The organism is Gilvimarinus agarilyticus, from assembly GCF_000832015.1.
Lineage (GTDB): Bacteria > Pseudomonadota > Gammaproteobacteria > Pseudomonadales > Cellvibrionaceae > Gilvimarinus > Gilvimarinus agarilyticus.
Genome location: NZ_JXCJ01000001.1, coordinates 688,374 through 803,716 on the forward strand (window position 1 = coordinate 688,374; position 115,343 = coordinate 803,716).

A 115,343-nucleotide genomic window follows, 5' to 3' on the forward strand; every position below is an offset into this window, starting at 1 on the left:
TCTTTCGCGCCTTTGATATTGTCTTTGATCATCCCCGCCAGTGAGAAGTAGGGCCGGCCCATCCACTTGCGCCAGCGATTGGCCCAGCGATTGATAAACAATAAAAGGCCGTAACCTATGTCGCCAAAAAAACGCGTGATGTGCGTTAGGTTGATGTAAGCGTCCATGGCGTCGCCGTGCATAATCAGGTAACGCTTGCCGTTGGCGCAGGTGTATTCGTGTTCTTCGATAATCTCGATAGGGCCAAACAAATTGCCGGCAAAGCGGCGCATGGGTTCGTCGTGATTGCCCGGCACATAAATAACGCGCGTGCCGTTGTTGGCCATATCGTACAGTTTAAGCATTACTTGGTAGTGCTCTTTGGGCCAGCGGAATTTACGCTTAAGCGCCCACATGTCGATGATGTCCCCCACCAAATACAGCGTGTCACACTGGATGCTGTCGAGAAACTCCAGCAGGTACTCGGCTTTGCAATCGCGATAACCTAAATGCAAATCGGAGATCCAGATGGTGCGTCCTTTGATTACAGCGCTTTGAGTGGTTTTAGCGGTCGGCTTGGCCGCCTGGGGGGAGGATGATGCGGGTGTTGCAGTGAGAGACTCTCGGGCAGTCGTCGTCATGGCGTGTTGCCTATGTCAGCTGTCTGATGGCCCAAAGTGTGAAAAACAGCGGTGACGGTTAGGCGACAATTTGGTGAAACTTTGGTGACAGTGACCCCGGGCGTAGAACTTGGGTTGGCAATCGCTGTCGTGGGCGGGGTTATTGCGTTTGTTTTTTTAGTAAGGACAAAACAAAGACGGCGGTGGTGCCCAAGACAATCGCAGGCCCGGCAGGCCAATCCCAATAAAATGAACCGCTGAGCCCGGCGACTACCGCCAGTGCGCCAATGGCACTGGCCAACAATGCCATTTGTTCCGGTGTGCGCGCCAAGCGCCGTGCAGTGGCGGCGGGAATAATCAGCAAAGCGGTAATGAGCAGTACGCCTACTACCTTCATGGCGATGGCAATTACCAGTGCCATCAATAGCATTAGCGCGGTGCGTACCGCGGTCACGGGGATGCCCTCAACGTGAGCGAGGTCTTCATGAACGGTAATGGAGAGCAGTGGCCGCCACAAATAGGCCAGCGCCGCCAGGACTAAGACCCCCACGACCCAAATGGTGATGACATCTACGACGGTGGTCGAGAGAATATCGCCAAATAAATACCCCATTAGATTAACGCGACCGGGGCTGATTACGCTGATCGCCACTAAGCCCAGCGCCAGTGTCGAGTGGGACAAAATGCCTAGCAGGGTGTCGGTGGCCAGTTGTCGTCCGCGCTGCAAGGCCACCAATAAGAGGGCGATTAGCAGGCAACCGGCGGCGACGGCGATATTGATATTTATGTCTAACAGCAGCCCGAGGGTAACCCCCAGCAGTGCTGAGTGGGCCATGGTATCGCCAAAGTAGGCCATCCGACGCCAGACCGCAAAGCAGCCCAAAGGCCCTGACACCAGAGCCACACCGAGACCGGCAGCCAGTGCGAGCAGTAAAAACTCAGGCATGGGGCGGCTCACTTTTATCGTGGTGATGCTGGTGCAGCTCGCCGCACTCATCGTGGGCGTGATCATGGTGGTGGGTATAAAGCGCAATTTGCGCCTCAGCGCGATGACCGAACAGTTCCAGGTAGGCCGGGTCGGCCGTTACTTGCGCCGGGTGACCGTGACAGCAAATGTGGCCGTTTAGGCACACCACCGTGTCGGTGTTGGCCATGACTAAGTGTAAATCGTGAGAAATCAGCAAAACACCGCAGCCGAGCTCGTGGCGCAGCTCGTTAATCAGTGCGTAAAGCGCGGCCTGCCCGGCCACATCCACGCCTTGCACAGGTTCATCGAGTACCAGTAGTTGGGGGTTGCGCAGCAGCGCGCGAGCTAGCAATACGCGCTGAGTTTCACCGCCGGATAATGCCTGCAGGTGCTGTTCGAGCAAGTGCGCCGCGCCGGTGCGGGTGAGTGCATCGTTAATCGCGGCGGGCTTGCCGCCCCCCAGTGCCAAAAAGCGCTTTACCGTGAGCGGTAGGCTCGGGTCGATATGCAGCTTCTGCGGCATGTAGCCGATGCGCAAGTTAGGCAATTGAGTTAGATTGCCGCTGTTGTAGGACATTAAGCCTAAAAGAGCGCGTACTAATGTAGTTTTGCCGGCGCCATTGGGGCCAATCAGAGTGACAATTTCGCCCGCGTGGACCGTTAAGTCGGCCCGATCAACCAGGGTGCGATTGCCGCGAATCACCGACAACTGGCGTGCTTGCAGTAATACAGTGGGGTGGCTCATGGGGCGCTGGTATCCGCGCGGCAATTAGGGCACAGGCCAAATACTTCGAGCGATTGAGATACCACCGCAAAGCCGGCATCCCCGGCGGCCTGCTGAATACTATCGCTGACCGCGCTAGAGTGAATTTCCTCGGCGCGGCCGCACTCATCACAGAGCAAAAAATGGCTGGCGTGCGAGTGGTTTGGGTGTGGGCAGCCAATGTAGGCATTGAGGGCCCCGATGCGGTGAATCAGTTTTTGCTCGAGCAAAAAATCCAGTGCGCGGTACACCGTGGGCGGCGCCACCTGCCGGGTAGATTCAGCCGCTAATAGGTCAATTAGGGCGTAGGCGCCCAGCGGTTTGTGGCTCTGCCAAATAAGCTCTAGCACCTGTTTGCGCAGCGGTGTTAACCGGGCGCCGCGCTCGGCACATAGGGTTATCGCTGCCTGCAGCGCATCGCTGACACAGTGCTGATGATTGTGGGTACTAAAAGCTAAGGGCGTATTATCCATGAGAATAGTATAACCGATATGTTATACTATAACTATTGTGTTGCTAGCCCTTCCTTCAGGTTGTTTTCTATGTCGATCGCTCGCCTCGTGCGCCCTTTATTCTTATGTGTTTTGCTTATGTTTGGCCTTGTGGTGCGCGCCCAACCGCTAGAGGTGGTGGTAAGTATTAAGCCTTTGGCGATGATTGCCGAGCGCATTGTAGGCGACGACGCCAAGGTGCACACGATATTGCCGGCGGGGGTGTCTCCCCATGAGTTTGCCCTGCGGGTGTCGGATATGCGCCTTATTAACGACGCTGATTTGGCCTTTTGGGTAGGCCCTGAGCTGGAGGGCTTTTTGCAAAAGCCATTTGCCGCGCTGCCCGCCGCAAAGGTACTGACGGCCGGCAACCTTGGTTCTATACATTGGCCCACCCCTTCGCCGGGGCAGCATGACCATGATTCCGAGCACTCGCATACCCACTCTCACGCAGAGGGGCGGGACCCGCACATTTGGCTTAACCCGGATAACGCGATGGTTTTGGCCCGGGCGCTGGCTGTGCAGTTGGGGCAAGTGCGTCCCGGCTCGGCTGATATTTATAGTGAGCGGGCCGAACAGTTTAGCCGTGATATTGCGGCTTTGGATGAGCGTTTACGGCAGCAATTAGCCCCAGTAAAAGATCAGGGGTTTGCGGTTTATCACGACGGTTATCGACATCTTGTCGCTCATTACCAGCTTAATCAGGTGGATTACGTGACATTAACGCCCGAGCGGCGCCCTGGTGCAAGGCACTTATATGAGCTGGAGGAGCATTTAAAGCATGAGGCGGTTTGCCTGTTTGTCGAGCCCTATGCCGATACCAGTGCGGCTTCAACTTTGGCTAGCCGCGTGGGGTTGCGTACGGGTGTGTTGGATCCGCTGGCGAGTGCTACGTCGCTTCTCAGTTATCAAGATCTAATGGCCGGTTTGGCGACGGCGTTAGTGGGGTGTTTGCAGGGTGTTAGTGAGTAAATGGGGGGTAAAGCGGTAAAAAAACCGTTGGTTGCTCACATCCTGCAGTAATTCACGTTGCCCGGCTTGGGGCCGCGGGATTGCTGTCTGGTGAACAACCAAAGCTTTTCAATCAGTCATCAATCTTGTCAATCATCAAATCTTACGCCGATTTCCGTATCGTTATCGATCTGTCCAATCAAACTGTAGCGCGCAACCTAAGCTAGCGCGTAGGCACTAGTGGGTTGTKCTTTAGGCCGACCTGCTGTTACAGGCTCAGCTCTTGCTGCATTTTTTCGTTGAACTTCTCATTGATTTTAGCGCTTAACTTGTCGGCAATCGCGTCGGTTTTGTCGGTAAAATCAACATCGATTACTTTTAGTTCGTTGTCCGCTAAATTCTTTTCTGATTTAACGTTGATGGCTTGAGCCGTTTGATTGGCAGCCAGGGTAAGGCTGTTGTCAGCTTGCTCGGTGGCGTCATTTGCAATTGCGCCGGTGGCAAAAAGTAATCCTGCCAGTAATACACCATAGGTCTTCATAAGATCCCTCCGTTGGTTTAGGTGACGTAACGCGGCGGTGTGTCGCGTTTACGGTTATCGTAATCGACCGCTTGTGGCGGTCTGTTACCATCTGTTACGTATGGTAACACAAAGTGAGGTTTAGTCCATAGCATTACTTGATTAATTTGTAAAATGCTGCAGAAACCGCCTCTAAGTGACGGTTTTTGGGGAAATAAATGCTTGGTTGTGCACTTTTTGACCGGTAACACTTGTGGTAACTAAGAGATGTGGCGCTGTTTTCGCCAAAGAGATACCTGTGGCTTTGGTGTATCCTTGCGCTTGCTTTGGCCTGTGCTTACGGAAAAGGCCGGCGTTACCCCGCACCACGAACAAGCGACACGAGACAATCTTATGAGTGAGCAAAACCCCATCGTCTTAGTGGATGGCTCTTCTTATCTGTACCGCGCCTATCATGCCCTGCCGCCGTTAAACAATTCGCGTGGTCAGCCCACCGGTGCAGTAAAGGGCGTGATCAGCATGCTGCGGCGGCTGCTGAAAGATTACCCCGACAGCCCGGTGGCGGTGGTGTTTGATGCCAAGGGCAAAACCTTTCGCGACGAGCTGTTCGCCGAATACAAAGCTCAGCGGCCGCCGATGCCCGACGATATGCGCCCGCAAATTGAGCCGATCCACAATATTGTGAAGGCGATGGGTTTGCCGCTGTTAGTCGAGGAGGGGGTCGAGGCCGACGATGTAATTGGTACTCTGGCTCTGCAGGCCAAAGACGATGGCCGCCCAGTGGTGATTTCTACCGGCGATAAAGACATGGCGCAGCTGGTGAACCACAAGGTAACACTGGTAAACACCATGACCGGTAGTGCGCTGGATGAAGCGGGCGTAAAAGAGAAGTACGGATTTGGCCCCGAGCTTATGATCGACTTTTTAGCCTTGATGGGTGACAAGGTGGACAACATACCCGGCGTGCCGGGGGTGGGCGAAAAAACCGCCAAGGCGTTGTTGCAGGGTGTGGGCGGGTTAGATGCACTGTACGACAACTTAGAGGCAATCCGTGAACTGGATTTTCGCGGCGCGAAAAAGATGCCCGAAAAACTCGCCGAGCACCGCGACCAGGCGTACCTATCCTATGAGCTCGCTACTATTAAAGTTGATGTGCCGCTGCACGTCGAGGTCAACGACATCGCCTTGGGCGAGCCCGATAAAGCCGCCTTAAAGGCGCTATTCGAGGAGATGGAGTTTAAAACCTGGCTCGATGAGCTGGATGCCGAGCCAGAGGCCGCGGCAGGCGAATCAGAGCCCAAAGAGAAAGTAAGTGTTCACTACGATACTGTGTTAAGCGAGGCCGACTTTACTGCCTGGCTGGATCGCTTAAAAGCGGCAGAGCTGTTTGCCTTTGATACCGAAACCACCAGCTTACAAGCGCGCAGTGCCGAGGTTGTGGGGGTGTCTTTTGCAGTTGAACCCGGTCGGGCCGCCTACGTGCCGCTGGCGCACGACTACTTAGAGGCGCCCGAGCAGCTGGATCGCGAATGGGTGCTGGAGCAACTCAAGCCGTTGCTCGAGGACGCCGGCAAGGCCAAAGTCGGGCAAAACCTTAAGTACGATCGCAATGTGCTGGCTAATCACGGAATTACCCTGAAGGGCATTGCCTGGGACACCATGCTGGAGTCTTATGTGCACAACTCGGTAGCCGGGCGCCACGATATGGACTCGCTGGCGATGCGTTATCTCAATGAAAACACCATCCACTTTGAGGATATTGCCGGCAAGGGCGCTAAGCAGCTGACCTTTAACCAAATTAAGGTCGAGGATGCCGCCCCTTACGCCGCTGAAGACGCCGATATTACTCTGCGATTGCACGAGGCCATTTGGCCGCAGCTAGAGCAAGACGAGCCGCTGCGCAAGGTGCTAATGGACATCGAAATGCCCCTGGTACCGGTATTGGCTGACATTGAGCGCAACGGCGCCCTGGTGGATGCCAAGCAGCTTGGCGAGCAGAGCAAAGAGTTGGAGCAACGCCTGCAAGAGCTTGAGCGTGAAGCGTTTGATATTGCCGGCACTGAGTTTAACTTAAGCTCCCCTAAGCAGTTGGGGGTGATTTTATTTGAGACTCTGGGTTTACCCGTTAAAAAGAAGACCAAAACCGGCGCCCCCTCTACCGCCGAAGAGGTACTGCAAGAGCTGGCGCTGGATTACCCGCTGCCCAAGCTGCTGCTGGAGTACCGCGGGCTGGCCAAGCTTAAGTCGACCTACACCGATAAGCTGCCAAAAATGATTAACCCGGCTACCGGGCGCATCCACACCTCTTACCATCAGGCGGTAACCGCCACCGGGCGCTTGTCGTCGGCCGACCCCAATTTACAGAACATCCCCATTCGTACCGAGCAGGGCCGACGCATTCGCAAGGCATTTGTGGCGCCCAGGGGCTACAAGATCCTGGCGGCAGACTACTCGCAAATCGAGCTGCGCATTATGGCGCACCTATCGGGCGATGAAGGCCTACTAAGCGCGTTTAGCCAGGGGCTTGATGTGCACAAGGCCACGGCCGCCGAGGTATTTGGCACCGAGGTTGATAAGGTCACCGATGAGATGCGCCGCCGCGCCAAAGCCATTAACTTTGGCCTGATTTACGGTATGTCGGCCTTCGGACTGGGTAAGCAATTGGGCTTGGGGCGCAACGAGGCTCAGGGCTACATCGATCGCTACTTTGAGCGCTACCCAGGCGTCGCCCGCTACATGGATGATACCCGGGCGTTGGCGCACGCAACCGGCTATGTAGAAACCATCATAGGGCGTCGCCTGTACCTGCCGGATATCAACGCGCGCAATAAGATGCTGCAGCAGGCCGCAGAGCGAACCGCGATTAACGCCCCGATGCAGGGAACCGCCGCCGATATTATTAAAAAGGCCATGGTGAGCGTCGCGGATTGGCTGTACGAGAGTAACTTGGACGCCAAATTGGTGATGCAGGTGCACGATGAATTGGTGCTGGAAGTTAAAGAGGCAGATTTAGACGCCGTGCGCGACGGTGTGATTGAACGAATGAGCGCTGCTGTGGACTTAAAAGTACCTTTATTAGTGGAGGCCGGTGCCGGAGATAGCTGGGATGAGGCCCATTAAAGGTTAATTTTGAGGTTTTTTACGCCAAAAGTGAAAAATTTTAAATAAACCTGAACAAAAGCTGAACTTTTCCGGTAGAGGCGACTCTCAGTAACAGCACATTGAACAGTTTATTTTTCATGAGCTCCTCCTCTATTGGCTAAATGCCAACTTGGCAGATTAACTTGCTGACATCAGGCCCCGATCATATGGTTGGGGCTTTTTTTATGCGTCGGTTTATCTGCAGTGAGTAGAGCGGCGAAGTTGCTAAACGCCGGTTGTTGCGCGTTCGTTGCCGAGTTAAGACGTGCATCACAAATTTTTACACATACCGATGAACTAACCCGCAAGCTTCTAGTCTCAGTTACAGGTTGATTGCGTAGCATGCAAATCCGTAACTGGCATCACCCCCCAAGGATGTCAGTATTGTGGCCGATAACAAATTGTTATCGGCCTTTTTTTTGCCCACTCGCTGAAACTTCCCAGCAGGCTAACCCTCAAGCTCCTCTGGTTGTAACTCCCGTCCACCCTCTAACAGCCAGCTCGACAGCTTGATCTTAAGCTCGTCCAGCCCGGTCTTTTTAAGCGACGAAAACATCTGCACACTGATCAGGTCGTCCACCTCGGCGTCTTTAAGGTCTTTTTTAATTTGCAGCAAAGTGGCGTTGGCTGGACCCTTTTTGAGTTTGTCGGCCTTGGTGAGCAGCAAGTGCACCGGCATATTCACTTCAACCGCCCAGTTGATGACCATGGTGTCAAACTCCTGCATGGGGTGGCGAATATCCATCACCACCACCAGACCGGTCAGGCAGCGACGTTCGTGTAAGTACTCCGATAAGTTCGCCTGCCACTTTTGTTTCATGGCCAGCGATACTTTGGCATAGCCGTAGCCGGGCAAGTCGACCAGCCGCGTGTCTTCGGTCAGTTCAAAGTAGTTAATTAGCTGAGTGCGGCCCGGGGTTTTACTGGTGCGTGCCAGCTTAGAGTTGTTGGTAAGGGTGTTTATGGCGCTGGACTTGCCCGCGTTGGAGCGCCCGGCAAAGGCGACCTCACGCCCGAACTCTGGGGGACATTCGCGAATACTGGGGGCGCTTTGAGTAAATTGCGCGCGGTTAAAGGCGACGATCTCGGGCATGGTGATTACTCGTAGTTACGGCTTATCGGGTGTTGGCTCGGCAGTGTACCGGTTTCGGGTTTCGCGGGGAATTGTTCAGAGTTTCGCGAGTTAGTATATAATGCCGGCTGCAACCGGGTTGAGCCATCCTTTTTGGCCCTCAGCCTCTGCCTGGCAAGCAAAGTCAAGGCAACATCGCCAACACAAAATGACGACTTCACAGGTTAGCCAATGAAAAAACATGTTTTATCTTTGCTTCTCGCAATGGGGGCCGCAGCGCTGACCCAAAGCGTTAGTGCCGCTGGCGACGCCAGTGCCGGTGCCGACAAATCGGCTGTTTGTGCCGCCTGTCACGGCGCCGATGGTAACAGCCCAGCGCCTACCTTTCCCAAAATCGCCGGGCTGGGTGAAAAATACATTCTTAAGCAGTTGCGTGACATTCAGGCTTGGGATCAAGCCTCGGGTGACGATAAAGCCACCACTGGCCGCGCCATTCCAGAAATGACCGGACAGCTAAGCGGCCTGAGCGACCAGGACTTGCAGGACCTGGCCGCGCACTATGCCGCGCAAACCATGCAACTGACTGGCTCGAAGGAAATGACCGTCAAGATTAACTCTGGTGAGATCGTTGATGCGCTGGCCCTGGGGCAGCGGACGTTCCGCGCTGGCAATCAGGAAACTGGTGTTCCGGCCTGTACCGGGTGTCACTCCCCCACCGGGGTGGGCAACGCGCCAGCGGGTTATCCACGCTTGGGCGGGCAATACGCCGAGTACATCGAGAAGCAGTTGCACGCCTTTCGGGCGGGTGAGCGCACCAACGACGGTGATCAAATGATCATGCGATTGGCCGCTAAGAACCTGAGCGACCCCGAGATCAAGGCGCTGGCTAATTACATCGCGGGCTTGCACTAACCCCGGCGATCGAGCTAAAAAAGGCGGCCTTTGGTCGCCTTTTTTGTCCTTAATCGCTTAACCTGTATCGGAACTTGCGACTCACTTGCGGTTCTATAGCCTGTCATTGTGATTTAATGATTAACGATAAATACCTAAAATGGAGCGAAATTATGCGCGTATTCGTTGCCCTAATCGGCATCTTATTTAGCTTGGTCGCCTGTGCTCAGGACGCCACCCCAACCTATGAAGAGGGTAAGGAGTACACCGAAATCGCCGAGCCCGTGCGCACCGACGATGCCGACAAAATCGAAGTGCGTGAGATGTTTGCTTACACCTGCGGTCACTGCTTCCGTTTTGATCCACTGTTCCACGAGTGGAGTGAGAAACAGGCCGATGACGTCAATGTTATTCAAACCCCAGTGGTATGGGCCACCCAAATGGAGCCATACGCACGGGCCTTTTACACCGCCAAAGCGATGGGGGTGTTAGACGAGGCGCATATGGATTTGTTTAACGCTTTGCACATTCAAAAAGCACGGATTCTTAATGTTGACGATTTTGCCGAGTTTTACTCGCAGTACGGCGTCGATAAAGACAAGTTCACCAAAACCTTCGAGTCGTTTGGTGTCGATAGCCAACTGCGTCAGGGCGACGCTAAAGCGCGCGCCTACGGCATTAGCGGTACGCCAGAGCTGGTGATTGACGGCCGTTACCGCGTTAGTGCCAGCGGTGCAGGTGGGCATCACGAGATGCTGCAAGTAGCCGATTACCTGGTAGAAAAGATACGCGCTGAGAAAAATTAGTCGCGTCGTCAGCCAAGCTGACCTGCAAAAGCCCCGGTAGTGATCCACTACCGGGGCTTTTTTGTATCCTATCAGGCACCCGAGCTGGTGTTGAAATTAGTGCCGGCTATAATGAGGCAATCGACCGTAATAGGTGGCAATAACAATGCGAGATACCGAGCTTACCGGTGACGAAGCAGCTAAATGGCGAGATAAGTATCTCGATGCCTTAGATGCTCAAGAGCAGCAAGAAAAAGCCTATCAGGCCGAGTCGCAACTGCTGAGCAAAGCGTTGGCGCGGGTTAGTTTAGCGGCTGAGGGCCAGCATCCCGAATTAGATTTGGTGCTTGAAGCGCTGCGTCGTAGCTTGCGGGCGGATGATAAAAACAGCATAAGCTCGCATTTGCAGAGGCTCGAGGAGTCACTGCTGAACTTCGAGCGCTATCGCGACCAAAATGCTGCGCAACAAAGTGACGCACTGCAGGCAATGGCGGCTCGTTTGCAGCAGATAGCTCCCGAGCGCGCCCTTAAAAAGCAACTGCGCAGCTTAAGCCTGGATGCGACCAAACACCGAAACCGGCTAGATGCCTACCCCGAGCTCCTGCGTACGTTAGAGCAGCTGCAAGCGCAAGTGCTGGCCGAGCGCGACCCGGAGCCCGCCAAGCCCGGCGGTTTAATGTCCCGTTGGTTTGCTAGCAGCGACCATCGGGACGAACAAACCACGGGGCACCAGCCTGAGCCAGAAGAAGCAGGACTGGCGCCCAGTACCGGAGCTGAGCGGAATGATGGCGCCGGTAAAGCTGATCGTGCCCTGTTTGAGTTAAACCCTAACGCCACCCTGCGCGACAGCGAAACTGTGAGCGAAAACTTACGCGCGATCATTAACGAGTTACTGCTAAGTGTTGAGGCCCAGGCCATAGCACCAGAGCGGGTCAGCGCGTTGCAGCAGCGGTTGCGCTCGGGCATTAGCAACGCCGATTTACTGCCGGCACTAGGTGAGGTGAGGGATTTAGTACTGGCGGCCTACATGGCGGCCACGCGCGCTTTTAGGGGCTACCTGACGGAAGTGAATCAGCAGCTAGCCGATATCTATCAGGTGATTGAAGGCGCGGCTCACCAAAGCGACGACTTACTGCAGGCGAGCGATCAAATGCAACAGCAAATGTTGAGCGAATTTGCTGAGCTGGAGGATCAAAGTGCCCGGGCCGAGAGTCTCGATGCGTTAAAACATCAGGTGCAGAGTCGGCTGGGTAACATCCGCGCCGCACTGCACGAGTACCAAAGCGCGAGCGAGCGCGACCATCCGGTGACCGAACAGCTAAATCTGTTGGCGGCCCGGGTGCGAGAAATGGAGCAAGAGGCGAGCCGCAGCCGCGAGGTGCTGGAAGAGCAGCGGGCGAAAGCGTTAACCGACCCACTGACCGGTATGCCCAATCGCGAGGCCTACAACGAGCGTATACAGCTAGAGCAACAGCGGTTTCAGCGTTACGGCCACCCGCTAACCTTGGCCGTGTGTGATTTGGACTATTTTAAAAACATCAATGATACCCTGGGCCATCAGGCGGGTGACCGGGTGTTAAAAGTATTAAGTAGTGCCATTGCCAAGCGCCTGCGCGAAGTGGATTTTTTTGGTCGCTATGGTGGCGAGGAGTTTGTTATCGTGATGCCAGAGACAAGCGCCGACAACGCGTTTGTTGTGCTCGATCGCATTCGTGCCGCTATTGCCAAAACGGCCTTTAACTACAAAGACACGCCGGTCGATATCACCGTTTCAATTGGCATCGCCGAGTTTCGTGCAGGTGGCAATGAAACCGCCGAGCTCGTGTTTGGTCGAGCCGATAAAGCGCTTTACGATGCCAAAGCAGCCGGGCGCAACACGTGTATGCTGGCCAGCGGAGAATAACACTTTATGAGGTTTTTACTCCCCAAGCTGATGCTTGTCTTGTGGCTGTTCAGCGGTACCCAGTCGATGGCGCTGGAGGTTTATGTCCAAGATGCACAGGGGACAGGCTTGAGCAATGCGGTGGTGGCGTTGCACGGCCGCGAGCCGCTGTTAGCCCCGGCTGATACCTATAGGGTGATCGATCAGGTGGGCCGCGAATTTTTACCCTCTGTGGCAGCGGTTCAGGCGGGTAGTTGGATACGATTTCCCAATAGCGATGATATCCGTCATCACGTGTACTCTTTTTCGCCGGCCAAGCGTTTCGAGCTTAAGTTATACCATGGCGCTACGGCCGAGCCAGTGAAATTTGATACGCCTGGCCAGGTGGTGCTGGGCTGCAATATCCACGACTCGATGGTGGGCTATGTCTATGTGGTGGCCACACCTTACTACGCCCTGACCGATAGTCGCGGCCGGGTGAATATCGAGGCTCCTGCGGGTAATTATCAGCTGGAGGTGCAGCACCCGCGCAGCGCCCAAGGGGTTACCCAGGCGGTAGAGGTTAATCAGGCTGCCGCCGAGCTGAAGGTTACCCTGGCGCCACTCGCACCGGATCCGCGCAACAGTCAACCCAAAACAGATCTGGAAAAACTGTTTGATCGATAAGCGACCGACACTATGATGCGTTACCGCATTAAGCTGATCCTGATACTGCTTGGCATGGTCGTGCTACTGCAGACTTCCTCCTATATTGCGACACGCACCGTCATTCTTGACACTGTGATTGATGATGCCTATCGCGAGCTCGATCGCGGTGGTCGATTATTTTCTCAGTTAATGAATACCCGGGCCCGGCAGTTAGCGCAATCGGTAAATGTACTGACCGATGACTTTGGCTTTAAGCAGGCGGTTGCCAGCCGTGAAAGTGCCACTATTCGCTCGGCGCTGCTTAATCATGCTGCCCGGGTAAACGCGGACCTCGCGTTTGTGCTCGGCCTAGATGGAAGTATTGCCGCCAGTAGTGGTGAGTTGAACTTAGAGAGCGATCAGGCTTTATCTCAAATAACGACAGCGCGCACCGGTAATGGCACGCTCTACGCACCATTAGTGATTGACGGCGTACTTTATCAAGTGGTGTTCTCGCCCATTAATGCGCCGGTACGTATCGGTACGGCCGCCATTGGATTTGAAGTTGATCAGGCGCTTAGCGAAGAGCTGAAAAATCTGACAGATCTCGATGTGTCTTTTTTACAGCAGAATGAGAAAGGCTCAGAGTACCTAAGTGGCACACTGGAGAGCGATGCCCGTATAAAACTAAGTGAGTCGAAAGCGTTGCTGGCGGCCGGGCCCAACGACGTTTGGCGTGACGGTGAGGTGTTGTATAACCGGGTGGCAATTGCCACCCAGCCGCAAACCTTAATCGCTGTGTTGCAGGCACCTCTCGCGAGAGCCTTACAGCCCTTTTCAGTGTTGGATACACAATTGCTGACATTGGCGCTGTCATTTTTATTGATAGCGGGTTTTATCGCCCTAGTGTTGGCGCGCAACGTAACAGAGCCGGTGAAGCGGTTGGCGGAAATTGCCCGAACGATCGCCCAAGGCAAATATAATTCACCGATTGAGGCAAAGGGGAACGATGAGTTTTCAGAATTAGCTCAAGCGTTCACCAGCATGCAACACGCGATATCTGAGCGAGAGCGGAAAATTGTTTTTCAGGCCCAGCACGATAGTCTTACCGGCCTGGAGAATCGCTCCCAGGTAATTTCGCTACTTGAGCAAGCCGTGGCTAGCACTCGTCAGAGCGACAAGGTTGCGGTAGTAGCGGTAGTGGATATTTATAAGTTTACCCAAATCAACGACACTCTGGGGTCTGAAATTGGCGATAAAGTTTTGCAGGAAATGGCCACTCGCTTACGCCTTTTTGTCGGTGCCGATGGCCGGGCGGTACGATTAGGCAGCGACGAATTTTTATTGATCATTATGGTTGCAACAGCCGCCGAAGGCATAGAGATTATGGTGCAGTTGCGTAATGATTCGAGCCGACCACTACACATCAGTACCAGTGAAATTCGCGCCGAGCTTAATGTTGGCTACGCGATTTATCCAGCCGATGGCGCAAGCCCTGAGCTATTAATGCGGCGCGCAAATCTTGCGCTTAATTATGCGCGCCAGAGTCACACGGGTGCGTCGAGATATCATCCTGGCTGGGATGAAGATCATTTGCGTCGTTTGCAACTTTTAACGGATTTTCGACCGGCTTTGTCCGGCGGAGATATTTTATTACATATACAACCTAAGATCTCCGCACATGCCGCGCAACCACTGGGTGGTGAGGCACTGGTTCGCTGGGTGCATCCGCAACTGGGTTTTGTGAACCCAGAGGAATTTATCAGTGTTATAGAAAGCGCCGGACAAATTAATCTGTTAACGCGCTGGGTGATTGAGCAGGCGGTAGTGATGCTCGCTCGGCTGAATAAAGCGCATCCGGGTTTTAAACTGTCCATCAATTTATCGGTACTCGATTTGCTGGACGACGAGCTGTGTGAGTTTGTTGACCAGAAACTTCAACAGTTTGAGCAGAGCAGCAGCGGCTTGTGTTTTGAAGTTACCGAAGGCGCCATAATGCGCGAAGCGGAAAAAAGCGTTAAAAATCTAGAGAGGCTCCACGCATTAGGCGTAGAGCTTTCTATTGATGATTATGGAACCGGTTATTCATCACTATCACAATTAAAGAAGCTACCGGTCAGCGAGCTTAAAATTGATAAATCCTTCGTACTAAGCCTCGAGCACAATATCGATGATCAGCAAATCGTAAAATCAACCATTGAGCTTGGGCACAGCCTTGGCTTGAGTGTAACAGCCGAGGGGGTTGAGTCCGAAGCCAGTCGCGACTGGTTGCTGGATCACGGTTGCGATACCTTGCAGGGATACTTTTACAGTAAAGCTCTACCGCTTGAAAAGTTTGAGCAATGGCTGACGACGTATCGGCAACAGGAGCAGCTCAACAATGAAACTTAAGCAGGTATTAATAGCAACATTACTGCTCTCGCTGGCGTTGCCTGCCACCGCGGCACCGCGCAGTAGAATCATTGCGACGGGCGGCGCCAGTACCATAGAAGGCACGGCGGGGGGCGGTATTGTACCAATGGCCGTACTGTCTGGTTATGGCTCGCAAGAAGAGGCCGGTGGTGCGGCGTTTGCCAGTATGGTGAGCACACCCGACTACGACTTGACCGCGATTGGTGCCAGTTGGAGCTGGCGAAACCGGTTTGAGCTATCGCTCGCCGATCAAACCTTGCAGCATCAAACGTTGTCGGCGGCGCTGGGAGTGGCCGATGAAACAATTCGACAAACCGTGCTGGGGTTAAAAGTCAGAGTGGCCGGTGATGTACTTTATACCACCGTGCCGCAAATTAGTGTCGGTGTGCAGTATAAGAAAAATCATGACTTTTTTATTCCCGCCGCCGCCGGTGCCCTGGATGACAGTGACCTGGATTATAACGTGGCCGCCACTAAAGTCTTTTTGGGCGGTTTTTTTGGCTACAATTTGTTGTTGAATATGAACGCACGATATACCCGGGCTAACCAGGGAGGGTTGGTTGGCTTCGGTGGGGATGTAAACGATGATCGACAGTGGCAGAGTGAATTATCGGGCGGCGTTTTTTATAACCAGCATTGGCTTTTTGGTGTAGAGCATCGCACTCAGCCAGATAATTTATCCTTTGCCAGTCAAGATGATTGGCAAACGGCCTTTGTGGCGTGGTTTCCCAATAAACATGTAGCGGCGGTAGCCGCGTGGGTTGATTTGGGCGAGGTGGCGACTTTAGCCGACCAGGATGGTTGGTATTTATCCCTTCAGGGGAGTTTTTAATGAAACATTTAAGTGTGCTCTGCTTCGTGGTGATGCTGATAGGCACCGTTGCTTGTGCGCCTCGCTCGCCTGAGCCGACCTTATACGATCGTTTGGGTGGCCCTCAGGGGGTGGACGCAATCGTCTACCAGCTGCTGGTTAATATCTCACAAGACGATCGGGTGATTGACCGGTTTGATGGCGTAGATATCGAAAAATTTCGTGTTGGATTTGCCCAGTACATTTGTAGTGTTAGTCACGGAGGCTGTGTTTACAGTGGCGATAATATGCAGCAAATACACGCGGGCCACGATTATACCGCGACTGAGTTTAACGCCATTGTGAGCAATTTGATCGACGCTATGGAGCACGAGAAAATCCCTACCCGGACGCAAAATCAGCTGCTAAAGCGCTTGGCGTCAAGTTACGATGATGTGGTTTACCGGTAAACGAAACGTTACATTTATTAACGCCCGCGCCAGTGGGCCGCTATACAATGATTGGGCTAGCTATGCCCAATTATAAATTATAAACATAAGAGAGAAGAGCCATGAGAACATTGCTATTTTCTACCCTGATACTGGCTGCCGGTTCACTGCAAGCCGCCTCAAGCCTGGAGCTAAACGAGCGGGGCTATTTTTCGATGCCTGGTCTGGATGTCACGGTATTTGCCGATATCTACCCGGACGGCCATCAAACCGGTGTTACCGTTATTCAGCACGGTGAACGTACCGCTGCCAATGGTGACCTGCGCTTAGAAACCTCACCTGGGCAGTGGTCTCCGGTACCGACAGGCGTTGGTGATGCTCAGGTCGATGAAAAAAACCAACGTATTTCCCAAACCTTAGCGTACCCGGATGAGAGCAAAAACCGTAAAGGCTTTAACCCCATTATTTATCCCGATTTAAAATTTACGTATAAGGTCCATGTCGAGCCCTTGGAGGGGAGCAGCTTTAAAATCAGTGTTGATTTGCAGCAGCCACTGCCCGACGAGTGGATTGGCAAGGTGGGTTTTAATTTTGAGTTGTTTCCCGGTGATTTGTTTGGTAAATCCTATTTGATGGGTGACAGTTCGGGTATTTTTACGCAACAGCCTAATGGGCCGATGCTTGAGCATCAAGGCGAGTGGTTAGCGGAACCCTTAGCCACAGGAAAATTTTTAGTTGTGGCACCGGAGGCCGATGCCCAGCGATTGCAGATCGAGCAGCGAAAAGGCGGCGAATTAGAGCTGTGGGATGGTCGCACTAATCATAACAACGGCTGGTTTATTGTCCGCTCATTAATACCCGCAGGTGCTAGCCGCAACGCCATCGAGTGGGTGGTTACTCCCAGCGTGATTGACGATTGGCAATATCAACCAGTGATTCAGGTGTCGCAACTGGGCTATGGTGTTAGCCTGACAAAAACCGCCGTAATTGAGCAGGATGCCAGCGATACGAAAGCGAGCAAGGTGCAATTATTAAAGCTCGGAGCCGATGGCCCTCAGACAGTGGATGAAGCGACCCCTGAGCCCTGGGGTAGCTTTTTACGTTATCACTATTTGCGCTACGACTTTACCGCTATTCGTGAGCCAGGTATGTATCAAATTGCCTACCGCGGGCAAAAATCACAGCCCTTTAAAATTGGCGAAGATGTTTACTCGCGTCACGCTTGGCAGCCGACGCTGGAGTACTATTTGCCTGTGCAAATGTGTCATATGCGGGTGAATGAAAAATACCGCGTTTGGCACGACAAGTGTCACCACGACGATGCGCTGATGGCGCCGGTTGACTACAACCACATCGATGGCTATATCTCTGGCCCAGAAACCCTGACCAAGTTTCAGCCAGGGCAGCCAGTGCCCGGTTTGAACAAGGGCGGTTGGCACGATGCGGGCGATTATGACTTAAGGGTCGAGTCGCAAATAGGCACGACCTGGCTACTGGCCATGATGGTGGAGGAGTTTGGGCTTAACTATGACGCCACCAGTATCGATCAGGAAAAACAGGTGGTCGAAATTCATCAGCCCGATGGTAAAAATGATGCCTTGCAGCAAATCGAGCACGGCTTGCTAACGGTGCTGGGTGGTTATGAAAACTTAGGCCGTTTGTATCGCGGCATTATTGTCCCGACTAAGCGCCAGTACGTTATGTTGGGCGATGCCGCCGCGCAAACCGATAATTTGGTGTATCACCCAAGCTTAAAACCCGGCGAGGCGAGAGACGGGCGCTCGGGCACCCCGGATGATCGCTGGGTGTTTACCGAGCAAAACCCTAACCGCGAATTGGATGTGGCCGCGGGTTTGGCGGCGGCGTCACGTGTTATGCGAGACTATAATCCAGAGCTGTCGCAACGAGCACTGGAGGCCGCTGAAGCCATTTATACCGGTGCATTTGCTAAGTCGGATAAAACCGCCACCCGTGCGTTTGCGCTGGCGGAGTTAATTATAGCCACCGGTAAGCAAGCTTATATCGATGCCCTAACGAGTATGCAGGCTGACATTGTCGCCGATATTGACAACAGCGCCTGGCCCATTGGTCGGGTAATGACGGCGATTGATAACCCAGAGTTTATTAAGGCAATTAACAGCGCTGTGGTAGAGCAGCAGCAAAGAGTACAAGCCCAGGCGGCCGAAACACCTTATGGTGTACCCTATAAACCACACATTTGGGGGGCCGGTTGGGGTATCCAAGACTTCGGGGTTAAGCAATATTTTGTGCATAAGTCGTGGCCTGATATAGCCAGCAGCGACATTTATGTGAATGCGTTAAATTTTGTTTTGGGGGTTCATCCGGGTAACAACACCAGTTCGTTTGCCTCTGGGGTAGGGTCAAAGTCGGCATTGGTTGCCTATGGGGTTAACCGTGCCGACTGGTCGTTTATTCCTGGCGGCGTAATATCCGGTACAGCGCTTATTCGCCCCGATCTTCCCGAGTTAAAAGTGTGGCCGTTTTTTTGGCAACAAACTGAGTATGTGATGGGTGGCGGCGCCACCAATTATATGTTTCTGGCGTTAGCGGTTGAGGCTTTGGAGCGAGGCAATAGCGCTAAGGCTGATTAAGCCAAGTGCCTGGTTACATCTGCGGATACACGGCAAAAGGCGGGCTCGAGTAAGAGCCCGCCTTTTGCGTTAGCCGTTGTGCTTACTCATTGCCGGAGTAATTAATATCGCTCCAGCTTTTAACAATACTCTTTACATAAGCGCCGGATTCGGTAAGGTCTTCATCGCTCCAGGCGCCATCGGTTGTCGCACCATTTTTGAGTATCGAAGCCCCCTCTAGTTTATCGTTAAGTGCCCAGTTGGCGTGGCTAAGCTGGTTACGCTTGATAAAAGCCATCCACTGCTCAGTGCTTTGCCGGTCTACGGCGCCGTCACCGTTGGCGTTTACCGTACCCCATTCAGTAACCATTAATGCGATTCCTTTATCCAATGCGTACTGGGCCTTTTTACGTAAGGCGGCTTTGTGGGTGCCGGCGTAAAAATGCAGGGTATAGGCGATGTTCTCGAAACCGGTAATAGGGTCGTCGGCCGCTTTATCAACATCTTGCGACCAGGTTTGGGTGCCGACAATAATGAGGTTGTCCGGGTCGATCGCGCGAATCGCCGCGATGATTTTTTCGGCGTAGGGTTTAATCACCGTTGCCCAGTCAGTGTCGGCCAGAGGCTCATTGTAGATCTCATAAATAATATTGGGTTGTGCGCCATATTGACGGGCAAAGTGCTCGAAAAACGCAATGGCATTATTAGGGGGGTCTTCGGCGTGGTGGGCATGCCAGTCAAGAATAACGTACATGCCCTGGTCGATAGCGGCTTCGATGACCGTCTCGGCCTTGGCCATGTTGTCCTCGGCATGGGTTAGCATGCCGCCGTTTAGGCCGGCGCCGATGGCAGCGCGAATGATAGGGGCGTTCCACTGCTCTTGAATATAGTTAACCACGTCGGCGTTGTAGTATTTATCGGCGCCCCAGCCAGTGTTGCTCCAAAATAAACTGGGCCCGGCCAAAGAGACCGGTTGTGCCTGCTTATCGACGATACGGTTGCCCTTTACCGCAAGCTGGCCATAGTGCTCTACGGCGGTGTCAGCCTGAGAGGGCAGGCAGATACTGAGCGCGGTGCCAAGTAGTACACAAGACAAAGATTTTACGAGCATTATTGGCACCTTATTATGTAAGAATTGGCTGCCTCATTTATACTAATCGCTGTCGCCGCTGTCCAATACCAGCGGCGCGACCAAAACAATTCTTTACACCCGGTCTCTATAGGGTGTGCGATAGAACAGGAGGTGAAGCGTGCGGCTTGCCATGGATGTGGTGAATGCTTTTGCTCGCGGCCCGTTTAGCGGTAATCCTGCGGCGGTTATCATTACTGGCCAGCCCTTGCCCGAGCGGCAAATGCAGGCTATTGCGGCGCAAAATAATCTGGCTGAAACTGTGTATGTGGTCACCGGTGAGGTACCTTGGTCGATCCGCTGGTTTACGCCAGCGCGAGAGGTCGATTTGTGTGGTCACGCCACATTGGCCGCGGCCTATGTGTTGGCTGAGCGAGGCCTGCTAGAAGACGAAGGCGTGGCTTTCAGCAGTGCCAGTGGCCCGTTAGCGGTGAAACGCCACGGGGACGGCTGGCAATTGGACTTTCCGGCCCGGCTTACCGGCCCTGCACTCGACGTCGAGTTCCATCACATCGCCACGGCGCTAGGCTGTCAAACCGATGATATTGAGACGTGCTTTGACGGGGTGCAGTTGATGGTGGTGCTTAAAACCGAGGCGGCCGTTGCGGCGCTTAACCCTGACTTTAGGGCGCTGTCGCGACTGCATGACTTTGCCGTTATGGTGACGGCTCCAGCGCGCGATGACTTTGTCGCCCGTTTTTTTGCCCCTAACGCCGGTATTGATGAAGACCCGGTTACCGGCTCGGCTTACACGACCTTGATGCCCTACTGGGCCGAGCGCTTGCAGTGTACCAGCAGCAAAGCGCGTCAATTGTCTGTTCGCGGTGGCTGGCTTGAATGTACACTGGCCGATAACCGGGTGTTAATTGCCGGCGTTGTTGAACCGTTTTTGCGGGGTGAGATCCAAGTGCCCGAGGGTTAAAACACGGTTATTGGGAATTGCCTCAAGCAAGATAATGCTTGGGAAATCGTCTATGGTTACAAGATGCCGCTATTGCGTATAGGCATGTAGACCAATCGGAGAAACCTCTATGTTCTTGTTGTCGCTCGTTATTTTTATTGCCCTACTCACCGTAGTACTTTACTACCAAGTGCCCCTGCTGCTCAGCTCTGTGGTGTTGGTGGCCGGCTCATTCATTCTGACCTTCGTCTCGGGCTGGATGTGGATCCTATTCTTACCCACCCTAGCGCTGGCGGTATTTTTGAATGTTCCTGCCCTGCGGCGCCCGATTCTGATTCAGCCGGTGTATAAGTTGTTGCAAAAAGCCATGCCGCCCATGAGTGTTACCGAGCGCGAGGCGATGGAGGCGGGTACTACCTGGTGGGAGAAGGACCTATTCAGCGGCCGCCCCGACTGGAAAAAGTTTGTCGATATCGAGCTGCCGCAGCTGAGCGAAAAAGAGCAAAGCTTTCTCGATAATGAGGTAAACGAACTGTGTACCCGCATTGACGAGTGGCAAATTTTTGAAGACCAGGACCTGTCGCCCGCCGCTTGGGAGTATTTAAAAGCCGAGGGCTTTTTTGGCCTAATTATCCCCGAGGAGTACGGCGGCCGCGACTTTAGCCCCTACGCCCAGAGCCGGGTAATGAGCAAAATTGCCAGCCGTTCGATTACCGCGGCGGTGACCGCCATGGTGCCTAACTCGTTGGGCCCCGGTGAGCTGCTCATGAAATACGGCACCGACGAGCAAAAGCAGCGCTGGCTGCCGGGGCTGGCTGACGGCACCGAGATTCCCTGCTTTGGTTTAACTGGCCCGGAGGCGGGCTCTGACGCCGGCTCGATCCCGGATATTGGTGTGGTTTGCAAAGGCCAATTCGAGGGCCAAGAGGTTGTCGGCCTGCGTCTGAATTTCTCTAAGCGCTGGATCACTCTGGCGCCGATTGCCACCGTCGTGGGCTTGGCGTTTAAGCTAAAAGACCCGGAGCATCTGCTGGGCGATAGCAACAAGTCTGATTATGGTATTACCTGCGCCTTGTTGCCCGCCGATCACCCCGGCATTGAGATTGGCCAGCGCCATAACCCCGGTTCGCCGTTTATGAATGGTCCGATCAAAGGTGACGATGTGTTTATCCCACTGGATTGGATTATTGGCGGGCCCGCTATGGCCGGTAAAGGCTGGCGTATGCTGATCGAATGTTTAGGTGCCGGGCGCGGCGTATCGCTGCCTGCGCTGTCGACTGCCAGTGGCGAGATGAGCTACTTAACTGTGGGCGCCTACGCGCGAATCCGTCGTCAGTTTAATATGGAGGTGGGTAAGTTTGAGGGTGTCCAGGAGGCGACCGCGGAAGTGGCCGCCAATGGTTATACTCTTGAGGCTATGCGCCAATTAGTGACTCGCGGGCTCGACTCGGGTGCGCCATCGGTTATGACCGCGATGGCCAAATACCACGCTACCGAGCTGATGCGTACCTCGGTTAATCACGCCATGGATGTGGTCAGTGGCCGCGCTATTCAGTTGGGGCCGCGTAATTTTACGGCGTTTGCTTATCGCGCGTTACCGGTTGCTATTACAGTTGAAGGGGCGAATATTTTAACGCGCTCGTTGATGATATTTGGCCAGGGCGCGATGCGTTGTCACCCCTATTTATTCGATGAGGTGCAAACGCTGCAGGCCGAGGATGAAGACGCAGCGTTGGATGTATTTGATGGCCTGTTTATGAAGCACATAGGTCATGTACTGAGTAATGTTACCCGGTTAAAACTGTTTAGTTTTACCGGCTCGCGCTTTAGCCCCACACCGGTTAACGCCGATGATTTCTCGCGCCGTTGGTATCAGCATATTAACCATATGAGCGCCGCATTTGCGGTGGCGGCGGATGTGGCCTTGGGCGTGCTGGGCGGCGATTTAAAGCGCCGCGAGCTATTGTCGGCGCGCTTAGGTGATGTACACAGCCAGTTGTTTATTGCCTGCAGTATTTTAAAGTTTCACGGCGCTCATCCACGCACCGATGATGAAGACGCTCACGCGCAATTTGCCTTAGAGCAATCGCTTTATAAAGCGCAAGAAGCGCTGTTGGATTTTTACCGCAACTTCCCGCTTCGCCCGGTAGCGTGGGCCTTTAAACTGGCGACTTTTACCTTCGGCCGCAAGTACAGGGCGCCTTCCGATGATGCTGTGCGCCGGCTGGGTGGTTTGATTATGGAAGACAACAGCGTGCGGCAACAGCTGGCAAGCTACGTCTATGTAAGCGATGATCCCACTGACTCCGTAGGGCGGGTAGAGACTACGTACCAGATGCTGCTGGCATTGGGCGATAGCTGGCACAACTTCTCTCGCGCTCAGGCGAAAGGTGAGTTAACCGGCGATACATTAGAGGCACGCCTGCACGATGCTGTAGCGCGCGGTATTATTAATGAGTCTGATGTGACGCCACTGATGGAATACGATGCGCGTCGCTACGACTGCTTGTTAACTGACAATTTTGATAAACTTTGATAAACCAAAGCACTTCACGTAATAACCTTGAAGTTTTGCGGGCGCTTGCGCCTGCCACTGACAATAATAAATAAGCAGGAGCCGCAATGAGCAGGCTAGCTGATGTCGACCCGGACTGTCATCAACACAGTGACAGCGGGGTTCCGGTGGAAACCGTGATTATTCCTAATATGCGTGATATTGGCGATTTTTCCGTTCGCCGTATATTACCCGCGCCCAAGCGGCGGGCCGTGGGGCCTTACGTATTTTTTGATCATATGGGGCCAGCCACGTTTAGGCCGGGCACCGGTCTGGACGTTCGACCTCATCCACACATCGGTTTGTCCACGCTAACTTACTTATACGAGGGCAGTATTTTGCACCGCGACAGCCTGGGCTTTAAACAGCTTATTACCCCTGGCGCGGTAAACTGGATGACCGCTGGTCGCGGGATTGTTCATTCGGAGCGAAGCTCAGATGAAGCGCGCACACAGGGCCAATCTTTGATGGGGCTACAAGTGTGGGTCGCGCTGCCTAAAGCGCTTGAGCAGTGCGCTGCGAACTTTGTGCATTACAGTGTTTCGAGCTTGCCCGAGCTTGAGGCCGAAGGTGCGAGGGTGAGAGTTGTGGCCGGGGAGTGCTTTGGCGTGCATGCCCGATTAGAGACACAATCACCTCTGTTTTATGCCGATGTGACACTGGTGCCGGGCGCGAAAATAAAAATTGATGCCGAGTATACCGAGCGGGCCATTTATCTTGTGACAGGGTCTATCGAGGTAGACGGTTGCCGTTTTAGCGAGGGGCAAATGGCGGTGTTAAAGCCTGCTGCAGAGATTATTGTGCGCAGCGCAACCGGGGCGGTTTTTGTGGTTGTTGGCGGTGAGCCGCTGGATGGCCCGCGACACTTGTGGTGGAACTTTGTTGCCAGCGATCGCGAACTGATCGAGCAGGCAAAAGCGGATTGGCGCGATGGTGAGTTTGGCCATGTTCCGGGCGACGCCGATTTTATTCCTTTGCCGGAGGCTTAGTGCCTTTCTCGTTAATAGGCTCACCGGCCGCATGAGCGGTTTCTTGGTCGACACCATTGGCAACCTGCATGCAGTTTTCATAAGCCTCTTCGGTGGTTTCATAACTACAGCCATAGTGATTCGCCATCTTGTGCTGAGTACAAGCCGAGGTGAATAGCAGGGCTAAAAGAATAATCAATTTCTGCATAGTGTGGGTAAAGCGCCTAAAGTTTAGGTTGTTAAGCGTAAAATTAGCCGGTGTTTTCTAGCCGTGTACCATTATGCCTGCCCGACAATTCTTTCAGCAAGGGACACTGCATGGTTATAGCGGACTTTAGCGCGCTAGCGGCATAATCTAGCGATTGAATAATACCGCTTACAGGTTTTTTTGGTAACAGTTGTTGCCGGTAAGCGCTGGGGGTAAACTGTTATTATCGTCTGTTGCATAGGGATACGCTCAGTTAATAATAAAATATAGGCGGCTCTTATGGCTCCGACGGGCTTGCCAAGTAAACTCGGGCTACGCTATCGCCTGTTCGCCTCGCCGAGAGTTTTGGCCCGGCGGGGCGGTGCTAAGCTGCCCGGATTCCCGCAATGAAAACAACACGTTTGCTTAAGCCTGTTCTGTATGACGATTCCGGCCAGTATTGGATCGGGCAACTCATCTTTTGGTTTGGGCTCTCCGTTATCCCATTTCTCGGTATGGTGCTTTGGTATGAGCGCGCCGAGTGGATTTATATTCAGCACATGTTTTTACAGGCGGCCATGGGGTTGGTGCTGTCGCAGGTGTTGGCTTACTGTTATCTCGCCATCTGGCCTTTCAACGCGCTGGTGCGCCTCGTGCTGGCATTGTTACTTGCTGGCCTCACGGCATTAGCATGGACGGCATTGCGTATTGTTACCTACATTTGGCTCACCGATGAAGAGGGTACATGGGCTGAGTTTGGCGGCTGGTATTTTGGAGCCTTTTATATTTATCTTTGTTGGTCGGCGTTGTATCACGGGCTTAATTATTACTTGTTGTTGCAAGTAGAGCACGCCGCCCATCTGGAGGATATAGAGCGTGCCCGGCATGAACAAATAAGACGATTAAAAGCCGAAGCCATCGCCCGAGAGGCGCAATTAAAAATGTTGCGCTATCAAATAAACCCGCACTTTTTATTTAACACATTACACTCGATTTACGCATTGGTTCGTTTAAAAGAAGAAAAAAAGTCGTTGGCGATGATTGACCGCTTGGGTAAATTTTTACGCTACTCGCTGGAGTATGACCCGAATGTAAAAACGACTCTCGATGATGAACTGAAAACCCTATCGCTGTATATCGACATAGAGCGCATTCGCTTTTCCGATCGGTTAACTCTAAACATCCACGTAGATGAAACAGCAGGGCGGGCGCAAGTGCCGAGCCTGTTATTGCAGCCTCTCATTGAGAATGCGGTAAAATACGCGGTAGCGGGTACCGAGCAGGGGGCAAAAATCGCGATAAGCGCCCGGATCGCAGAACAACGTTGGCTGGTGATTAGCGTCGCTGATAACGGCCCAGGGTTTGGCAAAGCTCGCAGCCATAGCGTGCCCAGTCACGGTGTCGGTCTGCGCAATATTAGCGAACGACTGGAGACACTGTTTGGCGAGAACTATCAGTTTCAATTGCTCGATGTTGAGCCCCATGGCTTGAATGTCGAAATTCAAATCCCTTACTCAATCTAGAAGTAGCTTTGCGATGACACCACTAAAAACAATAATTGTAGATGATGAGCCTTTAGCATTGCAGGTGTTGAGTGCCTGTTTGGCTGAGTTCCCCGACATTGAGGTGGTAGCTCAGTGTCGCAACGGCCGTGAGGCCATCGAGGCTACGTTGCGGCTACAGCCGGATCTCATGTTTTTGGATATTCATATGCCAGGCAAGAATGGCTTTGAAGTGATTAAAGCGCTGCAAAATGATGTGATGCCAATGGTGGTGTTCGTCACTACGTATCAACAATATGCTCTCGATGCATTTGATTTGCACGCTGTGGATTATATCCCTAAGCCGCTCGACGAAGAGCGCCTGGCTCGGGCCGTAGGGCGAGCGTTAGAGCGCTTTCAATCTACTCAGGCGCGGGGCGAGCTGAAACAACCGTTAATTGGGGCGATTGATGATTTACTGCAGCGCTTAAGTGACAACGCCGATAGCGCGCCCTCGGTAAACAGTGCGCACTCGCTGAGCGATGCCAAATTGGTGGTGCGCGATGCCGGCTCAGCCCGGGTGATCGCGCAGCACACGATTGATTGGGTAGACGCTGCGGGTGACTACATGTGTATTCATGCCGAAGGTGAAACTCATATTATGCGCAGCACCGTAAAAGAGCTGGTTGCGGCACTGGATGAGCGCTTGTTTCGGCGGATTCATCGCTCTACGATTGTTAATGTCGAGCGCATCGCCAGTGTGCAATCTTTAAGCAAAGGCGACTATCTGGTGTTGCTCGAGTGCGGCGAGCAACTGAAAGTCAGCCGTAGTTATAACGAACCCATTAAGCAACTGTTAAAAAAGCTCTAGTGCTCAGCGCCGCCGAGTGTGAGGCGGTTCACAGCCTCTTCGCCGCCGTATCCCGCTTGTCGCTTCAAGAGTCCGGCTTATCTTGCGTCGCTTGCGCCAAAAATTTGGCTGGTGCACTCTAACTCTTGCCCATCGTCTGGAACGTGTCATAAAAACAAGCCAGGCGCATCTCAAAGGAATGTGCCAGCGGATTGTTTCCGCGGCTACCCTCTCGCAGGCAAGCTTTAAAAATCCTGACATTACAAAACCTATAAACCGAATTGCAGGACAATAAGATGATGATTTCGAGAAAGCCACTTTGGCAAGCCATCGTGCTTGCGGGCTCTTGCGTTGCGGCGCAAACAGCTAGCGCCCAGAGCACCCCTATTTGGTCTGATGAGTTCGATGGCGAGCGTTTAGACCGCTCCATCTGGAGCTTTAACACCGGTGGTGACGGCAACGGCAATGGCGAGTTGCAGTATTACACCGCCTCCCACGACAACGTTTACTTAGAAAACGGCAACCTAATTATTGAAGCCAAGCGTGAGGCTTACGAGGGCAAAGAGTTTACCTCGGGCCGTATTCACACCAATGGCCGCTTTGGCTTTCGGTACGGCACCATTGAGGCACGTATCAAGTTGCCCGACTTAGCCGATGGCCTGTGGCCCGCCTTTTGGATGATGGGCAATAACTTTGGTATCGATGGCTGGCCCAAATCCGGCGAGTGGGACATCCTGGAGGCCGGTTACAAAGCGGCTATCGACGCTGGCACCGTGAACCACGCGGTCTCCGGTGCGCTGCACTGGTGGCATGAGTCGGGCGACTGGAGCGATTGGCTGCAAGCCGATGCCGCCGCCGATATCGAGACGCCTTTTAACCTCAATGATGACTTCCACACCTATAAAATGGATTGGACCCCCGAGCAGGTGACCATGTATGTGGATGATATCGAGTTTTTTAACATGGATATCACCGACCCTAATATGTCGGAGTTTCGCGATAACCCAGCCCACATTATTTTAAATATGGCGGTGGGCGGCTGGAATTTTGTTGAGCTAACCGAGCCGAGCCAGATTACCGCATCCTTCCCGGCCAAAATGGCGGTGGATTATGTGCGCTTATACGAAAACAACTACACCGAAATCCACCGAGCTGAAGATACTCTGGCCACGGGCACTTACGGTGTCAGCACTGAAACGACACCGGTGTTTAGCGAGCTAAACTGGGGCGATAATACCAACCTGTATATCTGGAACAACATGACCACCGCCACGACGGCGCCGTCCGAAGGCAGCTCGGCGCTGGCCTACGACATTGCCCCCGGTGACTGGTGGGGCATGGGTTTGCTGCACAAAGACCAAAACTTGCGCAACTATAAGCACGGTTATCTGCACTTCGATATGAAAACCGAGTCGGTTGAGCCGATTACGATTGGGCTATCAAGTACCTCGGGCGGTGATGGCTCGGTAACTCTGGCCGCCGGTGGCGATCAGTTTGGCTTGCAGCGCACTGGTGAGTGGACTCATGTGGCGATCCCCATGGCTGAGTTTGGCGGGGTCGACTTTGAAACCATTAAACAACTGTTCAGCATGTCCGGCCCGGCCCCGGCCGAGGCGATGAACATCGCCGTGGACAATATCTACCTTACCGAGAGCGTTGAGCTGGACGCGCCTGAATTTGGCGCTTTTGGCATTTATACCGAGACGCCCGAGCACCGAGATGCCGGTGATTTTGCGTTTGGGGTAAATGGCGACTTGTTTATATGGGACGATACTCTGGCACTGCAGCCTGACGGCATTCTCGAAGGTAACGGCTCATTGCATGTGGATTCGACTGGCAAAGGCTGGTACGGCATGGGCCTTACCGCGCGCGAAGGCTTTAATTTAACCGCTTTTGATAACCCCAATGGCATGCTGCACTTCTCCATGAGAACCACCTCCAACGCCGAGTTTAAAGTGGGCATGAAGAGTGGCAGTGTCGACGATATCGGCCAGCTGTGGGTCGACTTTGCCCCCGGCGCCGATCCTTACGGCTTTGCCCGTGACGGTCAGTGGCATGAGATCGTTATTCCCATGTCCGAGGTTGCTCTAGACGTTGATCTGTCGGATGTTCGCCAGGTGTTCCAGCTGCTGGGCGTAGGCGAAATCGAGGGCCTTGCGATTGATGACGTGTATTTGTCCGGCGGCGAGCAGGCCACGCAGTCTGGCAACAATGGTGAAGTGGTTAACCGTGCACCGCAGGCCGCCATAAAAACCTCGGTTTCACAAGGCGGTGCGCCGCTTACCGTGGATTTTGATGCGAGTGCCTCTACCGATGTGAACGGCGATGAGCTTACCTACGTGTGGGACTTTGGCGATGGTAGCTTGGGCAGTGGTGCTACCGTTACCCACGAGTACCAAACCGAGGGCAGCTACGAGGTAATCGTCAGCGTCAGCGACGGTGAGCTGGAAGACACCACCACCAATTACGTTATTGTCGATGGCAGTCACAGCTCGGCCAAAAGTGCTAAGCGCGGTTTAGGCTTTGGTCATCACTCTGAAGAAGATCTGGCCGCTATCTCTGAGGGCATCAGCTGGTGGTACAACTGGAGCCACAAGCCTGATGTTCAGATTGCTGATGTGTATCAAAACTACGGTGTCGAGTTTGCGCCGATGGCCTGGAACGGCGGGTTTGATGATCAGGGTATGCGCGACTATATTGCCGCCCACCCCGATGTTGAGTACATCCTGGCGTTTAACGAGCCCAACTTCCTTGATCAAGCCAATATGACGCCGTCACAGGCGGCGGCCGAGTGGCCGCGATTGGAGGCCATCGCCGATGAGTTCGACTTAGACATCGTCAGTGTTGCCATGAATTACTGCGGCAACTGCAACAGCGAAGGTGGCACTACATACTACGACCCGATCGACTACCTGGATGATTTCTTTGATATCTGTCCAGACTGTCGTGTGGATGCCATCTCGATTCACGCCTATATGGAAGATGCCGGTGGTGTTGAGTGGTACGTGGATCGCTTTAAAAAGTACAACAAACCGATTTGGATGACAGAGTTTAGTCACTGGATTGATAGCACTACCCTGGAGGATCAGAAGAAATTTTTGATTCAAGTGGTCGACTCGTTTGAGAACGATGACGACGTTGAGCGTTACGCGTGGTTCACCGGTCGTCGCAACGGTCACCCGTACAATGGCTTGTTTGATTATCGTCAGTCGGGTGTTTTGACCGAACTGGGTAGCATTTACGTCAATATGCCGGTGCATAACGACAGCAATGTGCACTCGGTACCCTCGCGTGTTCAGGCCGAAGAGTATGCCGATATGGATGGCGTGCGGGTTGAGCAGACCGACGACTTCTCGGGCTTCTTAAACCTAAGCGATATTGCGCCGGATGCCTGGGCCGACTACAAGCTTAATGTTGACGCCTCGGGCAGCTATGAGCTGAACTTGCGGGTTGCCAGTGAAGTGGGCGGCACCATTACCCTGTTGCTTGACGGGCAGCAGAGCGGCGTTGTCAGCGTTGGTTCTACCGGTGGCCTGCAAGCGTGGGAGACTGTGACCGAGTCGATCGACCTGAGCGAAGGTGCACACACATTACGTTTAGCGTTTAGCGATGTGGTGAATGTTAACTGGATGGACTTTAGCGTTGAAGACGACGATACCGGCCCTGAGCCAACGGCCAATCTGGCTACCGGCAAAGCGGTTTATACCTCGTCTAACGAATCCGATGGCATGAGTGGCGCGCAAGCGGTTGATGGCGATGCCGGCACCCGTTGGGCCAGTGGCTGGACTGATGGCGAGTGGATCTACGTCGACCTGGAGCAGGTGTACAACATTAGTTCGGTTAACCTGAGCTGGGAAGCGGCCTACGGCAGCGATTACCAGATTCAGGTATCCGACGATGCCAACCACTGGAGCACCGTACGCACGGTATCCGGTGGCGATGGCGGTGTTGATACGCTGACTGATCTTGCGGCCAGCGGCCGTTATGTGCGTCTGCAAGGTGTTGCACGAGGCACGGCGTGGGGTTACTCACTGTTTGAGATGGAAGTATACGGCAGCGCCAGTAACGGCGGTGGCAGCTCATCCAGTGTTAGCTCGTCTAGTAGTTCGTCCAGCAGCTCTGAGGATAGCTCTAGCTCATCCAGCTCGTCGTCTAGCAGCAGCTCGGTAAGCTCTAGCAGCGAGCCGTCAAGTTCCAGCTCCTCCAGCAGCAGTAGTGTGCCTACCGGCTCAGGCGGCAGTGATATGGCCGCCGCTGCTCAGGTGGATGCCTCAACGGTTGAAGGGGGTTATTGGTTGGCCAGCTATGCCACCGATGGCGATGCCAATACCCGCTGGGCTAGCGAGTTTAGTGACGATCAGTGGGTTCGCGTAGATCTCGGCTCAACCCGTACCATTACCAATGTGGTACTGAGCTGGGAAGCCGCTTACGGCAAAGGCTATCAGATACAAGTGTCTGACAATGGCAGCGACTGGACGACTGTGTTCACCGAGGCCAACGGCAATGGCGGTATCGATGACCTCGCGGTAAACGCCACTGGCCGCTATGTGCGTATGCTCGGCACCGCGCGCGGTACCGGTTACGGCTATTCACTGTGGAGCTTTGAAGTCTACTAAGTAAAAACATCAATAAGTGCAAACGCAAAAGCCCCGGTATTTGCCGGGGCCTTTTGTTAGCACTTACTGCTTGCCTCAAACCTGAGTAAGTCCTGCTACTCGGTTCTTCCCCGTCGAAACTCACTAACGGCTGCTTAGCGAAGTGTGGACCAATACAGCGACGGGGCTTTTTCTCTGGTTTTACATCAGCGCTTGGCTTTGGCCGTCTGCCATTAAAATACTGGCTTCTTTGAGCAAACTGTTTTCGTTTAAGTAGCGCGCAATCGAACTAAAAGTGGCGGTAGCAACGGGGCCTGAGTGGTCATCCCGTGCTATGTCTTTCATTACCACGCTGCCCAGTAAAATTTTAATAGGGCTCTCTTGCACCAGCATTGGCTTAAAGTGCGCTTTGGCGTTGGCTTTTAATTTCGCTTTGTCTTGGGTTTGATAAATCGCCGAATTAATAACATCGAGAGTATATTCGGTACAGTTTTGATATTGGGAGTTAAACGGGTTAGCGATGGCCGAGTAGCTCGGTACATGCACCGCTTGCGCTTTACCTTCGGCATACAAGCTAATCAGCCGTTGCTGTAAATCGGCGCTGGGGATAATTACTCCCGCTTTTAGGGCCTTGGCCGACCAGAAAAAGTCGGTGGGGTAATCCGTTACCAATTCACTTTCATCTACCGCATCGGCTTTTTGGTACAAGTTGTGAACCGCATAGCCTTTGCGTGTGGTGCCGTCCTCGAGCGCGATGCTCGAATAAATGGCAACGGCCGTGTGAGTGAAGCGAATACCCTCCGGCAGTGAGTCCTCGGGCCGACCTATCCGGCCAATAATAAAGGCGCGCGCGCCACGCTGGGCGGCGTAGTGTTCTACCGACTTGGCAAAGGCGGTGATTTGTTCGGCGGGAAACTGGTTATCCTCGGCGCTGGCACTACCCGCCCACAGGCGGGTAGGCAGTACCGCGGTGCTTAGTATTAACAGCAGTGCGGTAAGTTTTTTCATGTTAGATCGCTCCCTGATCGTTAACGGTTTGCATATGTTGGCGCGGGGCCGGGTCGGCAATGATGGTATCATCTGAAATCTCTAACGGCTCGTCATCAAGCGCAAATTCCATCATTTTTTCACCGGTTTTGCCGGCCGCTTTACCAACTTCGCCCACCACTACGAGCGGTGTCGCTACCGCAGCACTAACGACCTGAGCGCCAGCGGTGGCAGAGTGTCCGGCGGCCAGTGCGGAGTGCTCGGCCGCTTTACTGGCGTTTTGCGATGCCGCACAGACGGGCAGAGCACATAAGGTTAATAACGTGAAAAGTCCGATTTGTTTTGTTGATTTATTCATGTTGTTCTCCGTTTACTTAATGTCCATTAGTGGTTGCTGTTGACCAGCAGGAGCCATACTAATCGAGGGCTATTTAAAGTAAACCGAAAGTGATAATGTAGCGATTTAATACTCTTTAAGTCTATGGATAGTATACTTTGAGTCAGATACCTAAGATTTGCGACGCGTTAAAGACCCTGTTGCGTGAGCGCGGTATTACCTATCGGGACCTTGCCGCCTCGCTCGATATGAGCGAGGCCAACGTCAAGCGTATGTTCTCGCAGCACAGTTTGAGCCTGGCGCGGCTAGAGGAAATTTGCCGCGTGCTGCATTTAAGCCTGCATGATTTTTTTGCTCTGGCCGAGCCGGTCAACAGCGAGATTACCCAGCTAAGCCTGGAGCAAGAGCAGCAGTTGGTGGATAGCCCCACCTTGTGTTTGGTGGCGGTTTGCGTGCGTGATGGCTGGAGCTATGAAGAGATCATCGAGCACTACCGCATCTCTGAGCATGAGTGCGTGCAGTTATTGGCCCAGCTCGATCGCTTAAAGTTGTTGCAGTTATTGCCGGGTAACAAATACAAAGTATTAATTTCACGCAACTTGCGCTGGATTCCCGGCGGGCCATTAGAGCGATTTATTACCGAGGATGTGATCAGTAAGTTTTTACAGGGCAGCTTTACCGAGGAGGAGAGCTTTCGGTTTTACTTGCGCGGGTCATATTCACAGGCGTCTATTCATCATTTGCAGCGGCGCCTAGAGCAGCTTACCGCGGAGGCCGAAGAGCTGAACCGTGTGGACGCTAAGCTCCCGCTTGGCCAGCGCACCCATATTGGTATCTTGATGGCCATGCGACCTTGGGAACTATCGCAGTTTCAACAGCTGCGGCGCTAAAGCACCGCAGCTGTGTTCGCCGTTGATTAAGCCTTTAAGCTTTGCACGTCGATTACAAAGCGGTATTTAACATCACCTTTTTTCATTCGCTGATAGGCGGTGTTGATGTCTTTAATGTTCAGCATTTCTACATCGCAGGTAATATCGTGCTCGGCGCAAAAATCCAAAACCTCTTGGGTTTCGGGCATCCCACCGATCAAAGAGCCAGCCAGTACGCGGCGACGCATAACTAATCCACCGGCTTGCAGCGCGGGTTCTACCGGCTCTAACAAACCTACCAAAATGTGTACCCCGTCAAAGGTTAGGCAGTTAATGTAGGGATTTAAATCGTGCTGTACCGGAATAGTGTCCAGCAAGTAATCAAACTGTTCGGTGGCGGCGGACATTTGCGCTTCATCGGTCGAGATAATCACATGATCGGCGCCTTGCTTTTTTGCCTCGGCGATTTTCGACTCAGACCGGGTAAAGATAGTGACCTCGGCGCCCATGGCTTTGGCGAATTTAACGCCCATATGGCCCAGTCCACCCATACCAATCACGCCGACTTTATCGCCCTTTTTAACACCAAAGTGTTTTAGCGGTGAATAGGTCGTGATACCGGCGCATAAGATGGGCGCGGCACTGGCCGGGTCGAGCTTGGCCGGAACTTTCACCACAAAGCGATCGCTTACCACGATGTTGTCGGAGTAACCGCCCATGGTAATAGAGCCATCGTGGCGATCTTCGCCGTTGTAGGTACCGACAAATCCATCTTTGCAAAATTGTTCGAGGCCGGATTCGCACGCCGGGCAGTGGCGGCAGGAATCCACCATGCAGCCAACCCCCACCAAATCACCGACTTTATGGTCGGTCACATTATCGCCTACTGCGTTAACGCGGCCGATGATTTCATGTCCGGGAACGACGGGGTAGACGCTCATTCCCCAGTCGTTTTCGGCAAAGTGAATATCGGTGTGGCACACGCCGCAGTAGTCAATATCAATGGCAACGTCGTCGGGGCGCAGGGCGCGGCGGGTAAATTCGTAAGGCGCCAGCGCGCTGCTGGCCGATTGTGCCGCATAAGAATAAGTGGTGCCCATGGAGTTCTCCTTGAAGGGTTAATAACATCGTCCTGTATTGTGCGTTAGCAGGGCTGTTTTGGATCACTGATTTATCGGCGTTTTTTGCTTATTTCTCCAAATTTGTCTAATTACGGCTCGTGATTGCGGTAGCGGGTTGGCATACTGTATAGCACAAACTTGAAGATTTCAGGCGGCACTATGAATCTACCGGCCATGATGAGGCTTATTAAGCCGCTACTTAAGCATGACGGATACTCCGATACGGCCCTGAGTGGTGTAAATGTATTTTGCAGTCATAAGCCACTTGCGCGCACTCCTATGGTGTACCAGCCGAGTTTAATTTTTGTGGCTCAGGGGCGCAAAATTGGCTATCTGGGCGATCGCGAAATTCATTACAACCCTGGCCACTATTTGGTGCAAACACTGCATCTGCCTTTTGAATGTGAAACATTTGCCAGCGAGCAGGCACCATTGATGGGGGTGTCGGTACACATAGACCCGGCGATGCTGGCCGAACTGGTGCATGCGATGCGGTATTTGGCTGACGTGAACCGGCCTCCAGAGCCGATGGCGTCGGTGCCTATGACCGAGGCGATGGAGGAGGCGGTGACCCGCTTGTTACGGGCGCTAGCCGAACCTCAAACAACTCAGTTGATGGGGCCGGGGCGAGTGCGCGAGGTGGTTTTTGAAGCGCTTAATGGCGCTCAGGGGCCGGCACTGAGAGCACTGGTGGACGGCAGCGGCAATTACTCGCGTGTTGTGCAGGCGCTGGAGTTGATACACAGCGATATTGCGGCCGGGCTAACCGTCGAGCAATTGGCCGAGCAGGCGCATATGAGTGTGTCGTCGTTCCATCAGCACTTTAAAGAGGTCACGCAAAGCTCGCCGCTGCAGTACATTAAGCGAATGCGTTTGTTAAAAGCCCAAATGCTGCTTAGTCGGGATGATTTAAATGTGACGCAAACCGCGGAGCAGGTTGGCTATCACAGCGTCAATCAGTTTAGTCGCGATTACAAACGTTACTTTTGCGTAAGCCCGCTACAGGATAAGCGTGCGTCACAGCCACGTATTGCGGGCTAGGTGTTATATACCCAAAAATTAATACTGTAGCCTGGCACCCGGTTATCGGCCTCAGATTGAGGCAATTGCGCCAGCGCCATATCGCCTTTTTGCAGCTTGGGCCGAACTCCGTTGATAAACACCTTGCGGCTGGTTAGCTTTTTAGCCGTCACCTTGTAGCGCTCGGCTAGCTGGCCGTTAATGTCGAGAGTCAGACGCACGCCCCGCGGCTTTAGGTTAATAATCATCACCGTGTGTTGCTTGCCGTTTGGATGGCGGTGGCAGTAAACCCGCAAGTGTTTATCGCTGTGGTAACAGCGGTGTACCTGACGCCCCATCAGCCGAACCCACAGCCAGCTTACCCAGTAATCGGGCCGAGGCTTTAGGGTTAAGCGATCGAGCAAACCGTAATCTCCCCCCAACAGGCTCTGGCGTACCATCACTTGGTGCCCTAGCAGCGCGCCTTGCCCCAGCTGGTCGGCCCACCAAAACGACGAGATAAACCGATCCGATAACTTGGGTTGCCCGCCACACTGGGCGGAGCCGGTTTCTCCGGTCCAGAGTTCCGCCTGGGGTTGGTACTGGTCGCGCCAAAACGCGAGTGTTTGACTGTACTTGTCGAAGTCTGCGTAAGATTTTGGGTTGAGCAGGGTGCGTAAGTTGGCGCCGCGGGTGCGCACCGGCGAGCGGGTGCTTTGAAACGGATAGTAGTGCCAGTTGACGATGTCGAGCGGCGCGGTTAGCTCTTGTAAAAAGCGTCGGGTAATATTGGAGAAGGGCTTAAACGCCTCGCCGATTAGGGGCCAGAAGGCGCTGCCGGGGCCTGATACGCGCGCTGCGGGATAGTATTCGCGAATATGGTTGATAAACGTTGTGTAGTCGGCAGCTAAGTCTCGTGCCTTAGGTTGGGCCCGTAAACCGTGAAACGCCCAGTAAGCGTTTAGCTCATTGCCCAACTCAAACACGTCAATGACATAGTCGTGCTGGGTACTGTAATCGAGCAGCTCTTTTACCTCGTCGCCGCACCATTGGCCGTGATCGTGGCGGGTAAACAATCCGTACTTAACGGTAAAAATCAGTTTGAGATTATTGCGCTCAATAAATTGATGCAGGCGGTCCCATTGTTTGCGTGTCAGTACCAGTGCATCTGGCTCGTCGGGGGGGGCCGCAAAGTAGTGAATTTTGTCGGCTTCGGAGCCGCCGATACGTAGGTACGAAGGGCCCAGCGCCTGTACCAATGCATCCAGTTTTTTCCCTTTAAGTGCCAGTGGTGGTACCCGTAATGTACCCAGGCCGCGACGGGAACCCTCGCTACCTTCCCACCAGAAGCCACCAGCGAGTACGGATATATCAATCGAAAACGATAAGTAATGGGGGCTGACACTAGAGTGGATGCTTTGGGTTTCGATGGTCACCGCGACCGCGCTGCTGGCGGTACCGGCACGAGCTGTGTATTGGCGCTTTAAGCGGGCGTACCAGCGCGGCAGAATTAGTAGCAAAGAGTTAGGCATAGTAATATGAGCGCCTATATAGCAAACAGAGAATGTCGCGCCGATAGTAGCGTTTCAATGTGAACAAAAGGTTGCAGTATGCAGGTTAAAACAAAGCACTATCTGATCTCTGGGCGGGTGCAAGGGGTGTCATATCGGGCCAGCACTGAGCAACAAGCGCATCAGTTAGGTTTAACGGGTTGGGTCCGAAACTTAACTGACGGACGCGTCGAATTGAAGGCCTGCGGATCGGAAGTACAATTACAGGCACTAGAGCAATGGTTGTGGCAGGGCCCTTCACGGGCGCAGGTAAGCGACGTCGTTGTGAGCGAGGTGACGGCAGTTCCTGACGATGACTTTGCAGTGGCTGCAACGGCGACAACGGCAGAGCGGTTGTAGCGGGCTATGCGGTATTTTTGCGGCGATGGCGACATCGTCCTCACCCTAAAATGCTGAGCGACTCCAGGGTTACTTGAGCGTTACTCGCGCTTGCTCCTTCTTCAGCGATAATGCACCTACGAAGCTTTAAGTTTTTTTAGCAGCGTAAAACTGCCGACTAAAATGCCCCCGGCGGCGATCCCAACAATAGCGTTAATGAGTGTGGGTGTGAGTGCCCCCAGAATGGCGCCTACGCTGGGCAAGCTGGCCGCCCATTGGGCACTGTGCTCACTAACGTGATGCAGAACCGAAACGCCGTGAACTAAAATGCCCCCGCCGACCAAAAACATGGCAATGGTGCCAGCGATCGATAGAAACTTCATAAACTTTGGCGCGGCCGCCAGGAGTAATCCCCCCAGCGATTTCTGCCAGGCGTGGTTGCCATTTCTTTTAAGCCATAAGCCTGCGTCATCAATTTTAACAATGCCGGCCACTAAGCCGTAAACGCCGATGGTCATGCTCAGCGCAATAATACAAAGCACGATAATTTGCCGGGTTAAATCGGCTTGGGCGACTGCGCCCAGGGTAATGGTGATAATCTCGGCGGACAAAATAAAATCGGTGCGGATAGCGCCTTTAATTTTGTTTTTCTCAAAGGCCACCATGTCGGTTTTATGTTCCGCAAGTGCCTTGAGGCGAGCCTCGCGCTCGGAGTTCTTTTGTTGTTTCGGATGCAGCCACTTGTGAGCTATTTTTTCAAAACCTTCAAAGCATAAGAAGCCACCGCCCAGCATCAGCAGGGGGACGATAAACCACGGAATAAACGCACTGATCAGTAAGGCTGCAGGCACCAGAATAAATTTGTTGAGCATTGAGCCTTTAAATACGGCCCAAACCACCGGCAGTTCGCGCTCGGCCTTTACCCCTGTGACTTGTTCGGCATTGAGTGCTAAATCGTCCCCCAATACGCCGGCGGTTTTTTTGGCGGCTACTTTTGTCATTACCGATACGTCGTCAAGCAACGTGGCAATGTCATCGATCAATGCTAACAGACTAGTTCCCGCCATAACTTAGTTCTCTTGTGATTTACCAAAGACCAACACAAAGCGATCCGTCTTGCCGCGGATACTGGGGTCAAAGACATTCAGAGTCAAATCATCGGCGGGGTTCTGTAACGTATCGGGCTGCTTAAGCAGAACAAAACCGGCCGCTGTTATGTCGTTAATCGCGGTAGACTTTTCCATGCGGTGGAGTGATTTTGTTTGACTGATGCCGGTGCCTTGGGCGCCGCTGTGATCGATAACAACCAGTCGGCCATCGGGTTTTAAGGCTTGGTACAACTGGGCAAGAACGCCTTTACGGTCGTGAGGGCCCCAGTTGTATTCTGGCACTTCGTGGTATAAGTCGTGGTAGGCCATAACCAGTAAAAAACCATCGACACTGCCGGGCGCAAAGCCCAGCTCGTCAGTCTCGCTGACAATAACGTCAAACGCTGATGGCGTGCCTAAGCGCTCGAGCCGCAATGTTAAGCCGTCGTTGGCAAAGGCGGCAAAGGCTGCGTTGTTGTGGAGTATGGCGTTGCCTTCAGGCCCTACGGTGCTCGCCAGTAGCTCGGTGTAGTAACCTGAGCCTCCCAATAGGTCAACGACGGTTTCGCCCGGCTCGAGCTCAAGCAGCGGGATAATGTCCTGGGGCTTGCTGGTTTGATCACGCTCTAGGTCTTTCGCGCTGCGCTGCTCGTCGGCCTTTGCTTCAGGTGGTATCTGAGTCTCAGCCGCGAGCCAGCTGCTAGCCAGCAGTAGCGATAGAGCTAATAGATGGGGTGTGTTCATGGCGACGCTCCGTGTATAGAACAGGCGCCCAATCATAACACGATGTTAAGTCGGTTAAATTAACCGCGCAACGTAAAGAATGCGCCAACCGGTAGCTAACACTCGTTGCTATAGAGAAAGCTTGCGACGCCACTTGCGTGGGCGTGCGCTGAGCCCGGTGTGCTTAAGGGCGCTCGCCGGGCAAAAACTTGTAATGGCTTGTAGTTGTTCGGTGTAAAAACGCGCATTATGCTCTGGCGAGCCGCTTTTTATGAGAGATAACAGAGCCATGATAGAAATCGAACTACGGCCGGTAACGGATGCCGATACGCCGTTTTTGCAGTGTTTGTACCTCAGTACCCGGCAACAAGAGATGGCGATGGCCGGGCTTACCGGCGAGCAGGCGACGGCGTTTTTACTCTCGCAGTTTAACGCCCAGAGCATGCACTACCGCCAATACTACCCGAAGGCACAGTGTGATGTTATTGAGTATGATGGTGTGGCCACTGGGCGCTTATACGTAGATCGCTCGGGCGAAGATATACGTATCGTCGATATTGCGCTGTTGCCGGAGTATCGGGGGCGGGGAATTGGTTCGCAATTATTGCAAAGACTTATGGCCGAGGCGCGTGACGCTGGCTTGGCGGTATCTTTACACGTCGATAAGCATAATCCGGCGCTGCATTGGTACAAACGCCTCGGGTTTGTCACGTGTGAAGATCGCGGAGTCTATGATTATATGCGCTATTCGGATGCTGGTGTCGGTGCAACAGCGGCCGATCAGGTGGGCTAGAATATCCGTGTGGTATTAGCCCAGTACGGTATCCAAATACATCATTACCGAAAACCCGGTTAGTAGGGAAAACGTGGCAAACCCTTCGTGGTTACGTCGATGGGTTTCGGGAATAATTTCATCGCTGATAATAAACAACATAGCACCGGCAGCACCGCCTAGAATCCATGGCAGTAAAGGCGTGGCAACCGAGACGAGTGCGGCTCCAAATAGGCCTCCGACAGGCTCCAGTAACCCGGTTAAGGTGGCCACCCCAAACGCGTACCAACGTGTGTAGCCAGCCGCCAGTAACGACACCGCCACCGCCAGCCCCTCAGGTATGTTTTGCAAGCCAATACCAATGGCCAGTGGCATACCGTTATCAACGTCACCATTGGCGAAGCCAACGCCAACGGCCATCCCCTCGGGGAAGTTGTGTAACGTAATGGCCAATATAAACAGCCAAATTCGCTGCAGGTGTCTGGCATCGATGCCGGGTTCTGGTTTTTGAAAATGCTGGTGAGGTGTGTATTTATGAATCAGTGCCAGCAGTGCCGCACCAATGAGCATTCCGCTTAGCACCATTAATACCGCGCTGCTCTGCTCATGACCCTGAGATTGTGCCTGATCGATGCCGGGTAACAGAAGTGAAAAAATAGAGGCCGCTAGCATAATGCCGGCCGCAGCACTTAGCAAAATATCTTCAGTGCGTGAAGACAGTTTACGAACTAGTATAATTCCAGCAGCACCCACCGCTGTCATCATGCCCGCCCCTAAGCTTGCCAAAAAGCCCAGAGTGATGATGTCCCAGGACGAAACCATACACGCGCTCCATATAAAATAACCGCTCTATTGTGTCGTTGCTGAGGGCGGAACGCAATATTAATAACCACACGTTATTGCGGACGATAATAAATATCGACGTGTGGTGTGTCGTCTTGTTCCGGAAAGCTGAGGTTAGACACTCCTCGATACTGAACCAGGCGTTTGTCCGAGCGCTGATACGTTAACTCGATGGTATCCACCAGCATTCGCAAAAACCAGTTATTAATGTCCAGTGACAAACATAAGAAAAGGTCTGGATCATACTTAGTACATGGACGAGAAATGAGTTTTAATTCAACCAGCCTTTCGCGCCGGGGTAATAAAAAGAAAAACGTTTCTGGCTTCCCCTGGTTGAGGCTTTTCCAGTGCTGACGTACAAAGGGATCGAATCCCGCATCGACCACGAGAGGTGACTGAATGCCGACCTCTGCGGTGTATTGTTTCCCCTTGTCAGAGCGTTGAATATTGATGTGCTTATCGTTGACGGTAACTTGCAGCGACTCTTGATTGCGACTGTCGGTTAGCGTAAAGCTAGGGGCCGTCGGTCGCTGGCCGAATGTCAGCGTTTTTTGCGCCCAGGGGGTTCCGTCTGGTTGCGTGTAAATGACCTCTTGCTGCCTGATAGCGTCATTAATGATCGAGTAACTGTGTACCTCACGATACAGTAGTGTCTCGGTGGCTTGGCGGTATGCCTCTCCCGTGACATCGCGAGAGGTATTAGTGGCTTGCGTCATCGAGCAGGTGAAAGCCAATAGCAGTAAGCAAAAAATCGATGGAGTACGCTTAGCGTTATGTGTCACGACAGCCTCCTCGCGTTTGGCCGGCAGTGCCGGCGACAATAACAGAGTGCTGTGGGAAACACGATGGCCCAGCCAATGGCTACGGCCATAAGAGGTTGCCAAATCGGTATTGCAAACTGTGCGTCGCTTATTTTGACCCCGGCAAAGTAGCTGATTGGGGCAAATAGGGCAGCCAGTAATGCGCTAGCTAACGGGTATCGCGCCAGCCAGTAAAGTGAATGATTAACCGTGGTGGCAAAGAGTACCCAAAGGCAAATAAGCCATACAGGGATTAAAGCAAACCATTCGCCGATATAAACGGTGCTTTGTGGCGCTGCAAAGCTGATAAGTCCGGTGCTCATTAATAGCCCGTCCCAGACGATACCGGCCAAGGCGATACCGGCTAACAATCGCCACTCGCGGGGCGAGTGAAGAATAAATATAGTGTGAACAACAAGCGCGACCAGGGTAAAGCCCAGCGCCCAATAAGAGCCGCCGATCAAGCAAACGAACCAACCGACTTGAAACAGCGACATATTGGTGATGAGCCTCACCAGGTGTATGCGTTGCGCTTTTAGCATAGGTTCAGCCTTAGTGCGCGGGTTGGCGCCATTGCGGTTTTGCCAGTAAAAATTGGCCGGTGCCAATCACCCGCTCGCTAAAGCCACCTTCGCAGTAGCTTAAATAGTACTCCCACATGCGAATAAATGTATCGTTAAATCCCAGGGCTTTTACTTGATCAATATTCCCATGAAAACGCTGTCGCCAATGGGCAAGCGTTAATGCGTAATCCTCGCCAATGTCCTCCATGCCAATCATTTGCATGTCCGTGTGACGGCTAAGCTGGTGCGTGATCTCTCGATCGCTGGGCAGGCAGCCGCCCGGGAAAATATACTTTTGAATAAAATCGACAGACCCTTTGGCGTACTCAAAACGTTGATCTGGAATCGTTATCGCCTGCAGCAGCATTAGCCCATCCGATTTTAATCGCGCCGAACACGTGGAGAAGTATTCGCGATAGTATTCGTGCCCCACGGCCTCAATCATTTCAATAGAAACGAGCTTGTCGTATTGACCGGTTAGCTTGCGGTAATCTTGACACAGGACGGTAACCTGCTGCGACAAGCCAGCTTGCTCGACAGCCTGGCAGGCATGGCGGTATTGCTCTTGAGAAATAGTGGTAGTAGTGACTTGGCAACCGTAGTGGCGGGCGGCGTGAATCGCCATGGCGCCCCAGCCTGTGCCAATCTCCAACAGGTGGTCAGCGCTGGTCAAGTGTAATTTTTGACAAATGTTATCAATTTTGTCTTCTGATGCCTGCTCAAGTGTAGTGGTGGGGGAACTAAAGCGAGCCGCAGAATACATCATGCTTTTATCTAAAAATAGCGAAAAGAATTGGTTGCTTAAGTCATAGTGGGCGGCAATATTTGCGCGAGCTTTCTCTTCGGTGTTGCGGCGAGACCAGTGATAGAACTTTTCAAGTAACTTGCTGATACCTACGCGCGAGCCGTCAACACTGTTAAGTAAGTCGATATTGGCGCACATTAATTTTGTCAGGGCGGTAAGGTTGGGAGAGCTCCAGGCTCCGGCCATATAGCCCTCGGCACCGCCAATGGATCCGCCCAACATAAACCCGCGGTAGGCGCTAGGTTGATTAACGACTATGTGTGCATGAGGCCCTTCGCTCGTCGCCGGTTCGCCCAAATAAAGGATTTCGTCCTGATCTTCAATAATCAGCCGGCCCACACGAATTTTTTTTAACTGTCGCACCACCTGCTGCTTGGCAACACGATCCAGCATGCTGGGCTTAACATGGCGTTCTATTCTCGAGCGGTTAAGGGTTTCCATCGTCATGCTAGATTACCTAATCGTTACTTTTAACATACGTTTTATTGGCGTTAACTTTGTTGGCGTGACGAAATAGTGGAACACGTTTTAGCCAAAGTTTTAGAGCCTGCCAATAGATGGCACTGGAAACTTTTGCAGTCATCCAAGGGTAACGAAGAATTACCTTGTTCAGCGCCGCCGTGGTGATAGCTTCACGCTGTAGCGACAGTGTTGCATCCATGACCTCTTTTGCATCTTTGGTGCAGGTTAGGTCAATGGTTAAGCGCTTTCCGGGCAGGTTGCTACGCCATTGATACTGCATGTCCATCGGGTTAAACGGCGACACATGCATGCCTTTATTAAAGGTAAACCGTTGAATATTTTCACTGTTATTAATATTACGCGAAGGTTCACCTTTCGGATCACAGGGCAGCACATACTGAATGCGCTCTCGCCAGGGCGTGTTGGTAACTTCAGCGACGATGTAGCTTAAGTGTTCTTGTTCATCAAAGCAGTAATAGGTAGTGATTGGATTAATGATAAACCCAAAGTAACGCAGGTTGGTAAGCACCCGAACAGGGCCGGTATGGTGTTGTCCGGTTTGAGCAAAGATCTCGCGACGAACCGCGGTGTCTAGAGGCGTGTTCTGGTCACCTAGAAAATCGCTGCGTTTATAGCGCGCGAGTGCCCACCGGTGGCTCGACCAAAAACGCGATTTCGCCATAACCAAGTCTATCTCCCGGGTATCGAGGTACATCATAAATACCCGATACGTAAACGCATGGGCGCGCGGTGTAAACCGCCGGTGTCTTACCCAGCCGTGGTAGATACCGCTGTGTTGAATAGCAGGAGTTTTACTCATGAGGCATCGGCTGTATTTAGCGCATCGCTTACGCGTTTGGCACTAACCACGCCGTCCTCATGAAAGCCGTTGCCCCAATAAGCGCCGCAAAACCACGTTCGATTGACGCCGTTGATGTCGGCCCAACGCTGCTGGGCCGCTATAGCCCGTTGCGTGAAAACCGGGTGAGCATAGTTAAAGCGCTGTAAGATTGTATCGGGGTTGATGGCGCTGGTGTCATTTAAGGTCACGCAAAAGGTCGTACTGCTGTTTAAGCCTTGTAAGATGTTCATGTTGTAGGTTAGTACAGCGCGCTCTTGTTGGTGCTGGCGTAAGCGGTAATTCCAGCTCGACCAAGCCAGCTTCTTTTGCGGTAACTGATGGGTATCGGTATGCAGGATTACCTCGTTGTTTTGATAGTCAATAGCCCCCAGTACCGTCTGCTCGCTTGCGCTGGCATCACCCAGCAGCGCACTGGCCTGATCACTGTGACAGGCAAAAATTACCTGATCGTACTGCTCGCTCTCACCATTGGCACGCAGCACGGTAACACCGTCGGTTTGGCGGGTAACCTGGGCGATCTCCACATTGGTTTCGATAGTCGCGCCGCTGGCGGTAATGGCATTTGTCAGTGCGGGCAAGTAATTACGTGAGCCGCCACTAATCACTCGCCACTGCGGGCGATTATTGACACTCAGTAAACCGTGGTTGTTAAAAAACCGCACAAAAAATATCAGCGGAAAATTCAGCATAACCTGCGTTGACGCCGACCAAATGGCGCAGCCCATGGGGATAAGGTAGTGATTAATAAAGCTGTCGCTGTAACCGCGCTGCTGCAGGTATTTACCAAGCGTAATATCTTGCTCAAGCTGATTGCTCTCGAGATCGGCCACCGCCTCTTTGTTAAAACGCAAAATATCGCGCACCATCACTAAAAAAGAAGGCCTGACAAGGTTGCGCCGCTGGGCAAACAGCGTGTTGAGGTTATTGCCGCCGTACTCGACGCCGGTGGTGTCGCAGCTGACACTAAAGCTCATTTCGGTGGCTTGGGTCGCCACGCCCAGCTCGTCCAGAAGCGCTATAAAATTAGGGTAGGTCCAGTCGTTATACACAATAAAACCGGTGTCGATGGCCTGCTGCTGGCCATCGACTGTGACATCTACCGTAGCGGTATGGCCGCCCACCCGGCTGTCGCGTTCGAGTACATGAAGTTGGTGTTGGTCTTTTAAATAATAAGCCCCACTTAGGMCGGCAATGCCGGCGCCGATAATCGCAATCTTCATAAGTTGCTCTCAACAGGTTTTTTATTTTTCATAGCCCGACGCCACAGGCCGGGTAGTAAGCGAGCTAGCCATAAAAGGGCGGTTAAGCGACGCGGAAAGCTCAGCGCTATCGCCCGGCGCTCGATAGCGCGGCACATACGTGTGGCGGCTTGATCGGCATCCATTAAAAAGGGCATCGAGAAATCGTTTTTTGCAGTTAGAGGCGTGTCAACAAAGCCCGGATAAAGTGCGGTTACGTCTAGCTCATTGGCGAGGTCGAGCCGCAAGCTATCAAGGAAGTAGCTTAGGGCGGCTTTCGAAGCGCCGTACGCCTCGGCGCGGGTAAAGGGGGCGTTAACCACTTGCGACACCACTCCGACAATGTGGCCCCGAGTGGGGCTTTGACGCAACAGTGGCAGGGCAGCTTCAATGCAGTTGACGGCGCCATTGAAGTTGACGGCAAACACTCGCTCTATGGCGCGCCAGTCAGGGTGCGGAAAGTCAAAATACTCACAGCTACCGGCGTTGGCGATAAGCCTGTCGAGGCGGCCAAGTTTACTTTTTATTAAATGAGCGGCGGCCGCTACCTCCTCGGACTGGGTGACGTCCAAGGGCAGGCAGAGGATGCGGCCGCTTCCAGAGTACTCGGTGGCCAGCTGAGTCAGTGCCTGGTGGTTGCGGGCACTGGCGATAACCCAGTGCCCTTGCCCTGCAAGCTGCAGCGCAAGGGCACGACCCAGGCCGCTGCTGGCGCCGGTTACCCAGTCAATTGGAGTATCGGCAGTTGGCGCTTGTTGGCGGTTAAAATCCGCGAGTTGGCTCATAACTCCCCCTAACATCAGCGCGCGAGACGAACTTTGAGCCAGCGGGTAAGGCGGCCCAGTACCGGTATATGGTCGTAGAGCAGGGCGCCCATATCGTAGACATCTTCGTGAAAATCGATTTTGTCACTAAAGTGCAGGTGAGATACGCCGCGCACGGCGATGAGACGGTTGCCCAGTTTTTCATGGCGAAAGCGCATCACCCACTTAATATAGGCATTGTTATCGGCGATAAGCTCGTCTAGATACTCAAATCGGCACTCGCTCAAGCCCTCCGCCTGAGCGGACAGATAGTCCTGTAGCGCGACCACACCTTCAATATCGTGCACCGGATCTTTAAACTTAACGCTGCTGGCGTATACCTGATCCAGCCGGGCGATGCTAGTCTCATCGAGCTGCTGGTAGAGCCGTTTAAAATCGCTCAGCAGTTGGTTGGGCTGAGCAGCGGGGGTGATTTTGGCTTGTGTACTGGACATAATGGGCTCGAATCAATCGGTTACATGTTGTTTAGCATACGGCTCCGGCAAACCTTTGGATCATGTGATCCAGTATGGCGGCTGCAACGTAATCAGCTTATACACACCGTTAGTATGGCCCACCGGGCATACAACTCGAGAAAAAAGGCGCAACCGGTATTAATGACCGCCGGCTGCCATAACAAACTAGGTAACCATCCCTATGGTGCAGGCACAACAAAAGGCAGATCAGCAAAAGCAGCTTAAGCTGTGGCTTAGTGCCGTGGGGCAATCGCGGGATCGTGCGGCCTTTGCTAAGTTATTTGAGCACTATGTGCCGCTTATTCGCGCCTACAGTTTGGCGCAGGAGCCAGGCGCTACCTTGGTGGCCGACGATTTGGCGCAAGAGGTGATGATCAAAATCTGGAACAAGGCTGGCAGCTATAACTCAAGCCTCGCGAATACCAATACCTGGGTTTTTACCCTGGCCCGTAATGCGCGTATCGATGCGCTGCGTCGTAACGGTCGGTACAACACGAATATTGATGCCGATGATTTATTTGAGCATCTTGAAGACGATGGCCCGGATCCGTTTCAGGCCGCGCAAACACTTATGACACAGGAAACAATACACGCCGGATTGGCGCAGCTGCCTAAAGAGCAGGCCGACGTATTGCACAAAGTTTATCTGCAGGGTCGCAGTCACCAACAGGCGAGTGAAGAGTTACGCCTGCCGCTGGGCACGATTAAATCGCGAATCCGCCTGGCGCTAAAGAAGATGCACCTGCTGATGGGAGGGCAATAGTATGGCGATTACCCAACATCCAAGCGGCGACTGGCTATCGGCTTATGCGGCTGGGTCACTACCTTTGGGGCAGTCTCTGTGTGTGGCGGCGCATTTAGAATACTGCAGCCAATGCCGTCAAAACTACTCGCGCTTGAGCCAGCTCGGTGGCGAGCTTATGCAGACGTTAGAGCCCGCACCCAGTCAGAAGTTATCGTTAGAGGCGTTAATGGCTCGTATCGATACACAGCCCGAGCAACCGCCACAGGATATTGAGGCCGAAGGCCTGGATTTGTCGCCCGAGCCGCGTCAACTGAGCCCCGACAACAACTCAGGTGTTCCGCGCAGCTTACGCAAACTCATTCCCAACGGTTACGATAAGCTCAAATGGTCACGTATTTCTTGGAGTATTCGTTCAGCCGAGCTATGCCGTGACGATAAAGGCTTAAAGGTCGAGCTACTGCGAATTAAACCAGGTGGCGCCTCACCCAAGCACACACATCTAGGGGATGAATTGACGATGGTGTTGCAAGGTAGCTTCTCTGACGAGGAGGGCGTGTATCATGCGGGCGATTTTATGGCTTGTGATCAAACGGATACGCACACGCCGGTGGCCAGTGTTGATCGTGAGTGTATTTGCCTGACTGTGACTCAGGCTCCTATACAGCTCTCAGGCTTTTTCGGACGCTGGTTTAACCCCCTTTTACGGCGTGGTTATACGCCCAGTTAACGTAATAAAATGCCGACAATTTTGCCGGCGTTTTTTTAATTGTGTGCGTTAGGCGTTGTTTGGCTCTTTGCCAATCACCTTGTACGCAACGGCCCCCAAGAGCGCGCCGATAATAGGCGCCAACCAAAATAGCCATAATTGCGCCACGGCCCAGTCGCCGACATACAGGGCAACGCCGGTACTGCGTGCCGGGTTCACCGAGGTGTTGGTAACCGGGATGCTAATTAAGTGAATTAGGGTTAGGCACAAACCAATCGCGATAGGCGCTAGCCCTTGCGGCGCGCGCTTATCGGTAGCCCCTAAAATAACCACCAAAAACATCATGGTCATCACCACTTCACACACCAGCGCTGCCAATAGGCTATAACCGCCGGGCGAGTGTTCAGCGTAACCGTTAGAGGCAAAGCCTGCGGCTACATCAAACCCCGTTTGACCGCTGGCAATAATATAAAGCACTCCGCCGGCGGCGAGCCCGCCTAACACCTGAGCAATAATATAGGGTGCCAAATCTTTAGCGGCAAAGCGTCTTCCAGCCCAAAGACCTATGGATACCGCCGGGTTTAAATGGCAGCCCGAGATATGCCCAATGGCAAACGCCATGGTTAACACAGTTAAACCAAAAGCCAGAGAAACTCCGACAAAACCAATCCCGAGCTCCGGGAATCCGGCCGCTAATACTGCGCTGCCGCACCCCCCAAGTACTAACCAAAACGTGCCAATAAATTCTGCGCCATATCGATTCATTGCAAGTTCCCTGCATTAATCCATAATAGTGTTGATTGTCGTTGCTCCAGAGGTGGCGCTAGCACGCGGCACTAAGAGTCCTATTTATAAATAGCAGGTTTTGCCAAAAGCGCCAGAAATAGGCCTGCAATCAGGCACTTAGGGGGTCTTTAAGTTCAGAGGGTAAGGCCTGCCCGATTTGGCTAGTAAAGGTTATGGAGCAGCCGATTAATGTCGTTTAATAACCCGCTCCCGTAAGGCGTTATTAAATAAATCAGCGTGCCAATATTGATGAGAACCGTAAGCCAGAATACCGCCCGAAATGGTTGTTTTCTGGATTTATGGCGCAAATGCTGTTGCGCAAATAAAGCGCCGGGCCAGCCACCGATCAGTGCCAGCCAGTGTAACGTGGCCTCAGGGGTACGGCGACGGTTGTGTTGTGCGCTGGACTTATCCCATGCATATAACAGGTAGGTAAAAATGCTGACGCCCAAATACAGCCACAACAGTACGGGCGGGACACGGTTTATTAGCACCAAGGTCGCCACCATGGCCAAAAATACAGCGCTGGTAATAAAAGCGTTAAACGCCTGACCGGCATGTTGGCTGCGTTTTGGTTTTAGGGGGAAGACTGCTACCGCCCGGTTGCGCCCCCGAGCATCGGGTTCGGCGGTAAATGTAACCCGCTCTCCGAGCGTGGGCCTCGCCCCGCGAACTTTATAGGCCGACACATGAAAAAATACTTCGCGTGTGTCCGATTCGGGCAGGATAAAACCGTACCCTTTGTCGTCGTGCCATTTGCCAATAATACCTAGCTTAACGGAGTCGGAGTTTTTCATCGTATGGGTTGGTTCACGTTAGTGTTCGGCCGCTACAAGAGTCAAAATCTTATGAGCTTTTTCAAAGTGGTCCAGTCGATGAGTTTGTATCCACCAAGTGGCCGCTTCCATTAGTAAATCTGGTTCAGAATTTTTGTTGGCAAAAAAGGGGTAAAACGAAAGCCCTACATTGTGGCCTTTGGTGGCTATTTTTTGTTGGCAAACAGCCGTGATTCTTTCTTTTAGCTCTGTTCTCATTGCCGGTGGTCATCTTGCGATTGTTTTTTGCGGTAAAGAGCTTTTGCCTCTTGCATTTTTTTGGCCCAGCTTTGTTTTAGCCGGTCACGTACTTTGGCGGCTTCAAGCTCCGGCGCCTCGGGTGAGGATTCGGCTTCCTGCTGTTTTTTTTTGGCGAGTGTTTGGCGCAATTGCTGACGCGTCTCTTCGGAGACGTCGTTAGGCACTGGCAGGCTATCGATATCGTGCAGCAGTAACCGCCCCAGCCGGTCGAGTAGCGCATCATTCAGTTTGTCGGGCGTAAAACGGTGGCGCTGTACTCCGGGGCGGCCAAAGTTACGTAGTAATATCTCGATACACTGTTGCTCGGCATCGGCTTGTATGCGCACCGCGTGGTGTAGCGGCCCCTCGAGGGTGAAGGTAGCTTTATCAACTTTGTGGGCACTGTTAAGAGAGTCTTGTCGATGATAGGCAAGTCCATAGCTGTCGAGGTGCTCGGAGTAATGCCTGATCGACGCCAAATCTCCGATGACATACAAAGCTGGCTGACTCAGCTTGGCGGATACCCGGACATCGATTTGTCGCGGAGAGTCCGAACTGTCGATCAGCAGCTTAAATTGCCCCTGGGCCAGAGCAACCTGGGTTTCGCGGTCGGGGGCCAACGGGTAAGAAAGTGGGCGTTCGGGCTGGACGTAGTTGATATGCTTTACCAGCTCATCCAGATACGCCAGCACGTTAAGCATCGCCGGGCGCAGCACCTCGGCATAATAAGCCTCTTGCTCGGCAAGGCGCGCAGCCTCGTCGGCTTCGGCTGCCCGCAGGCTGTGGGCCTGCTGTTTGAGTTCGTCCAAGATTCCCATGAGTAGTCCGTTATTTATCACCTAGGTTGGCGCATATTGTAGTAGATTTGAATGAGGGTAGGGGAGGGTTTTTTTCCAGAGATAATCAGCTAGGTCAATGAATGTCAGGCCTGGGTTTCAACGGTGGGTTACCGGCGTTTCTCGCTTTATCAAGCGTTGTGTCGCGTAAAGTGTGGTTTGGGTTATACGTTATGGCTTTATGTAATGCTCTGTAATAGTTGTGCGGCAGTGCCGGCCGTATTGTGACGTTTCTTTCATGAGGTGTGAAAGAATTAATTTAATGGATTATTAGGAGATATGTCATGTCACAGCAAGCAATTGATTTCGGCGTTAAGGTCTTAACTGAAGAGGGCCAAAAAGTCATCGATGGTCTTCAATTTTTGTACACGCCTGCCGAGGGCTCAGTATCGTTCCTGAATGACACGGATCATGTTATTGAAGTTAAAACTTATGACGAGAAAGATGCTGTTCGGTGGGTTGCGTATGAAGAGCGTAAAATTGCACCGAGACAAGTGGTTCAGCTAACCGCTCGCGGTAAACGTATTCATATCGTCGAGCGTAAATCTGGCTGTACGTTCGACTGTGAAAAAGGCACTGCTTACCTGTTTGATGGTACGAATGTTCACAAAAAAGTTATTCATTAATCACGAGTACTGTATGTCGTTATCCTACGTAAGTGGGTGACAGATATTCGCGGCGGCCGCATCAAAAAAATATCGGTGAAGCCGCCGCTCATTTCTAGTGGCGCCAAGGCTAAATCTTTTTACACGCTCTAATTACCTGTGTTGATCACTCGGCGTTTTTCTCTAACATTTTTGCCAGCTCACCAATATCGTTGACGACGTAATCTGGTTTTTGGGCGAGAGGGTAAAGTGCTTTTCCGGGGCGTGCGACAAAAGCGGTTTGTAAGCCAGCAGCTTTTGCGCCGGCCACATCCCAGCCGTGCGCAGCCACCATAAGTGCCTCATCGGGTTTAACATTGAGCTGCTCAAGTGCCCACTCGTAGGCGCGTAAATCTGGCTTATAAATTTGAATGTCTTCAATACTGTAGCGCGTATCAAAGTAGTCGGTTAAGCCGGCGTTCTCAAACTGAGTTTTCACGCCGTGGTTAGAGGAGTTGGTCAGACTAACAATTTTAAACCCTTGTTTAGCTAGAGACTCTAAGCCCGGTTTTACATCCGGGTGGGGAGGTAAACTCAACAGTGGTGTGACAATCGCGTTTTTAGCATCGTCGGCTGTTAATTCAATACCGTTGTTTTGCGCCACCATCAACAATGATGCCACGCCGATTTTGCCAAAGTCTTGATAGTCGCCTGTTACTGTGGTGACTAACGAGTTGTGTAACATGGTAGAAAACCACAGTGGTAGTAAGTCTTCCCGCTCGCCCAATGCTTTGCCAATAGATGAACGCATAGATTCCAGATCTAGCAATGTCTCATTGACATCAAAAATTATCACTTTTGGCGTTGGTGGTAGTTGAGTTGCGCTAGCGGATGAAGGCTCTTGGGCCATGGTGGTAGCTCCAAAAAAGGTGGCGGTGATAAATGACACAAGGGTCAGACAACGTTTTAGGGTAAACACAGTTGGAAAGTTCCCGATAATAGGTGATATGGAAAGAGTGGAGTCATTTACCTTAACGGCTGTAGTGGGTACTTTGCAATGTTACGCTTGGCGTGCTTTCGCGCATTTACGTAACTTATCGGAGCACGGCGATTAACTCATGCCTTACTAATTTTATACGTCGTTTATGGCTAAAGCGCCCCCATGGGGCGCTCAGGCACGAACTATTGGTTATTTACCGTGCACTCAGGGGAGGCAATACTGCCATTGCTGTTGCCTTGCAGGCCAAAACTAACTGCTGCGCCCGGTGCCAGGTTCGCATTCCAGCTTAGGTTGCTTGCCGTCAGTTCTGTCGCCTGGCTTGCAAGCGTGGCATTCCAGCCATTGGTAATATGCGGGTTGTTGGCAAAATCCAGTGTAACGGTCCAGCCGTAAACGTCGCTGGAGCTGTTATTGGTTACGGTGACATCCATTTGATAGCCCGAACCCCATTGATTTAAATGACTAACTTCACAGGTTAGCTCGCTGGGCGTGGGTTCAGGGGGTTCGCCCGGCTCATCGGTTTGTTCACCCTCATCTTGCGGGGGTGTGCCCGTGTAACCCTCTTGTCCTTCGCGTGTTAGGCTAAGCACCAAGTAGCCATCTTTTGTCACCGCGTTGGCGGGTACAAAATCGGCGGCATTTTCGGCGAAGGTCCAGTCGGCTTTGGCCCAGCGGGTGAGGTCTAAGGTGTCAAAATCATCTCGCCAGCTCAGCTCAAAGTCCTCGCCGTCCCAGCGGTGATATTCTACCCAGTTAACGTACATCTGTACCGGTAAAACGCTCTCATCGATTGCCCCTACCCACTGCTCGATATTAGCCGGCCAAAAATTAAAGCGCGCTTGCKCCGGGCTGGTGAGCGCACTTGCTTGCCCCGAGTTGGTCTCTCTTACCACCTGTCCGTCAATCAGCCAACGCATTTGGTCCGGTGTCCACTCAACGGAAAATGTATGATAGGCACCCGCTAAAGATTCACCGGCGTTGTGACTTTGCTCGGAGGTAATTTTACTACCAAGGCCCGTGATAATATTGCTTTGCCAACTGCGAGCCTCATTCTTGCCCAAGATCTCGATGTCGACCTCTTCCCAAAATACATCGTTGAGCTCTGAGCCCTCCTTCCAGAGGAAGAAGGCGGAGACCAATCCGCTGCCCTCGCCTGCGCGCATACGCATGACGTATTTTCCGTAAAGCTCAGACTCTAGCGAGTAAACCTCGGCGGCCTTGTAGGGCTTAGCCTCAGCCAGAAGTGATGAGCAAAGTAAGGCGGCTGTACAAGGGAGTGTGAGGCGGGTTAACCGTTTTAATGTGTTAGACATAAAGCGCTCCTTGAGAAAGTCAGTCGGCGGCCGAAGCCATTCCGTGGTTGGCAGTGGCGCCCTGTGAGCTAAAGGGGTTAGCCGTCGCAGATGGCGCACCGGAGACTCTACGTCGGGCGCTGGTGATGCACAGTGACAGCGCTCTCAGTTTGCGTATGCAGCGGTACCTGTAAGGCGATTCGGCGCGTATATGTCGCCCAAGCGGCGCGCATTTAGACAGAGGCGTCTTGCAATCATGAATACATGAAAGCAGAAAGCTTTAATGCAGCGCCGAAGCCGGCACGGGTTCGCAGGAGGAGGTGAATATTTCGCAGAAAGCGCGAGGGGAGTGGGGCTGAATTTTCGGCGATAATCAGAGGCGTTAGGAAAAAATGGCGCCCGGCACCTACTGAATAGTTGGTGTAAGATTTTGATGTTAAACGGTTTTTGTTTTGCAAAAATCGAAAGTACCCCCATAAGTACCCCCACGTGTTCGTCGTTACCCCCTAATAAAATTATTTTTCAATTATTTATCGTGGTCTTAGAGTAACCGGTTACTTTATGACGGCGCTGCCTAAACCTTATCCAGCCTTGCCCTAAACTTGCCCCTGTGGCCTGTTGTAATCTTGTTGCGACCTTGCCCTAATCTTGACGTTGCAGCCTTGGGGCGATCATGGGGTGATCTTAGGGCGGCTGGTACGCAGTATGGTACGCAGGGTGGTACGCACAGAAATACGCATTTAGCCGTTGTGCCTTAGGGCAATCTTAGGGTAGCGCTGGCCTTTTAGGACTCAAAAAAACACTTGGGCCAATGTCAGGTTTTGGCAGGTTCAGGCGCTTACTATCGCTTACCGGCGTCAGAGGTTTTAAGAAGTCGTTAGGTGCTTAACTGACCTGAGGTTTTCTGAGGCTGGCCCGCTCTTTTTAGGGGGGCGCAAAACACAACACACCAATCAGTGGTTAAGCGCCTGCGATGTAAGGAAACCTTAGTGACTGTATATGCAGGCAGCACGGGGCTTTGTGCTGGCTTGGGGGCGTGGTGCGCCACAGGGCGGTTTATGGCCGTCGGTGGCTAGGCGGGTTATTAACAATCCGTAACGTCGTACACTTGCATTGGTGGGCGTGTGGGCTAGCCTAGGGGTAGGTCACGCCTTCGCCCGTTAAAGCCGCGATGCACCACACAGGGAAGTCAGCGCACCGCGTTGGCGTGTCCGCCTCTATCGCGCGTTTTGCTCCGAAAACTCCAGCCCTAGCGATGTCCAGAAACTCCATATTCAGGGTTAACATTAGTCAACATGTGCGCCTCAACAATATTCAACATCTACCCCGCTACTGACTTCGCAGAAATCTTATGAGCGATAAAGGGTGGCTGGCAACTCCACTGGTTAATTCTTGATCGGCCGTTGGGGTCGCGCGCGTATTTCCCCTGTATTATTCAATGCTCCGTATAGCTAGGTATATGGTAAATTGTATGTAGGCCTAAATATGTACCAGAGAGCATTTGCTGAGCTTTCGTAAGTTATTGATTTTAATGGGTTCGCTCGTGAAGAAAACTCATAAAAACTGGCTCTTGGTACAAATATGTACCACTACTGGTACAAATATATACCCAGCCTGGTACAGATTTAGGCCTCGGAAAATTTAACGTTGGAATAAGTATAAGGTCTTTGGATGACAGGCATAAAAAAGGCATTAGGCACCTTAGGCAAGGTGTTTGCATTTCCATTTATTAATCGCCCGACAAGAAGCTACTGGCTTTTGCCAGAAGTGATAACAATTGTTGTTTCTGGCTTATTTGTAGTTTGCGCTATTACAGCTGCTAATTTGGGGCACAGCGGGTTAACTTTAAGTCAGAGCTTAAGCCCAGAGCATATTAACAACTTTTTCACCTCTACCATAAAGGTACCCTTAGGGGTTTTAGCTGCTGTAGCAGCAATTCTCGCTTTGTTTGCTGCCAATCACAGATCCGAGCAATCAATACACTCTATGGCACTGCAGAGAGCACAAAATAATTTCGCTAACTTTTATGCTCACAGAAAAGAATTTTCAGAACACTGTGAGCTGATGCCGGAAGCATCAAAGGAAGTATTGCGCAGTTCAAATACCTTGCATAAGGCTCTGTTTCCCAATGCTAAAGAAGGCGATTTGACGCTAAACGAACAGGAAATAGGACGTTATCTTAGTTCGGCATTTGGTATAGTTGGCGTACTGGGTGATATGGCAGCTGGAGATAAAGATGATGAGGACCTATCTCGTAAACTTTTTGTAAACACCTACCCGTTTATTGAGTGCTGTGACCGGCTAGACCTTCCTATGCCACATTATTGGAAATTATCCGTCAGAATTGAAGGCAATTCACGACTTGAAAATTTGTTAAATGAACAGCCCAATATAGGGGCAAAGCTGCGACACCTGTACACGATTACAATGCTACTTCGGCACGCCTTAACCTTTGAGCCTAATGCTTATTCTGAGTCATTGGAACATTTACAACTCTGCATAGCATCAACTACTAAATATATAGAGATAACAGAATATGATGCTTAGCAATCAGGAGTTTGTGTTTTCCAGTTATCTGTAGGCAGATGACCATCTGAAGATTCGATTGTTAGTCGCCATTCCCTAGCCTTTCTTTCCTGCCAATATTGCCCTTGACTCATTACAAGGAATCCATGCGTTACTAATTCGTTAAAAGCCTTGGTCGCGGTACTCTTGTGAACGCCTAGCAATTGCGCTGCCTGCCTTTGGGATATGACTAGATGGCCATTTCTACCAGGCCTATAAATGCGCTGAAACTCTTCCAGCAAACATCTGGCCGGGCATGACAGAGCCCTATAAGCTGGTGAGGCGAGCCATTCTTCGTGCTTGCGAATGTACCCGCCCTTGCGTTTAAACTGAGGCTTTTTAGCTACCATAGAAACGCGACACCTGTTTCACTTTAAGCTCGAGTGGGGACGGGAGCATACGCACCCCTTCTGCAGTAACCTCTGCCAGCACTTGATAAGTGCGCGACTCAGGACGAGCCCTAGCAATCGCAACGGGTGTATTTGTTCGGTTGGCGTGAGCTTTCGCCCATCGAATACAGTTGCACCAATTGCCGGTGTAGGCTGTATCTTTGGCTAAAGCCTTAGTTACAATCATGACGACACCCCCAACGGCTTACAGTTGCTTATTTCAGGTTCGCTATAGCTGGGGTTGCCTGGCTCCACTTCACCGCGTAGCGCTTTCTCTTGCGCGTCGGTTTCGCTTTCGGCCTCCACGATAAATGGCACCGTGTGCCGGGTCTGTATTTCGATCAGGTAGCGCTCCATTAGTTGGCCTCCTTGCTGATTAGCACATAACGGGCAACGCGACGGGGGCGGCTAATGTCGGTCTCTATGGTTTCCCACAACCTGACGATGTTATGGCCGGTATCGCGTAACTCTTTGATTCGCGCCGGTGGGTGGTAAATGCCTAGCTCTTGGTTTGCGGCATAGCTGGTCACGCCGCGTCCTTGTGCGCCCTCCAGTGCTGCTAGCAGGCGGGTTCTTTGTGCGTGTGCGCTATTGGGTAACTTGGTTTGATCGGTCATAATGACACCTCAACAATTCGCTATGTTTTGGCCCTGCGTTCTGGCGTAGGGCTTTTTTGTATCCGCTGGTTAGGCTGCACTTTCGCTGGTGCTGGTCTGCTCTGTAAATTGAGCCTTCCAGTTGTCCAGGGCGCTTTGCTCATAGCGAACGGCTTTACCCATCTTGCGGTATGGGGGCGCCTTTACTCCGGCCAATAGGCCGGTATAGCGGGAATTGTTGAGAGTGCGGGGAGATAGCCGCAAATAATCGGCGGCCTCTGTATTAGTCAGTAATGCATTGTGAGTCATAAGTGTCACCTCTTGATTAACGTTATGACACTTTAGGCGCTCTCGACTGATTTAATAATGTTGTTAATTAGAAATTATTCACTCGAATATACATGACTTTTGTTTCGGATATTGGGGCGTAATATTCATGCCTTTGTGTCTGGAGGGTAATGCCCTTCTGACGCTTTATCGTAACTCAGCAGATTTTCTGCTCGTCTTTGAGCCTCAGCTTCCGGACTGGCCCTAAAAATTGCACGGCTAAAGGGTCGGTTTGCTTGTGGTTTTTCATCCGAATATTCGTAATTCTTCACAGCCGAATAATCGTAGTTACTTTGGATTTTCTGTATAACCCTTAGCTCTGTAAACTCCTCACCTGTTACTAGCTTGCAAATGGAAGCCAATATGGCTGGAAAAAAACGACCTTGATTTGAATTTTGGGGTTTAAAATAAATATTCCCCAGTATCGAGCACTCTCTAATCAGCAGTCTTCGCTTCCTTGGGTTGGTAAGATTGATTGCATATACGGTGCTGAAATCTTCCCCTTTTGCTCTCTTCAATTTACGCTCTAGGTAGTTAACAAACCCTTTGTATTCAGGCCCCATATCCGATAGTTTCGCTGACTCCAGATCCTTCTTTAGGGACGCTAACAGCCTTTTCATGTTCCCGATCGTCGTATCTGAAAAAACAGGGCGCGCATTAAAGTCAAGCTCAGAAACGGCAATTAGTGAGTTTAAAAAGGTGGTATTAATATTTTTATAAAGCAAAAGTACACCGCAAATTATGGCCTGGAGCTTGACCTTTGCGTCCTTTTCTAGCATTTCATTAGGTAGGCTGATGTCATCAGGGCACCGCATAACAAATTTTTTCTTGCTGGAAAATTGCTTTAATAGATTTGAATACTCATCTTGAGAATTTAGCCATTGCTGAAACGCTGTGGGCTGTCCATCTAGACTCTCTAGCAAGCGTATATACTCGAATTGCTTAGCTTCAAGTGTGGCCTGATTAACGCTGATGAACTCACCATCTTCATACTCCGTACCATAGGCGAGTCTCTCTAATTTTTTAATTTGCCAATAAAACTCATAGATAACACTTAGTTTTGGACGCTCCACTAATCGCACCTCCCACAGTGCCCCCAATTAGAACCCAAACCAAAGGCAGTGGGTGCTGCCTCTTTCGCCCCGTCGGGCTAGGTTTGGGTAACTGGTTAAACGGCTTTTGTGTTTAGTTGCTCGTAAAATTTGATTGTTTGGGCCACCTGAAAACGTTTGTCTTCTTCGCTCCCAATGAGATTTGATCGCAAGTACTCAATGTTGCCGGGTACATCCATTCCTTCTTTCATCATGCCGGCACTTATCATTTTGGCGACGACTAAACAGCAATGCCGTGTTGTATTGGGCATGTTTGTCAGAGCTTGCGTGATCTCTTCGGTCGTTTGGGTGTCCATTGATGTGTTTCCTCTTGGGCTTTGGTTGGGGGTGGCTTACGCTAACTTACTGCGCTGACCGTAAGCTTGTAGCGCTGTCTCTATTTGAATGTCTTTTTCTGCCTCGGTACCGATTAACCGTTCGCGGAAGTAGTCTAGGTTGCTAGGTATGTCCATGCCCTCGGATAACATCTTGGCGGACACCAATAGCGCATTGCGTGAAGGGGTAGATATGCCTTTTGCTAAAGCCTGTATTCTTTCGAGAAAATCATTGTTTGTCATAACGTAGGCCCGTCGTTGTTAGGTGTTTTGGTTTCCAAAGTTTGCGGTAATCACGTTCCCGGCCTCTGCTTTGGCTCTGAGCTGGTCTAAGTAGTCAGCCCAGTGTTGCATCATCTTGCGGCGCTGCTCTAGGTGCTTTGTCCGGTTATAGGCCCTGCCGTGTACGTCTTTCACCGCGTGGCCTAATTGCTGCTCTATCCACTCTACGCGGTAGTTTAATTCTTCGTCCAAAAGCGTCCGGGCCATTGCTCTAAAGCCATGGGCGGTCATGGTGTTATTGTCATAGCCCATAGTGCGTAGCGCGGTTCTTACGCCGTTTTCGCTAATGGGGCGGCTGGCACCTCTGGCACTTGGGAAAACGTACTGGCCGCGCTTGTGGTGGTCTCTCTGGTCTATCAGTATCGCCAATGCTTGTCGGCTTAGCGGGATAATGTGCGGCTCTCGCGTTTTGGTCTTTACCCCGGGTATCTCGATCTGGCTTTTGTCCCAGTTGATTTCTGCCCACTCTAGGTGGCGTAGCTCACCATGCCGGCAAAACAGTAGCGGGGCCAATTTGAGCGCAGCTTGTACCGTAGGGGTGCCTTGGTATTGTTGGATCGCACCGTACAGCTTGCCGGCCTCGGTTGGTGTGGTAATGGCGGCAAAGTGTTTGGTCTTGGGGGTGGCAAGTGCGCCGGTTAGGTCTGCGCTAACGTCCCGCTCGGCTCTACCGGTGGCCACGGCGTAGCGGAACACTTGCCCGGCTATGCCTTTGGCCCGGTGGGCGGTCTCGATAGCGCCACGGCTCTCAATACGGCGTAACACGGCCAATAGTTGTTGCGGCTTAATGTCGCTAACAGGGAAGCGGCCAAGCTGGGGGAGTAGGTCTTTCTCTAGCAGTGCCTTTAAACGCTTGTCGCCACTGACTGACTTTGTGCCGCGCTTCTGCAGCCACTCTCTGGCAATCACTTCAAAGGCGTTTTGACCGGCCTCTGAGCTGGCCTGTTTTAAGGCTTGCCGCTGTTGGCTTGGGTCGATACCGGCGCTTATGTCCAGCCGGGCTTCATCACGCAACTTACGGGCATGGGATAGGGTGATCTCAGGGAACACCCCCAAGGCTAACAGCTTCTCTTTGCCGGCTATGCGGTACTTCAATCGCCAGTACTTACCCCCGCCTTTTTTGACCAGTAGCAGTAGGCCCTTTTCGTCGTATAGCTTGTAATCTTTATCGCGTGGCTCTGCGCTTTTAATCTGGCTGGCTGTTAGCGCCATTCTCTACACCTCTGGGGTACCTTGTTTGGGGGTACCGACCATGGGGGTGCTCGGTATACCCCCATAAATACCCCCAATCAATAACGAATCTGAGGTTAGAGTGTAGAACGTGAATGTATAGGGGGCAAGCGTAGGCCGCGTGTGGAGAGGGCTACAGGGAAGGCGTGAGATGTTGAATGTAGGGAAGGTGGCGCACCCGGCAGGATTCGAACCTGCGACCAACGGCTTCGGAAGCCGCTACTCTATCCAGCTGAGCTACGGATGCGTAATACTGATTGTTTTAGCAGGTTCAGTGCCTGCGTCTAGATAGTAGCGCTCATCGCGCTACCCGCTACTCCCCTCGCTGTCGCTCGGGTCCGGTCTTTCAGCTTAGCTGAAAGCCGTTCGGCGGCGCACAAAGCGATGCTTTGTAAACGCTTGCCTCACCCAGCTGAGCTACGGATGCGTAGAACTGAAAATTATACTGGTTCAGTGCCAGTGCTTAAAACGTAGCGCTCATCGCGCTACCCGCTACTCCTCTCGCTGTCGCTCAGGCCCGGTCTTTCAGCTTAGCTGAAAGCCGTTCGGCGGCGCACAAAGCGGTGCTTTGTAAACGCTTACCTCACCCAGCTGAGCTGCGGATGCGTAGAAGGAGCGCATTCTACAACCCTGATTGGCAATCGTCTACGGCTGAGGGCTGGGTTGTTCACCTCAGGGGTGGTTTCTGGCTATAATGGCGCGCCAGAGACCAGAGCAGCATCCAGCGCTGCCGCTAATAGAGGAAGCATCCGTGAGCCAAGCGAAAAAAATGATCGGCCTGATGGTCGTACTGGGAATGGGGCTGTTTGCCTCTGGATTGGCTGTGAGCCAGTCAAACGATGTAAAAAACGAAATTGCCGAGCGGCTTGCGCCGGTAGGTGAGAGCTGTATGTCGGGCGAAGATTGCGCCGCTGCGCCAGTTGCCGCTGCCAGTGAAGGGCCGCGCTCGGGTCAGCAGGTTTACGATACCGCGTGTCATACCTGCCATGCTGCCGGTGTTGCCGGTGCGCCTAAGTTGGGCGATAGTGCCGCCTGGGCTGACCGTATCGCGAAGGGCATGGATACTTTGCACGAGCACGCGCTGAAAGGCTTTAACGGCATGCCTGCTATGGGCTTGTGTGCGACTTGCTCGGATGATGAAGTAATGGCCGCTGTGGATTACATGGTGGAAAACAGCCAGTAATTGGTACCAACGCCGCAAAGCGGGGGCGGTTGACGGATGACGGTAAACGAACACACTTCCGTACCCCGTACCCCGTACCCCGTACCCCGTACCCCGTACCCCGTACCCCGTCAATCAAACATGTTCAACAGGCTAGAGATGGTCTGTTCGCCGGTGGCTTTTACTTGCTCGGCCGTGGCTGGGGTAAAGCCTTCAAACACGATATCTTCCTGAGGCAGCTCGTCGATAAAGCGGCTGGGGGTGGTCTCGTTGATATCGCCGTATTGCTTGCGCTTGCCGGCCAGCGTCAAAGTCATAGTGCGTTGGGCGCGGGTGATACCCACATAGGCCAGGCGGCGCTCTTCTTCGATATTGTCAGTTTCGATGCTATTGCGGTGAGGCAATAGGTCTTCTTCCATGCCCACTAAATAGACGTGAGGAAACTCCAGCCCTTTGGAGGCGTGCAGGGTCATCAGCTGAACCTGATCGAGTGTCTCTTCTTCTTCCTGACGCTCTAGCATGTCACGCAGTACCAGTTTACTGATGGCGTCGTCGATAGTGAGAGGCTCACCGTCGTCGTCCCGCTCGAGCATCTTACGGATTGAATCGGTCAGGTAGCGGACGTTGTCCATGCGCTTTTCGGCGGCCTTAGCGCTGGAGGAGTTTTGGTGTAGCCAGGCTTCGTAGCCAATATCCTCCAGCATTTGTTCGATACCGGCTACTGGCTCCGGGCCGTTGCAGCGCTCTACCACCCGAGCCACCCAGTCGCTAAAGCGGCGCAGGCGCTCGAGGTTTTGTTTGGGCACGTGGCGCTGCAGGGCGATGTCGTCGGCGGCGGCAAACAAGCTTAAGTGGCGCTCGCTGGCAAAGCGGCCCAGTGCCTCGAGGGTGCTGGTGCCAATTTGGCGGCGGGGGGTGTTAATAATGCGCAGAAACGCGTTGTCGTCGTCAGGGTTTACCAGCAGGCGTAAATACGACATCACATCTTTAATTTCGGTTTTGCCAAAAAACGATGAGCCGCCACTTATTTTGTAGGGCACTTGGTGCTGCTGCAGCTTCATCTCCAACAGGCGGCCCTGATGGTTGCCGCGGTACAAAATCGCGTAATCGCTGAATTTGCCGCCGCGGCGCAGCTTATTGGCTAAAATTTCGGTGGCGACGCGTTCGGCCTCGGCATCCTCATTAGCACACTTAACTACCCGGATTTCATCTCCCAGCCCCATTTCACTCCATAGCGCTTTGTCGTACTCGTGGGGGTTGTGGGCGATCAGGTGGTTGGCGACCCGCAAAATACGGCTGGTCGAGCGGTAATTTTGCTCGAGCTTAATCAGGTGCAGGCTGGGAAAGTCTTCTTTTAACAGCACCAGGTTCTCGGGCCGGGCGCCACGCCAGGCGTAAATGGATTGGTCGTCGTCCCCTACCACGGTAAGGGCGTTGCGCCCGCCGACGAGTTGTTTTACCAGCAAGTACTGGCTGGAGTTCGTGTCTTGGTACTCATCCACCAGTAAGTATTGAATTTTACGCTGCCAGCGCGCCAGTACCTCGGGGTTGGTGTTAAACAGGTGCACCGGCACCAAAATCAGGTCGTCAAAGTCCACCGCATTGTAGGCGCGTAACGCTTGGTTATAGCGCTCGTAAATGCGCACCATAGTTAGCTCGGCGGGGCTTTGCGCCAGCTCTTCGGCCGCCTCGGGGGTAGTGAGGTCGTTTTTCCAGTTAGAGATTTGGTTTTGCACCATATTGAGATGGTCGTTATCCATCTCACCGTCTTTCATCATCAGCTCTTTTAACAGGGCGCGGGCGTCCTCGGCGTCAAAGATCGAGAAGCCGGGCTTAAAGCCTAAGGTCTTTGCCTCGCGGCGGATGATGTTAAGCCCCAAATTGTGGAAGGTAGAGACGGTCAAGCCCCGTGCCGCACTGCCTTTTACTAAGCCTCCCACCCGCTCTTTCATCTCGCGGGCCGCTTTGTTGGTAAAGGTCAGGGCGGCGATGTGTCGCGCGGGTATGTCGCACTTTTCGATTAAATAGGCGATTTTGCGCGTAATAACCGACGTTTTGCCACTGCCGGCGCCGGCAAGTACCAGACAGGGGCCGTCGACGTATAAAACAGCTTCTCGCTGGCGGGGATTGAGTCGGGTCACGGGGCCTCGTTACAAGCAGGTGGGGGGTTACTGAGCGCGTCATTGTAGCAATCGCAGAGCCGAGTTTAAACGCAATATCGTTATGGGCGCTGGGCCCTGACAGGGCGGTAGCTAATTGCTCGATTTTTAGGCTAATTATGTTGATTTAGGCGCTAAATAAGTCATACTAGACAGCCGAGGTATGATTGGATCTAACACATAATAAAGCCTATGGCGGCAATGGCGCCGGATGGGCACCTTTAAGACGGAATTTACAGTAGAGCAGGGAACAACGATGACAAGCTGCACACGAGTGCTGTTGCTCGGTGACGACGAATCGCTCGTCCAGCATTTACATAAATGGCTGGAGGCCGCTGCGCCAGGCTGTTACCAGCTGGTGGCCCACCACCCTGACGAGGACGGCTTGGCTGCTTTGCTCGGGGGTGACTATGCGGTGGGTTTACTGCTGTTTGCCGATCAGCCAAGTGCTGCCCAACATGTCTTAACCGCGGTCAAAAATCAATTTTGCCCGGTGCCCGTGGTGGCGTTGTCCTACACCATGGATTTGGCGCTCGATCGCGAGGCCGTCCCCTGTGGTGCTGCCGATTACTTGGCTCTGGATAGTATCAGTGAGGTACTGCTCGAGCGCTCATTGCGCTACGCGATCGAGCGCAAGCGCACCGAGCAAAATCTGGCTCGGCTCGCCCACCACGATCCTCTGACCGATATTCCCAACCGCGTGTTGTTTCGCGACCGGCTGGAAAACGCTATTCGCGTTGCCGCGCGTGATCGCACGCGTTTTGCGCTGATGTTTATCGATCTGGATGACTTTAAGGTGGTGAACGATCGCTACGGCCACGATATAGGCGATAGCTTGATTCGTTTCTGCGCAGGCCGATTACAAAAGCTGTTGCGCCGCAGTGACTCGATGGCGCGGATGGGCGGTGACGAGTTTACCTTGCTACTGCTTAATGTAGAAAGCTCGTCTAACATCGCCCATCTGGCGGTTAAAATTATCGAACAGATAAGCGCCCCCTACGAAATCAATGGTTACCAGTTGTCCGTTGGTTGCAGTGTGGGTGTGGCCTCGTACCCCGAAGCGGGGCGCAGCGCTGATGCCTTGCTAAAGAGTGCCGATTTGGCGATGTATCAGGCTAAGCAACTCGAGGGCAGCAACTTTCGCTTTTTTACCGAAGAAATGAACCGCGACGTGCGCTATCGCATGAGCCTCGAAGAGGATTTGCGTCGCGCGGTGGAAAACCGCGAGCTGTATTTAGAGTACCAACCACGCTTTGCCGTGAGCAGTGGCAAAGTAGTGGCGCTAGAGGCGCTACTGCGCTGGAACCATCCGCAGAAAGGCATTCTCAGTGCGCCTAACTTTATTTCTATTGCCGAAGATACCGGGCTGATTTTTGCCATTGGCTACTGGGCCGTGCGTCAGGCGTGCGATCACCTGCAGCAACTAAAGCGCGACTGCGGCGTCGAGCTAAAAATGGCGGTGCGCCTCTCGGCACGGCAGTTTCGTGACGATGCCATGGTGCAAACCATGGCCAATATCTTTGCCGAGACTGGGGTGAACCCCAAGTGCATCGAGTTTGAGCTAACCGAAACCGCATTGATGGAAAACATCGAGATGGTTAGCCTGTGTATGCGGCCGCTATCGTATTTTGGTGTGACCTTCACTCTGGACGATTTTGGCACTGGGAGCTCGTCGTTTTTGCACCTGCAGCGCTTGCCGATTGCCGCGCTTAAAATTGATTCGCAATTTATGGCCGACTTGCTGCGCCGGCGCAGCGAACGCCGGCTGGTGGCTGCCATGATTAATTTGGCCCACAATTTGGGCAAAGTGGTGATTGTCGAGGGGGTGGAGTCGGCCAGACAGTTACAGTGGCTGGTGGATGAAGGCTGTGACCAGCTGCAGGGGCATTATCTCGGGGCTCCGGCGGTTTACAGCAAGTTAGTAGACAGCATCCGCTCGCTACATCTGGTGGGCGGTAAACCCTCCCGTGCGCTTAAACCCGACGCCAAACCCAAAGCCTAAGGCGCGCGGTCTAGCGCCCTAAAGGCCAGTGCCTCGGCCAGCTGTGGGCGGCTTATAGGCTCGAGTTGCGCCATATCGGCCAGGGTCCGTGCCACTTTCAATACCCGATAGTACGACCGAGTCGAGAGCCCCAGCCGAATGACCGCCGCCTCTAAAAACTGCTGATCGTCGTTACTGAGCCCGCAGTACCGTTCAATATCTTTTGAGTTCATTTGCGCGTTGGGTTTACCTTGCCGCTGGTGCTGAATCGCTACCGTGCGACTTACCCGTGCCTGCACGGCGGAGCTGGGTTCGCCGGGCGGCGCCTGGTTGAGCTCGCTGGGGGGGATATTATGCACCGGCACATGCAGGTCGATACGGTCGAGCATGGGCCCCGAAATTTTATTGCGATAGCGCTGAATTTGCTCACTGGTACAGCGGCAGCGGGTGTCGCTCCCGGTACTGCTGCCGCCATAGTAGCCACAGGGGCAGGGGTTCATGGCGGCAATGAGCTGGAATCTGGCCGGGTAGCAGGTTTGCGCCCGAGCGCGGGATATGCGAATTTCGCCGCTCTCCAGTGGCTCGCGCAGCACCTCCAATACCTGACGTTGAAACTCGGGCAGCTCGTCTAAAAATAATACCCCGCCGTGGGCCAGCGAAATCTCGCCGGGGCGCGGTTGCGTGCCGCCACCTACCAGGGCCGCAGCGGAGGCGGTGTGATGCGGTGCGCGAAAAGGCCGCTCGAGCCATTGCGGCGAGTGCTCGACGCCACACACCGAGTAGACCGCCGCCACCTCAAGAGCGTCGTGCTCGTCGATGGCCGGCAAAATCCCCGGGAGACGACTGGCAAGCATGGTTTTACCCGTGCCGGGCGGGCCAAACATCAACAAGTTGTGGCCGCCGCTGGCGGCAACCTCCAGAGCTCGCTTGGCTTGCTGCTGCCCTTTGACGTCGGCCAGCTCGGCTTGTGTGCGGCGCACGGGAGCGGTGCGAAACCCGGCTGTGGGCAGTTCGCTGCGCCGGTGCAGGTGGGCGCATACCCGAAGCAGGTTGTCGGCGCTGTATGTTTGGGTGTCTCGTGCCAGCGCTGCCTCAGGGGCATTGGCCGCAGCGACGATCAGCCCGTGGCCGGCGCGCCCGGCGGCGAGCGCCGCCGGCAGCGTTCCGGTTACCGGGCGCACCTCGCCCGATAGCGCCAACTCACCGATTAACTCGAGCTCGCCCAGTCGTTCGTCAGGCACTTGGCCCGAGGCGGCGAGAATACCAATGGCAATGGCCAAATCGTAGCGGCCGCCCTCTTTGGGTAGATCGGCGGGGGCTAAGTTGACGGTGATACGGCGGGCGGGAAACTCTAAATGGGAGTTTAAGATCGCGCTGCGCACCCGGTCTTTGCTCTCTTTAACGGCGGTTTCGGGCATGCCGACAATGGCCAACGAGGGCAGGCCGTTGGATAAATGCACCTCAACCGTAACCGGCGGCGCCTCGACGCCGAGCTGAGCGCGGGTGTGAACAATGGCGAGTGACATAGGCAATCCTTGCGTTAGTAAGCACCCACATCCTGATGGTAGGGTGAGCGTGTCATACGCTCGGGCGACACCCTAAAACTTAGCGTGTGCCTTGGCTTGGGTCAATGTTGCCCTCAAGCTGCGCCACCTGCTTTTCGAGCGCCTCTAACCGGGCGCGGGTGCGGGCCAGTACCGCCGCCTGGGCATCAAAGTCGGCACGGCTAACCAAGTCCATGCGTCGCACGGCGGATTCAAGCGCGGCCTGTAGTTGCGCTTTGGGTAGGGCTTCGGTGCCGGGCAGGGCATTTTGCAGTTCGCTAAAAAGTCGCTGAGTAAAATCTTGCATCTAACGCGCTCACTGAGGGAGTTTGGCCCCATATTGTACACCCTGAAAAAAGCCTTAGGTCGAATTAGACGTCGGCCTCCTGGGTTATCCCGCTGGGGGTAGCGCTAGACGCGCTTTTGTGGTGCAAATTACTCCCGAAATTAGCCAAAAATCAAAATAGTGCACTAATGGTGCGCTACATTTTGGGGGTGGCACGATTTTGGTGCGAAGGGCTGTTTGGGATACGCCATTTAGCGTATCTTTTTTTTACGGGATTATTGTAAGTGCATGATAATAAAGATTTTTTGTTAGTTGGCCTGCTCTGTGCAAAGTTGTGATCGAGTACACAGCAAAGGGCGTGGAGTCTCTTTATTGGGTCTACATACTTATCCGGTGGTTGTATTTGCCGCCAGATAAGCGTCTTTCCAGTGTTTACCCGCACCTTCGGGTGCGGGATTTTTTAGGAGCACAATAAATGAAATTGGTAACAGCGATTATCAAGCCGTTTAAGCTCGATGTGGTGCGCGAAGCGCTTTCCGACATCGGTGTACACGGTATGACAGTCACCGAAGTAAAAGGCTTTGGTCGTCAAAAAGGTCACTCAGAGCTGTATCGTGGCGCCGAGTATGTGGTGGATTTTTTACCTAAAACCAAGGTGGAGATCGCGGTAAAAGAGTCGGATTTAGACTCTGTTGTCGAAGCCATTAGCAAAGCGGCTAACAGCGGCAAAATTGGTGATGGCAAGATCTTTGTCTCGCCTCTCGAGCAAGTTATTCGGATTCGCACCAGCGAAACCGGCGATCAAGCGATTTAAGAAGACTCTTAAGCAGTTAAGAAGACTTCTAAGCAGTGAAAAAGATTTTTACAACAAACGGGGATTAAGCAATGGAAAATCAAATTTTTCAGTTGCAGTACGCCATCGATACCTTTTACTTCCTGGTATGTGGTGCACTGGTAATGTGGATGGCCGCCGGCTTCTCCATGCTGGAAGCGGGCCTGGTTCGTGCCAAAAACACAACAGAGATTCTGACTAAAAACGTCGCTCTGTTTGCAATTTCATGCATCATGTATTTGGTGTGTGGTTACGCCATTATGTACGGCGGCGATATTTTCCTGTCTGGAATTGCAGGCGGTGAAACTCTGGTTGCTGATGCCTTGGCAGCTTCTGCCGAAGAAGGCTTTGAAGGTGGTTCGGTTTACTCTGGCGCCTCCGACTTCTTCTTCCAGGTGGTATTCGTAGCGACTGCTATGTCTATTGTGTCTGGTGCGGTTGCTGAGCGTATGAAGCTTTGGGCTTTCTTGACCTTTGCTGTGGTCATGACCGGCTTCATCTACCCAATGGAAGGTAGCTGGACCTGGAACGGTGCCGATGTATTTGGCATGTACAACCTGGGCGATCTTGGCTTCTCAGACTTCGCCGGCTCGGGCATTGTACACATGGCGGGTGCTGCGGCTGCTCTGGCTGGTGTTATCCTGCTGGGTGCGCGTAAAGGCAAGTACGGTAAAAACGGCGAAATTCACGCCATTACCGGTGCTAACCTGCCTCTGGCTACCTTGGGTACGTTCATCCTGTGGATGGGTTGGTTCGGCTTCAACGGTGGTTCGGTTCTGAAACTGGGCGATATCGCCAACGCCAACTCCGTCGCCATGGTGTTTCTGAACACTAACGCCGCTGCTGCCGGTGGTCTGGTTGCCGCGCTGATCGTTGCTCGTATCTTGTTCGGTAAAGCCGATCTGACTATGGCGCTTAACGGTGCACTGGCGGGCCTGGTAGCGATTACCGCTGAGCCTTCAACCCCAAGCGCTCTGGGCGCCACCATCATCGGTGCTGTGGGCGGTATCATCGTAGTCTTCTCAATCATCACGCTGGACAAAATCAAGATCGACGACCCGGTTGGTGCTATCTCGGTGCACGGTGTAGTTGGCTTGTTTGGCCTGCTGGTTGTGCCTTTAACCAACGATGGCTCTACCTTTGTGGGCCAGATCGTAGGCGCCTTGACCATCTTCATCTGGGTATTTGTAACCAGCTTGATAGTGTGGAGCATCATTAAGGTGATCATCGGTCTGCGCGTTAGCGAAGAAGAAGAGTACGAAGGTGTCGACTTGGCTGAGTGTGGTATGGAAGCCTACCCTGAGTTCACCTCTTCTAAGTAAGAGTATCAGGCAGCGTACAGCCCGGGGCTAGCTCCGGGCTGTAGCTTAAAAAGTCCTCTCAGCGGTAGATTGTCGGTAAGTTTGAATTGGATGGATGATTTTCCCGCGACTTGCGTGTATCTTTACCCATAGAATTTGGTAGCCCCACTACAGGGCACAACCTCAAACTGCTACAGCAAGCTATCTGGCTGAGACCAAGACGAAGAAGGAAATCCATAATGAAACTGATTACTGCTGTCGTTAAACCGTTCAAACTCGACGATGTTCGCACTGGACTGTCTGAGGTCGGTGTACAGGGTATGACCGTGACCGAGGTGAAAGGCTTTGGTCGCCAAAAAGGCCACACCGAGCTGTACCGTGGTGCTGAATATGTGGTTGATTTTTTGCCTAAAGTAAAAATCGAGCTGGCGGTAGACGATGCCCTGGTCGATCAAGCGGTTGAGGCAATCACCAAAGCGGCGCAAACCGGTAAAATTGGTGATGGTAAGATCTTTATCACCCCACTGGAAGAGATTATCCGTATTCGTACCGGAGAAACCGGCAGCGAAGCGATTTAATTGTTTTAGTGAGTTTACCGCCTCTTCGGAGGTGGATAAAAAAACAGCGGCCATTGGCCGCTGTTTTTTTATGGGTAGCGCAAATGCATAAGCTTATCGCTGCTCCTGCAGCGCCTGGCGAATCAGCTTCAAGTAACGCTTTTGCTGAAAAATAAAAAATAGCGGTAATACGATTACCAGCATAATAATAGCCGCGGTATCTTGCGAGAGACTAAGTGCGGGGGCCAGCAGCACCATAAAGGCAGCCGAGCCGGCAAACATTAAAAAGAATTGTACTAAGTTGCCACGCCAACGCTCGAGTCGTGTGTCCGGGCCAAAGGCGCTGGCCTTGGCCTGCTTTAGGCGACTTTCTTGCTCGGGCAGAGAGTACTCGGCAAGTTCGGGAAAGTATTTGAGCTCACGTGTCGATGCCATGCTTGATCTCTTCGGCTGTCATAATCGGTAGCGCAGCAGTGTAACGGGTTAGCCTTAGCTGTGCCAAATAAATGCTTAATCGCCGGGCAGTCTGCGGCCGTTTAAGGGCAATCTTGTTGTAACTTCCCGAAACACGTCGCCACGTTTTATTGCTTAGAGTGGCGCTCCACTCGCGCGCTTTAACGGTAAATAACAAAAACTAAAGCTAGCACTTACGTTAATAAAAAACTGGACTAAAAAAAGTAAAAAAATCCTTTAACGAACTACGTTTATTGCGCTATAAAGGCAACAACTCCACGTATAAAGCCAGCTCCGTTGTGGCAGAGCTGTGCGATTAATAATAGCGGTGGGTTAATCTAAATCGAGTTTTTTGTTTTGACATGGATAAGACATACGGTTTGAGAGGTGTTATTTATGGCGAGTCAATACGAGCTAAATGAAAGTCGTGACTTAGACGACGATAACGACATCGACGTTGATGATAACGATGAGGTCAGTGCAAGCGACGAAGGTAAAAATCAGCCGCAAGAAGATTTTAATATCGCTTCACGCGAGCGGGTACGCTCTGAGCTTCAGTCGCAGATCGAGGCCTTTCTGGCCAATGGCGGAAAGATCAACGAGGTGCCTAATCGCGTCGCTGGCACCGACAGACCGAGTAAGCCGGCCAGTGAGTACTCCGGCCGCTTGATGTAACAATCGAATGCCCGTGACAGACTCACGGGCATTTTTAGGCTTGGCTAGCCACTACAAAAATCGCATCACCATCCAGCCCACGGCTATCACGCTTAATATTAATCCCAGTATGATAAACAAGCCGTCGCGCGCAACCAGCCCTAACGCTAGCAACACGAGTATTCCGGAGGGGATTGCTGCAGCAAACGGAATAGGGCCCAGGGGAATTAACGATAGCGCCAAAACGATGGCTATTACCGCCACCAATCGGTTGCCTGTTTTGCCGGTCATAAAACCGTAACGCGGTTTAATCGCGCGATCTACCCGCCGGGTAACCGGACGCGATTTATCCAGCAGTTGGGTAAACCGCTCGCGTGATACTTTGGCTCGCGCCAAACGCGAGGGGATCCAGGGGCGCTTGGCACCAGCCAGTAATTGCCCGGCAATGAGAACAATTAAGATAGCTGAAATAATGGGTACACCGGGGATACCTCCGGTGGGTAGCAGGGTGATCAGCGCCGGCAATAGCAGCAGCGGGCCAAAGCCGCGGTCTTTAACACCACTGAGAATATCACCGACACTCAAGGTTTCGCCACTGCCGGAGTCTTCAATTAAATCGATGGTTCCGGTGAGGTTGTCCTGCCCTGAGCTGGACTTCTCATTGGGACTGTTCATTGCTCGTACTTGGTAGACCATTCATTAACTTCACGCTCGGCCTCTTGCTGAGTAATACCGTAGCGCTCTTTTACTGCACCGATAAGTTTGTCGCGCTTACCCACGATACGGTCGATGTCGTCGTCGGTAAGTTTGCCCCACTGTTCCTGTGCGGCACCTTTCATTTTTTGCCAGTTACCTTCTAGCTGTAATGTGTTCATAACCGTCTCCTGATCGTTGATAAATAAGCCGGCCAAAGTTAATGCCGGGATACCACAGCTCTGCAAACATCGAACCAAAATAAGGAGTAGGTCGAAACAGTGAGGGTTATCAATAGCTTGGGCTGGGTTGCGCGATTACGAAAGGTGTTATTGAGTGATGTAGCTTAGCGGACTCAATGTTGTGGAGGCTAATTTTTACAATGCGAGATCGGTTGCGTGGCTAATTTTACAAGGCGCTTTAACATCAGCGTTGATCGCGTAGCAAAACTGCGGCGCGATAACTTTTTTTACCGTACCCTAGCACCCGGTTAAGCTGGTCGAGAGCCAATGGCAAGTTGGCGTTGTCCAGCGCGCTGCGATGATCTTGCAGGTCCACATCGGGGTCGTGTAAGTAGGCAAACTGATCGTCCATGGCCGATAACCAGACCCAGTGGGGGGCTTTGTTACGGTTTAGCTGCCAGGTGCTGATAAGCAATAAAATAGTATAGCCGGCGTCTAACTGCTCGCGCAAAACGCTGGAGTTAATCACGCAGACATCACTTGGGATACTAGCTTGTTGCAGTTTTGTTACGTGATCGTTGTGAATCAATTCTACTAATTGCTTTTTATGTTCGCTACGTACACTGTCGATAAACGCCACCTGGCCACTCGATTGTAACAGCCGCACCTCAAAGCCACGCTGATATAGCGCAAGCGCTAAACCGTGGGGTGAGCAGCCACCGTGCCCACGTGTCATATAGACAGTGGTTGCCTCACGCCATAGGTTGATTTCATCGATGCGACTGAACCGGCTGTTGGGCCGCAGGGCTTGCATGGCCATAATGGCTGCCGCCGGGCCACAGGTAAACTCGGTGGTTTGCGGGTAGAAATTGGCGCTGGGGTTATCTTGCGTGTCGCGCCCCAGCCGTTTTTCAAACTGTACGGCGTCGCCGCCGTTTTCGTAGTAGCCCGCCAACTGTTTAATGGGGTGAAACCCCAGCGATCGGTATAGGCCAATGGCCGCTTGGTTGGTGTCGGCTACCTCCAGGCGTAAAAATAACGCGTCGCGGTGTCGGGCGCAGGCTTCGGCCGCTGCCATTAATGCGCGCGCAAATCCAGCTCCTCGAGCGTCAGGGGCAACCGCCAGCGAATAAATACGCGCAAGCGAGGTGCCCCGACGGAACAAGATCAACACGTAGGCCCGCACTGGCTGGTCAATTACCAGTAGCTGGTTCTGTTCGGTATCCAGAAAGTGTCTAAAGCTACGCCGGCTGATTCGATCGCCGCTAAAGCTTGAGTTCTCAAGCGCGACAAGCGCGTCCAGGTCGGACAGTAGAGCGGGGCGAACGGTCGGGGTCATAGGTGTCTCAGTAGCGGGTTAGCGCTGTGCCAACCTTTACAATAAAAGAGCAAAATAATACTTGCCAATTGCCGCGATTTTGCCACACTTGCGCCGCTGCGCAATCTAATTTTTGCGCTAATTTAAGGTAACTAGACTTCCCATGACGCAATTGAAAATCATTGTTGAAAAGGCCTCCGACTGGGCCGGACTTTACCCTTCGGCCGATGTGGTACTGGCCAACGATTACCTCGTTGAGGCCGATACTCGCCAGCGTTGCCGGGTGATCAACTTATGCCGCCAGTATGATTATCTCTCGACTGGTTACTATTGCTCGTTGTTGGCTGAGGCTCGTGGTCACAAAGTGGTGCCCTCGGTAAAGACCTTGAGAGACTTATCGAAGCGTCAGTGGCAAGAGGTGCTAGCCCTTAATGTAAAGATAGACGAAAAACTAAACGCCATCGCCGGTACCAGTGATGCGGTATCCTTGTTGGTCTGTTTTGGAAAAACCGACGTCGCCCCGCTGGCCGATCTGGCCCGGGCGTTGTTCGAGCAAATTGCGGCGCCGATTTTGCGGGTGCGCTTTAAGCGAAAAAGCGGCTGGCAAATACAGTCACTTGAGACCGTACCGCTAGGCCAGCTACAAGAGTCTGAGCAAACCCTGTTTGCCGATGCTCTGGATAATTTTAGCCGCCTTATTTGGCGCAAGCCCCGTGCGCGTAAAGAGTACAAATACGACATGGCGATTCTGGTCGACAACCAAGAGCCCATGCCGCCGAGTAATGGCACCGCGATTAAGCGGTTTATTAAAGCCGCGGCTAAGCAGGGCATTATGGCTGAGACCATTGGCCGGGGCGATATTAATCGCCTTAGTGAGTTTGATGCGTTGTTTATCCGGGCGACGACCTCGGTGAATCACTTTACCTATCGCTTTGCCCGCCGGGCTCAGGCCGAGGGGTTGGTGGTTATCGATGATCCGGATTCGATTTTGCGTTGCACCAATAAAGTGTACTTAACGCAATTGCTCACGACCCACCGGTTACCGATGCCGCCCACGCGAATTTTAAGCCGCGCCGATATGGGCCGCGAGCAGGAGCTGATCGACGAGCTGGGTTTACCGGTAGTGGTAAAAATTCCCGATGGTTCGTTTTCGGTCGGCGTTAAAAAGGCGGCTAGCCGTGAGGAGCTGGCCGAGGTGATGCGCGAGATGTTTCAGGGAAGTGCGTTGTTGCTGGCGCAGAGTTACCTGTACACCGAATTCGATTGGCGCATCGGCGTGTTGGCGGGGCAGCCGATATACGCCTGCCGTTATTTTATGGCTAAAAACCACTGGCAAATTTACAACCACTCCAGTAAAGGTGTCGCCTCTGGCAGTTTTGATGCCATGGGTACTTTTGAAGTGCCAAAACCTGTGCTTAAAGCGGCAGTGGCTGCCAGTAAATTAATCGGCGATGGCTTTTACGGGGTGGACTTAAAACAAAACGGCAATGATATTTCGATTATCGAGGTGAACGACAATCCATCCATAGATTCGGCGGTAGAGGATAAATACCTCGGCCTTGAGTTGTACGACGTGATTATGGGGGAATTTAAACGTCGCCTGGATGAGCGAGGTTAAACCGCACTGAGGTGCGCCGGTTGTGGTTGCCGGCGCCGATTTACGCTAGTATCTCAGGCAAGCCTTTATAACGATAACATGCCGGGAACACCTGATGAGCGACCGCAAACCCACCTCTTTTGATATTGCCTACCGCGCGGGCGTCTCGCAGGCGACGGTGTCCCGGGCGCTGCGCGATAGCCCGCTGGTAAACGAAGAAACCCGCCGCCGGGTACAAGAGATTGCCCGGGAGCTTAATTACAAAGTCGATAAAAACGCGCGCAATTTGCGCTCGCAAAAAACCCGTACCGTGGCGTTATTGCTCAACGAGGATCACGGCACGGGTGATTCTTTGATCAACCCTTTCTTTTTATCGATGGTGGCCAGTATTATCAGCGCAACTGCCGATCGCAATTACGATTTACTAGTGTCGTTTCAGCAGTTTAGCGAGGATTGGCACGCCGACTACGAAGACGCCAACCGCGCCGACGGTATTATCTTTTTAGGTTATGGCGATTACACCACTTACGTTAAAAAATTGAATCACCTGGATGAACAGGATGCCCACTATATAACCTGGGGGCCCGTGTTACCGGGGCAACCGGGCGTATCCATCGGCTGCGATAACTACAATGGTGCGCGCAAAGCGGTGGCGCATTTGCTGCATTTGGGCCGTCGCGATATTGCGTTTGTGGGCGGCATTGGCGAGGGCAGCCCAGAGTTTAAACGCCGTTACGAAGGTTATTGTCAGGCTCTGGCGGATGCCGGTATTACCGTTAATCCAGCGCTGCAAATTGATGCCGAGACCTCAGAGGATGCCGGTTATCACGCGGCATTGGCGCTGCACGAGCGCGGTTTGCGCTTTGATGCGGTGTTTGGTGCGAGTGATTTAATCGCAATTGGCGCCATGAAGGCCGTAGAAGAGGCCGGCAAGACGATCCCCGGCGATGTTGCCATTATGGGCTTTGACGATATTCCCATGGCGGCCTATACCCACCCGCCGTTATCAACGGTACAGCAAAACACCAAGCTCGCGGGTGAGTTACTGGTGGATAGCCTGTTAAAGCTGATGGAGGGCGAAAAGCTCGAATCGTTTTTGATTCCGGCCGAGCTGGTTATCCGCGGCTCTTGCGGGGGCAAGCGTTAAAGAGGGCGTGTGGCGCCCTCACGATGCTTGGGCAAAGTTATTCCTGATCATCCACCAATAGCGTAAAACCGGCGGCGATAACAAAGCACACGCCGCCCAGCACCAGCGCGTAAATGCTTTGGCCTTCAAACACGACCCCAACCAATAACCCCAGCACACTGGCGGCTAAAATCTGCGGTATCACGATAAAGAAGTTAAAGATCCCCATATACACACCCATTTTTTGCCCCGGTAGGGCGCAAGACAAAATGGCGTAGGGCATTGAGATAATAGAGGCCCAGGCGAAGCCAACCCCCACCATCGACAACAGCAGCCAGCTAGGGTCGCGAATAATCACAAACGAAATAAAGCCAACGGCGCCCAACAGTAGGTTAATCGCATGGGTTTGTTTGCGGCCAAGCTTGCGCGACATTAGTGGGATGATAAACGCGGCTAACATGGCAAAGCCGTTGTAAGAGCCCTGCAGCACGCCAGACCAGTCGGCGCCTTTATTGTAGAGCGCGCCGCTGGAGTCACTGGCGCCAAAGTGAAAACTGGCAATCGCCGGGGTGATGTAAATCCACATGGAAAACAGCGCGAACCACGAAAAAAACTGCACCACAGCCAGCTGCACCATAGTGCGCGGCATATGAAATAAATCATGGGTAACGTGATACACACCGTGATGGGTATGGCCGTTGGTTTGCATCCAGCTCGCCAATAGCTGCAGTAGACCAAACACCGTAATACCGCCGGCTAGAATGTATAACTCGGCATTAAGCGCAAACGCATAAATAAGTGCGGCACTAACGAAGCCCCCGGCACACCACAAGGCGCCGTCTTTTAAATAGCGCGCAGCGGGGCGATGCACCCGCTCAGCGAGCGACTCTACTTGGCCTTCCTCGGCATTAAACGCGGCCAGTTGTTGGGGGGAGTACTCGCGCGTAGTGAAAATGGTCCAGCCCATGGCGAGCAGTAAAACTACGCCACCGAGTGTAAACGAAAAAATAACCGAGTCGGGCACAATGCCCGGTGCGGCGGTGTTACTCATGCCCCAAACGTTAGCCATCAGCCACGGCAGCATAGAGGCGACCACCGAGCCCACCCCGATAAAAAACGCCTGCATCACAAACCCCAGGGTGCGCTGGCGCTGCGGCAGCATGTCGCCGACAAAGGCGCGGAACGGCTCCATCGAAATATTAATCGAGGCGTCCATAATCCACAGCATGCCGGCCGCCATCCACAGCGTAGGCGAGTGGGGCATGACAAACAACGCGCCACTGGTGAGTAGGGCGCCGATTAAAAAATAGGGCCGGCGCCGGCCCAAACGGTTCCAGGTTTTATCCGAAAAGTAGCCGACAATGGGTTGCACCACTAGGCCGGTAATGGGGGCGGCGACCCACAAAATGGGCAGCTCATCGATCTCGGCGCCCAGGGTTTGAAAGATTCGGCTGACATTGGCATTTTGCAGGGCAAAGCCAAACTGGATGCCGATAAAGCCAAAGCACATGTTCCAAATTTGCCAGAAACTAAGCTTCGGGCGGGACTTAACGGCTTGGGTCATAACGTTCTCATTATTTGTTATTGGTTGTTATCGCGGGGCGCGTGTGGCGCCCCTGAAGGTCGATCTTACCTTAGTTTGTCAGGCCTGGGCCTACTCAGCGTAGCGCGCCTCTACCGCTGGGTAGTGATCCCACACTTGACGGTCATTGAGTGAGCGCAGCAATTTGATGTACTCGGCGTGGGTCCAGGCAAGCGGCGTGGCCGAGTTTGTCCCTTGCCCTTTAGCGTACTGGTAGGTGCTGTTGTCGCCCACGCCGTCCCACACTTGCTCGGGTAGCATTAGCCCCTCGTTGGCAAAAGCCTCCAGCGCGCCGGCGTAGGTTTCATTTAACCCTGCGATAGCGGTGCTGTCGTTATTGGCTAAGGCGTAGGCCAACTCATAGTGACCGCGCTCGCCGGTTAAAAAGGGCCATACACGGCCGCGCTGGTCACTGTGGTTGCTGCCGCCCTCGGCGTAGCCGGCACCGTTGCTGGTGCGCTCGCCGTAGCCGTCGCCACCGTAGCGTCGCCAACCGGCAAAAGTTTTGCCATCGCGATTAAAGGTGTATTTAACCCGCAGGTAATCGGGTAGCTGGCTGCTGTCGACTTCGTCCAGCGACTCGCGCACGGCGCTGTCGGTGGCCGGTAACACGCCATAGCGCACCAGCTCTAAAAAGCCCGGGTCGACAATCTCGCTCTCGTTGAGTGCTCCCTGTCCGTTGCGCTCGATCAAGCGGCCCGCGTCGTTTGGGTCCTGGTTGCGGTTGATGCGCAAAAAGTACTGACCGTCGGAGCCCGCGCCGGCCAAAGCGCCGGTGCGGGTGAAGGTGCGTGGCTTAAGTTGAGCGGCGTACTCATCGGCCTTGGCTAAATAGTGCTGGGCGCGCTCGGGCTCACCGGCGAGTTCAGCCAGCTCGGCGGCGCTGACTAGCCCGGCAATAACCGCCGCCGTGGTGGAGGGCGAGTGGCCCTCTTGCTCTTCCCAGCGCTCTTGCTGGGTAAAGGGCGGCTGGATGTTGGCCGTGTTCCAGCCGAGTGAGATATCGCCGCCGTCGGCCAAAAAGTCAGCGGCAGGGCGCAGCATGTCGTGATACCACTGGGTGGCTTCGGTATCGTTTAACACGCCGTCTTGCCACAGGCGCCAGCCGAGCATAATGGGCATGGCGGTCTGATCCAGCTGCACAGCAAACCACTCGAGAGTGCCGTCAACGTGGGTTTTTTGTAAAAACCAACCCGGGGCACCTTGGTAGCCAGGGGTTTCTGGCCCCACCTGAACTTTCTTCAGGTAGCGAAAGGCCACCTCAGGGGTAGCGGTGTCGCCCAGCGCCAAAAAGGCCATCGCCACCTGGTAAAAGTCGCGCGGCCATACGGCTTTGTAGCCGGTTGAGGATTCGGTAGCGGCCACCACATCGCCCCAGGGGTTAGACAGCGAGGCGATCAAGGCGCCGGCGTGGGTTTTGTCCTCCTGGGCTTTTAACACCATAGCGCTGGCGTAGGCGAGCTTGCCACCGTCGGTGGCGCCGGCGGCCAGCTCGGGCAGTGCGTTGAGGCTGGCAAGGTAATCCTGCCAGCCTATAGCGTCGCCCTCACCGTGGTAGTCGGCCAGTACTTGAGCAAAGCCGCGTTTCATCGAGGCATCGGCCTGCTCTTTGGCGGCAGTGTCACTATTGCCAAAGCCCAGGGCAAAATCCCACTGGGCACTGGTGTTACTTAACGTCGGTAGGGTGAGCGCAATGCTGACATTGCCGGGGGTAGTGCCGGTATTTGAGTAAAACTCATTGCGCGTGCCGTCGGCTAAATCACTGAGTAAATCGGAGCGGCCGACAAAACCCACCGACCCTTGCACGTCGGCCTGGGTGGTAACCACCATGCTGGTGTCCCCCTCGCTGGCGTACCAGTACTGGCCCTCGCCGTGGGCGGTATCGTCGGTGCCGGTATTGCCAATGTGCGGGTTGAGCACCAAGTGAGCGGTTACGTCGTCTGCCATGGCGCTAAAGGTCACTCGTTGCAGCAGGGTGTTGTGCGCGGGGTCGGTGACAATACGTTTTTCAATTTTGTATTTACCGTCTTTATCGGTGTTGACGATTTTATAAGCCAGCGAGGTAGGCCGGCCGTCGCTGTCGGTGTGTAAATATTCGATGTGGCTGAGGGTCGCTTCTTGCTCTAGATCGACGAATCCCGGCCCAGTCACGACAAACTGCATGTCTTTTAGCTGCGCCTCGTGAATCAAACCGTACATGGTTTCGGTGACCACGCCCTGAGCAATGGAGAACCACACTTTAGACACGCTACCTGTGGCGGCCTGATCACTGTACTGGCCGTTGTGGTATTGCTCGTAGCTGGTGCCAATACCGGTTTTACCCGAGTAGGCCCAAGTGGGGGAGGCGCCCGGTGCTCCCGGTGCGGCTGCCGCGCTGGTATCGGGGTGGCTGGGTATGTCATTACAGGCGCTTAAGGTGGCTACGGCGATGCAGCCCACTAAGTAGGGAAGTCGTTTAGCAAAAGTCATGATACATCTCTCTTATCGTTTATAGCTCGCTCCGGGCCTTGGCGCGGTGTAACACGCAGCTGGGGGCATAAAACAGGGCGATTGCAGACCAAGATAATCGAGCCCATAGAGGGCGGCAACCAAATACATACGTATTCATCGGCTTTTCGCGTTGCATACGAATGCATTGGCTTGCGTGGCTTCCGGCGTGTGAATTAGTCTTTTTACAACCTGTGAAAGGTGGGCGAGATGCGCTATGGCAGCGGCCCAACATTGACAATAACGAATGCCGGAAGCTCGAGTCGAGCCTAACGGATCCGAAATTTTAGGAAGTATCATGCAAAACACTCCCTGGTGGCGTGGCGCCATTATCTATCAGGTTTACCCCCGCTCACTGATGGACAGTAATGGCGATGGAGTGGGTGATATTGCCGGTATCATCAGCAAGCTCGATTACATTGCCAGCCTTGGCGTGGATGCGATTTGGGTGTCGCCGTTTTTTCGCTCGCCCATGAAAGACTTTGGCTACGACATTAGCGACTACCGCGATGTCGACCCGCTGTTTGGCACATTAGATGATATCGATCGTTTAATTGCCGAGGCGCACCGGCGCGGCATCAAGTTGATCATTGATCAGGTGCTGAGTCATACCTCCGATCAACACGCTTGGTTTTTACAGAGCCGAGAGTCAAAGTCCAACCCCAAAGCTGACTGGTATGTGTGGGCCGACCCCAGTGAAGACGGCACCCCACCCAATAACTGGCTGGCTATTTTTGGTGGCAGCGCCTGGGAGTGGGAGCCGCGCCGTGAGCAATACTATTTGCACAATTTTCTAAAAAGTCAGCCAGATCTCAACTTTCACAACCCCGAGGTGCGCGCCCAGATTTTATCGGAGGTAGAGTTTTGGCTTAAGCGTGGCGTCGACGGCCTGCGCCTGGATGCCATCAACTTTTGCTTTCACGATCAGCAGCTGCGTAACAATCCGGCTAAACCTGCGGCCGAGCGCAAAGGCCGAGGCTTTAGCGAAGACAACCCCTATGCATTTCAACGCCACATTTATGATAACACCCGGCCTGAAAATATCGAGTTTATGCAAGAAATTCGCGCATTAATGGATCGCTATACGGGCACGGTAACCTTAGGTGAAATCTCCTCCGAAGATTCGCTGGCCACTATGGCGGAATACACCCAGGGCAATAAGCGCTTACATATGAGTTACAGCTTTGAGCTGTTATCCGATGAGTTTTCGGCCGCGTATATCCGCAATACGGTAGAGACCCTTGAGCAGGGGTTGGGCGAGGGCTGGCCCTGTTGGGCTATTGGTAATCACGATGTCTCAAGGGTGTTGACGCGCTGGGGCGGCGAGCATGGCTCAGCCGCTTTGGCAAAAGTGCTTAACGCTATGTTGTTTTCGTTACGCGGTAGCATTTGCAGCTACCAGGGCGAAGAGCTGGGTTTAACCGAGGCGCCTATCGAACAGCACCAGCTGCAAGACCCCTACGGCATTACCTTTTGGCCACGCTTTAAAGGGCGCGATGGGTGCCGCACGCCGATGCCCTGGTCGACTACGACACACGGCGGTTTTAGTGAGTCTACCCCCTGGCTGCCAGTGCCGCAGGAGCATTTAGCGCAAGCGGTATCGCTGCAAGACAATGCCACCGACTCGGTACTGAATGCCTACCGTCGATTTACCGCATGGCGTAAAAATCAGGTGGCGCTGCTGTCAGGAGATATTCAGTTTTACGAGTTCTCTAAGGACATATTAGGGTTTATCCGCAGCGCGCCAGAGCAAACACTGTTAGCGGTGTTTAATTTATCGGGTGAAGAGGTATCGGTGTCCTATCCTCACTCGATTAAAGCGCGTTTTMCCCTCGAGCCATTGGGCGGACACGGTTTTAACGGTAAAGCGCAAGGCGATAGTCTTTGGTTAGCTGGGTTTGATGCCTTCTTTGCGACACTAAAGCCCCATTGACCGTGGTTAGCGGTCAATGGCTAATATTGGCGGAGGTGCCTGTCGGGTTCCGAACTTTACAATGCTATTGTGGTAATCTTTTTGCCGGCTTTGGGGTTCTATTAGCCGGTACTTTTTAGATCAACAAAAGGAAATAGCATGAGAGCCTTTGTTCTGTTACTAGCGCTTTTGCCTATGATGGCTGGGGCGGATACTGTTGACCGGGTAGAGCCGCCATCCTGGTGGGTGGGTATGCACAGCAGCAAGTTGCAGCTATTGGTACATGGTGATGGTCTAGGTAACTTAACTCCCAAGCTCGATTACTCAGGGGCAGAGATCGTTGAAGTACATCAAGCCGATAGCCCCAACTACCTATTTATAGATTTACGTATTGACCCGGATGCCGAGCCCGGTCGCTTGCCGTTGGAGTTTTACCGGGGCGACGATCTCGTCGCCACTTGGCGTTACCCATTAATGACTCGCGCAAAACACTCGGCTGAGCGAGAGGGCTTTTCAGGCAAAGATGTGATTTACCTGATAACGCCCGACCGGTTTGCTAACGGTGATCCAGGCAATGATACGCTTGAAGGTTATACGGATGGTTTACGCCGCGAGGCTCCGGGTGGCCGCCACGGTGGTGACTTGGCCGGTATTATCCAGAATTTAGATTACATTAGTGAAATGGGCTTTACCCAGCTGTGGCTTAACCCGGTGCTCGAGAATGCTCAGCCGGAATACTCTTACCACGGCTACGCCATCACCGATTTTTATCGGGTCGACCCACGGTTTGGCAGTAATGAGCAGTACCTGGCTCTTGCGCAAAAAGCTCGAGAGCAGGGCATAGGGCTTATTATGGACGTGGTGTTAAATCATAGCGGCTCCAACCATTGGTGGATGCAGGATAAACCGTTTAAAGACTGGATCAATTTTGACGGTAAGTTCTCCGCCACCACCCATCGCCGTACTACCTTGCGCGACCCCCATGCCGCCCCCAGCGATACTCGTCAGTTTACTGATGGTTGGTTTGTGCCCAGCATGCCCGATCTTAATCAGCGCAATGAATTTTTGGCGCAATATCTGATACAAAGCAGCCTTTGGTGGATCGAGTACGCTGGGTTAAGCGGTATAAGAGTGGACACTTACTCGTACCCTGAGCAATCTTTTTTGGTCGACTGGGGCGAGCGAGTCCTGGAGGAATACCCTAACTTAAATATCGTTGGCGAGGAATGGTCTAACAATCCAGCGATTGTCTCCTACTGGCAGAGTGGTAAAGAAAACCCCGACGGATTTAAACCCATGTTGCCGAGTTTGATGGACTTCCCATTGCAGACGGCTTTGGTAAACGCGCTTAACACTGAAGAGGCGTGGGGCACCGGGGTGATCGAGCTGTACGAAGCATTAAGTAATGATTTTTTATATCCCGATCCAGACAATTTAGTTGTGTTTACCGATAACCACGACATGAGCCGAATCTATACGCAGCTAGATGAGGATTACGCGCTATGGCAGCAGGCAATGGCGTATTTGCTCACCACTCGTGGCATCCCTCAGATCTATTACGGTACTGAGATTCTAATGACTAACCCTGGCACGGAAGATCACGGTGCTATCCGTTCAGATTTTCCCGGCGGGTGGCCCGGTGACGAGGTAAATGCCTTTAATGGTTCTGGCCTGAGTAAAGAGGCAAAACAAGCACAAGATTTCTTGCGCACTTTGTTAACATGGCGAAAAAGTAGTAAAGCAATTGCCGAGGGTCGGCTGATTCATTATGCGCCGCACGACGGTGTCTACGTATATTTTAACGTGGCCGACGATTCACAGGTAATGACAATACTCAATCACAATAATGAGCCGAAAGAGCTTAACTTAGATCGGTTTGCCGATATCTTAATGCGTGCCGATGAAGGGTTTGATGTTTTAAACAATAAATCCGTTGCGCTGGAAGGGTCGCTACCGCTTGGCGCTATGGATGCCAGAATTATTACCATAGTGCCTGGTAGTGAACCCTAAGCGATATTCACAATTATTTGTGCCGGGAGTAATTCCATACCCTATGGTTTCCCGGTTAACCTCCTGTCCCATACCCACTTAAAATGTTAAGCCGCATCACAAAGTGTTACCAATAGGTTTCACTGCATACGTATTCATATTGAACAATATCTGCTCTGTTACTAGTCTTGATAACAACCTGATGATTAGACCTAAATCGTAGCCACTAATAATAACGAGGGCTCGCATGAAATGTTATCTGACAATATTGAGATTGTTCTCTTTTCGGCTTCACTCAAGCTGACTATCTCCAAAAAATTCTAGCAATTATTCGCACGCTTAATTGATCGACAGTTTCTGTCGAGGCGGGTTTGTCGTGTCCAATATAATGGCCGGAGTTTGCTAAGTATCTTTGCTCTTCTGGTATTGAGCGTGTTCTTGAAAAATAACGTGAAATCACGTTGATAATAATGGCTGGATGAACGCTATGATTGGCAATAATAAATGTGTCGTTGGCGAACCTATTAAAACAATATTTTGTTGGTTTGTGTGTGTGGCTCTGCTGGGTTTGTCGGCGAGCTCATTCTCGCAACAGTGGGATCACGCGTACTTTCGTGGTACGCCCAATAATTGGGGTGCTGATGAACTTACCTTTAATAGCGATACCCAGCTTTGGGAGACTGTTCAGGAATTCTCGGGCGACAACCCGCGATTTAAAATCACAAGATCGGTCAGCTGGGATGAGTCATATCCAGAGGACGACTTTCACGTCGAAGAAGGTCGTTACCGTATTCTTTTTAGCGACACAACTTACGAGGTGTCGGTTACCGAAGTAGCACAGGATAATACGACCACCAATAAGCTTGTGTGTTACGACAATGCCTTACAATTTAACACAGGCTTCGTCTATTTCTGGAACCCCACCCCATCGGGCGCCATGGTGGGTTTGAACGCTTGGCCAGGCTACCCGATGGCTAACAACAATAATCACTTATGTTATGACTTATCGGAGATAGTCTCCGGAGGCGTCCTTCCCGAAACCGTTAATGTGATATTTAACAATAATGCCGGTAGCCAAACACAAGACCTGGTGCTCAGTGGCGATTCCTGTTACCGCAATAATCAGTGGCTAAGTTTAGCCGGGTGTGGTGTCGGTGTTGATGAGTTTTCTATCAGTGTCGGCGAGGATGTTACTGTTGACTGGGGCGATGTAATAACGCTTGAAGCCATTTCAGGAAACGGTGATATTGCCGCGGTTGAGTGGACCAGTGAGGCGTGGAGTGGAGTGCTTGAGGGAAACCCAATAAGCTCCCAGGCGTTGCTTTCTTCCGGTAGCTTTACGGTAAACGCAACAGCACTATCAAATGCCGATGCTTTGGCCTCTGACGATTTTTTGTTAACGGTTAACCCCAAGCCCGATTCAGTAAATGCCAATAGTGTTTGCTTTGCCAACCCGGATGATTATGCCTTGCCCCATGTGTATTTTTGGGGCGCGGTGCCTGAGGCAAGTATGACAGAAGCTCCGCCTTGGCCTGGCGAGCCAATGGAAATGGTAGGGGACAATTACTGTTTTGATTTTTCAGATTATTTAGTCAGTGCGTTTCCAGAGTCCATCAATATAATATTTAACGACGGCGCCTCTCAACAAACTGAAGATTTAACGTATCTCGGTAATAGCTGCTATACCGCTCAGGGCTGGAGTGACTTGGCGGCGTGCGATTTAATGCTGGGCGATTCTGTGCCACAAGCAAATGCAGGTGCCGATCAGGTTGTCTCGCTCGGCGAGAGTATCGAGCTGTCGGCTAGTGCGTCCACGGGAGAGTACCAGCAGGCCATTTGGAGTAGCGCCCTTTGGAGTGAGGATCTGACTGGTGAGTTAACGACTACCCCGGTATTTAGTGCGGTGGGGGATTTTAGCATAACCTTAACGCTGGTAACGGCTGGCGGTGATACCGTGAGCGATACACTGCAGGTCACCGTGTTAGAGGCTAACGGTAACCACGGCATGCCCAATCGGCCGGTTATGGAGCAACCCCACGCGTTTCCTGTTGACGGCAATGTTTCTCAAGGTAACTACCGTTTCGAGGTTGCCTACCCAAACCTTGTTAATCAGTTTATGGCACCGGTTATGATAACCGCAGACCCGGTGAGTGGTCTGTTGTTTGTGGTGGATAAGCCCGGTGTTATTTACGCGTTCCCCGATAGTGAAAGCGTAACCCCCCAAGATGTTAAAACGGTTTTGGATATTTCGTCAGAGGTTAAAAACTACCACGAGCAAGGGCTATTGAGTATTGCCTTTGACCCTGATTACGCCAGTAATGGCTACCTGTATGGCTACTATATTTATGGTGAAAGTGATGATGAGCGTGAAGCCAATGGTCAGTTTGGCGATGCCATTTTAAAACGCTGGCGCGTGGCTGACCCTTATAACCCCAGTGGTATTGTGTCGGGCTCGGGTGTCGAGCTACTGCGTATTGCCCAGCCCGGCCCCGACCATAAAGGCGGAATGCTACAGTTTCATCCCGAGTCGAATTACCTGTATCTAAGTGTGGGCGACGGCGCTTACGGCCACAGCGCTATTACCTCGTACCCAGAAGATCCCCGCACTAATAATAATGCGCAGGTAACCAGCAATTTGTTGGGCTCAATCATTCGTATTAACCCACTCGATCAGCCCATAAATGGCAAGTACTACGATGTGCCCAGTGATAACCCGTTTGTGGGTGTCGCAGGTTTTCGCCCCGAAATTTGGTCCTATGGTCACCGCAATCCCTGGCGCTGGGCGTTTGACTCTGAAGCACCGTACACTTTGTGGGAGACAGAGGTAGGCCAGGCGGGGTTTGAAGAGGTCAACCTAATTGAGAGAGGCAAAAATTATGGTTGGCCCATGTGCGAAGGCACGACCAATCGCGGCGACTTAGGGGGCGATAGCAGTAAAGATTGCAGTGTTGATTTTGCGCCTCCCAGAGAGGGCTATAACCACCCGGTAGGGCGCTCTGTTATCGGTGGTTTTGTCTATCGCGGTAACAGTTTGCCCGGGCTAAATGGTCGTTTCGTGTTTGGTGATTATGTCACCAAAAAAATCTGGGCGGTCGCCGATGGTGAAGCCAAGCAGTTGGTGACGGATGCCTTCCCGGAAAATATTGCCTCGTTTGGTACCGGTGTGGGAGGAGAGTCATTGTTAGTTTCTACCTACGGCGTCGAATACGGAGGCAACTCAACCATTTATCGTCTGTTAGACGATGACGCCGAGCGGGCGACGATTCCTTCCAGATTATCGGAGACAGGGTTGTTTGAGTCTTTACAGCCACTCGTCCCTAAAACGGGAGTAATGGAATACAAAGTAAATACCGACGGCTGGTTTGATGGCGCCAGTGTGCGGCACTTTATGGTAGTTGCTGAAGGCGAAACTATAGATTTTTCCGCAACCGATGACTGGGAACTTCCGGTGGGATCGGTATTGGTTAAACACAAAACGTTGCAGCTTAGTGACGCCAGTCAGGCTCCGTTCACCACATCGGTACTGTTTCGACAGAGAAGTGGTAAGTGGCAAGCGGCTAATTATTATTGGAACGAAGATTATACCGACGCAACCTTGGTTACTGAGACAACCAGTGTCAGTAACACCGATGTAGACGGTCGCGATCGTCCCGTGCAAGCCGCGGCCGATTGCGGGTCTTGTCATACCGGTAACGGGAGTCGCGAGCCATTGGCGATTCATACCCGCCAGTTGAACCGTAACTTTGACTACTCAGGCGTTGTCGACAATCAGCTGGATGCTTTTAACCATGTCGACTTGTTTAGCGAAGCGATTGACGCCTCGGACAACTATGACCGCTTTGTCGCCATAGATGATTCCGATGCTAGCGAGTTAAAGCGCGCTAAATCTTATCTCGCCACTAACTGCGCGCACTGTCACTCCAGCACGTTTATGGATTTACGCTTTGACACGCCTCTGGCCGATATGAAGTTGTTGAATGTGCAAACCAATGGTGGGCAATACCGACTTAAACCTTTTAGCCCCGCCGATAGCCTGTTGCATATTTACCAGGTAACCGACAGTAACCGCATGCCCAAGGGAACCCTTTACACCAACTCTAAAGCCGATACCTTTTTTCGCGATTGGATAACCGCCGCCGGTGCGCAAACAACCGGATTACAGGTGTCAGTAACCGATACTCTCAACCCGGGTGACAGCGCAAACGCTATTGTTTCGGCGTTATTTGATAATGGGTTTAGTGCGCCTGTGGGTGAGGTTACTGTGGCTGTCACCAGTAATCCAGGAATTCTGTCGGTCGAGTCGGTATCCGGCCACGAGCTTAGCTTACGCGCACACAGTGTTGGCACGGCGACGCTAACGGTTCAGGCGGAGGGATTTGATCAAACCATTACCATCAAGGTGGTTGAACTGCATACAGCCATCACAAGTCTCGCCATTGCCCCAAGTGAAGTTAGCCTAAGAGATACACAACAGCTTGTGGTGTATGGCGTTGCTGCAGACGGTACCAAAGCCAATGTTTACGAGCGTGCGAGCTGGCACGTTAGCAGCGGCAATAATGCGGTTGCCGTTGATAATCAAGGGCTCTTAACGCGTATTAATTCTGGCCCTGCAACGGTGACGGCTCAAGTGGGCGATTTGACTGCGAGCGTAGAGGTTACAGAACCCTCCGACGATGTATGGTTGCGTTTCGACAACAGCAATAATTGGGAATCCGTTTATGTATATCTATGGGTCACTATAGATGGGGTAGACCAGCCGCTCACAGAGTGGCCCGGTGTGCCTATGAACAATACCGATGGTAATTGGTGGCGCTACGGCATCACGCCCGATCAGCTACCGGATGGAACGGTAAACGCTGTATTCAACGCGGGTGAGGGCGGCGCACAAACGGCCGATTTAAACAATATTACAGAGTCGGTTAGTTACACCAATGGGCAATTACAACCCTGGGATGCCAGCGGAATCAACCAAGGGATTTATCGGGTAGCCGTGATTGGCGGCACGACTGAAAACAATGAACGAGATTTTCCGGTTGGATCTCTGGTCACTGTAACGGCCGATGAGGCTCCATTGGGAACTGAGTTTACCGGCTGGCAGGGCGACGGTGCGGCCTTTATTGTTGGGCCGGTTAGCAACAAAGTCGTGCAGCTGCTTATTCCCGATCAAAATGTGTCGCTGCAAGCGCTTTTTACCGGAGGCGATGACTTGTATCAGTTGGGGCGGGATTTTTATGCGGCCCAGTGCGCTAGCTGTCATGGCGATGACGGAAGTGGTGGCGTAGCAAAAGCCATTAACGCCTTAGACGATACCTGGAGTCAGCCACTACTGGCCAATTACATTGCCGATTTTATGCCTATGGATAACTCCGCCAGTTGCGACGGCACTAACGAGGGTGACTGCGCATTGGAAATTGCCCGGATGGTTATCGATGAGGCGTGGCAGCCGCAATTGTGTGACGGCGCCGAGTGCGAAGGTGATGCGATTGATGCGCGCAACCTTCGGTTGCTGACCAAAACCGAGTATCTCAATAGTGTTCGGGATGTCTTCAATATAAATTTCTCGGCCGAGATTATGAATACCGTGCCCGCAGACGGACGCTATCGTAACTTTACAACGGCCTCGTATTTATCATCGGGGTACGACCGTACACTGGGTTACCAAATGGTCGCCAAAGAGTTAGCCGAGCAGGCCATTGCTCGCTACACCTTTAACGGCTTAGAAAACAATTGCCAAGATATGCGCTGTGCGGTGAGCGGCTTTGGCAAACGTTTGTTTCGCCGGCCGCTGTCCGGCTCCGAGGTGGATGCCTATACGGCGCTTTATGACGATGAGGATGGCGGCCGACGGGCGTTGCAAGCTATGTTGATGTCGCCACACTTTATGTACCGCTCGGAGCTAGGCTTACTTAATGCGGAGTCGGGCCTATACGAGCTGTCACCTTTTGAAGTGGTCACTTCACTGGCTTATATCTTCTGGGCGAGCACACCCGATGCGACTCTGTTGACGGCCGCCAGCGACGGCGATTTGAACCTTAGCAGCCTTTTAAACTACGTGCTGAATGATGCCCGTGCCGAGCAAGGCTTGCGTCGTTTCATCGGCGGCTGGCTGATCAACAATCAGTACCCCTTCCCCGCCATTAGCAACCCCGATTTAGTCGTAGCGTTAAAAGAGGAGACGGTGCGCTTTGTACTGGAGAATATTGAATCCAATATGCCGTTTTCGGAGTTGCTGCTGGCCGGTTACACCCAAGCCAATGACTTGGTGGCAGGCCACTACAACCTAGAGGGCGCTGGAGCCGGCTGGGGCGTGCGCAACTACAATGCCGACGATCCGCGCGCTGGTGCCGGATTATTGGGGCATGCTAGTTTCTTAGCCTCGCGTACCAATACGGTAAATCCGTCTCCGATAAAGCGTGGGGTTTTTGTACGCGAGATGCTTATGTGTCAGGAGTTTCCGCCGCCGGCGGCAGCCAACTTTGACGTGACCTTTGAAGACGATGACAGCAACCGCGAGGCCACCGCACGTCACACCAGTGAGCCGGCTTGTCGCGCCTGCCATCAGTTTATCGACGGGGTTGGCTTTGGCTTTGAGCGTTACGACAGTCAGGGTTTATACCGGGTTATAGAAACCTTGGGCAACGGTCAAACTCAAGAGGTTGACGCCAGCGGCTCGATTAAAAGCTTGTACTCGCCAGAGACTGTAATGGATCCGGACAGCGAGGCCGTGCCGTACCACTCGATTGCCGAGTTGGCTGAGTTGATTGCCGGTAGTGGGCAGGGTGAGGCTTGTTTTGCCCGTCAATTCTATCGCTATGTGGTGGGCCGTGAGGAAAGCGAGTTAAGCGATGAAATCATTATTCGCTCTTACAGCCAGGATCTTCGTAACGGTGGTGGCATGCGCGACATGCTAAAAGCTCTGGTGTTATCCGATAGCTTTACCAAACGCCGCTAAGCGATAGGAGAATTAACATGACAACAAGAATCAATCGGTCTCGGCGTAAACTGTTAATTAATATGGCGCGTACCGGAGCAATGTTGCCCATTGTTGGGCAAATGCTAGGTCAGAGCGTTTATGCCCAGTCAGGTCAGGCACAACGGGTACTGTTTTTGTATTACCCCAACGGGGTGGTTCCTTATAACTGGCGTCCAGCTCAGTTTGATGGTGGCATCAGTAGTGGTTCCGGCGAGCTGAGTTTTGGCTTGGGGCCTCTGGCCAATTGGTACGATCGCTTAGTGGTGTTAAAAAACCTGACTCTGGATATCGGCGCCGGCGCCGGTGCCCACTACAACGATATGCGCGGCATCCTTACAGGTAATAATCAAATCAGTACCGCCAGCGCCAGCATTGATCATTTAATTGCCGAGCAGTTGGGCAGTGAAGGGGTGCTCAGCCTTGGGGTTCGCACGGGCCCCAAATCCGATATCATGATCTCTAAACCGCGTAACGTGGCAACGACCGAGCGGCCTATTCCGAATAATGACCCCCGCGATGTTGCCGCAAAATTAGCGCTGGGTCTTGGTAACGACGACACCCCGCAAACCGACGAAATGCAGCGCGTGTATGAAACTATATTGTCTGACTTTGACTCGCTCGCCAATGCCACGCTCGACAGTGTTCGCCGCGATAAGCTGGCGATTCATGAGAACGCTCTGAAACGCTTAAAAGATCAGGCCGGTGTGCAGTTGGGTGAGTGCGCCTTTAATACCGATGTACTGGCCGATCCGTTTGCAAACTCTACCCAGGCACTGAGTCAAACCGAGTGGCAAATGTTTCCGCATTTATGCCGCGCACAAATTGATAATATCGTCGGGGCGTTTTCTTGTGGTTTGCACCGGGTGGCAACCTTACAGTTATCCAAAGGCGACGAAAACGGCAACCTGGTTAATTACTCTTACGATGAGTGCTGGCAAATGGCACAGCAGGCCATCGTCCAAGGAATCAAACCCTCACAAAATGCCGGCACCGTGGCACCCATGACGCGCTGGTATAACGAGTTTGCCAGCCACAGTGCATCGCACCGGCCGGGAGATGTGCCCCACACGGCGCAGGTACGCTGGTACCACTCGTTGCTGGCCTATACCCTGGAGCAGTTAAACAATAAAGGCTTGCTGGACGACACTTTGGTGGTAATGTTCTCCGAGGTGGGCGATGGCTCTCAGCACGGAGGTGCGGCGGGCTCGGTCACGTTAGCCGGTGGCGCAGGCGGCGCGCTAAGTACCGGGCGAATAATTCATTGCGGCAATGGCAGCAATGAAAGCCCACAGCGCATCTGGGGTACGCATCAACTGTTTGGCGATGTCGCGCGCTTGATGGGCGTAAATTCATTGCCTGAAGCGCACTGGAGCGGCGGCGTGGTGTAAGCGCGGCGTTAACGTAAGTGCATACGTATTCAGGCGGCGACCACGTGTGTATACGTATGCATAGCGTTGAATTGCAAGGTTAGGCTGAGTACTCTAAAAATCTGCATTCATTCCGGTGGATGACATACATGGGCTCTTCTCTGTATTGTGTTAGCGCGGCTATTGGCCGCGCTTTTTTTTGCCTGCCCGTTAGCCGGATTACTCTGTGTCGTCATCCTGGCGACGGCGCTGCGCACGCGGATGAGCGCTGTCGTACACTTTGGCCAAGTGCTGAAAATCCAGGTGAGTGTAGACTTGAGTGGTAGAGATATTGGCGTGACCTAGTAGCTCTTGCACGAGCCGTAAGTCCGAGCTTGATTCGAGCATATGGCTGGCAAACGAGTGGCGCAGCATATGCGGGTGCACCGGTTGGCCCATGCCCTGGCGCAAGCTGATTTGTTCTAGCCGTGCCTGCACGCTGCGGTGGCTGATACGATTGCCCCGCTGGCTCACAAACAACGCCGGTTCGGTGGCGTTAGCGTGCAGCTCCCTCACGCCTAAGTAGCGCTTAACCGCGGCAACGGCAAAACGCCCCACCGGCAACTCGCGTTGCTTGTTGCCCTTACCGGTTACCCGGATACTGGCACCGGTCAAATCAATATCTTGAACGTTGGTACTTACCAGCTCCGCCAAACGCAGCCCCGACGAATACATCAGCTCGACCATGGCGCCATCGCGCAGACTGATAAAATCGTCGCCATCCAGCTGCACGAATTGTCCGGCCTGATCCACATCGAGGGTTTTAGGTAATTTTTTGGGCGACTTGGGCGCCTGCAAACCATCGGCGGGGTTAGCCTCAAGCCAACCGCGTTTAATGGCAAAACGAAAAAAACTGCGCAGCGCCGAGAGCCAGCGGGCGAGTGTTTTACCACCGTTACCGCTGCGGTGTTGTTGCGCTAACAGCAGGCGAATTTCCTGATGGTTGATGGTATCCAGAGACTGTAGGTTGCGCGTGTGAGCGTATTCTTGCAGCTTGCGCAAATCGCGCCGGTAGGCATCGAGAGTGCGCTCGGAGAGCTGCTTCTCGATTTTTAGAAATTGGCTAAAGGCTTCGACTTCGCGCGCCAGTGGCAGTGCTTCGGGTGTGAGCATAAGCCTCTCTTAAAGCCGGTTAACAGGCTGTAGGTTGCACGCGCCGCCCGGCGCCGCTTTACGCCTGAGGTAAGTAGCGCGGCAACAAGCGGTTTAGCACCTCGGCAATATAGGCCAAAAACAGGGTGCCCATACTGGAGCGGTAGTATTTAGGATCGCGGTTGCCAATAACCAAAAGGCCAAATGTTTGGCCGTTAGTCAGCGGTACGGTCGCGGCCGAGCCCACTTGCATGGCGGCATCGCCAAACAAATACGCTTTTTCTTTGTCACCCAGCTTACCGCAAAACGAGCGATTACTTTTTAGCAGGGCACCGATGTTATCGCGCGCCTCTTGCAGGCTGACGACGCGAGCCTGCGAGCCGCCAATGGCGCCGGCGTCGCCAAACAGTAGGGTGCGGGTGTAGTGAATGCCAAACTCTTTATCAAAGCTGTAGTGCAGCGCGTCGATAATATCGCCTAAATCTTGCCCCTCGAGCAGCTCTAAAATTAACCGTTTGGTTTTATCAAACAGGCGGTCGTTGTCGCGGGCGTTGTCCAGCAAGTGGCTTAAGCGGTGGCGCATATCCATGTTGCGGTCACGTAAAACGGCCACTTGCCGCTCCACCAGTGAGATGGCTGTACCGCTATCGTGGGGCAGCTCGATCTCGGCCAAAAGCGCCGGGTGCTCGGAGAAAAACTGTGGGTGCGCCATTAAATAACGCACCACATCCGAGGCGCTGGGCATGGGGGGCGTGTTGTTATCCGTCATATTAAATCTTGACCTGTCCGTGAAATACGCTGGTCGCCGGGCCTGTCATTATCACTGGCTGACCTTCTCCGGCCCATTGAATGTGTAACTTTCCGCCGGGCAGCTCGACCTCGACCTGCTCGTCGAGGATGCCACGCAGGCGCCCGGCCACCACCGCCGCACACGCGCCGGTGCCGCAGGCGAGGGTTTCGCCGGCGCCGCGCTCGTACACCCGCAGCTTAATAGCGCCGGCGTTTAGCACCTGCATAAAGCCGGCGTTAACACGACGGGGAAACCGCGGGTGTGATTCGATCAGTGGTCCGAGGCTTGCCACCGGAGCACTGTTAACATCGTCTACCACATACACTGCGTGAGGGTTGCCCATGGAGACGGCCGATACACTGATGTCGTGGTCGCCCACGTTTAGCGGGTACACCACGGCGCGATTGTCGGCGTTAAAGGGGATTTCGGCGGGGGTTAATACCGGCACACCCATGTCGACGCTGACGTTGTCCTGCTCATCGACAGTGAGCACCATCACCCCAGAGGCGGTTTGCACCCGAATCACGTTTTTACCGGTGAGGCGGCGATCGCGCACAAAGCGCGCAAAGCAACGCGCGCCATTGCCGCAGTTTTCTACCTCAGAGCCGTCGGCATTAAAGATGCGATAGCAGAAATCGACGTCCGGCGAATTGGGCACCTCGACCAGCAATACCTGATCGCAGCCGATACCAAAATTGCGATCGGCCAGTGCCCGCACCTTGTCGGCGCTTAGGCGAACTTTCTGGCTGATGCCGTCGATGACAACAAAGTCGTTGCCAAGGCCGTGCATTTTTGTAAACCGCAATCGCATAGGAGTTCCTGATGCTTAATTAAAAGACAGGGCATTTTATCGTAAATGGCCCGTCTTTGCTCATTAGCCGTACTATTGCTCGACGATGTGCTCGCCGCGAATCATATCGACAAAGCTCTCGCGCTCGCGAATCACGTGGATTTGGTCGCCGTCGACCAAAATCTCTACCGCCCGGGCGCGGGTGTTGTAGTTTGAGGCCATGGTAAAACCGTAGGCGCCGGCGGACATTACCGCCAGATAATCGCCGGGGGCGAGGGCTAAATCGCGGTCTTTGCCTAAAAAGTCACCGGTTTCGCACACCGGGCCTACCAAGTCCCAGCGTTTTACCTCGCCGCTCGACGGCGCCAGGGGGCGAATATCCTGCCAGGCCTGATACAGCGCCGGGCGAATATTGTCGTTCATGGCGGCATCGATAATGGCAAAATTGTGCGCCTCGGTGGGCTTTAGATAAAGCACCTTGGTTAACAACACGCCGGCGTTGGCGGCAATCGAGCGGCCCGGCTCAAACATCAACGCCAGCTCTCGGTCGCCGATTTTGGCTTTAATGGCCTCCATATAGGTGGCCACCTCGGGTGGCTGCTCATCGCGGTAGGTCACGCCCAAGCCGCCGCCTAAATCCAAGTGGCTGATCTGAATGCCGTCGGCGCTGAGGTTATCCACCAGCACCAGCAGCCGGTCCAGCGCATCCAAAAATGGGTCTAACTCGGTTAGCTGCGAGCCAATGTGGCAATCGATGCCCTGAATATCAATGTTAGGCAGTTCGGCGGCGCGGCGGTAAACCACCGGCGCGCGGTTAATATCAATGCCAAATTTGTTCTCTTTAAGCCCGGTCGAGATGTACGGGTGTGTCTTGGCGTCTACATCCGGGTTGACCCGCAGCGAGACCCGCGCGGTTTTGTTCTTCTCGGTGGCGACCTGGCTTAACAGCTCAAGCTCGGCTTCCGATTCGACATTAAAGCAGTGAATGCCTACCGCCAACGCCTTAGCCATCTCCGCGGCGGTTTTGCCTACGCCCGAGAAGACAATGCGTTTGGGGTCACCACCGGCGGTTAGTACCCGCTCTAACTCGCCGCCCGAGACGATGTCAAAACCCGCCCCTAAACGGGCCAGTAAGTTCAGTAGCGCGATATTCGAGTTGGCTTTAACGGCGTAGCAAATCATGCCGGGGTGCTGGCCCAACGCCTGGGCGTAGGCCAGATAATGCTGGGTAAACGCGGCGCGGCTATAGACATACGCGGGGGTGCCGTACTGTTCGGCGATGTCGCTTAAGCGCACATCCTCGGCATACAGCTGGCCGCTGCGCTCGGTAAAAAAGGACATAGAATTCTCTCTCGGGCTATTCAGCTGGCTCTTCCGACGGGGCGGGGTCTTCAGCGGGCAGGTACAAAGGCCCCTGCTGACCACAGCCGGTGCTGAGGCAGATAAGGACGGTGGCACATAAAAGCCCTAGATACGTCATAGGTCGATACGTCTTTGCTTGATACGTCATAGACTGGTCACTGGTTTCTGGGCGAACAAAACGGCTAGTATAACCGCCGGCTCTGATGGGAACAATTATGCGGCAAGCGCAGGCGGCGGGCGGGTCGCGTTTCTTTGCACTTCCTTTCTTGCGGCGCATTAGACTACATTGTACAAAAGGACTCGGTGGCCAAAACCTAACTGCCTTACAGGGCAATATTCCAATAATTGGGTAAATTGCGGCGCACCTTACAGGACGGATGTTTTGAATCAGACCATTATTGAGCTCGAGGCGCTACGCAAAGAGTATCGCAGCGGAGAAATTTCCGTGGCAGCGCTACAGGGCGTGAGCTTTGCCATTGCCGAGAACGAGTTTATCGCCATTATGGGCCCCTCGGGCTCGGGCAAATCCACGTTAATGAACATATTGGGCTGCCTCGATCAGCCAACCTCTGGGCGCTACCGCCTGGGCGGGCGCGAGGTCAGCAGCATGAGCGATGACGAGTTGGCCGCTGTGCGCAACCGCGACATCGGCTTTGTGTTTCAGTCGTTTCATCTCTTGCCGCGGCTTAATATCGTGCGCAATGTCATGCTGCCGCTTAAGTACTCCGATATCGAGCCTGCCGAGGCGCGCCAGCGCGCCTGCGATATGCTGGCACGGGTTAACCTCGAAAACCGGTTAGAGCACGTTCCCAACGAATTATCCGGCGGCCAGCGCCAGCGCGTCGCCATTGCCCGCGCGCTGGTCAACCGCCCCAAGATTATTTTTGCTGATGAGCCGACCGGCAACCTCGACAGCAAAACCTCGGTGGAAATTATGGAGCTTTTTACCGAGCTACACCGCGCCGGACAAACCATTATTTTAGTGACCCACGAGCCCGAGATTGCTGAATACGCCCAAAAGGTCATTCATATGCGCGACGGTCAAATAGAAAAGGTGGAAGTCAATGCGCCCCGCACTGTGTAGTTTACTGTTGGCACTGATTGGCCTGCAGGCGTGGGCCGAGCCTTTGCTGTTAAGCGGCGAAGTAGCCGCGCGCGATTCACAAATGTTTGTCGCCCCGGAAACCGATGAGTGGATGGTGCAAATTGCCTGGATGGTAGAAGAGGGCACCCGCGTAGAGCCTGGCGATGCAGTCGTGCAATACGAGTCGGCCAGTGTGGCGGCCAACCTTGAGCAGTTAGAGGCGGGTTTGCGCAAAGCCAAAGCCGAGGGTCGCCGCAATGATTTAATTCAAGATTTGGCACTGCGCGAGGCGCAGCACTTGTACGACGTGGCGCTACTCACGCTAAAAAAAGCGAAGCTTGATGCCGGCATCCCCAGTGAGCTACTCAGTGAATTGCAATATGAGCAGTACCGTTTGGCGCTTACTCAGGCGATTAACGATGAGGTGGAAACCCGCAAAGCACTCGAGGTAAAAAAAGCCGATGTGATCGCCGAAAAACAACGCAGCCAGGTAGAAATTTCCGGAGCGCAAAACGAGCTGCGCCGGGTGCAATTGATGCTCGATGGCATGACGCAGCACAGCGCCCGCGCGGGCACCGCTATGTATGTAGACCACCCCTGGACACGCAATAAAATCCGGCAGGGCGATTCGGTAGAGCGCGGGTTCAGCGTGCTGGAGATTCCCTCAACCGATGATTTACATGTGCGCGCCTGGCTGAACGAAGTGGACATCGCCAAAGTGTATGAGGCACAGCAAGTCAGTATTGGTTTTGATGCGCGCCCCGAGCTTAAAGTGTCGGGCGTTATCGAGCGTATCGGCAAGCAAGCCGAGCCTAAAAACCACTGGGGCGACTCGGGCTATATCGATGTGGATATTCGGTTTGATAATAAACCGTCACTGGGGTTGTTGCCCGGCATGAGTGTGCTGGTAGAGATAAGCGCGGAGGAGTCGCCATGAGGATATATCGCGCCGTCAGTGCTTTAGCGTTGGCTGGGTTGTTGGCCGCTTGCGGCGCCAGCGATGGGCCAACACTTGTGGTCAAAAAAACCGATATCCCGCTGGCGATACAAACCACCGGCGAGCTGGCTTCGGCCCGCACCATCGAGATAGGGCCGCCCAAAGTTAAATACACCTGGCAGTACAAGTTATCGTATTTGATTCCCGAGGGTACTTGGGTAAAAGCCGGTGACCGCATTATGGCGTTTGATGCTCAGCAGCAGCACTCGCGACTGCGCGATTTGCAAAATGCACTGGCCACCGAGCAGCAACGGTTAGAAAGTCAGGCGCTGGATAATAAACAGGAGCGCGAACAGCTAGAGCTGGATTTGGCTGAGGCAAAAATGGAGCTGGAGAAAGCCACGCTTAAATCGAGCAACGTGGATGATTTAATGGCGCGTCTTGAGGTCGAGAAGTTGCGCATCGATAGACAAGTGGCTGAACTTAACTACGCCATGGTCGATTACCGCCGTGCCAACCGCATTAGCCAGATGAAGGTTGACCGGGAGATTACCGAAACCGAGGTGTCCCGGCTTAGCTCTGAGGTCAATGAGCAGCAGCAGGCGATAGAAGAAATGAGCATCGAGGCTCCACGGCCTGGTATCGTCGTTTACAAGCCCAACAATGATGGCGAAAAACCCGCCGAGGGCGACCAGTTTTCAGTGATTCAAAAAGTGATCGAGCTGCCGGACTTAGATACCTTGATCATTGAAACCACTGTAGAGGAACAAATTGCCCACAAAGTCGCTGCTGGTGATCGGGTAGAGATCAAGTTAGACGCGGTGCCCGAGCGCACCTTTACCGGCAAAGTAGAATCTTTAGGCCGGATAGTACGGTTAAAATCCCGTCGCGAGCCCAGCAAAGTATTTGACGCGGTGGTGAGTATCGATAACCCCGATACGGACGCCATGCGCCCGGGCATGGCGGCGCGGTTGTCCATTGTGCAGCGCATCGAATCTGATGCGGTGGCGGTGCCGCAACACGCGCTGATGTATCGCGACGATAACGCTTATGTGCGCGTCCAAGGGCTTGCCGGCGAGCGAGAGCAAGAGGTTACCGTGGCAGCGCGGCAAGGGGGCGAGGCGATTATTACCGAGGGCCTCGATGATGGCGATGAGGTGATTTTGTGAGTGAGTTTAAACGCGTAGGACAATTACTTCATATAGGTGTTGTCGCGGTTCTTGCCGTCGCTCTCGTGGCGTGTTCAAAAGCGCCAGAGTCAACCACCTTAACCATGACCGTTACCGCCAAGCCGTTTGAATTTAGTGTGCCAGCCAAGGGCGAATTGATTTCGGCCGAGGAGGTCACCATTAATGCACCGTCGGGCAATCGCGGGCGTTTGACGTTAGCCTGGATGAAAGAAGAAAACAGCCGGGTTAACGCCGGCGATGTGGTGGCCCGTTTTGACGGCACCGAGCACGAGCTGGAAAAGCAGCGCGCCGAGCTGGAGCTGGAAAAAAACACCTTGTCGCGCGATGTAACTTCCCGTGGGCTGGATCAAAGTCAGTTTGCGATTGTGCAGCAGGCGGGCGAAGTGGCGCAAGAGAAAGCCATGGTGGAGCGCTTTAGCGTTGACGATTTAACGGTTTACTCAAAAAATGAAATTATCGATCAGCTGCTGAGTAAAGATTATTTGTCGGCACAACAATTGTACCTCGACTGGCGGCAGGACTCCCAGCAAACTCAAGGAGAAGCGCAGCTGCAGCTGCTGAGCCTTGAGGGTAAAAACTATCAGGATAAAATCAAGTTGCGTCAGGGCGCCTTGTCAAATCTAGAGGTGGTGGCGCCTGTCGACGGCATTCTGATCCACGCCAAAAACTGGCGTGGAGATAAAGTGCGCGCCGGACAAACACTGTGGCCGGGCTCTAAGCTTGGCTCTATCCCCAGTTTAGAAAAACTTCAGGCGCGCTTGTATGTGCTAGAAACCGAAGCCGCCGGTATTGAAATTGGCCAGCGGGCCGACATTGTTCTGGATGCCTACGCAGACCGCCCGCTCAGCGGAAAAGTGGTGGCGCTGGCCAATATAGCGGCACCGCGAGATAGACGCAGCCCTACTAAGTACTTTGAGGTGACGGTAACGCTCGATGAATCCGATCCGAGCTTTATGCGGCCAGGGCAAAAACTAGAAGGGGAGGTGCAGGTGGCTTTTAAAGATAACGCCTTAAGCATCCCCAATCAGGCAGTGTTTAAAGATGAACACGAGTCGTGGGTGTATGTAATGCGTGGCGGTGGATTTGCGCGGCAAGTGATTTCCACCGGTCTGCGCAGCCTGACGCAAACGGAAGTAGTGAATGGTATTGCCGAAGGCGATCGCGTGGCGCTGCTTAAGCCCGCAGGAGAAACACTGTGAAAAAGCTAAAAGATAGTTTTCTCGAAGCGCTGGAGCAACTGTGGTTTCACCGCTTACGCACCTTTCTAACGTTATTGGGAATGATTTTCGGCGTCGGTGCGGTTATTGCCATGGTCAGTGTGGGCGAAGGTGCCGAAAAAGAGGCGCTACAGCTGATCGAGTCCATGGGGCTGCGCAATGTGTTGGTGGAAGAAAAAGCGATTTATGGCGAGCGCCTGCGCGACGTGCGCAAACACTCGGTGGGGCTATCGCTGCAGGATGTGCGCGCCAGCATGGAGACCTTACCCTTTGCCCTAAACTACAGCGCTGAAAAAAAGATTGAGGTGTACGCGCTGTTTAGCCGCAACGCCGACAGTGACAGTGAAGTGCTGGGGGTTACCCCAAGTTTAAATGAACTCGGCAGTTTAGAGGTGGAGCGCGGCCGCTGGTTGACGGATGATGACAACCGTTACTACCGCCAAGTGGTGGTTATCGGTACGGCGGTTGCTAACCAGTTGTTTCCCCGCGGTAATGCCATCGGCCAAACCATTAAGGTTAATCACTTGTGGTTAGAGGTGGTGGGCGTGCTAAAAAGCAAAAACTTAAGTAAAGATAACTTTCAAGGCGTGCAATTATCCGGTGAAAATAACCGCATTTATATGCCGCTTGAAACCGCGCTTAAGCGTTTTGAGTTTCGCGATATGGCCTCCGAGATCGACGCGTTTCGGGTTGAGTTGAGCCCGGGTGTTAGCCCTCAGGCAGCCGCTAAAAACTTAGCGCACCTACTGGATCGGCGCCATGGCCAGGAGCAGGACTACAATATTGTGGTGCCCGCCGAGCTGCTTAACCAGCACGAACAAACCCAGCGTATTTTTAATATTATTATGTCCTGCGTGGCCGGCATCTCATTGCTGGTGGGCGGCATCGGCATTATGAATATCATGCTTGCCACAGTGCTGGAGCGCACTAACGAGATCGGTTTGTTGCGAGCCATTGGTGCGACGGAAAAAAATGTACGCGATCAATTTATAATCGAGAGTGTTACCATTGCCGGTATTGGTGGCCTGTTGGGTATTGTTTTAGGGTTTAGTTTGGCGGCGGTAATCTCTACCTTTGCCGGCTGGCCGGTGGCATGGTCACTGAATGCTGTGGTGGTGGCGGTTTTGTTCTGCACGGCTACCGGCTTGATTTTTGGCATTTACCCGGCGATAAAAGCCTCTCAGCTGGATCCGATTACCGCACTGCAACACGATTAACTCTCGTTCTGCGCTGACCGCTCGGTCAGCGCTTAGCCCTTCCCACATTTTTGCAAACTCTACCGGCGGCCGCCGTTATTTACATCGTATTGTTCTATCAATAGGTTCCCAGCCCGCGTTGTACGGCCTCGCGCGGATGGCGCCAATTTTGCTATAGCCTATAGTTCTAATGTTCAATCGATTGTAAAAACGGATAATAGGTTAACGGGGATGATGGGATTTAATCGCTTTTTTACCTGGCTTGGTAGCCGTGAACTCACGGTTATGTGCGTGGTGTTTGCGCTGTTGGCGTCTATTTGGGTATTTGCCGAGATTGCCGATGAGGTGACCGACGGTGAAACCCACGAGTTTGATCGCAGCGTATTGCTGATGATGCGCAGCGCCGACGACGTGTCCGACCCCATCGGCCCCGGTTGGGTCGAAGAGATGGGGCGCGATATAACCGCACTCGGCGGCAATGTTGTGCTGACCTTGCTGACCCTGGTCGTGATGGGCTATTTAGTGCTATGTCAGCGTCGCCGCTTGGCCTTAGTCGTACTTGCGGCCTCTCTGGGCTCGCTCGGGGCCAATACGTTACTCAAAGACTCCTATGAGCGCGACCGGCCTGATTTAGTCCCCCACGGCGCCGAGGTGTACACCGCAAGTTTTCCCAGTGGCCATTCCATGGTTGCCGCCGCCACTTATTTAACGCTGGGCGCCCTGTTGGCGCGGGCCGAAAAGCGACGCAGGTTAAAAGCGTATTATTTGCTGGTGGCCTTTACGATTACGCTGCTAGTGGGTATGAGCCGCGTGTATTTGGGCGTGCATTGGCCCACCGATGTTTTGGCTGGCTGGACGGCGGGTGCCGGTTGGGCACTGGCTTGCTGGCTATTGGCCGGCTGGCTACAAAAGCGCGGGCAGGTAGAGCCCGAGTCTGATAACCCTACGGCCTTAGATGGCCCCTCCACTGATAAGGCATTGCAATGAACACAACGGCAGTTAATACAAATGATATTTCAGCCATTGGTGTGCTAGCGCGTATGGGCTACGCCGCACGGGCATTGGTTTATTTGGTGGTGGGCTCTCTGGCGATTTTAACGGCCGTTGGCTTGGGCGGCGAAACCACGGACAGTAGAGGCGCGGTGCGCGAAATTGCGCAACAACCGTTTGGCAAAATATTGCTGATTTTATTGGTGCTTGGTTTGATTGGTTATGTGGTTTGGCGCACGACACAGGCCCTGACCGATAGTGACGATCATGGCACCTCGGCAAAGGGGTTAGGCGTGCGCGCCGGCTTGTTAATCAGTGCAGTCACTCACGCGGCGCTTGCCTTATTTACAGCTAAATTAATTTGGTCTGGTGATGATGGCGGCGGCGGTCAGCCCACTTGGCTGTCTAGCGATCCGGGGTTGTGGTTGCTGGGGGCTATCGGTGTGGGTATGGCTGTGGCGGGTATTGCTCATATGGTAAAAGGCTGGAAGGTCGGTTACCAAAAATTTATGCGTTTACCGCCTTCTCAGGTAAGCTGGATGCAGCCGCTGTGTCGTTTTGGCTTGGTCGCTCGCGGCGCCGTGTTGATTTTGATTGGCGCGATTCTGGCCCGCTCGGCGATTGTCGCTCAAAGCTCGGATGTTAAAGGGATCGCCGATGCGCTCAACGCGCTGCGCGATAGTGCCTACGGCGCCTGGCTGTTAGGGGTGGTTGCAGCGGGCTTAGTGGCTTTTGGCTGTTACAGTTTACTTGAGGCGATCTATCGTCGTATTGATGATAACGATGAATAACCCCGCTATGCACAACCAACCGATACGCAACGCTTTATTAATCGTGAACCCTAAAGCGCGTCAGGGCGCCGAGGCGCAGCTGGATGAAGGCATTGCGCAGCTCGAGCAAGCGGGTATTAAGCTCGAGCGACTTGCCTCTGAGGGGCCGGAGCAAAGCCGTCGGGCCGTGCTGGAGCGTAAAGACTCGCTCGATTTGGTTATCGTGGGGGGCGGTGATGGCACCATAAGCTCGATGGCTGGCACCTTACATGAGTGTCAGTTGCCCCTGGCCGTATTACCGTTAGGTACCGCTAATGATTTAGCGCGTTCGTTGGGGTTGTCGGGTGAATTGCCAGAGGCTTTTGCGGTAATTGCCGCCGGGTATCGCCAGCGCATCGATTTGGGTGTGGTTAACGAGCATTACTTTTTTAATGTGGCGCATCTTGGCTTAGGCGTTAAAGTCACTGAAGAGCTCACCCAAGACGTAAAGAAACACTGGGGTGTGTTCAGCTATCTAAAAGCATTTTTTGCCGCACTCGCACGGGTTAAGCAATTTAAAGCGAGCCTGTCGGTGGATGGCGTACACTACCGGCAGCGATCCATTCAGCTGGCGATTGGTAACGGCCGCTACTATGGTGGTGGTAACATTGTGGATGAAAACACCCGCATCGACGATGGTAAATTATCGCTCTACAGCTTACGCCCGCAAACCGTCTGGGAATTATTAACCCTGGCACCGCTGTTACGCGATGGTCGCCAGCGTTACAATAATCGGGTGTTTAATATTCAGGCCCGGCAGATAGACATTAATACCGGTCGTAAACGTATGGCGATTCACGCCGACGGCGAGCCGGTTGCACACACACCGGCCAAATTTTATGTGCTGCCCCAGGCGCTCGAGGTGCTGGCCCCCAAGCCCACTGAGCCCGCGCCGCACAGTGACAGTTGATGTAACAGGATGCCTATCATGAGTGTATTACGCACTGAACTGCAAGTTGCCCTTAACGATTTACACGTCGCCTTAATGGAAAGCGCCGACCACTATCGCTACGCGGCCGAGTTTGTCACAGACGAGCGAACCGGCAAGCTGTTTGAAACTCTGGCCGAGGCGCGAGACTTACTCGCGGATGAGGCCGAAGAGGCCATCCGCGATGCCGGCGATTTACCCTCCGTACCCGATGCCGACCGCGAAACCGGCGAGCATTTACTGCAACGGCTAGAGGCGGTCTTCTCCGCCGATCAGGCGGCCGATGTTATGGCGCAGCGGCTTGAAGGGGAACAGGAGTTTGAGCACTTAATAAAAGCGCCCGAGATGGAAGTCATAGACAAAGATTACCCCACGCTGCGCCGCGCTTGTTTACAAAGTATTGAGGTGGCGCGCGAAAAGCTTAAAACCACGCCTGCGGCTTAAGTGTGGTCATCAGCCTGTTAATAAGGTGATGTTGGCGTGGCTGTTTTCTTACTGAGTCATACCGGCCTTGAGCCGGTATCCAGTGGCTTTGCTCCTTACGTCGTAGTATGTGCGGCAAACGAGTACATTGGTTGCTTATCCACCTTGTGTGCCCTCAGTCGCCGAGCGGGCGAATTACTTCTTGTTGTGCGACAAGAGGCAATCAATGCTGTTCCTACGTTGTTCTATTCAACTACATCCCTGTAGCGATTCGGGTTACCTCGCTCCGGCCTATTTTTGCAAGCCGTGTCGACAAAGCACGGCCCAGACTGGCCTCTCTGCCTGCGGCATTCACCTTCTCCTGTTTACTTACAGCGTCATACCGGCCTTGACCGGTATCCAGTGGCTTTGCTCCTTACGTAGTAGTCTGGGCGGCAAACGAGTACATTGGTTGCTTACCCACTTTGTGTGCCCTCAGTCGCCGGGCGGGCGAATTACTTCTTGTTGTGCGACAAGAAGTAATCAATGCTGCTCCTGCGCGTCCATGCGCTCGCTGCATTAGTGCATCCATGCACGTCAAACGCACCCCGGTTCACGGCCCTCGGCAACTGCTCCTGCGTTGTTCTACTACGCTACATCCTTGTAGCTATGCGGGTTCCCTCACTCCAGCCGATTTTAGGGGGCCGTATCGACAGGACGCGGCCCAGGCCGGCCTCTCTGCCTTCGGCATTCACCTTCTCCATGCCCTGGCGATACTTGCGCGAACGTCCTGTTTGCTTACCCCCTAAAATAGGTCTGCGTTCGGCTCGCTCTCAGGGGCCCCAGGTGTGCCACTCTGCGGGCCCGAAGGCATTTTCTCGACTGCGACCGAAACTCACGTGAGTTCGTTGTTCTATAACTGTATGGCATTTCATTGGCGTCTGACGTCAGACCTCCGACATCAGACGTAAACCCCATTGCAAAACGGGTTTCCCCATGGCACTATTTTCTTCATTAAACATGCGTTTATTGTTGTCACTCAGTACAACTATAATCAGTGGCTTAGCCAGGAGGCTGGGGGTGGGACAGGGCAGTATCTAAGAGTCAGCGCATGCCCTTCTTTTTCTGTTCGTTTTCAGGGGAAAACCCTTGAACACCGCGCGGTAGAGTTCCTAGAGTTAACTAAAAAGCCATTATTTTCAGTGGGTTAATTGTACCTTTCGACAACTCAGATAGGTCCACTGGATGCGGTAAATGTGCGACTAAGTCGCACATTTACCAAACAAAGATGTTTCAAAACAACCAACTTTCACTGTGTTTTCAAAAGGTTATGCTATTTTTCGAGTCGACCATTAGTGGAGATAGGGTGAAAGGGAAAAGTGCGACTTAGTCGCATGAATTAGCTGTTAGGTACCACAACCATGTTCACACCAGAATTCGTGAGTGAAGACCGAGGCGAGTACATTCTTATAGCTAATCACAGCCTCGAAAATTCCGAAGCAATCGAGATGAGTATTGCTTACAACCGTGGTCGGATAGCTTTTGGGGCTTCACAATTACCTTCGCATTTACAAAGCTGTCGCCTCATCTATGACATACGTGGGCAAGTGGTATCCGACAATGTGATCGACCAAATTCGTCAAGCTCTTGGTCAAGACTGTATTTTGGAGTTTAAAAGCTGATGGGGATTCAAGCAGTAGTAAAAACGGAAAATCCCAAGAGGGTTGAGTCAGTGTTTGACGAGTTTTTTGGGGAAATTGAGTTTTTTCCCCTTGAAAATGGTTTCTTCGGACTCTCCATCCCAACAAAAGTCGTTAATACTCTTGGTGAGCGAGCTGTTTTCGGAAAGCTCGCTACTCTGGATCACTATGAGCTTTGGTCGGGCTCCTGGCGTAAACCAAAATCAAAATGGAGGCTATGGTAAAGGTGGCACCTAACAATCGCAGGCACAGCGACGGCTTTTCCGTTGCGGCCTCGCCTTCACTACAAAGCCGCGCGTGCTGCGGGCGTTAGGCGTAAAATCGGAATTCAGAGTAATGCCAAAAGGAAAATGTAATTGCGGGGCAGTTTCTTTCGAAATAGACAGAGCACTGTCAGATATATTTGTATGCCATTGCTCGATCTGCCAGTAATTCAACTGGCAGCATGGGAATTGCTGTTTGCATTGCATCTAAAGACGATTTCAATTGGCTGCAAGGCGAGGGAAAGATTCGCCAATGGTCTAAACCTGGGCATGACTGGCAAACTAGTTTTTGTGAAGTCTGTAGTTCTCCTGTGCCAGGAGAAAATGATGAAAATAATATGTATATCCCTGCAAGCTTACTCACTTCGGATGATAGTACTCTTAGAATTACTCATCATCTTTATATCGGGTCAAAGGCTAGTTGGGAGGAGATTGCAGGCGGAGCGAAGCAGCACGTAGCGGGCTACAGTGGGTGATCCGCCTAACAATGCAATGCAGCCGACGTCTTACTTTGTGCACCTTTTGCACGGTCGCTGCGCTCCCATTTTCGTGCAAAAGGCACACAAAGTAAGCCGCGGCTGATCGCGGCGTTATGCAATCATCCTATGACGTATCAAGGTTATAAAACTCGGGAAGAAGTTTTCGAAATGGTCGGGAATGCATTTCCATTTCAGCCAAAGCCTGTTGGTTATCAATTAACTAACCAGGGGCCAGAAGACTGTATTTGTCGCTACTTGGTTGAGCACATGCAGATTTATAAGGAGGCGAAAATTCCAATGGATGGCATTACCTACCTACATTCCGAGCTGTCCAATATATCAGCAAAAGGAATGTCGTGGTTACTGCCAAATCTGCTGCGCAAGGCTGTTCTCTGCACTGACAGATTCAGCACAATTACCGACACCTTTATATATGACCTCGAATACATCAATGAAGGTGATGAATCGGCTATGGATCGTTACTCTTGGTTGTCACATGAGCAACTAGTTTGTTTCGAGTGTGTGCTGGAACTTATGTCAGAAGAGCATGGTCATGTGATATCGTCAGCAACTCAAGCTTTAGAGAAATTAAGTGCATAACAAAGCAAGGCAATCTGACAGCTTACTCTCCACTTGTGTTCGTGCGGGAAAAGCTTCGCACAAACACAAGTTCCGTTACAGCTGCAGTTGCTTGCGGCGTTAGGTTTCTTTCAGCATTACTACAAATGTTCGCATAAATGGAGGTTTAGTGGATAATCAAGATAATAAGACTAGAGCAGAAAGTTTCGGTCTATGGATTGGGGGCTCTAGGTTTGGAGAGTCGATAACTTTAAATAAAGTTAGAGTTGCAATCTTTATATTTGTCCTTTTAATTCACTCTATTTATTGGTTAACTGCTTGGTGGTCTCCGTGGCCTTTTTTAATTGTTAGCTTTTTAGGTCTGTGGTTTGCTCAAGGTATTTATAAACCTTGGACAACGATCATGTCACAAGCAATACAACCAAAATGGGATTCAGCTATTTTAAAAATTACTATTCCATTTATTGTACTTAATTACATTGCAATATTTGCTTGCTTATATATGTTTTGCTCAGTTACTGAAAATAATGTGCCAATAGCAGGGACTTGGAAGCATTTTTATTTTAGTACCATAACTCTTACTACCGTCGGCTTTGGTAATATTGTGCCAAATGACTTTTGGTCTGAGTTAATAGCTACGGTTCAAGCCATTATTGGTTTTATGGGGTTTGCTGTATTGGCTGGCATTGTTGCTTCTATTGCGTTAAAACGTATAGAAATCAGTAACAAAACCTAACAAGGCCTTAAAGCCTCGCCCGCAAGCGGGCTGGACAAATTTTCCGTGGCTCGTTTTTGCGTTTTACGCTACGCTAACGCAAAAACGTTCCACTTCAAATTTGCCGCTTAAGGCGGCGTTAAGCAATGGAAGGAGCACCACACTTGATTGACGAAAGTAATCCTGCGGGAAGATTGCACAAGATATTGTCCGATGCGAAAAGACGAAAGGATCAAGACAAGGTTCGAGCGGTTTGGGCATCCGTGCTAGATATTGAGCAGGATGAAGTGGCAATTACTAAAGCGGTTGTGGAGCTATACTCTCTTTCAAATGAGATTCAATCCCTAATAAAGATGAACAACCAGTTGAATCACCAATTGTACTTGAAATCATTCAATCAAATTAACCGAGCATTTTTCCCGCTTAATTTGGGCACTAATTGGAGTTCAGTCAAACAACACCTAACCGATGAGGCACTAACAAGATTACAGTTTTGCGCAGAAGAGTTGTCCACATTTTACACGGAAGATACCTTATCGGATGAGGACTTAGCGGAAATAATTTCGAAAACGGAAGCTTTGTTTGAATCGGTATTTAATTCATCTCTTCCAGATGTTCTGCGATTGGCGCTCCTTGAAGAAGTGGAACGCTTAAGAAGCTCAATAAGTATGTATAGAATTAAAGGTGCTAAAGGGCTTAAGGAATCGCTTCAAGGGACTATCGGAGCTGTAGTAGCTAACCAAGAGGAATTAAAAGAAGCAGCATCCCAAAATCCTGACGTGTTACAGCGATTAGGCGAGCTAATTGATAAATTGGACTCATTCACTGCTAGAGCTCTCAAGCTGAAAAAAATGGTAACCAAACCTATCCGATATTTGCTAGAAAAAGTAACAGATGCGGATCTATCGGATAGTAATCCTGAACTAGAACCCGATGCTTAACAAAGCATTGCAGCGGACAAGCCGTTGAATGCGGCGTTAATTATCCAAAGCTACGGAGAGCTTATGCCAAGCTGGTTAAACGAATTCTTGTATATCCTAGCTTTATCCAAGAAGACTCAGTGGGCAATAATACTTAGCTTTTTCTTTTTCTTTTTCTTTTTCTTTTTCTTTTTCTTTTTCATTGGCATTCATCTGCTCGGCGGGTACATGCTAGAAAACCTTGAATTGCATGGGCGAGCCCAAGGCATCCAAGATGTCATTGCTCATAAAGCGGCCAAGAAATACGATAAAGCTGCATTAATAGCTCTCATATCATTTTGGGTTGTCGCATATAAATGCTATCAAAAGGATAAGAAGCGGTTTTGGTAAAAACATTTAACAAGCGCCAGCACAATCGCCAAAGGCGAAAGGCGAAAGGCGAAAGGCGAATATGGCTGGACTCACTACACTCCGTTTCGTTTGCCTGTGTGGCGGGCGTTAGCATTTCAATGGAGTTCAGAGCTTGAGTAAGTTTTCCACGCATTGCTTTAGAGACTTCAAAAAGTTCATAGGCGAGCTGACTGCGACATCCGCAGGCATTCATGTCGCCATATTGTTTACGGATGATGTCGGGTTAGATCTGGATATAAACGACCCGTGGGCTGAAGTGGCCAAAAGATATAAGGTTAAAGTTGATGGCTTGCAGTCACAGCATGTGTTAAGCAGCGCTTCTCGACTGAATATTGTTAACGTTTACAGCGGATTCGATCTATATCTGAGTTCCTTTCGGAAAATCTTTTTTGAGCTTCAAGGAAGAGAGTGGTCTTCGGACAAAAAAGATACTCCCTTTGAAGAATTTCAGAGAAATATCTCATTGAATGATATTAAAAAGCTAGGCGATATTGTTCAGTGTCAGATGGACCTCATTGACTACTATAGGTTAGCTAGAAATACCATCGTGCATCCGTCCAAAGAGAATGGAAGTGCGGTTCGCAAGTATTTTCAGGATCATACGAATAGTCTGCTCAGTGTTAAGTCCCACTACGGTATGTCTGGTGCACCAAACAGCTACGAAGAGCTGGATTTTCATGATGTTAAACTGTTTGCAAGAACCTTGTTAGATATTCTCCCTGAGTTTGACGCTACTCTTGATCCTGGCGACGAAAGACTTAAGTCATTAATTCCATACAAAAACTGGCCGAACTATAATGAATCAAGAAAGAGTAACGCTGCATTGGGTTTTCTCAAGAATGAGTATGGAATTGATCAGAATAGAGCACTAAAAGTATTGGCTCATTAGCTTAACGGTAGAGCATCCCCCTTCAAGAGGGCTTTTAAATCAAGAGCTTTCTTGAAGGGGAGGGTTCCAGTTCAACTCTGGAATGAGCCACCACTGCTAACAAAGCGCTGCTGTCGGACAAATTTCACGCTGCGCTTCAAATTTGCCGCAGACCGCGGCGTTAAGCATCCACAATGAACGGACTAGAAGAACTTAAAAGTTGGTATGTTTCTCAATGCAATGATGATTGGGCGCATACGTATGGTATTGAAGTTGGGAATATCGATAATCCGGATTGGGAGCCAAGAATCGATATGAATGACACTAACCTAGAGAATGTACCTTTTGAGGAGTATTCGTACGGTGTTGAGGGCGAAGCGGGGGAAAGTGGGGATAATTGGCTTGTCACTCGCATTGAGGAGGGCAAGTATCGCTGGATACGGTGGGCCGCATAAACTTCAGGAGCTTATTTCAGTTTTTGTAGCCTGAGCAAACTCTAATGCTTAACAAGCAGCGGCAGAGCGACAGCCAACGCTGGGTGTGAAATTTCACTAGGCGTTGAGTGCATGTTCCAGAGAACAGCAAACTCCTTAACAGATTTGCTAGATGGCACTGACACTGAAATGTTTAAGACAGCACGTCAGGTATTATTTTATATTGGTGCTGCCGAGGCAGGTAGCGAGTGCGTAGGCCCTGCAGGTAGTCAACAGAGGCGAGCGTTAACTCTTTGCATTTTGACCCCATTGATAACATAAGTCGGTCGAAACATAGAGATCCAGGGGCAATCCATACTCATTACCCATCGCTTCAACGCAAGCAATCCCGCACTCCCATCTTCGCGCTAGTATCGCCAGCTGGATGGTACAAATCATGCTTGTATCATGTTCTTCTTTAAGAGTTGCCCTAAAACACGTCGTTCGCAGTGCTAAGAGAGCAATATTCACAATTTCAGTGCTCTTTTGACAATTCACTAGGCGATATCGGTGGGCATTTATGGGTTTTTCAACCAATCAAGCGAAAGGTGGATATGCATGTTGGTAAATCGTTGGGTTCTTAGTTCTTTTCTTGTTGTCACTCTGGCGGGTTGTCAGTCAATGTATTACGGGGCGATGGAGAAGGCCGGAGTTCACAAGCGCGATATCATGATTGATCGTGTGGAGTCGGCGCAAGAGTCGCAAACCGATGCTAAAGAGCAGTTTGAATCCGCGCTGGAGCAATACCAATCGATTGTTACGATTGAAGACCAGAATCTGGTTGAGCGCTACGAGAAACTTAACGACGAATACGAAGACAGTAAAGCAGCGGCTGAAAAGGTGTCTGAGCGAATTAATTCGGTAGAGGATGTCTCAGAAGCCTTGTTTGATGAGTGGGAAGATGAAATTGACTTGTACAGCAATGCCAACCTAAAACGTCAAAGTGAAGCCAAGTTACGTCAGACCAAAAAGCAATACGAAAAGCTTATTAAAGCCATGCGCAGCGCAGAAGCACGCATGGATCCGGTCTTACAAGTCTTTCAGGACCAGGTTTTGTTTCTCAAGCATAACTTAAATGCCCGGGCCATTGATTCTCTGCAAGGTGAGCTGGGAAATGTGAACACTGAGGTCGCTCAGCTGATCAGAGAAATGGAAAAATCCATTGCAGAGTCGGAGGCGTTTATTAGCAGCCTGAAGAATTAGCAGGGGGCTTTTGCTCACGCTCAGAACAAGCGATGCACAATGAGAGCCATACGTGTAAGGCACGTTAGTGTATTTGTCGTGATCTTGCTAAATCAGTGGGTATTACAGGAGTTTTCATGGATCGTTCGTCGCCCGACAAAGCCTGCTCAGCGCTGGCTCCTATCGAAATTGGTCTGGTCATTGTCGGTCGTATGGATCGTATCGATAAGCAGGCCATTCGATCTTCGCGCGAGCAGCTGCTAACTTGGTTGCAATCACAGTTCCCTCAGTTTGCTTGGCGGATTAGTGCGGTACAGCGCGAGGAAGTGCCACTGAGCATTCGTCAGGAACCCTCGGCTCTGTTACGCGATGGCAGCGACTTACGCGATGCCGAAGGCTGGGACTTTGCCATTTTGTTCACCGCCGCCGATTTAACCTGCCGTTATAAGCCTTACTCGATCGCTGTTACATCCAGCGCGTTGGATTTAGCGGTAGTGTCTACCAACCGGATTGATCCGCATGCGTTTGACGCCGAGGTAGATGAAGACGCGCGGATAAGCACAGTGGCACAACGTTTAACCACGCTTTGCATCCGCTCATTAGGGCACCTTAACGGCCTCGCCGTGGTGAGAGATGAAAGCAATTTTATGCATATTCCCTCATCGCCAAAAGAGCTGTCTGAGATGAGTGAATTTGACAGCAGCCAACTCAGCGCTATTGAAAACAATCTTCATCAAATTGCTGACCCCCGCCTGGAAGAAACCCAAGCGGCGACCGAGCTTTCGCCCCTGCGCTTTTACGTGCAGTCGGCCTACATCAACCGACATGAGATTATTGACGCGGTTAGGCACGCGCGCCCGTGGGAGTTTCCGTTGCGTTTATTACGCCTTACGGCGGCGGCAGTTTCAACAACCACACTGTTAATGCTTACCGCAGAATCCTGGCATTTGGCGTCCAACCAAGCCATTACCAAGCTCGCCATACTATTGGGTATTGTCCTGATCGTTACCACCGCCTTGGTCGCCGTTAGGCAGCGTTTGTTACTTCAACGGCGCCGGTCGCTAATGAGAGAACAGATTGTTATTACTAATGTTTCGGCGGTGGTTATCGTATTAATTGGCCTTGCTACTACAGCCTCTGCTCTTCTTGCGCTCAATGTATCGGCAGGTTTCTTTCTATACGCCCCGAGTTTAGTGGCATCCTGGATTGACTCGGATGTCGGTATGTCTGTGTTCACTGTCTATTGGCAAGTGGCTTTGTTCGTCACCACATTGGGGCTATTCATTGGTGCCTTAGGGGCCACTTTCGAAGAGCAGCACCATTTTCGTCATGTGGTTTTTGTGGATGAAGAGATTTGATAATGTTACCCGTGGTCTAACCTGCTTTGGCCCACGTTATTTTTGCTATGTGAACCCGCCTATGTTTTCTGGCAGCCCCCATTACTATTTTGACGGTGCTGTATCTATTTAACATGCTCGCACGTCAACTCAGTTCGCTCACCCGGCGCTAGGCCTGGCTCCGCTCGGCCATTGTTGGTAGCATTAAAGCTTCCAGCCTTAGCCTCGGTGTTTAAAGCGCGGTGAGCATTACCCTATAACTTGACGTACTCTATGAAGTCTCGCAATAGTCGCCTCGACCGTTTTATTTCTCAGCACAGTGAGTTTGCTATGTCGGACGTTCGGCTGTTGTTGGCGCAGGGGCGGATTTTGGTAGATGGTTG

At 52.5% G+C, this 115,343-nt stretch carries 106 protein-coding genes and 2 tRNA genes (2 of these 108 cut by a window edge); 59 read left to right on the top strand and 49 right to left on the bottom strand.

Annotated features, from left to right (window positions below; all coding sequences use genetic code 11):
* The 4 genes from SD69_RS03090 to SD69_RS03105 form a co-directional block, all read right to left on the bottom strand.
* On the bottom strand, nt 1–620 hold the 5' portion of the coding sequence (locus SD69_RS03090) for a UDP-2,3-diacylglucosamine diphosphatase (RefSeq protein ID WP_084591471.1). 256 nt of this gene lie to the left of the window's left edge; the window shows 620 of its 876 coding nt (coding positions 1–620); it begins with the start codon at nt 618–620; its stop codon lies beyond the left edge, outside the window.
* 139 nt (nt 621–759) lie between these two features.
* A complete protein-coding gene (gene znuB, locus SD69_RS03095) occupies nt 760–1,545 on the bottom strand; it encodes a zinc ABC transporter permease subunit ZnuB (RefSeq protein WP_041522044.1) in 786 nt (261 codons plus the stop codon).
* Nucleotides 1,538–2,311 carry a zinc ABC transporter ATP-binding protein ZnuC gene (znuC, locus tag SD69_RS03100; RefSeq protein WP_041522045.1) on the bottom strand — a complete coding sequence of 258 codons (774 nt, stop codon included), beginning with the start codon at nt 2,309–2,311 and terminating at the stop codon, nt 1,538–1,540. The genes znuB and znuC overlap by 8 nt, the downstream gene beginning before the upstream one ends.
* Nucleotides 2,308–2,802, bottom strand: a complete 495-nt coding sequence (locus SD69_RS03105; RefSeq protein WP_041522046.1) for a Fur family transcriptional regulator — start codon at nt 2,800–2,802, stop codon at nt 2,308–2,310. Before SD69_RS03105 ends, znuC begins: the two co-directional genes overlap by 4 nt.
* A gap of 69 nt (nt 2,803–2,871) precedes the next feature.
* Here SD69_RS03105 and SD69_RS03110 point away from each other — a divergent pair, with 69 nt between their 5' ends.
* Nucleotides 2,872–3,792 carry a zinc ABC transporter substrate-binding protein gene (locus SD69_RS03110; RefSeq protein ID WP_052480842.1) on the top strand — a complete coding sequence of 307 codons (921 nt, stop codon included), beginning with the start codon at nt 2,872–2,874 and terminating at the stop codon, nt 3,790–3,792.
* A gap of 247 nt (nt 3,793–4,039) precedes the next feature.
* Here the strand turns inward: SD69_RS03110 and SD69_RS03115 are convergent, their stop codons facing one another.
* Entirely contained in the window at nt 4,040–4,312 is a 273-nt protein-coding gene (locus SD69_RS03115) for a hypothetical protein (RefSeq protein WP_041522047.1), read from the bottom strand.
* A gap of 372 nt (nt 4,313–4,684) precedes the next feature.
* Between SD69_RS03115 and polA the strand changes: the two genes are divergently transcribed.
* Nucleotides 4,685–7,411 carry a DNA polymerase I gene (polA, locus tag SD69_RS03120; protein WP_041524380.1) on the top strand — a complete coding sequence of 909 codons (2,727 nt, stop codon included), beginning with the start codon at nt 4,685–4,687 and terminating at the stop codon, nt 7,409–7,411.
* Between the two features lie 469 nt (nt 7,412–7,880).
* Here the strand turns inward: polA and yihA are convergent, their stop codons facing one another.
* Complete coding sequence (gene yihA / locus SD69_RS03125; RefSeq protein WP_041522048.1) at nt 7,881–8,525, bottom strand: ribosome biogenesis GTP-binding protein YihA/YsxC; 645 nt, start codon at nt 8,523–8,525, stop codon at nt 7,881–7,883.
* Nucleotides 8,526–8,735: 210 nt separating this feature from the next.
* On the opposite strand from yihA, the gene SD69_RS03130 reads away from it, so the two are divergent.
* The 8 genes from SD69_RS03130 (at nt 8,736) to SD69_RS03165 (ending at nt 18,952) form a co-directional block, all read left to right on the top strand.
* Nucleotides 8,736–9,416 (top strand): c-type cytochrome, encoded by a 681-nt coding sequence (locus tag SD69_RS03130; protein ID WP_041522049.1) that lies wholly within the window; start codon nt 8,736–8,738, stop codon nt 9,414–9,416.
* A gap of 152 nt (nt 9,417–9,568) precedes the next feature.
* Nucleotides 9,569–10,201, top strand: a complete 633-nt coding sequence (locus SD69_RS03135; protein WP_041524381.1) for a thiol:disulfide interchange protein DsbA/DsbL — start codon at nt 9,569–9,571, stop codon at nt 10,199–10,201.
* A gap of 145 nt (nt 10,202–10,346) precedes the next feature.
* Nucleotides 10,347–12,083: a diguanylate cyclase gene (locus tag SD69_RS03140; RefSeq protein ID WP_041522050.1), complete on the top strand. Its 1,737-nt coding sequence runs from the start codon at nt 10,347–10,349 to the stop codon at nt 12,081–12,083.
* Between the two features lie 6 nt (nt 12,084–12,089).
* Nucleotides 12,090–12,728 (top strand): methylamine utilization protein, encoded by a 639-nt coding sequence (locus SD69_RS03145; protein ID WP_052480843.1) that lies wholly within the window; start codon nt 12,090–12,092, stop codon nt 12,726–12,728.
* Nucleotides 12,729–12,740: 12 nt separating this feature from the next.
* Nucleotides 12,741–15,080, top strand: a complete 2,340-nt coding sequence (locus SD69_RS03150) for a putative bifunctional diguanylate cyclase/phosphodiesterase (protein WP_041522051.1) — start codon at nt 12,741–12,743, stop codon at nt 15,078–15,080.
* Entirely contained in the window at nt 15,070–15,933 is an 864-nt protein-coding gene (locus tag SD69_RS03155) for a DUF3034 family protein (RefSeq protein WP_041522052.1), read from the top strand. The genes SD69_RS03150 and SD69_RS03155 overlap by 11 nt, the downstream gene beginning before the upstream one ends.
* A complete protein-coding gene (locus tag SD69_RS03160; protein ID WP_041522053.1) occupies nt 15,933–16,361 on the top strand; it encodes a group I truncated hemoglobin in 429 nt (142 codons plus the stop codon). Before SD69_RS03155 ends, SD69_RS03160 begins: the two co-directional genes overlap by 1 nt.
* 101 nt (nt 16,362–16,462) lie before the next feature.
* On the top strand, nt 16,463–18,952 hold the full coding sequence (locus SD69_RS03165) for a glycoside hydrolase family 9 protein (protein ID WP_041522054.1): 2,490 nt from the start codon (nt 16,463–16,465) through the stop codon (nt 18,950–18,952).
* 82 nt (nt 18,953–19,034) lie between these two features.
* Here the strand turns inward: SD69_RS03165 and SD69_RS03170 are convergent, their stop codons facing one another.
* Entirely contained in the window at nt 19,035–20,042 is a 1,008-nt protein-coding gene (locus tag SD69_RS03170; protein ID WP_041522055.1) for a glycoside hydrolase family 5 protein, read from the bottom strand.
* A gap of 139 nt (nt 20,043–20,181) precedes the next feature.
* Between SD69_RS03170 and SD69_RS03175 the strand changes: the two genes are divergently transcribed.
* From SD69_RS03175 to SD69_RS03185, 3 genes are all read left to right on the top strand, one after another.
* Entirely contained in the window at nt 20,182–20,982 is an 801-nt protein-coding gene (locus SD69_RS03175; RefSeq protein WP_052480844.1) for a PhzF family phenazine biosynthesis protein, read from the top strand.
* Between the two features lie 109 nt (nt 20,983–21,091).
* Nucleotides 21,092–23,497 carry an acyl-CoA dehydrogenase gene (locus tag SD69_RS03180; RefSeq protein WP_041522056.1) on the top strand — a complete coding sequence of 802 codons (2,406 nt, stop codon included), beginning with the start codon at nt 21,092–21,094 and terminating at the stop codon, nt 23,495–23,497.
* A gap of 86 nt (nt 23,498–23,583) precedes the next feature.
* The gene (locus SD69_RS03185) at nt 23,584–24,504 is read left to right on the top strand and encodes a pirin family protein (protein ID WP_041522057.1); all 921 of its coding nucleotides are present in this window, start codon (nt 23,584–23,586) and stop codon (nt 24,502–24,504) included.
* On the opposite strand, the gene SD69_RS03190 is transcribed toward SD69_RS03185, so the two are convergent.
* Nucleotides 24,482–24,691 carry a hypothetical protein gene (locus SD69_RS03190; protein WP_041522058.1) on the bottom strand — a complete coding sequence of 70 codons (210 nt, stop codon included), beginning with the start codon at nt 24,689–24,691 and terminating at the stop codon, nt 24,482–24,484. The two genes, SD69_RS03185 and SD69_RS03190, sit on opposite strands and share 23 nt — an antisense overlap.
* Before the next feature lie 386 nt (nt 24,692–25,077).
* On the opposite strand from SD69_RS03190, the gene SD69_RS03195 reads away from it, so the two are divergent.
* The 3 genes from SD69_RS03195 (at nt 25,078) to SD69_RS03205 (ending at nt 31,617) form a co-directional block, all read left to right on the top strand.
* Nucleotides 25,078–26,193 (top strand): sensor histidine kinase, encoded by a 1,116-nt coding sequence (locus tag SD69_RS03195; protein ID WP_041522059.1) that lies wholly within the window; start codon nt 25,078–25,080, stop codon nt 26,191–26,193.
* A gap of 13 nt (nt 26,194–26,206) precedes the next feature.
* On the top strand, nt 26,207–27,022 hold the full coding sequence (locus SD69_RS03200; RefSeq protein WP_041522060.1) for a LytR/AlgR family response regulator transcription factor: 816 nt from the start codon (nt 26,207–26,209) through the stop codon (nt 27,020–27,022).
* 275 nt (nt 27,023–27,297) lie between these two features.
* The gene (locus SD69_RS03205; RefSeq protein ID WP_232301146.1) at nt 27,298–31,617 is read left to right on the top strand and encodes a glycosyl hydrolase; all 4,320 of its coding nucleotides are present in this window, start codon (nt 27,298–27,300) and stop codon (nt 31,615–31,617) included.
* Between the two features lie 180 nt (nt 31,618–31,797).
* Here the strand turns inward: SD69_RS03205 and SD69_RS03210 are convergent, their stop codons facing one another.
* Both SD69_RS03210 and SD69_RS03215 read right to left on the bottom strand, forming a co-directional pair.
* Nucleotides 31,798–32,604, bottom strand: a complete 807-nt coding sequence (locus SD69_RS03210) for a DUF2145 domain-containing protein (protein ID WP_041522061.1) — start codon at nt 32,602–32,604, stop codon at nt 31,798–31,800.
* A 1-nt stretch (nt 32,605) separates the two neighbouring features.
* A complete protein-coding gene (locus tag SD69_RS03215; RefSeq protein WP_041522062.1) occupies nt 32,606–32,941 on the bottom strand; it encodes a hypothetical protein in 336 nt (111 codons plus the stop codon).
* 137 nt (nt 32,942–33,078) lie between these two features.
* Here SD69_RS03215 and SD69_RS03220 point away from each other — a divergent pair, with 137 nt between their 5' ends.
* A complete protein-coding gene (locus SD69_RS03220; RefSeq protein WP_041522063.1) occupies nt 33,079–33,810 on the top strand; it encodes a helix-turn-helix domain-containing protein in 732 nt (243 codons plus the stop codon).
* A 26-nt stretch (nt 33,811–33,836) separates the two neighbouring features.
* Here the strand turns inward: SD69_RS03220 and SD69_RS03225 are convergent, their stop codons facing one another.
* Complete coding sequence (locus SD69_RS03225) at nt 33,837–34,889, bottom strand: NAD(P)-dependent alcohol dehydrogenase (protein ID WP_041522064.1); 1,053 nt, start codon at nt 34,887–34,889, stop codon at nt 33,837–33,839.
* Between the two features lie 180 nt (nt 34,890–35,069).
* Here SD69_RS03225 and SD69_RS03230 point away from each other — a divergent pair, with 180 nt between their 5' ends.
* Nucleotides 35,070–35,951 carry an AraC family transcriptional regulator gene (locus SD69_RS03230; RefSeq protein ID WP_041522065.1) on the top strand — a complete coding sequence of 294 codons (882 nt, stop codon included), beginning with the start codon at nt 35,070–35,072 and terminating at the stop codon, nt 35,949–35,951.
* On the opposite strand, the gene SD69_RS03235 is transcribed toward SD69_RS03230, so the two are convergent.
* On the bottom strand, nt 35,948–37,441 hold the full coding sequence (locus tag SD69_RS03235; protein ID WP_041522066.1) for a glycosyl hydrolase family 79 N-terminal domain-containing protein: 1,494 nt from the start codon (nt 37,439–37,441) through the stop codon (nt 35,948–35,950). The two genes, SD69_RS03230 and SD69_RS03235, sit on opposite strands and share 4 nt — an antisense overlap.
* Before the next feature lie 78 nt (nt 37,442–37,519).
* Here SD69_RS03235 and SD69_RS03240 point away from each other — a divergent pair, with 78 nt between their 5' ends.
* Complete coding sequence (locus SD69_RS03240) at nt 37,520–37,819, top strand: acylphosphatase (RefSeq protein ID WP_041522067.1); 300 nt, start codon at nt 37,520–37,522, stop codon at nt 37,817–37,819.
* 116 nt (nt 37,820–37,935) lie between these two features.
* Here SD69_RS03240 and SD69_RS03245 read toward each other — a convergent pair whose 3' ends face one another.
* Nucleotides 37,936–38,865: a DUF808 domain-containing protein gene (locus SD69_RS03245; RefSeq protein WP_041522068.1), complete on the bottom strand. Its 930-nt coding sequence runs from the start codon at nt 38,863–38,865 to the stop codon at nt 37,936–37,938.
* A 3-nt stretch (nt 38,866–38,868) separates the two neighbouring features.
* Nucleotides 38,869–39,630 carry a methyltransferase domain-containing protein gene (locus SD69_RS03250; RefSeq protein ID WP_041522069.1) on the bottom strand — a complete coding sequence of 254 codons (762 nt, stop codon included), beginning with the start codon at nt 39,628–39,630 and terminating at the stop codon, nt 38,869–38,871.
* A gap of 250 nt (nt 39,631–39,880) precedes the next feature.
* Here SD69_RS03250 and SD69_RS03255 point away from each other — a divergent pair, with 250 nt between their 5' ends.
* Complete coding sequence (locus SD69_RS03255) at nt 39,881–40,402, top strand: GNAT family N-acetyltransferase (protein WP_198144049.1); 522 nt, start codon at nt 39,881–39,883, stop codon at nt 40,400–40,402.
* A gap of 15 nt (nt 40,403–40,417) precedes the next feature.
* Here SD69_RS03255 and SD69_RS03260 read toward each other — a convergent pair whose 3' ends face one another.
* The 8 genes from SD69_RS03260 to SD69_RS03295 all read right to left on the bottom strand — a co-directional run bounded on the left by SD69_RS03260 (nt 40,418) and on the right by SD69_RS03295 (nt 47,212).
* Nucleotides 40,418–41,203 (bottom strand): ZIP family metal transporter, encoded by a 786-nt coding sequence (locus tag SD69_RS03260; protein ID WP_041522071.1) that lies wholly within the window; start codon nt 41,201–41,203, stop codon nt 40,418–40,420.
* Between the two features lie 74 nt (nt 41,204–41,277).
* Nucleotides 41,278–42,006, bottom strand: a complete 729-nt coding sequence (locus SD69_RS03265) for a hypothetical protein (protein WP_041522072.1) — start codon at nt 42,004–42,006, stop codon at nt 41,278–41,280.
* Nucleotides 42,003–42,566 carry a DUF2878 domain-containing protein gene (locus SD69_RS03270; RefSeq protein ID WP_041522073.1) on the bottom strand — a complete coding sequence of 188 codons (564 nt, stop codon included), beginning with the start codon at nt 42,564–42,566 and terminating at the stop codon, nt 42,003–42,005. Before SD69_RS03270 ends, SD69_RS03265 begins: the two co-directional genes overlap by 4 nt.
* Nucleotides 42,567–42,576: 10 nt before the next feature.
* The gene (locus SD69_RS03275; protein ID WP_041522074.1) at nt 42,577–43,839 is read right to left on the bottom strand and encodes an SAM-dependent methyltransferase; all 1,263 of its coding nucleotides are present in this window, start codon (nt 43,837–43,839) and stop codon (nt 42,577–42,579) included.
* Between the two features lie 10 nt (nt 43,840–43,849).
* Nucleotides 43,850–44,674, bottom strand: a complete 825-nt coding sequence (locus SD69_RS03280; protein WP_041522075.1) for a DUF1365 domain-containing protein — start codon at nt 44,672–44,674, stop codon at nt 43,850–43,852.
* The gene (locus SD69_RS03285) at nt 44,671–45,936 is read right to left on the bottom strand and encodes an NAD(P)/FAD-dependent oxidoreductase (RefSeq protein WP_041522076.1); all 1,266 of its coding nucleotides are present in this window, start codon (nt 45,934–45,936) and stop codon (nt 44,671–44,673) included. Before SD69_RS03285 ends, SD69_RS03280 begins: the two co-directional genes overlap by 4 nt.
* On the bottom strand, nt 45,933–46,739 hold the full coding sequence (locus tag SD69_RS03290) for an SDR family NAD(P)-dependent oxidoreductase (protein WP_052480845.1): 807 nt from the start codon (nt 46,737–46,739) through the stop codon (nt 45,933–45,935). The genes SD69_RS03285 and SD69_RS03290 overlap by 4 nt, the downstream gene beginning before the upstream one ends.
* Before the next feature lie 14 nt (nt 46,740–46,753).
* Complete coding sequence (locus tag SD69_RS03295) at nt 46,754–47,212, bottom strand: nuclear transport factor 2 family protein (RefSeq protein ID WP_052480846.1); 459 nt, start codon at nt 47,210–47,212, stop codon at nt 46,754–46,756.
* 202 nt (nt 47,213–47,414) lie between these two features.
* Between SD69_RS03295 and SD69_RS03300 the strand changes: the two genes are divergently transcribed.
* Together SD69_RS03300 and SD69_RS03305 are read left to right on the top strand one after the other, a co-directional pair.
* Nucleotides 47,415–47,996, top strand: coding sequence for a sigma-70 family RNA polymerase sigma factor (locus SD69_RS03300; RefSeq protein ID WP_041522077.1), 582 nt, complete (start codon nt 47,415–47,417; stop codon nt 47,994–47,996).
* 1 nt (nt 47,997) lies between these two features.
* Nucleotides 47,998–48,705 (top strand): ChrR family anti-sigma-E factor, encoded by a 708-nt coding sequence (locus SD69_RS03305; protein ID WP_041522078.1) that lies wholly within the window; start codon nt 47,998–48,000, stop codon nt 48,703–48,705.
* 48 nt (nt 48,706–48,753) lie between these two features.
* Here SD69_RS03305 and aqpZ read toward each other — a convergent pair whose 3' ends face one another.
* From aqpZ to SD69_RS03325, 4 genes are all read right to left on the bottom strand, one after another.
* Nucleotides 48,754–49,449, bottom strand: coding sequence for an aquaporin Z (gene aqpZ, locus SD69_RS03310; RefSeq protein ID WP_041522079.1), 696 nt, complete (start codon nt 49,447–49,449; stop codon nt 48,754–48,756).
* Between the two features lie 182 nt (nt 49,450–49,631).
* Nucleotides 49,632–50,267 (bottom strand): DUF1294 domain-containing protein, encoded by a 636-nt coding sequence (locus SD69_RS03315; protein WP_041522080.1) that lies wholly within the window; start codon nt 50,265–50,267, stop codon nt 49,632–49,634.
* A gap of 18 nt (nt 50,268–50,285) precedes the next feature.
* Nucleotides 50,286–50,504, bottom strand: coding sequence for a DUF6500 family protein (locus SD69_RS03320; RefSeq protein ID WP_041522081.1), 219 nt, complete (start codon nt 50,502–50,504; stop codon nt 50,286–50,288).
* Entirely contained in the window at nt 50,501–51,343 is an 843-nt protein-coding gene (locus SD69_RS03325; protein ID WP_041522082.1) for a hypothetical protein, read from the bottom strand. The genes SD69_RS03320 and SD69_RS03325 overlap by 4 nt, the downstream gene beginning before the upstream one ends.
* Before the next feature lie 302 nt (nt 51,344–51,645).
* On the opposite strand from SD69_RS03325, the gene SD69_RS03330 reads away from it, so the two are divergent.
* Nucleotides 51,646–51,987, top strand: coding sequence for a hypothetical protein (locus SD69_RS03330; RefSeq protein ID WP_041522083.1), 342 nt, complete (start codon nt 51,646–51,648; stop codon nt 51,985–51,987).
* A gap of 145 nt (nt 51,988–52,132) precedes the next feature.
* Here the strand turns inward: SD69_RS03330 and SD69_RS03335 are convergent, their stop codons facing one another.
* Both SD69_RS03335 and SD69_RS03340 read right to left on the bottom strand, forming a co-directional pair.
* Complete coding sequence (locus SD69_RS03335) at nt 52,133–52,855, bottom strand: haloacid dehalogenase type II (protein WP_052480847.1); 723 nt, start codon at nt 52,853–52,855, stop codon at nt 52,133–52,135.
* Nucleotides 52,856–53,127: 272 nt separating this feature from the next.
* A complete protein-coding gene (locus tag SD69_RS03340; protein WP_052480848.1) occupies nt 53,128–54,258 on the bottom strand; it encodes a family 16 glycosylhydrolase in 1,131 nt (376 codons plus the stop codon).
* 1,650 nt (nt 54,259–55,908) lie between these two features.
* On the opposite strand from SD69_RS03340, the gene SD69_RS03345 reads away from it, so the two are divergent.
* Nucleotides 55,909–56,784, top strand: a complete 876-nt coding sequence (locus SD69_RS03345) for a hypothetical protein (RefSeq protein WP_041522084.1) — start codon at nt 55,909–55,911, stop codon at nt 56,782–56,784.
* 590 nt (nt 56,785–57,374) lie between these two features.
* On the opposite strand, the gene SD69_RS18675 is transcribed toward SD69_RS03345, so the two are convergent.
* From SD69_RS18675 to SD69_RS03385, 8 genes are all read right to left on the bottom strand, one after another.
* Nucleotides 57,375–57,548, bottom strand: a complete 174-nt coding sequence (locus SD69_RS18675; protein WP_157471600.1) for a hypothetical protein — start codon at nt 57,546–57,548, stop codon at nt 57,375–57,377.
* Nucleotides 57,548–57,808 carry a helix-turn-helix domain-containing protein gene (locus SD69_RS03355; protein ID WP_052480849.1) on the bottom strand — a complete coding sequence of 87 codons (261 nt, stop codon included), beginning with the start codon at nt 57,806–57,808 and terminating at the stop codon, nt 57,548–57,550. Before SD69_RS03355 ends, SD69_RS18675 begins: the two co-directional genes overlap by 1 nt.
* 69 nt (nt 57,809–57,877) lie before the next feature.
* Nucleotides 57,878–58,096 (bottom strand): helix-turn-helix domain-containing protein, encoded by a 219-nt coding sequence (locus SD69_RS03360; protein ID WP_052480850.1) that lies wholly within the window; start codon nt 58,094–58,096, stop codon nt 57,878–57,880.
* Between the two features lie 125 nt (nt 58,097–58,221).
* Complete coding sequence (locus SD69_RS03365; RefSeq protein ID WP_041522088.1) at nt 58,222–59,187, bottom strand: hypothetical protein; 966 nt, start codon at nt 59,185–59,187, stop codon at nt 58,222–58,224.
* Between the two features lie 95 nt (nt 59,188–59,282).
* A complete protein-coding gene (locus tag SD69_RS03370; protein WP_041522089.1) occupies nt 59,283–59,522 on the bottom strand; it encodes a hypothetical protein in 240 nt (79 codons plus the stop codon).
* A gap of 36 nt (nt 59,523–59,558) precedes the next feature.
* Nucleotides 59,559–59,783, bottom strand: a complete 225-nt coding sequence (locus SD69_RS03375; RefSeq protein WP_041522090.1) for a hypothetical protein — start codon at nt 59,781–59,783, stop codon at nt 59,559–59,561.
* An 18-nt stretch (nt 59,784–59,801) separates the two neighbouring features.
* Nucleotides 59,802–61,034, bottom strand: coding sequence for a tyrosine-type recombinase/integrase (locus tag SD69_RS03380; protein ID WP_041522091.1), 1,233 nt, complete (start codon nt 61,032–61,034; stop codon nt 59,802–59,804).
* A 188-nt stretch (nt 61,035–61,222) separates the two neighbouring features.
* Nucleotides 61,223–61,299: transfer RNA gene (locus SD69_RS03385), tRNA-Arg, on the bottom strand.
* Between the two features lie 504 nt (nt 61,300–61,803).
* On the opposite strand from SD69_RS03385, the gene SD69_RS03390 reads away from it, so the two are divergent.
* Nucleotides 61,804–62,235, top strand: a complete 432-nt coding sequence (locus SD69_RS03390; protein WP_084591473.1) for a c-type cytochrome — start codon at nt 61,804–61,806, stop codon at nt 62,233–62,235.
* 110 nt (nt 62,236–62,345) lie between these two features.
* Here SD69_RS03390 and rep read toward each other — a convergent pair whose 3' ends face one another.
* Nucleotides 62,346–64,355, bottom strand: coding sequence for a DNA helicase Rep (gene rep / locus SD69_RS03395; protein WP_041522092.1), 2,010 nt, complete (start codon nt 64,353–64,355; stop codon nt 62,346–62,348).
* Between the two features lie 274 nt (nt 64,356–64,629).
* Between rep and SD69_RS03400 the strand changes: the two genes are divergently transcribed.
* Nucleotides 64,630–66,375: an EAL domain-containing protein gene (locus tag SD69_RS03400; protein WP_052480851.1), complete on the top strand. Its 1,746-nt coding sequence runs from the start codon at nt 64,630–64,632 to the stop codon at nt 66,373–66,375.
* On the opposite strand, the gene SD69_RS03405 is transcribed toward SD69_RS03400, so the two are convergent.
* Both SD69_RS03405 and SD69_RS03410 read right to left on the bottom strand, forming a co-directional pair.
* Nucleotides 66,372–67,880 (bottom strand): YifB family Mg chelatase-like AAA ATPase, encoded by a 1,509-nt coding sequence (locus SD69_RS03405; protein WP_041522093.1) that lies wholly within the window; start codon nt 67,878–67,880, stop codon nt 66,372–66,374. The genes SD69_RS03400 and SD69_RS03405 overlap by 4 nt on opposite strands.
* Nucleotides 67,881–67,959: 79 nt before the next feature.
* On the bottom strand, nt 67,960–68,205 hold the full coding sequence (locus tag SD69_RS03410) for an accessory factor UbiK family protein (RefSeq protein WP_041522094.1): 246 nt from the start codon (nt 68,203–68,205) through the stop codon (nt 67,960–67,962).
* A 454-nt stretch (nt 68,206–68,659) separates the two neighbouring features.
* On the opposite strand from SD69_RS03410, the gene SD69_RS03415 reads away from it, so the two are divergent.
* The 3 genes from SD69_RS03415 to SD69_RS03425 all read left to right on the top strand — a co-directional run bounded on the left by SD69_RS03415 (nt 68,660) and on the right by SD69_RS03425 (nt 70,895).
* Complete coding sequence (locus SD69_RS03415; protein WP_041522095.1) at nt 68,660–68,998, top strand: P-II family nitrogen regulator; 339 nt, start codon at nt 68,660–68,662, stop codon at nt 68,996–68,998.
* 71 nt (nt 68,999–69,069) lie between these two features.
* Nucleotides 69,070–70,338 (top strand): ammonium transporter, encoded by a 1,269-nt coding sequence (locus tag SD69_RS03420; RefSeq protein ID WP_041522096.1) that lies wholly within the window; start codon nt 69,070–69,072, stop codon nt 70,336–70,338.
* A gap of 218 nt (nt 70,339–70,556) precedes the next feature.
* Nucleotides 70,557–70,895, top strand: a complete 339-nt coding sequence (locus SD69_RS03425; protein WP_041522097.1) for a P-II family nitrogen regulator — start codon at nt 70,557–70,559, stop codon at nt 70,893–70,895.
* Nucleotides 70,896–70,988: 93 nt separating this feature from the next.
* Here SD69_RS03425 and SD69_RS03430 read toward each other — a convergent pair whose 3' ends face one another.
* Complete coding sequence (locus SD69_RS03430; protein ID WP_041522098.1) at nt 70,989–71,309, bottom strand: hypothetical protein; 321 nt, start codon at nt 71,307–71,309, stop codon at nt 70,989–70,991.
* 414 nt (nt 71,310–71,723) lie between these two features.
* Here SD69_RS03430 and SD69_RS03435 point away from each other — a divergent pair, with 414 nt between their 5' ends.
* Entirely contained in the window at nt 71,724–72,002 is a 279-nt protein-coding gene (locus SD69_RS03435; RefSeq protein ID WP_041522099.1) for a hypothetical protein, read from the top strand.
* A gap of 51 nt (nt 72,003–72,053) precedes the next feature.
* Here the strand turns inward: SD69_RS03435 and SD69_RS03440 are convergent, their stop codons facing one another.
* From SD69_RS03440 to SD69_RS03450, 3 genes are all read right to left on the bottom strand, one after another.
* Nucleotides 72,054–72,656 carry an exopolysaccharide biosynthesis protein gene (locus SD69_RS03440; RefSeq protein WP_052480852.1) on the bottom strand — a complete coding sequence of 201 codons (603 nt, stop codon included), beginning with the start codon at nt 72,654–72,656 and terminating at the stop codon, nt 72,054–72,056.
* On the bottom strand, nt 72,653–72,856 hold the full coding sequence (locus SD69_RS03445; RefSeq protein ID WP_041522100.1) for a CsbD family protein: 204 nt from the start codon (nt 72,854–72,856) through the stop codon (nt 72,653–72,655). Before SD69_RS03445 ends, SD69_RS03440 begins: the two co-directional genes overlap by 4 nt.
* A 244-nt stretch (nt 72,857–73,100) precedes the next feature.
* Nucleotides 73,101–74,195 carry a GNAT family N-acetyltransferase/peptidase C39 family protein gene (locus tag SD69_RS03450; protein ID WP_041522101.1) on the bottom strand — a complete coding sequence of 365 codons (1,095 nt, stop codon included), beginning with the start codon at nt 74,193–74,195 and terminating at the stop codon, nt 73,101–73,103.
* A 142-nt stretch (nt 74,196–74,337) separates the two neighbouring features.
* On the opposite strand from SD69_RS03450, the gene SD69_RS03455 reads away from it, so the two are divergent.
* Nucleotides 74,338–75,792 (top strand): RimK family protein, encoded by a 1,455-nt coding sequence (locus tag SD69_RS03455; protein WP_041522102.1) that lies wholly within the window; start codon nt 74,338–74,340, stop codon nt 75,790–75,792.
* Nucleotides 75,793–75,886: 94 nt separating this feature from the next.
* The gene (locus tag SD69_RS03460; RefSeq protein ID WP_041522103.1) at nt 75,887–76,918 is read left to right on the top strand and encodes a LacI family DNA-binding transcriptional regulator; all 1,032 of its coding nucleotides are present in this window, start codon (nt 75,887–75,889) and stop codon (nt 76,916–76,918) included.
* Between the two features lie 37 nt (nt 76,919–76,955).
* Here SD69_RS03460 and SD69_RS03465 read toward each other — a convergent pair whose 3' ends face one another.
* Nucleotides 76,956–78,461 carry an MFS transporter gene (locus SD69_RS03465; protein ID WP_041522104.1) on the bottom strand — a complete coding sequence of 502 codons (1,506 nt, stop codon included), beginning with the start codon at nt 78,459–78,461 and terminating at the stop codon, nt 76,956–76,958.
* Nucleotides 78,462–78,551: 90 nt separating this feature from the next.
* Nucleotides 78,552–80,948, bottom strand: coding sequence for a glycoside hydrolase family 15 protein (locus tag SD69_RS03470; RefSeq protein ID WP_041522105.1), 2,397 nt, complete (start codon nt 80,946–80,948; stop codon nt 78,552–78,554).
* A gap of 316 nt (nt 80,949–81,264) precedes the next feature.
* Here SD69_RS03470 and SD69_RS03475 point away from each other — a divergent pair, with 316 nt between their 5' ends.
* The 4 genes from SD69_RS03475 to SD69_RS03490 all read left to right on the top strand — a co-directional run bounded on the left by SD69_RS03475 (nt 81,265) and on the right by SD69_RS03490 (nt 93,228).
* Nucleotides 81,265–82,899 carry an alpha-glucosidase gene (locus SD69_RS03475; protein ID WP_041522106.1) on the top strand — a complete coding sequence of 545 codons (1,635 nt, stop codon included), beginning with the start codon at nt 81,265–81,267 and terminating at the stop codon, nt 82,897–82,899.
* A gap of 138 nt (nt 82,900–83,037) precedes the next feature.
* Nucleotides 83,038–84,888: a glycoside hydrolase family 13 protein gene (locus SD69_RS03480; protein ID WP_041522107.1), complete on the top strand. Its 1,851-nt coding sequence runs from the start codon at nt 83,038–83,040 to the stop codon at nt 84,886–84,888.
* Nucleotides 84,889–85,354: 466 nt separating this feature from the next.
* Nucleotides 85,355–91,819: a starch-binding protein gene (locus SD69_RS03485; RefSeq protein ID WP_041522108.1), complete on the top strand. Its 6,465-nt coding sequence runs from the start codon at nt 85,355–85,357 to the stop codon at nt 91,817–91,819.
* Between the two features lie 17 nt (nt 91,820–91,836).
* A complete protein-coding gene (locus SD69_RS03490) occupies nt 91,837–93,228 on the top strand; it encodes a DUF1552 domain-containing protein (protein WP_041522109.1) in 1,392 nt (463 codons plus the stop codon).
* Between the two features lie 198 nt (nt 93,229–93,426).
* On the opposite strand, the gene xerC is transcribed toward SD69_RS03490, so the two are convergent.
* From xerC to lysA, 4 genes are all read right to left on the bottom strand, one after another.
* Nucleotides 93,427–94,359 (bottom strand): tyrosine recombinase XerC, encoded by a 933-nt coding sequence (xerC, locus tag SD69_RS03495; protein ID WP_041522110.1) that lies wholly within the window; start codon nt 94,357–94,359, stop codon nt 93,427–93,429.
* Nucleotides 94,360–94,417: 58 nt separating this feature from the next.
* Nucleotides 94,418–95,107, bottom strand: coding sequence for a DUF484 family protein (locus SD69_RS03500; protein WP_041522111.1), 690 nt, complete (start codon nt 95,105–95,107; stop codon nt 94,418–94,420).
* Nucleotide 95,108: 1 nt separating this feature from the next.
* The gene (gene dapF, locus SD69_RS03505; protein ID WP_041522112.1) at nt 95,109–95,939 is read right to left on the bottom strand and encodes a diaminopimelate epimerase; all 831 of its coding nucleotides are present in this window, start codon (nt 95,937–95,939) and stop codon (nt 95,109–95,111) included.
* 72 nt (nt 95,940–96,011) lie between these two features.
* A complete protein-coding gene (lysA, locus tag SD69_RS03510; RefSeq protein ID WP_041522113.1) occupies nt 96,012–97,259 on the bottom strand; it encodes a diaminopimelate decarboxylase in 1,248 nt (415 codons plus the stop codon).
* Between the two features lie 403 nt (nt 97,260–97,662).
* On the opposite strand from lysA, the gene SD69_RS03515 reads away from it, so the two are divergent.
* From SD69_RS03515 to SD69_RS03615, 23 genes are all read left to right on the top strand, one after another.
* Entirely contained in the window at nt 97,663–98,364 is a 702-nt protein-coding gene (locus SD69_RS03515; RefSeq protein WP_269745013.1) for an ABC transporter ATP-binding protein, read from the top strand.
* Nucleotides 98,345–99,301 carry an HlyD family secretion protein gene (locus SD69_RS03520; RefSeq protein ID WP_041522114.1) on the top strand — a complete coding sequence of 319 codons (957 nt, stop codon included), beginning with the start codon at nt 98,345–98,347 and terminating at the stop codon, nt 99,299–99,301. Before SD69_RS03515 ends, SD69_RS03520 begins: the two co-directional genes overlap by 20 nt.
* A complete protein-coding gene (locus SD69_RS03525; protein ID WP_041522115.1) occupies nt 99,298–100,470 on the top strand; it encodes an efflux RND transporter periplasmic adaptor subunit in 1,173 nt (390 codons plus the stop codon). The genes SD69_RS03520 and SD69_RS03525 overlap by 4 nt, the downstream gene beginning before the upstream one ends.
* Complete coding sequence (locus tag SD69_RS03530; RefSeq protein ID WP_041522116.1) at nt 100,467–101,690, top strand: efflux RND transporter periplasmic adaptor subunit; 1,224 nt, start codon at nt 100,467–100,469, stop codon at nt 101,688–101,690. Before SD69_RS03525 ends, SD69_RS03530 begins: the two co-directional genes overlap by 4 nt.
* The gene (locus tag SD69_RS03535; protein WP_041522117.1) at nt 101,687–102,925 is read left to right on the top strand and encodes an ABC transporter permease; all 1,239 of its coding nucleotides are present in this window, start codon (nt 101,687–101,689) and stop codon (nt 102,923–102,925) included. Before SD69_RS03530 ends, SD69_RS03535 begins: the two co-directional genes overlap by 4 nt.
* Before the next feature lie 210 nt (nt 102,926–103,135).
* Nucleotides 103,136–103,891 carry a phosphatase PAP2 family protein gene (locus SD69_RS03540; protein WP_232301147.1) on the top strand — a complete coding sequence of 252 codons (756 nt, stop codon included), beginning with the start codon at nt 103,136–103,138 and terminating at the stop codon, nt 103,889–103,891.
* Nucleotides 103,888–104,685: a DUF1206 domain-containing protein gene (locus SD69_RS03545; RefSeq protein ID WP_052480853.1), complete on the top strand. Its 798-nt coding sequence runs from the start codon at nt 103,888–103,890 to the stop codon at nt 104,683–104,685. The genes SD69_RS03540 and SD69_RS03545 overlap by 4 nt, the downstream gene beginning before the upstream one ends.
* A complete protein-coding gene (locus SD69_RS03550) occupies nt 104,678–105,613 on the top strand; it encodes a lipid kinase (RefSeq protein WP_052480854.1) in 936 nt (311 codons plus the stop codon). The genes SD69_RS03545 and SD69_RS03550 overlap by 8 nt, the downstream gene beginning before the upstream one ends.
* Nucleotides 105,614–105,631: 18 nt before the next feature.
* Nucleotides 105,632–106,075, top strand: a complete 444-nt coding sequence (locus SD69_RS03555) for a hypothetical protein (protein WP_041522118.1) — start codon at nt 105,632–105,634, stop codon at nt 106,073–106,075.
* Nucleotides 106,076–107,454: 1,379 nt separating this feature from the next.
* Nucleotides 107,455–107,715: a hypothetical protein gene (locus SD69_RS03560; RefSeq protein ID WP_041522119.1), complete on the top strand. Its 261-nt coding sequence runs from the start codon at nt 107,455–107,457 to the stop codon at nt 107,713–107,715.
* Nucleotides 107,715–107,957, top strand: coding sequence for a hypothetical protein (locus SD69_RS03565; protein WP_041522120.1), 243 nt, complete (start codon nt 107,715–107,717; stop codon nt 107,955–107,957). Before SD69_RS03560 ends, SD69_RS03565 begins: the two co-directional genes overlap by 1 nt.
* A 112-nt stretch (nt 107,958–108,069) precedes the next feature.
* Nucleotides 108,070–108,165: a GFA family protein gene (locus SD69_RS19280; RefSeq protein ID WP_456297716.1), complete on the top strand. Its 96-nt coding sequence runs from the start codon at nt 108,070–108,072 to the stop codon at nt 108,163–108,165.
* A complete protein-coding gene (locus SD69_RS19185; protein WP_456297717.1) occupies nt 108,137–108,472 on the top strand; it encodes a GFA family protein in 336 nt (111 codons plus the stop codon). Before SD69_RS19280 ends, SD69_RS19185 begins: the two co-directional genes overlap by 29 nt.
* Before the next feature lie 129 nt (nt 108,473–108,601).
* Complete coding sequence (locus SD69_RS03575; protein WP_041522122.1) at nt 108,602–109,075, top strand: hypothetical protein; 474 nt, start codon at nt 108,602–108,604, stop codon at nt 109,073–109,075.
* 148 nt (nt 109,076–109,223) lie between these two features.
* Entirely contained in the window at nt 109,224–109,790 is a 567-nt protein-coding gene (locus SD69_RS18680) for a potassium channel family protein (RefSeq protein WP_157471601.1), read from the top strand.
* 143 nt (nt 109,791–109,933) lie between these two features.
* Nucleotides 109,934–110,710: a hypothetical protein gene (locus tag SD69_RS03585; protein ID WP_041524396.1), complete on the top strand. Its 777-nt coding sequence runs from the start codon at nt 109,934–109,936 to the stop codon at nt 110,708–110,710.
* Nucleotides 110,711–110,773: 63 nt separating this feature from the next.
* Nucleotides 110,774–111,079, top strand: coding sequence for a hypothetical protein (locus tag SD69_RS03590; protein ID WP_041522124.1), 306 nt, complete (start codon nt 110,774–110,776; stop codon nt 111,077–111,079).
* 133 nt (nt 111,080–111,212) lie between these two features.
* Nucleotides 111,213–111,989: a hypothetical protein gene (locus SD69_RS03595; RefSeq protein ID WP_041522125.1), complete on the top strand. Its 777-nt coding sequence runs from the start codon at nt 111,213–111,215 to the stop codon at nt 111,987–111,989.
* A tRNA-OTHER gene (locus SD69_RS18685) sits at nt 111,980–112,082 on the top strand. Before SD69_RS03595 ends, SD69_RS18685 begins: the two co-directional genes overlap by 10 nt.
* 80 nt (nt 112,083–112,162) lie before the next feature.
* Nucleotides 112,163–112,423, top strand: coding sequence for an Imm53 family immunity protein (locus SD69_RS03600; RefSeq protein WP_052480855.1), 261 nt, complete (start codon nt 112,163–112,165; stop codon nt 112,421–112,423).
* Nucleotides 112,424–112,999: 576 nt separating this feature from the next.
* A complete protein-coding gene (locus SD69_RS03605) occupies nt 113,000–113,644 on the top strand; it encodes a DUF2959 domain-containing protein (RefSeq protein WP_041522126.1) in 645 nt (214 codons plus the stop codon).
* 116 nt (nt 113,645–113,760) lie between these two features.
* Entirely contained in the window at nt 113,761–114,981 is a 1,221-nt protein-coding gene (locus tag SD69_RS03610; protein WP_052480856.1) for a hypothetical protein, read from the top strand.
* A gap of 252 nt (nt 114,982–115,233) precedes the next feature.
* Nucleotides 115,234–115,343, top strand: partial view of a pseudouridine synthase gene (locus SD69_RS03615; RefSeq protein ID WP_041522127.1) — the start only. The gene runs 601 nt beyond the window's last position; only the first 110 of its 711 coding nucleotides appear in the window; its start codon is at nt 115,234–115,236; its stop codon lies off the right edge, out of view.

Coding starts and splice junctions, on each gene's coding strand:
- SD69_RS03590 (WP_041522124.1), top strand. CDS start 110,774: ATGCCAAGCTGGTTAAACGAATTCTTGTATATCCTAGCTTTATCCAAG.
- SD69_RS03375 (WP_041522090.1), bottom strand. CDS start 59,783: ATGACAAACAATGATTTTCTCGAAAGAATACAGGCTTTAGCAAAAGGC.
- SD69_RS03540 (WP_232301147.1), top strand. CDS start 103,136: ATGATGGGATTTAATCGCTTTTTTACCTGGCTTGGTAGCCGTGAACTC.
- SD69_RS03300 (WP_041522077.1), top strand. CDS start 47,415: ATGGTGCAGGCACAACAAAAGGCAGATCAGCAAAAGCAGCTTAAGCTG.
- SD69_RS03305 (WP_041522078.1), top strand. CDS start 47,998: ATGGCGATTACCCAACATCCAAGCGGCGACTGGCTATCGGCTTATGCG.
- SD69_RS03255 (WP_198144049.1), top strand. CDS start 39,881: ATGAGAGATAACAGAGCCATGATAGAAATCGAACTACGGCCGGTAACG.
- SD69_RS03610 (WP_052480856.1), top strand. CDS start 113,761: ATGGATCGTTCGTCGCCCGACAAAGCCTGCTCAGCGCTGGCTCCTATC.
- SD69_RS03465 (WP_041522104.1), bottom strand. CDS start 78,461: ATGACCCAAGCCGTTAAGTCCCGCCCGAAGCTTAGTTTCTGGCAAATT.
- SD69_RS03575 (WP_041522122.1), top strand. CDS start 108,602: ATGACGTATCAAGGTTATAAAACTCGGGAAGAAGTTTTCGAAATGGTC.
- SD69_RS03145 (WP_052480843.1), top strand. CDS start 12,090: ATGAGGTTTTTACTCCCCAAGCTGATGCTTGTCTTGTGGCTGTTCAGC.
- SD69_RS03545 (WP_052480853.1), top strand. CDS start 103,888: ATGAACACAACGGCAGTTAATACAAATGATATTTCAGCCATTGGTGTG.
- SD69_RS03325 (WP_041522082.1), bottom strand. CDS start 51,343: ATGGGAATCTTGGACGAACTCAAACAGCAGGCCCACAGCCTGCGGGCA.
- SD69_RS03560 (WP_041522119.1), top strand. CDS start 107,455: ATGTTCACACCAGAATTCGTGAGTGAAGACCGAGGCGAGTACATTCTT.
- SD69_RS03550 (WP_052480854.1), top strand. CDS start 104,678: ATGAATAACCCCGCTATGCACAACCAACCGATACGCAACGCTTTATTA.
- SD69_RS03470 (WP_041522105.1), bottom strand. CDS start 80,948: ATGACTTTTGCTAAACGACTTCCCTACTTAGTGGGCTGCATCGCCGTA.
- SD69_RS03500 (WP_041522111.1), bottom strand. CDS start 95,107: ATGACGGATAACAACACGCCCCCCATGCCCAGCGCCTCGGATGTGGTG.
- SD69_RS03270 (WP_041522073.1), bottom strand. CDS start 42,566: ATGCTAAAAGCGCAACGCATACACCTGGTGAGGCTCATCACCAATATG.
- SD69_RS03200 (WP_041522060.1), top strand. CDS start 26,207: ATGACACCACTAAAAACAATAATTGTAGATGATGAGCCTTTAGCATTG.
- SD69_RS03150 (WP_041522051.1), top strand. CDS start 12,741: ATGATGCGTTACCGCATTAAGCTGATCCTGATACTGCTTGGCATGGTC.
- SD69_RS03240 (WP_041522067.1), top strand. CDS start 37,520: ATGCAGGTTAAAACAAAGCACTATCTGATCTCTGGGCGGGTGCAAGGG.
- SD69_RS03520 (WP_041522114.1), top strand. CDS start 98,345: ATGCGCCCCGCACTGTGTAGTTTACTGTTGGCACTGATTGGCCTGCAG.
- SD69_RS03230 (WP_041522065.1), top strand. CDS start 35,070: ATGAATCTACCGGCCATGATGAGGCTTATTAAGCCGCTACTTAAGCAT.
- SD69_RS03355 (WP_052480849.1), bottom strand. CDS start 57,808: ATGACCGATCAAACCAAGTTACCCAATAGCGCACACGCACAAAGAACC.
- SD69_RS03485 (WP_041522108.1), top strand. CDS start 85,355: ATGATTGGCAATAATAAATGTGTCGTTGGCGAACCTATTAAAACAATA.
- SD69_RS03130 (WP_041522049.1), top strand. CDS start 8,736: ATGAAAAAACATGTTTTATCTTTGCTTCTCGCAATGGGGGCCGCAGCG.
- aqpZ (WP_041522079.1), bottom strand. CDS start 49,449: ATGAATCGATATGGCGCAGAATTTATTGGCACGTTTTGGTTAGTACTT.
- SD69_RS03605 (WP_041522126.1), top strand. CDS start 113,000: ATGTTGGTAAATCGTTGGGTTCTTAGTTCTTTTCTTGTTGTCACTCTG.
- SD69_RS03415 (WP_041522095.1), top strand. CDS start 68,660: ATGAAATTGGTAACAGCGATTATCAAGCCGTTTAAGCTCGATGTGGTG.
- SD69_RS03160 (WP_041522053.1), top strand. CDS start 15,933: ATGAAACATTTAAGTGTGCTCTGCTTCGTGGTGATGCTGATAGGCACC.
- SD69_RS03370 (WP_041522089.1), bottom strand. CDS start 59,522: ATGGACACCCAAACGACCGAAGAGATCACGCAAGCTCTGACAAACATG.
- dapF (WP_041522112.1), bottom strand. CDS start 95,939: ATGCGATTGCGGTTTACAAAAATGCACGGCCTTGGCAACGACTTTGTT.
- SD69_RS03185 (WP_041522057.1), top strand. CDS start 23,584: ATGAGCAGGCTAGCTGATGTCGACCCGGACTGTCATCAACACAGTGAC.
- SD69_RS03450 (WP_041522101.1), bottom strand. CDS start 74,195: ATGACCCCGACCGTTCGCCCCGCTCTACTGTCCGACCTGGACGCGCTT.
- SD69_RS03135 (WP_041524381.1), top strand. CDS start 9,569: ATGCGCGTATTCGTTGCCCTAATCGGCATCTTATTTAGCTTGGTCGCC.
- SD69_RS03330 (WP_041522083.1), top strand. CDS start 51,646: ATGTCACAGCAAGCAATTGATTTCGGCGTTAAGGTCTTAACTGAAGAG.
- SD69_RS03440 (WP_052480852.1), bottom strand. CDS start 72,656: ATGAACAGTCCCAATGAGAAGTCCAGCTCAGGGCAGGACAACCTCACC.
- SD69_RS03290 (WP_052480845.1), bottom strand. CDS start 46,739: ATGAGCCAACTCGCGGATTTTAACCGCCAACAAGCGCCAACTGCCGAT.
- SD69_RS03205 (WP_232301146.1), top strand. CDS start 27,298: ATGATGATTTCGAGAAAGCCACTTTGGCAAGCCATCGTGCTTGCGGGC.
- SD69_RS03190 (WP_041522058.1), bottom strand. CDS start 24,691: ATGCAGAAATTGATTATTCTTTTAGCCCTGCTATTCACCTCGGCTTGT.
- SD69_RS03410 (WP_041522094.1), bottom strand. CDS start 68,205: ATGCAAGATTTTACTCAGCGACTTTTTAGCGAACTGCAAAATGCCCTG.
- SD69_RS03315 (WP_041522080.1), bottom strand. CDS start 50,267: ATGAAAAACTCCGACTCCGTTAAGCTAGGTATTATTGGCAAATGGCAC.
- SD69_RS03170 (WP_041522055.1), bottom strand. CDS start 20,042: ATGCTCGTAAAATCTTTGTCTTGTGTACTACTTGGCACCGCGCTCAGT.
- SD69_RS03490 (WP_041522109.1), top strand. CDS start 91,837: ATGACAACAAGAATCAATCGGTCTCGGCGTAAACTGTTAATTAATATG.
- SD69_RS03275 (WP_041522074.1), bottom strand. CDS start 43,839: ATGACGATGGAAACCCTTAACCGCTCGAGAATAGAACGCCATGTTAAG.
- SD69_RS18675 (WP_157471600.1), bottom strand. CDS start 57,548: ATGGAGCGCTACCTGATCGAAATACAGACCCGGCACACGGTGCCATTT.
- lysA (WP_041522113.1), bottom strand. CDS start 97,259: ATGTCCTTTTTTACCGAGCGCAGCGGCCAGCTGTATGCCGAGGATGTG.
- SD69_RS03295 (WP_052480846.1), bottom strand. CDS start 47,212: ATGTCCAGTACACAAGCCAAAATCACCCCCGCTGCTCAGCCCAACCAA.
- SD69_RS03210 (WP_041522061.1), bottom strand. CDS start 32,604: ATGAAAAAACTTACCGCACTGCTGTTAATACTAAGCACCGCGGTACTG.
- SD69_RS03115 (WP_041522047.1), bottom strand. CDS start 4,312: ATGAAGACCTATGGTGTATTACTGGCAGGATTACTTTTTGCCACCGGC.
- polA (WP_041524380.1), top strand. CDS start 4,685: ATGAGTGAGCAAAACCCCATCGTCTTAGTGGATGGCTCTTCTTATCTG.
- SD69_RS03460 (WP_041522103.1), top strand. CDS start 75,887: ATGAGCGACCGCAAACCCACCTCTTTTGATATTGCCTACCGCGCGGGC.
- SD69_RS03225 (WP_041522064.1), bottom strand. CDS start 34,889: ATGGGCACCACTTATTCTTATGCGGCACAATCGGCCAGCAGCGCGCTG.
- SD69_RS03425 (WP_041522097.1), top strand. CDS start 70,557: ATGAAACTGATTACTGCTGTCGTTAAACCGTTCAAACTCGACGATGTT.
- SD69_RS03335 (WP_052480847.1), bottom strand. CDS start 52,855: ATGGCCCAAGAGCCTTCATCCGCTAGCGCAACTCAACTACCACCAACG.
- yihA (WP_041522048.1), bottom strand. CDS start 8,525: ATGCCCGAGATCGTCGCCTTTAACCGCGCGCAATTTACTCAAAGCGCC.
- SD69_RS03405 (WP_041522093.1), bottom strand. CDS start 67,880: ATGTCACTCGCCATTGTTCACACCCGCGCTCAGCTCGGCGTCGAGGCG.
- SD69_RS03400 (WP_052480851.1), top strand. CDS start 64,630: ATGACAAGCTGCACACGAGTGCTGTTGCTCGGTGACGACGAATCGCTC.
- SD69_RS03245 (WP_041522068.1), bottom strand. CDS start 38,865: ATGGCGGGAACTAGTCTGTTAGCATTGATCGATGACATTGCCACGTTG.
- SD69_RS03380 (WP_041522091.1), bottom strand. CDS start 61,034: ATGGCGCTAACAGCCAGCCAGATTAAAAGCGCAGAGCCACGCGATAAA.
- SD69_RS03250 (WP_041522069.1), bottom strand. CDS start 39,630: ATGAACACACCCCATCTATTAGCTCTATCGCTACTGCTGGCTAGCAGC.
- SD69_RS03345 (WP_041522084.1), top strand. CDS start 55,909: ATGACAGGCATAAAAAAGGCATTAGGCACCTTAGGCAAGGTGTTTGCA.
- SD69_RS03445 (WP_041522100.1), bottom strand. CDS start 72,856: ATGAACACATTACAGCTAGAAGGTAACTGGCAAAAAATGAAAGGTGCC.
- SD69_RS03155 (WP_041522052.1), top strand. CDS start 15,070: ATGAAACTTAAGCAGGTATTAATAGCAACATTACTGCTCTCGCTGGCG.
- xerC (WP_041522110.1), bottom strand. CDS start 94,359: ATGCTCACACCCGAAGCACTGCCACTGGCGCGCGAAGTCGAAGCCTTT.
- znuC (WP_041522045.1), bottom strand. CDS start 2,311: ATGAGCCACCCCACTGTATTACTGCAAGCACGCCAGTTGTCGGTGATT.
- SD69_RS03525 (WP_041522115.1), top strand. CDS start 99,298: ATGAGGATATATCGCGCCGTCAGTGCTTTAGCGTTGGCTGGGTTGTTG.
- SD69_RS03600 (WP_052480855.1), top strand. CDS start 112,163: ATGAACGGACTAGAAGAACTTAAAAGTTGGTATGTTTCTCAATGCAAT.
- SD69_RS03180 (WP_041522056.1), top strand. CDS start 21,092: ATGTTCTTGTTGTCGCTCGTTATTTTTATTGCCCTACTCACCGTAGTA.
- SD69_RS03320 (WP_041522081.1), bottom strand. CDS start 50,504: ATGAGAACAGAGCTAAAAGAAAGAATCACGGCTGTTTGCCAACAAAAA.
- SD69_RS03360 (WP_052480850.1), bottom strand. CDS start 58,096: ATGACTCACAATGCATTACTGACTAATACAGAGGCCGCCGATTATTTG.
- SD69_RS03280 (WP_041522075.1), bottom strand. CDS start 44,674: ATGAGTAAAACTCCTGCTATTCAACACAGCGGTATCTACCACGGCTGG.
- SD69_RS03105 (WP_041522046.1), bottom strand. CDS start 2,802: ATGGATAATACGCCCTTAGCTTTTAGTACCCACAATCATCAGCACTGT.
- SD69_RS03215 (WP_041522062.1), bottom strand. CDS start 32,941: ATGAATAAATCAACAAAACAAATCGGACTTTTCACGTTATTAACCTTA.
- SD69_RS03165 (WP_041522054.1), top strand. CDS start 16,463: ATGAGAACATTGCTATTTTCTACCCTGATACTGGCTGCCGGTTCACTG.
- SD69_RS03430 (WP_041522098.1), bottom strand. CDS start 71,309: ATGGCATCGACACGTGAGCTCAAATACTTTCCCGAACTTGCCGAGTAC.
- SD69_RS03140 (WP_041522050.1), top strand. CDS start 10,347: ATGCGAGATACCGAGCTTACCGGTGACGAAGCAGCTAAATGGCGAGAT.
- SD69_RS03555 (WP_041522118.1), top strand. CDS start 105,632: ATGAGTGTATTACGCACTGAACTGCAAGTTGCCCTTAACGATTTACAC.
- SD69_RS03110 (WP_052480842.1), top strand. CDS start 2,872: ATGTCGATCGCTCGCCTCGTGCGCCCTTTATTCTTATGTGTTTTGCTT.
- znuB (WP_041522044.1), bottom strand. CDS start 1,545: ATGCCTGAGTTTTTACTGCTCGCACTGGCTGCCGGTCTCGGTGTGGCT.
- SD69_RS03235 (WP_041522066.1), bottom strand. CDS start 37,441: ATGCCTAACTCTTTGCTACTAATTCTGCCGCGCTGGTACGCCCGCTTA.
- SD69_RS03420 (WP_041522096.1), top strand. CDS start 69,070: ATGGAAAATCAAATTTTTCAGTTGCAGTACGCCATCGATACCTTTTAC.
- SD69_RS03195 (WP_041522059.1), top strand. CDS start 25,078: ATGAAAACAACACGTTTGCTTAAGCCTGTTCTGTATGACGATTCCGGC.
- SD69_RS03260 (WP_041522071.1), bottom strand. CDS start 41,203: ATGGTTTCGTCCTGGGACATCATCACTCTGGGCTTTTTGGCAAGCTTA.
- SD69_RS03565 (WP_041522120.1), top strand. CDS start 107,715: ATGGGGATTCAAGCAGTAGTAAAAACGGAAAATCCCAAGAGGGTTGAG.
- SD69_RS19280 (WP_456297716.1), top strand. CDS start 108,070: ATGCCAAAAGGAAAATGTAATTGCGGGGCAGTTTCTTTCGAAATAGAC.
- SD69_RS03435 (WP_041522099.1), top strand. CDS start 71,724: ATGGCGAGTCAATACGAGCTAAATGAAAGTCGTGACTTAGACGACGAT.
- SD69_RS03455 (WP_041522102.1), top strand. CDS start 74,338: ATGACGCAATTGAAAATCATTGTTGAAAAGGCCTCCGACTGGGCCGGA.
- SD69_RS03480 (WP_041522107.1), top strand. CDS start 83,038: ATGAGAGCCTTTGTTCTGTTACTAGCGCTTTTGCCTATGATGGCTGGG.